The organism is Acidovorax sp. KKS102, assembly GCF_000302535.1.
Classification (GTDB): Bacteria; Pseudomonadota; Gammaproteobacteria; order Burkholderiales; family Burkholderiaceae_C; genus Acidovorax.
This window is the reverse complement of record NC_018708.1, coordinates 3,016,132-3,129,227: the sequence shown is the minus strand read 5'-3', so window position 1 is coordinate 3,129,227 and position 113,096 is coordinate 3,016,132. Positions and strand designations below refer to the sequence as shown.

The window sequence follows — 113,096 nt, the reverse complement described above, 5'->3', positions numbered from 1 at the left end:
CCGCACATCAACCGGGTGCTGGTGAGCCGCGCGCTGCGCCTGCTGGACGTGCAGCCGCACGAGCGCGTGATCGACTGGTTCTGCGGCCTGGGCAACTTCACGCTGCCGCTGGCCACGCAGGCGCGCGAGGTGCTGGGCATTGAAGGCAGTGAGGCCCTGGTGGCCCGCTCGCGTGAGAACTATGCATTGAATCAGGCCCAGGCGCCGGACCATAAAGCGCTGGCAGCTACGGATTTTGTAGCGCGTAACCTGTTCGAGATGACACCGGAGATGCTGGTGGCCGACGGCGCTGCCGACAAATGGCTGGTGGACCCACCCCGCGAAGGGGCGTTTGCTCTGGCCAAGGCGTTGGCGGACATCGAGCAGGCCCGCATTGGCGCCGAGGGCGCTGGCCCGTTGCCCGCAGGGGCCGAAGGCTGGACGCCTCCGAAGCGCATTGTGTACGTGAGCTGCAACCCGGCCACCCTGGCGCGCGACGCGGGGCTGCTGGTACATTTGGCCGGCTACCGGTGCACGGCGGCGGGCATGGTGAACATGTTTCCGCACACGGCCCATGTGGAAAGCATGGCGGTGTTCGAGCGGGTCTGAGAGTCCGTGAAAAAGAGGGTGCGCGGAGGGTTCAGCCCTCCGTCCCGTGCCATCGCCCCCCGGGCGTCACGTCAGCTGCGGTTGCGGCTGGCGGCAGGGTCGCGGGGTTCGGTTTCGATGTCGGGTGCGCGTTCGCTGCGTTCTGGCTTTTCCACCTTGCCCAGCACCGAGGGCGTGCCCTCGATCTTGTTCTCACGCATGTAGGCGTCCATGTCCTTCCAGCCGGCAAACACCGAGGCCTTGGACGCCTTGGGGTTGAGGGTGTAGCAGTCTTCCAGCCCCCGCAGTGCGTGGCGGCAGGCACCGCCAATGGCCTTGGCCTCGGCATCGCGTTGCGCCACGCGCGGATCAGGGCCCAGGCCCGGCATCTTGTCGCAACCGGCAAGCAGCAACAGGCCCGCCAGAACCATCAGGCGCAATGTGGTGGAGGGGCTTTGTGGATACATGTACTTGCATTATCGGCACACTGGCCGTGCTATTGAGGCTTGATCTTGGTGCGTGGCCCACAAAAAAGGCTCCCGAGGGAGCCTTTTGATGGAGGTCAAGGGACTGGCAGGGCTCAGTCGCGCTCGCCACCCATGATGCCCAGCAGGGCCAGCAGGCTCTGGAACACGTTGAAGATGTCCAGGTACAGGGCCAGCGTGGCGCTGATGTAGTTGGTTTCGCCGCCGTCCAGGATCTGCTTCAGGTCATACAGCATGTAGGCGCTGAAGATGCCGATGGCCAGCATCGAGATCACCATCATGCCCACGCCGGAGCCCACGAACACATTGATGATGCCGCCCACCATGAGCACCAGCGCGCCTACCATCAGCCACTTGCCCATGCCCGACAGGTCACGCTTGATGACGCTGGCCAGGCTGGCCATCACGAAGAACACACCGGCCGTGCCGGCAAAGGCCGTCATGATGAGGTCGGTGCCGTTCTTGAAGCCCAGCACCATGCCGATCATGCGCGACAGCATCAGGCCCATGAAGAACGTGAAGGCCAGCAGCACCGGCACGCCAGCGGCCGAGCGCTTGGTCTTTTCGATGGCGAACATGAAGCCGAACGCGCCGCCCAGGAACACGATCAGGCCCAGGCCGCCGGTTAGCGAACGGGTGATGCCGGTGGCAACGCCAATCCAGGCGCCCAACACCGTGGGGATCATGCTCAGGGCGAGCAGCCAGTACGTATTGCGAAGCACCTTGTGGCGCTCTTCCTGCGAGATGCCATAGCCCGCAGAGTGGCCCAGGGTGGTGACTTGGTCATTCATCTTGTGTCTCTCCTTGTTGGCCTGCACGACGCAGACAAGAGAAATTTTAGGGTGAGAGCGTTTTTTGCCCCCCAAAAACCGCACCCGGTCACCTACTTTTGGTAAGGATACTTTCACCCTCGCTGGGTGCAACGGCGCGGGGGATGCCGGTATGCTCGACTCTCTTTGTGTGTCGGGCGGCCTGTGGCGCCTGGCTTCCTCCCCATCTTTCGGATCTCTCCATGAAAACCAAGCACGAACTCGAACTGGCCGACGTCAAGGCCGTGGCCGCCGCCGCTGAAGCCGAAGCCCTCAAGAACAACTGGGCCGTGACCATCGCCATCGTGGACGATGGCGGCCACCTGCTGTGGCTGCAGCGTCTGGACGGCGCAGCGGCCGTGTCGTCGCACATCGCCCCTTCCAAGGCCCGCACGGCCGCTCTGGGCCGCCGCGAAAGCAAGGTCTACGAGGACGTGATCAACGGCGGCCGTACCTCCTTCCTGAGCGCGCCCACCATTGACGGTCTGCTCGAAGGCGGCGTGCCAATCATGAAGGACGGCCAGTGCCTGGGCGCCGTGGGCGTGAGCGGCGTGAAGTCCACCGAAGATGCGCAGATCGCCCGCGCGGGCATCGCAGCCTTGGGCCTCTGATTCGGGTGCTCACCCAGCAGGGGTTGCAGTTGCTCTTGTTTTGATAGCTGCAAGCGCATATTCCACTAGCGCATGGTGCCAAAAAGGCTTCAAAACCCTGTGGGAGCATAAAAAAACCGGCCTGTGGGCCGGTTTTTTGTTGGCGGGGTCGGGGGCAGCAAAAAAAGCCTGGCTACGCGGGCGCAAACCCGTTGGCTGGCAAAAACGACCCTTTCGAGCTTGTTGCAAGCCCGGGAGTCGCCCCACGATGAAACTATTTGGTCAGGATGAGCTTGCCCAGCTTGGTGGCCTGCAGGCGGTACACCGAGCCGTTGTGGCTGATGGCGACCGTCTTGTGGCCTTGCAGCAGCACGCTGCTGTCCAGCGCGGCCGTGGCGCCCCGCGCGCCGGAGGACGATGCCTCGCCAGATACCGGGGCGCCCGCCGAGTCGGCAGACGCAGTGCGGCGGAGCGGGGCGGAGGTCAGGGAGGCTTGCATGGAGGTTTCCTGGGTCATTGCAGTGCGTTTTGTTAATGATAACGATTCGCAATTACAAGTCAAGCGAACTGTGTGTTTCCTTTTGTTCCTGCGCCCGACCTGCATCAGGCGCAAGGCCGGGGGCTTTGTGCGCTGCGGGCGCCGGGTAACCAGGCGATGAGCCCGCTACAAAAGCCCAACCTCTTTGCCGCCCGCCAGCGCGTCCCCCGTGGGTAGGCTGGCAGGATGCGCGGGGGCTGCAGGTAGCTGTCGCCGTGCCGTTACTGCCCCTGTGGGTCCGTCACAAACCCGATCTTGCGCACGCCCGCGCGCTGCGCGGCCGCCATGGCCTGGGCCACGAATTCGTAGCGCACGTTCTTGTCGCCACGGATGTGCAGGTCCGGCTGGGGTTCCTTGGCGGCCTCGGCCTGCAGGCGGGGGAAGAGTTCTTCTTCGGACACCTGCGATTCGTTCCAGAAGAACTTGCCATCAGCCGACACCGACAGGCGCACGGTCTCGGGCTTGACGTTCTCGGGCTGGTTGGTGGCACGGGGCAGGTCCACGTTCACCGCGTGTTTCATCACCGGCACGGTGATGATGAAGATGATGAGCAGCACCAGCATGACGTCCACCAAGGGCGTCATGTTGATCTCGTTCATCACGTCATCGGTGTCGTCTTGGGTTCCAAAGGCCATGGCTTAGCTGCCTTTCTTCATGGGCAGCACCTTGCCGGGCTCGCCAGCGTTCACGCGGGCACCGGTCACAAAGTAGGCGTGCAGGTCATGGGCAAAGCTGTTCAGACCGTTCAGGATGGACTTGTTGCCGCGCACCAGCGCGTTGTAGCCCAGCACCGCCGGGATGGCCACGGCCAAACCCAGGGCGGTCATGATCAGCGCCTCGCCGATGGGGCCGGCCACCTTGTCGATGGTGGACTGGCCCGATGTGCCGATGGCCAGCAGCGCATGGTAGATGCCCCACACGGTGCCGAACAGGCCAATGAACGGGGCAGTGGAGCCCACCGACGCCAGGATGGCCAGGCCCGAGGACAGGCGGGCAGTGAACTCGTCGATGCAGTTGCGCAGGCAGCGGGTCACCCAGTCGCTCACGTCCAGGCTGTCGTGCAGATGGGCCTTGGTGTTGCGGTGGTGGGCGGTGGCTTCACGGCCTTCCAGCGCCAGGTGGCGGAAGGGGTTGGTCGGGTCGGCGCCCAGCTTGGTCAGGCCAGCGGCAAAGTCTTCGCTGTGCCAGAAGTCCTGGGCGGCGCGGGCGTGTTTCTTGAACTTGATGATGTCCAGCGCCTTGATGAGGATGACGATCCACGAGGCCAGCGACATGGCCAGCAGCAGGATGGCGACGGCGCGGGTGACAAAGTCACCCTGGATCCAGACGTTGGCGATGCCGAATTGCGATTCCATGAAAACTCCCTGAGCGGTGATTGGTTTATTCGAGAACAAAGTTGACGGGGACGAGGTTCCACATGGCCTCGGGCACGCCGTTGCGTTTGCCGGGTACAAAGCGCCAGCGCATCACGGCGTCCTGGGCCTGGCGGTCCAGCCGGTCAAAGCCGCTGGACTTGTTGACCTCGACCTTCTGCGGCACGCCGTCGGTGCCGATGAGCACCCTGAGCACCACCTTGCCTTGCTCGCCCATGCGTTTGCTGATGGCGGGGTAGCTGGGCTTGGGGTTGTTGAGGTAGGCCGCGTCGCTGGACGGCAGCTCGATCTTGGGCGGTGCGGGTGGTGCGGGTGGTGCCGGTGGCGCAGGCGCGGGGGCCGGGGGCGCCACAGGGGCCTCGATGGGCGGTGCGGGCGGCTGGGGCGTGGTGATGCCGGTGGGGGCATTGGGCGCTGGCGTGGGGTCGGCAATCGCCACCGGCATCGGGGCCGGGCGCGGCGCGGCCTTGGGGGCGGGCTTGGGCGGTGGAGGAGGGGCCGGTGGCGGTGGGGTGACCTTGGGCGGGGCGGGCGGTGCGATGAATTCGCTGAGCAGTTCGGCCGGCACGATCACCTCGGCCGCCTTGCGCACCAGGCCGGATTGCAGTGCCCAGATGCCCGCCACATGCAGCGCCACCACGGAGCCGACGATCACGGCATTGCGGCTCACACCGCCAGGGGGGGCGAAACGATCAGGGTGAGACATAAAACGAAAGGAAAGGCAGCGCCGACCCAGAGCATAGAGCCGACGTTGCCGGGTAAACCCGGATTATTTGCGAAAGATCCACCAGGCCGATCCTGCGACCAGAATCAGGCTGCCTGCGAGGGTTGAGAGGAGTTCCATGACTTGCTTTCCAGAATGGAGCTGGCAAGCTGGATCGCCTGCGGTGCCGCGTCGTTGCGCAAGGCGGCTACCGGTTGCGAAGCACTGCACTGCGCCACCACGTCGCGGGCGCAACTTTCGCAGCATCCGCATTGGGTGGCCACGCCCAGTTCGAACTGGATCTCATCGAAGCTCATGCCGGCACGGGCATGGCGGGCAATCTCACGGTCCGAAACCCGGCGGCAAACACAGACGATCATGGCGGCAGGCAGTGTGGCTGGCTGTTAAAAGGATGATTGAGATTATAAATACGAATCTATCGCATTTGCAATAAATCATTCCTGCCGACAGGGGGAAGGTGACACCTGCCTCTGGCAGGTTACTGATACCCCGAGCTCAGTCTCTGCCCGATGGGGCTCCGTCCTGCCCCTCCAGCAGTGCAGGCGTGGCCTCTGTCAGGGTGGCGCAGCCGGTCAGTGCCATGGCGACCTCCAGTTCGTCGCGCAGCAGGCGCAGCACATGGGCCACGCCCGCCGCCCCCGCATTGGCCAGGCCCCAAACGGCAGGGCGGCCCACCAGCACGGCCGATGCGCCCAGTGCCATGGCCTTGAGCACGTCGGTGCCGCGCCGGATGCCGCCATCCACCAGCACCGGTACCGCGCCGCCCACGGCCTGCACCACACGGGGCAGGGCGGTGACGGTGGCGGGGGCCGTGTCGAGCGTGCGCCCGCCGTGGTTGGACACGATGAGGCCCGCCGCGCCCACCGACACGGCCTGGCGCGCGTCGGCGGGGTGCAGCACGCCCTTGAGCAGCACCGGCAGCCGGGTGATGGACTGCAGCCACGCGATGTCGTCCCAGGTGGGGGCATGGTGCAGCAGTCCGTCGAACAAGGTGCTCTGGCCGGGGCTCAATGCGGAAGGGGCGGGGACCTGTAGGCCCGTCAGGTTGACCGGGCCCACGCCGGGCGGCAGCCGAAAGCCCGCGCGCCGCTCCCGGTCGCGCACGCCGCTGGTGGGGGCGTCCACCGTGAGCACCAGGGCTTCGTAGCCGGCGGCTTCGGCACGCTGCACCAGCGCCTGGGTGAAGCCCCGGTCCGGCTGCAGGTACAGCTGAAACCACAGCGGGCCGCGCCCCGGGTCGGGCAGCACGGCCTGGGCCACGCTCTCCAGCGACACGCTGGCTTGGGTGCTGAGCACCACGCCCGCGCCCAGCGCTGCTGCGGCGTAGGCCAGGGCCAGTTCGCCATCGGGGTGCGCCAGGCGCTGGAAGGCCACGGGGGCGAGCAGAATGGGGTGCGCCAGCGTGCGGCCCAGCAGAGGCACGCGGGTGTGCCCACCCGCCAGCGGCCGCAGCACGCGGGGCCACAGGGGCAGGGCGTCCCAGCCGCTGCGGTTGGCGCGCAGGCTGATCTCGTCGGCCGCGCCGCCGCTGAAGTACGCCCAGGCGTTGTCGTCCAGCTGCGTGCGCGCGTGCTGCTCGTGGTCGGCCAGGGTGACCAGGCCCGGGGGGATGGTGTGGCGTGCAGGAATTTGGGTCATACAAACAAAAATAGCACCAAGCGCTAGTGGATCATGCGCTGGGTGCTATCAAAATAATAGTTTAGCGGGGTGTCTCATATCCCCGCTCGCTGCCGTGGGGTTGGGCGTTTGAGGTGTCTCACACATCGGCCCACATGCGCAGCAGGTTGTGGTACGTGCCCGACAGCGCGATGGCCGACGGGTCGGTGTCGCCGTGGGTCTGGCGCAGCTTGAGCAGGGCCATGTCCATGTCGAACAGCAACTGGCGCTGTTCCAGTCCGCGCACCATGCTCTCCACCCAGAAGAAGCTGCTCACGCGGTGGCCGCGCGTGACCGGTGCGACCTGGTGCACGGTGCTGCTGGGGTACAGGATCATGTTGCCCGCAGGCAGCTTGATGCGCTTCTCGCCCAGGGCTTCTGCAATCACCAGTTCGCCGCCGTCATAGTCCTCGGGCGGGGTGAGGAACAGCGTGCACGACAGGTCGCTGCGCACCCAGCAGTTGTCGGCGCGGGAGTGCATGACGGCGCTGTCCACGTGGTTGCCATAGAAGTTGGCGCCGTCTCCGTACTTGTTGAACAGCGGGTTGTAGATGCGGCGCGGCAGAGCCGCCGAAAAGAAGAGGGCGTTGCGATTCAACGCGGCCTTGACCAAACCCTGGAGCTGGGCAGACAGCTCGCTGGCTTGTGCCAGCTGCAGGTTGTTTTTCTGGTGCACCGCCTGGCCGCCCGCGCTGCGGGCGCCGTCCACCCAGGGGGCGTCGGCTGCCCAGAGCTTTTGCCGGAAGAACGCGACCTCGTCGGCGGTGAGAACGTCTTGGATGTGCAGGAACATGGAGCCATTGTGAACCGGCCCCGGGTGGTGCCGGGGCCGGTTCATTCGAGGGACTTCAGAGGTGCGTCAGAAGCGTGTCTTCAGCGTCAGCTGCACAGCGCGGGGCGCGCCGGGCGTGTAGAAGCCGCGGTACAGGCCTTCGGCATACGTGCGGTCGAACAGGTTGCTCACGTTCAGCTTCAGCGAGGTCTTGTCGTCAAACGCGTACTCGGCCATGGCGTCCACCACCGCAAAGCCGCTGGCGTACACGGCGCGCGAGCCCTCGGGGTTCTGCTTGGCGCGGTACGTCAGGCCAGCGCCCACACGCAGCTTGGAAGTGACGGCGTAGGTGCTCCACACGCTGCCGCTGTGCTTGGGCGTGAGGCCGGGGCGGTCGCCCTGCACCTGCGCACCGCCGCCGTTGGAGGCCAGCACCACGTTGCTCTTGTCGATCTTGGCCGATGGGATCCAGGTGTGGTTGAAGAACAGCTCCCACTTCGGTGTCAGGCGGCCGGCCAGGTTGAACTCCATGCCGGTGGCGTGGCGCTTGCCCGAGAGCAGTTCCTGCGCAGCAGCGGTGTCGGGGTCGGTGTTGCGCTCGTTGTACTTCTGGCTGTAGAAGGCGGCCACACCCAGCAGGGCGCGGCGCTCGAACAGCTCGAACTTGCCGCCGACTTCGATGTTGCGGCTCTTTTCCGGGTCGGTGTTGGCCGTGCGCGCCGTGGTGGCACCGGGGTTGCCAAACTGGTAGGTGTCGCCCGAGGTGTTGTACGAAGTGCCGTACGACACGTAGTACGAGGTCAGCTCGTCAGGCTGGAAGATCAAGCCCATGCGGGGGCTGAACAGGCTGTCGGAGCGCGAGTTGCTCAGGTTGCCTGCGGCATTGCGGTACGAGGCGCGGAAGTTGTCGTAGCGCAGACCGCCCACGAGCTTGAGTGTGTCGGTCAGCGACACCGTGTCCTGGAAGTACAGGCCTAGGTTGCGCGATGTGAAGGTGTTCCACTGCACCGGCGCACGGCCGTCGGCCACCCAGGCGCCATCGTTGGGTGTGCCCACGGTGGTGGTGGGGCGTGTGGTGGTGTTGGCGTAGTTCTGGTTGCGCTTGGCGTCGTCGTCGTAATAGTCCACGCCGGTCAGCACCGCGTGCTTCTTGCCACCCCAGGTGTAGGTGTTGTTGTAGTCGCTCTGCACTTGCAGCACGTTGCTTTCGCCCACGCGGCCCTTGGAGCCACGGGTCAGCACGGTGCTGCTGTTGATCTGGTCGAGCGTGATGGCGCTGTTCTGGAAGCCGATGGTGCTGGCCAGCAGGTCGCGCTCGTACTTGCCGTAGCGCAGGCGCGTGGTCAGCTCGCCGTTGTCGTCAAAGCGGTGGATGTGGCCCAGCGTGACGTATTGCGAGGTGGTGTCGTTGTGGTCACTGGCCAGGCCGTAGTACTTGCCCGCTTCCAGCGGCATGTTGATCTTGCCGTCAGCCGAGAGGCGCCAGGGGTGGTTGTAGAGCGGGCGGCCCTTGGATTCGAGGTAGTACAGCCCGACGGAGAACTCGTCGCGCGTGCCGATGCCCCAGGCAAACGTGGGCGCAATGCCGCGCTTGTCCTGCTTGGCGCCGTAGTTGTCATACTCCTGCACCATGGCGTTCAGGCGGAAGGCCGCGTTCTCGCCCGTCACCCAGTTGAAGTCGCCCGTGGCGCGGTGGTACTTGCCGGTGCCCAGCGTGTAACCGGCTTCGTGCTGGTCGATCAGCAGCGGGTACTTGTTGACCTGGTTGACCACACCGCCGGTCGAGCCCTTGCCAAACAGCATGGAGGCCGAGCCCTTGAGCACCTCGATGCGGTCGTTGTTGAAGGTGTCGCGCTCGATCAGCGGGGCGTCCTTCATGCCATCCACGTAGATGTCGCCTGCCAGGCCCAGCGAGAAGCCACGCAGGCGCACATCTTCTTCACCGGTCTCGCCGGACTGGAAGGTCACGCCCGCTGTGGTGCGCAGCACTTCGCGGAAGTCGTCCTGGTTGCGGTCGTTCATCAGCTTTTCGGTGAACACCGTCACGGACTGTGGGATGTCCTTGATGTCCTGCTTACCCTTGCCCACGGTGGTCTTCTTGATGAGCAGGGTGTCCTTGCCCTGGATTTCGGCAGTTTCCTTTACTGTCACGGTGGACAAGGTGGTTTCTGGCGTGCTGGTCTGCGCCATGGCGCCCATCGAGGCGGCCAGCATCAGCGCGCCCAGCGGCAGCAGGGCCTTGTCGGACGATGCGGCTTGCGAGGGCGCAGCAGCGGGAGAAACAACAAATGCGGGAGAAGAACGCAGCATGCCGCTGCGGCGCTGGGCGCGAGATTTAGCCAAGAGGGCCTCCGTCAATAGGGGTGTGCAGGTGGCGCGCAGGGGCACCAAGAGCAGGCGAGAGGCAGTGGCTAGATCAACATGGCTGTGCGTCGTCGTGCAGCTTTATGTTACATCAAATGCGGGTCATTCTCATTTGCATTGATGCGAGCGCGCCACACTTCGACAGGGTAGGGACGTAAAAAAACCGGCAGAGCCGGTTCTTTTACGGGTGCGACACAGGTCGCAAAGCGCCAGGGCTTACTTGACGTGCTTGCCGATCAGGCCAGCCAGTTCAAACATGGAGACTTGGGGCTTGCCGAACAGCTCCTTGAGCTTGGCGTCGGCGTTGATGTTGCGCTTGTTGGTGGCGTCCTGCAGGTTGTTGGCCTTGATGTAGACCCACAGCTTGCTGATGATCTCCGTGCGCGGCAGAGGTGCCGAGCCCACCACAGCGGCCAGCGCGGGGCTGGGCGTGAGCGCCTTCATGAATGCGGCGTTGGGGGTCCGCTTCTTGGCGGGTGCAGCGGCCTTCTTGGCTGCTGGGGCTGTGGTTGCCGGAGCTTTTTTTGCAGTTGCCATGTTGGGTTGTCCTTGTTGGGAATAAATTTTTACCAGCGAAAACGACGCTTTCCCACTGGCAGGCCGATGCTAATGGGAAAAAAACGCGTTTCCAAGGGAGAAACGGCTTTTTTTGCCTCGATTTGTAGCGGTGGCGCCGCGCAGCGTGCAGCAATTCGCCGCAGGGCCGCGCCAGCCTTGACAAAAGCCCATGGCTGGGTGGCCTGGCCTATGCCTGCGTGGAGCCGTGGCTGTCAGGGCTTGTATTGCGCCGACAATCTTGGCTTGGCCCGTTTCACTGACCCACTCTTTGAAAGATTTTGTCCCTATGTCCGCAGCTTCTAACCCTCCCTTCTCCACCTGCGATTTCTGCGATGTGCACAAGGCCGATATGAGCGGTGCGTTCCGCGTCTTGCCGCCTGTTTTCCAGAGCTATGGCGGCAAGCCGGTGTTTGCGGGCCCGGTTACCACGGTCAAATGCCACGAAGACAACTCCCTGGTCAAAGCCGCCGTGGAGTCGCCGGGCGAGGGCCGCGTGCTGGTGGTGGATGGTGGGGGCTCCCTGCGCCGCGCGCTGGTGGGTGGCAACCTGGCGGCCGCTGCGGCGCGCAATGGCTGGGCGGGCCTGGTGGTGGACGGCTGCGTGCGCGACGTGGCCGAACTGAACGCCGCTGCCGTGGGCATCCGGGCGCTGGCGCTGATGCCGCTGCCCACCGAGCGCCGGGGCGAAGGCCAGCGCGATGTGGCGGTGCTGATCCAGGGCGTGTGGGTGCGGCCCGGCGACTGGCTGTATGCCGATGCCGACGGCATCGTGGTCAGCGCGCAGGCGTTGACTACTTGACGGTTGGTGTGCAGGTCAGGATCGGTCGGGGCGGTCGCCCCGACCAACGCGCAGTGCTGCGCGCGAGGGCAGGGTGGCCAGCAGCACGCTGGCCAGGGCGATGGCAAAGGCAACCAGTTGCATGCCCGTCAACGCCTCGCCCAAGAACAGCACGCCCACCATCGCCGCACTCATCGGCAGCATGACCGAGAAGACGCCGCCCTGCGCTGCGGGAACGGCCTTGAGCCCGGTCATCCACAGCCACACCGTCCACATGCAGGCGGCCAGCGCGTAAAACAGCAGCAAGACCCAGGTGCCCCAGCCTACCGAAGCAAACGGAAAGTCCAGCGCCAGGTACAGGCCAAACGGCGTCGTCAGCACAAAGCCCCACAGGTTGATGAGCGAGGTGATGCGCTTGGGCCCCAGGCTGCCGGTGAGCTTCTTGCCGATCACTGTGTAGGCGGCCTCGCAAACCACGGCCCCCAGCAGCAGCATCTGGCCCCACCAGGCGTGGTTTGCAGTGTTTTTGGCTCCAAGCGCTGGTTCGATATGCGCTGAGTGCTCTGGTTTTGATAGTGAAAACAGGGCAATGCCCACCACTGCGCAAAGCACGGCCATCCAGGTGCGGGGCGCCACCCGCTCGCCCAAAAATGCCCAGCCCATCAACGCCACAGCCGCAGGAATGGCCGCCATGGTGACGCCTGCCGAAACCGCATCGGTCAGGCTCACGCCGTAGACCATGCAGATGGTGAACAGAAAGTTGCCCAGAAAGGACTCCAGGAACAGCAGCCGTTTCGTCTCTGGTGTCAGTGGCGGCTCGTTGGCGGGCTTCTTGAGCCAGTGCAGCATGGCGATGCCCCCGATGCCAAAGCGCATCCAGGCCAGCAAGAGCACGGGCAGCACGGCCGCGAGCGGTTTGGAGAGCGCCACATAACTGCCTACCAGCGACATGCTGAGGGCCAGGCACAGATAGGCGAAAGGGCGGCTGGGCGGGGGCGTATTCACTAGACTGGGACGCTGTTCAAACAAAAAAGACTGCGCATCATGCCCGAGCCTTCTTTGCCTGCTGTCGCCGCCCCACGCCATGTGTTTGTGTACGGCACCTTGCGCCGCGGCGGGTCGAACGACATCACGCGCTTGTCGCCCGCACCGCGCTGGGTGGGGTTTGCGCAAGTTGCAGGGATGCTGTTCCACCTGGGGGCTTACCCCGGCATGACCCTGGGCGGCGACCGGCCGGTGCATGGCGAGGTGTACGCCATCGAGTCTGCGCTGGAGAGCGTTCTGGATGCCATCGAAGGACTGGGCGGGGAACACCCGACCGATGAGTACTGCAAGCGCGAAATTGCGGTGACGGTGGAGGGCCAAGCGCTGTCTTGTCTGGTGTACGAGATCCATCCCCGATATGCGCAGGGCGCACGCCGGATCGAGGATGGTGACTGGCTCAGGGCAGTTGGCGCTACACCCATCTGAATTCTCACAATACGAAAGTTGAATTTCTTGATGTGGGATGCGATAGATGTTGCATTGCCGCAATTTTTCTCGATATGAGAAATCAATTTCCGTATTGAGAAATCACGTGTTTAAGTGGTTGTTTTGAAAGAAGAAAATTTATCTCTTCTATAAGACATAAGAGCTTGCGCAAGTCTTATAGAAGACTTAAAGTTGTCTTCAAGGGCGGCACACAGCAGCCCGGCGTTTTCAACCAACCCCTGGAGTGATCTCATGCCCCAATCCCTCAACGAACAACTGAGCCGCGAACAGCAAATTGCCGCCCTGGAAAAAGACTGGGCGACCAACCCCCGCTGGAAGGGCGTGAAGCGTGGTTACTCCGCAGCCGACGTGGTGCGCCTGCGTGGCTCGCTGCCTATCGAGCACACGCTGGCCAAGCGCGGCGCTGAAAAGCTCTGGGACAAGATCAACGGCGGCGCCAAGAAGGGCTACGTGAACGCTTTCGGCGCCATTTCTGCCGGTCAAGCCATGCAGCAAGCCAAGGCCGGCCTCGAAGCCGTGTACCTGTCGGGCTGGCAAGTGGCTGCCGACGGCAACACCAGCGAAACCATGTACCCCGACCAGTCGCTGTACGCGTATGACTCGGTGCCCACCATGGTTCGCCGCATCAACAACACCTTCAAGCGCGCTGACGAAATCCAGTGGGGCCGTGGCATCAACCCCGGCGACAAGGAATTCATCGACTACTTCCTGCCGATCGTGGCCGACGCGGAAGCCGGCTTTGGCGGCGTGCTGAACGCCTTCGAACTGATGAAGAACATGATCGCCGCAGGTGCAGCCGGCGTTCACTTCGAAGACCAGCTGGCTGCCGTGAAGAAGTGCGGCCACATGGGCGGCAAGGTGCTGGTGCCTACGCAAGAAGCCTGCGAAAAGCTGATCGCTGCACGCTTTGCCGCTGACGTGATGGGTGTGTCCACCATCGTGCTGGCCCGTACCGACGCCGAAGCCGCCAACCTGATCACGTCCGACCACGACGCCAACGACAAGCCTTTCCTGACCGGCGAGCGCACGCAAGAAGGCTTCTACCGCGTGAAGAACGGTCTGGAACAAGCCATCAGCCGTGGCGTGGCGTATGCCCCTTATGCGGACCTGGTGTGGTGCGAAACCGGCGTGCCAGACATCGGTTTTGCCCGTGAGTTTGCGCAAGCTGTGCACGCTGCCTGCCCTGGCAAGCTGCTGTCGTACAACTGCTCGCCATCGTTCAACTGGAAGAAGAACCTCAACGACAAGCAGATCGCTTCGTTCCAGGAAGACCTGTCGGCTCTGGGCTACAAGTACCAGTTCATCACGCTGGCCGGTATCCACATCAACTGGTTCAACACCTTCCAGTTCGCCCATGCATACGCTCAGGGCGAAGGCATGAAGCACTACACCGAAATGGTGCAAGAGCCAGAATTCGCAGCACGTGAAAAGGGCTACACCTTCGTGTCGCACCAACAAGAAGTGGGCGCAGGCTACTTCGACGACGTGACCACCGTGATCCAGGGCGGCTCGTCCTCCGTGAAGGCCCTGACGGGTTCGACTGAAGAAGAGCAGTTCCACTGATCTAAGGGGCTCGGCGCCACTTTGTTGTGGCGCCAAATGCACCCTACAAAAGCCCGAAGCATCTGCTTCGGGCTTTTTTTCTGGGTGCTGGGGTTAAAATCCGCAGAAATTCACTGCACAAGAGCGAGAAAGGCAATCTGGTTATGACACCGCGAACTACATCGGAGATGTTGACCGGCCTTTGAGGCTGGCTGTTCGCGCCTGCACGAGATTGCATACACCTCCAAAAAGCGCGGAACTGTTCCGCGCTTTTTTGTTTTACGGGCCTGGCGCGTGCCCGCATCCATTGCACTGATCACAGAGAAAGAGTTGCTCCCATGATTCACATTACGCTTCCCGACGGTTCGCAGCGCGAGTTTCCGGGCCCCGTCACGGTGGCCGAGGTGGCCGCCTCCATTGGCTCGGGTCTGGCCAAAGCCGCCTTGGCGGGCAAGATCGGTGACAAGGTGGTGGACACCAGCTACCAGATCACGGCTGATAGCCCGCTGTCCATCGTGACGGCCAAGGATGCGGATGGCCTGGATGTGATCCGCCACTCCACCGCCCACTTGTTGGCCTACGCGGTCAAGGAGCTGTTTCCTGATGCCCAGGTCACCATCGGCCCAGTGATCGAAAACGGCTTTTATTACGACTTTGCCTACAAGCGCCCCTTCACGCCCGAGGACCTGGTGGCCATCGAAAAGCGCATGGCCGAGCTGGCAGCCAAAGATGAGCCCGTGGTGCGCCGCGTGTTGCCGCGCGACGAGGCCGTGGCGTATTTCAAGGGCTTGGGGGAGCACTACAAGGCCGAAATCATTGCCAGCATCCCCAGCAACGAAGATGTGAGCCTGTATCGCGAAGGTAATTTTGAAGACCTGTGCCGCGGCCCTCACGTGCCCAGCACCGGCAAGCTCAAGTTCTTCAAGCTGATGAAGGTGGCGGGGGCCTACTGGCGCGGTGACCACCGCAACGAAATGCTGCAGCGTGTCTACGGCACGGCCTGGGCCACCAAAGACGAGTTGCAGCAGTATTTGACGATGCTGGAAGAAGCTGAGAAGCGCGACCACCGCAAGCTGGGCCGTGAGCTGGACCTGTTCCATATCGACGAGCACTCGCCTGGTACGGTGTTCTGGCACCCCAAGGGCTGGACGGTGTGGCAGGAGGTAGAGCAGTACATGCGCCGCGTGTACCGCGAGAACGGCTACCAAGAGGTGAAGGGGCCGCAAATTCTGGACCAGGGGCTATGGGAGAAAACCGGCCACTGGGACAAATACCGCGAGAACATGTTTGTGACGGAGTCGGAAAAGCGCGACTATGCGCTCAAGCCGATGAACTGCCCCGGGCACATCATCATCTTCAAGCAAGGTATCAAGAGCTACCGCGACCTGCCGCTGCGGTTTGGCGAGTTCGGCCAGTGCCACCGCAATGAACCCACGGGGGGGCTGCACGGCATCATGCGCGTGCGTGCTTTCACGCAGGATGACGGCCATATCTTCTGTACCGAAGACCAGATCCAGTCAGAGGTGGTGGCGTTCACCACGCTGCTGCAAAAGGTCTACAAGGACTTTGGTTTCACGGACATCATCTACAAGCTGTCCACACGCCCCGAAAAGCGCATCGGCAGTGAGGAAAGCTGGGACCGTGCTGAAAATGCCTTGGCCGAGGGCTTGCGCGCGTCCGGTTGCGAGTTTGAGTACCTGCCTGGCGAAGGCGCGTTCTACGGCCCCAAGATCGAGTACACGCTCAAGGACGCGCTGGGGCGACCATGGCAATGTGGCACGATCCAGGTCGATCCCAACATGCCCGAGCGGCTGGACGCAGAGTTTGTGGGCGAGGATGGCGGCCGCCATCGGCCCATCATGCTGCACCGTGCCATCGTGGGAAGCCTGGAGCGCTTCATCGGAATTCTGATCGAGCAACATGCAGGCGCCTTGCCCACGTGGCTCGCTCCCGTGCAGGTTTCGGTGCTCAACATCACGGACGCGCAGTCCGATTACTGTCGTGAAATCGCAGCAAAACTGCAAAAAGCGCTGCCCAATCAAGGCCTTAGGGTGGCCCTGGATCTGCGTAACGAGAAGATTACGTATAAAATACGGGAGCATTCGATGCAAAAGCTGCCCTACATCCTCGTCGCAGGCGACAAGGAAAAGGCGGCGGGAGCCGTTGCAGTGCGAGCCCGAGGTAATCGTGATCTCGGCGTGATGTCGGTTGATGCGTTCATTGAATTGATCGCCAACGACATCGCCACCAAAGCCTGATTTTGTACAAAAAACTGCTTTGCCGCTCGTGGACTGTGCGGAGGTAGCTACTTTATTTGTAGCATTTTGATTCAAGGAAGATAGCCATCGCTACTGAATTTCGTGATCGTCGCCAGCGGGAAGAGCGCAAGCACCGCCTGAACCGTGAAATCATGGCCCCGGAAGTTCGCCTGTCCGGGCCTGACAACGAGCCCTTGGGTGTTGTCAGTCTCATGGAGGCCTTGCGGATGGCCGGTGAGCTGGACGTGGATCTGGTGGAAATCGCTGCCACGGCGAACCCACCGGTGTGCCGTCTCATGGACTACGGCAAGTTCAAGTACCAAGAGCAAAAGCGTGCGGCAGAAGCCAAAGCCAAGCAGACGGTCATTGAGATCAAGGAAGTCAAGTTCCGTCCCGGTACGGACGATGGCGACTACAACATCAAGATGCGCAACATTCGCCGCTTTTTGGCGGATGGTGACAAATGCAAGATCACGCTGCGGTTCCGCGGTCGCGAAATCACGCACCAGGAACTCGGTCTGGCTTTGCTGAACCGGATTCGTGACGAGTTGGCTGACAGCATCATCATCGAGCAGTTCCCCAAGCTGGAAGGCCGCCAGATGATCATGATGATTGCCCCCGGCAAGAAAAAGCCTGCGGCCAAGCCAGCGTCTGAAGGCGCTGCACCAGCGGCAGGCCAGGCGGCATAAAGCTGCGGATCGGTATGAAGTTTTGAGCGCTGCGCCATTCAACAGGCGTGGTGCTTGAAAAGGCGGTGCTTTCGGGCATTGCCGAGCGGAAGGCGAAAGCCTTTCGATAAAAGTGGCTCGGGGCCAACAAGTTTGCAGATCGGTTTGCAAACGCCTCACGAGCACAATGAAAAAGGAGCATTCACATGCCCAAAATGAAGACCAAGAGCAGCGCGAAAAAACGTTTCCGCGTTCGTCCCGGTGGCACCGTCAAGCGCGGTCAAGCCTTCAAGCGTCACATCTTGACCAAGAAGACCACCAAGAACAAGCGCCACCTGCGTGGTGCAGTGAATGTGCATGAGACCAACATGGGCTCGATCGCACAAATGCTGCCCAGCGCTGGCCTTTAATAACTGACGAACAAGGAGTACATACATGCCTCGCGTCAAACGTGGTGTAACGGCCCGTGCCCGTCACAAGAAAGTTCTCGCCCTTGCCAAGGGTTTCCGTGGTCGCCGCGGTAATGTCTTCCGTATCGCCAAACAGGCGGTAATGAAGGCTGGGCAATATGCCTACCGTGACCGCCGCACCAAGAAGCGCGTGTTCCGCCAGTTGTGGATTGCCCGTATCAACGCCGCTGCCCGTGAACTGGGCCTGACCTACAGCCAGTTCGCCAACGGCCTGAAGAAGGCTTCCATCGAGATCGACCGCAAGATGCTGGCCGACCTCGCAGTGCACGACAAGGCTGCCTTTGGCAGCATCGTGGAGCAAGTCAAGGCCAAGCTGGCTGCTTGAGTTCACGATGAGCGGCTATCGTTCTGATAGCTGCTTGCGCAATAACAGCAAGGGCTAGGGCTTGTAAAGGCACTAGCCCTTGTTCATTTTCACGGGTCGATAAAAACGACTTACGCAAAACAGGCTGCTGAGGCAAGACGCTTGCCACATGGCATATGCCAATGGCACTTGTGCATCCTTGTTTGCGTAAGTCATGAAAGAGTCGTTATGAACGAGTTGGATTCCCTGGTTGAGAGCGCGACGCAACTGTTTGCCCAAAGTGCCACCCCCGCTGACCTCGAAAACGCCAAGGCGCAGTTTTTGGGCAAGTCGGGTCGCGTGACGGAGCTCATGAAGGGCATGGCGCAGCTGTCCGTCGAGGAAAAGAAATCCCGCGGTGCGGCCATCAACGTCGCCAAGCAGGCCATCGAAGCGGCGCTCACTGCGCGCCGCCAGGCGTTGGCCGATGCGGAACTGCAACTGCAGCTCAAGGCCGAAGCGCTGGACGTGAGCCTGCCAGGTCGCCAGCGCGGGCAGGGGGGGGGGCACCCCGTTTCGCTCACCCTGGAACGTATCCAGGGCATTTTCGGTTCCATGGGTTTTGACGTGGCCGAAGGCCCCGAGATTGAAACCGACTGGTTCAATTTCACCGCATTGAACACGCCGGAAGACCACCCCGCGCGGTCCATGCACGACACGTTCTACGTGGAAGGCGGCACCGCCACCGCACCCAACCTGCTGCGCACGCACACCAGCCCCATGCAGATCCGCCATGCGGTGCAGCACGTGAAGAAGCATCGCGCCGCGCTGGATGCCGGCCAGGCTATGCCCGAAATCCGCGTGATCGCCCCTGGCCGCACCTACCGTGTGGACAGTGACGCCACGCACTCGCCCATGTTCCACCAGTGCGAAGGCCTCTGGATCGGCGAGAACGTGAGCTTCAAGGACCTGAAGGTCATCTTCACGGATTTCTGCCGCACGTTCTTCGAAAGCGACGACCTCGTGTTGCGCTTCCGTCCCAGCTTCTTCCCGTTCACGGAGCCCAGCGCCGAGATCGATATCCAGTTCCAGACGGGCCCGCTGGCGGGTCGTTGGCTGGAGGTGGCGGGTTCGGGCCAGGTGCATCCCAACGTGGTGCGCAACATGGGCCTCGACCCCGAGAAGTACATCGGCTTTGCGTTCGGCATGGGGCCAGACCGCCTGACCATGCTGCGCTACGGCGTGAACGATCTGCGCCTGTTCTTTGACGGCGACATCCGTTTCCTGTCGCAGTTCCAGTAAAGCCCGCCGACTTCACGCAGCGCGCATGGCCAGCCCAGCGCCGCGCACCTTCCGTACAAGAGTGTCCGACTATGCAATTTCCTGAATCCTGGTTGCGCGAGTTCTGCAACCCCCCCTTGACGACGGCCGAACTGGCTGAAACGCTGACCATGGCGGGCCTCGAAGTAGAGGAGCTGCGTCCCGTGGCCCCACCGTTCACCAAGATCGTTGTGGGCGAGATCAAAGAAGCCGTCCAGCACCCTGATGCCGACCGCCTGCGCGTGTGCCAGGTGGATGTGGGGCAGGGCGCCCTGCTGAACATCGTGTGTGGCGCACCCAATGCCCGCGTGGGCATCAAGGTGCCATGCGCCCTGGTGGGTGCCGAACTGCCGCCGGGTGATGACGGCAAGCCGTTTCTCATCAAGGTGGGCAAGCTGCGCGGCGTGGAAAGCCAGGGCATGTTGTGCTCGGCGCGCGAGCTCAAGCTGTCGGAAGACCACGGCGGCCTCCTGGAGCTGGATGCCGCAGCGCCGGTGGGTCAGGACATCCGTGCGTACCTGAATCTGGACGACACGCTGTTCACGCTCAAGCTCACGCCCAATCTGGCGCATTGCCTGAGCGTCTATGGCATTGCACGCGAGGTGTCTGCACTGACGGGTGCACCGCTGCAAAGCCCCGCGTTCCCTGCGGTGACTGCCAAGCTGGCGGACACGCTGCCTGTGAAGGTGAGCGCTCCCGATCTGTGCGGCCGCTTCTCGGGCCGCATCGTGCGCAATGTGAACACGCGCGCCGCCACGCCCCAGTGGATGCTGGACCGTCTGGCCCGTTGCGGTCAGCGTGGCGTGTCGCCGCTGGTGGACATCTCCAACTATGTGATGTTCGAGCTGGGGCGTCCGTCGCACATTTTTGATCTGGACAAGATCCATGGCGGGCTGGATGTGCGCTGGGGCAAGCCGGGCGAGCAACTCAAGCTGCTCAATGGCAACACCATCACGGTGGACGACAAGGTGGGTGTGATCGCGGATGACAGCCAGGTGGAGTCGCTGGCAGGCATCATGGGCGGTGACGCTACCGCTGTGTCAGACGACACCCGTCACATCTACATTGAGGCCGCCTTCTGGTGGCCCAAGGCAGTTGCGGGCCGCTCGCGCCGGTTCAACTTTTCGACAGATGCCGGTCACCGGTTTGAGCGTGGCGTGGACCCGAGTCTCACGGTGGAGCACATCGAGCGCATCACCCAACTGGTCATCGACATCTGCGGCACGCCCGACACCGCCTGCGGTCCCATGGATGATCAGGCCGTGAACCTGCCTGCGCCCCAGCCCGTCACGCTGCGCGTGGCGCGCGCCGCCAAGGTCATCGGCATGCCGCTGACCCAGGCGCAGTGCGCAGACGCCTTGCAGCGCCTGGGCCTGCCAGTGGTGCAGGGCGATGGCACGCTGACGGTCACGCCTCCATCGTTCCGTTTTGACATCACCATCGAGGAAGACCTGATCGAAGAGGTCGCCCGCATGGTGGGTTACAACAACCTGCCGACCACCCCGCCTTTGGCGCCCATCACGCCCAAGCTGGCGCTGGAGGCTACCCGCAGCCCGTTTGCGGTGCGCCGCTCGCTGGCAGCCCTGGGCTATCAGGAAACGATCAACTTCAGCTTTGTGGAAGAGCGGTGGGAGCATGAGCTGGCTGCCAATCCGCAGCCCATCAAGCTGCTGAACCCGATTGCCAGCCAGATGAGCGTGATGCGCTCGACTTTATTGGGTTCTTTGCTACAAGTTTTAAAGTTCAACCTCGACCGTAAGGCCGAGCGGGTGCGTGTTTTTGAACTGGGCCGCGTGTTCCTGCGGGACGGTAGCGTGCGTAATACCGACACCACGGTGGAAGGTTTCCACCAGCCCATGCGTGTGTCCGGTCTGGCCTATGGCCCGAACGACATGCTGCAGTGGGGGCGCAAAGAGCAGGCCATTGATTTCTTTGATGTGAAGGGCGACGTGGAGGCCCTGCTGGCCCCTCTGCGCGCAACGTTCGAACCCGGCAACCATCCAGCCATGCACCCCGGCCGCTGCGCGCGCGTTCTGGTCGCTGGTCGCGCGATTGGTTTTGTGGGCGAACTGCATCCGCAATGGCGTCAGTCGTGGGACCTGCCCCAGGCGCCGGTGATGTTCGAACTGGAGCTGGACGCTGTACTGCAACGTGTGGTGCCACAGTTCAAGCCCGTGACCAAACACCAAGCGGTCGAGCGCGATCTGGCCGTGGTGGTGGCCGAGCGTGTGACCCACGCCGACATCATGGGCGCGGTCGAGCAGGCTGTTCCCGGCGGCATGTTGCGCTCTGCGGTGCTGTTCGACGTGTACCGACCCAAGGCGCTGCGTGCTGGCGAAGAGGCACCCGCAGGGGGTTTGGCACCCGGTGAAAAAAGCCTGGCTGTGCGCCTCACCCTCGGCCGTGACGAAGCCACGCTCACCGAGGCGGAAATCGACGCCGCAGTGCAGTCCGTGATAACGCAGCTGACGCAGCGCACAGGCGCTCGTCTGCGGGTGTGACGATGTCTAGGGGGAGTGACCAACCATGATCGAATTTGCAGTCGAAAGCCTGGAGACACCGGCACTGACCAAGGCGCAGTTGGCAGATCTGTTGTTCGATCAGATCGGCCTGAACAAGCGCGAGTCCAAGGACATGATTGACGCCTTCTTCGACCTGATCGCCCAAAGCCTGGTCGAGGGCAAGGACGTCAAGCTCTCGGGCTTTGGCAACTTTCAGATCCGGACCAAGGCGCCCCGTCCCGGGCGCAATCCGCGCACGGGCGAGGCCATTCCCATCAAGGCGCGCCGTGTGGTGACCTTCCACGCCAGCAGCAAGCTCAAGGAGCAGATCCAGACGGTGGCTGCTGCGTGAATTTGTGCTGTTTTTTGTTGCCAAGATGTTCTTGGTGGCTGGCGGAGCAGGCTGGTCTGCAGTACGCTTGAAAGCTTTCCCGTTTGAACCTGCATCTCATGGGCACCACCCTCCCTTCCATTCCCGCCAAGCGATACTTCACGATTGGTGAGGTCGCGGAGCTGTGCGGCGTCAAGCCGCATGTGTTGCGTTACTGGGAGCAGGAGTTCACGCAGTTGCGCCCCATGAAGCGGCGCGGCAACCGCCGCTACTACCAGCACCATGAGGTGCTGATGATTCGTCGGATTCGTGATCTGCTGTACGACCAGGGCTTCACCATCAGTGGGGCGCGCAATCGCCTGCAAGAGCTCGCCCATCCGTCTCGGGATGGAGGGGGTGCCGACGAGGCTTCCGTGGCGCAAGATACCGAGCTGCCCAGCATGCTGGTGGACAGCTCACGCGACCTTTCCATCGTTGCTGCAGGCTTTTCTCTGGACTCCAATGCAGTGCGCCAAGAATTATTTGAAATTCGTGCGCTACTTTCTCTGAACTGAGCTTTTTTCTCCATATAATCTAAGTCTTGTCGGCGTGTAGCGCAGCCTGGTAGCGCACTTGCATGGGGTGCAAGGGGTCGCGAGTTCGAATCCCGCCACGCCGACCATTGATAGCAAAAGCCCAGAACCGAAAGGTTCTGGGCTTTTTTGCTTTTGTCGCTTCGGGCTTTCTTTGCATCACCAGCTGGCGCTGGAAGGTCGGCCCTCCGGATTCACCCTTGCGCCTCTGTATTGTGAAGGCGGCGAAATCAAGAGCCCGTGGTGGCTATGCCAGCCGGACGGCGGCGAAGGATGGCCACTAAGGCATAACAGCCCAGCGCCCCGTGATGGGCAAGGAGACCCCATGATTGATGGCTTGGTAGCCGGACGGCTATATGGTGAGGCGGAGCGCCGCACGGACAGGGCGGGCAAGGCTTACAGCCTGGCGAAGGTCAGGGCCAGTACCGCAGAAGGCGAAGTGCTGTTCGTCAACGTCATCGCCTTTGATGACGATCTGTGTGCGTCCCTGCATCGATTGCGCGACGGTGACTCCGTGGCGCTGTCTGGCAGCTTGAATCCCCGTGTATGGACAGACAAGCAGGGCAATGCAAGGCCCGCACTGGATATGGTGGCGCATCGCCTGATCAGCATGCCGATCTCCGACGCTGAACAATAGGGACGCCGCGCTCCGCCGGCGACGTGTGGTGACTTGTAGGCGGGATGAATGCCTGCGCGGGCGGCAGGCTTGAGGCTCAGCTGGTCTTTCGGGCATTGCCCGAAGGATTGGGGGCAAAACCCAAGGCTTTGAGCTCATCCTCGCTCATGTGCAGTTCGGTCAATTCGGGCTGACGCGCCTCAATGGCTCGCCTCCGTTCGAAATTGGTGGGTGGACCTTTTTCTTCCTGGCGGCGATCCTTGCCGCTGCGGCGGTCCATGCTGCCTCTGCGTTCGACACTCATGATGATGCTGCTGGTGGTAGATGGAGTGAGGGGGGTTGCGTACGCAGTCTGCCGCCAATGGATGGGCCATCTTTGGGCGCCGACTGAGGCACACAGTCTGCATCAGTTGCTGGCTTTTGCAAACATCCAAGGTGCCATCCTCGCCCTGCATCTGGCGCAAGAAACGATTGTTGACGAAGGCAGGTGCCTATCGTGGTGAGGTACTTGGTGCTGGTCGACGTCTTGCCGCCGCAATGGCCGTTTCGGAGGGCATCGGTCACCATCCTACGGTCGGGGAGCCTGCGATGCAGTGGGTCGATTTCTTGACCTTTCGAGGCTGCCAAGAAAAAGCCCTGACTCTTGCGAATCAGGGCTTTTTATTTGGTGCCGGAGAGATGAATCGAACACCCGACCTTCTCATTACGAATGATGGGATTGGTGAATTTGCTCCTGTTGATTGCTGTTGGTAGAATCAATGTAAATCAACAACTTAGATTGTTTTATCTGGATGGGTAAACAGTCTTTGTGTTGATTGAAATTCGGCAGTTTTTAGCGAATCTGCCTACAGATTGCCTACAGATTTCAGGGGGCACCATGAGCAAGCCACAAAACCGCGTGAGGCTGACCGCCGGGAGGGTTGACGCCTTCACCTGCCCGGCTGGCAAATCCCAGGCGTTTCTATGGGACACCGAAGCCCCAGCCCTGGCGCTGCGCGTGACGCCCACGGGCCGCAAAACCTACGTGTTTGAATCGCGCCTGAATGGGGCAACCCTACGCCTGAACATAGGCACCGCTACAGACTGGCCGATTGAGAAGGCACGGGGCGAGGCGCAGCGCCTTAAAGTGCTGGTGGATAGTGGGCATGACCCCCGAGAGATAGAGCGACAGCAACAGGCAGACAAAGCCGCCGCAAAGGCCGCAGCAACTGCCAAAGCCCTGACCGTGGGGGAGGTGTGGCCGCTGTATCTGGAGAACGGCAAGCCCAAGCGCCGGGATGCATGGAAGCCCCGTTACCGTGCCGACCTTGAAGCAATGGCCGCGCCCGGTGGCGAAAAGAAAAAGCGAGGGCAGGGCACGACAAGGCCGGGGCCGCTGTATCCGCTGCTGGCGCTGCCCCTAGCCGGGGTGAATGAGGACGTGCTGAAAAGCTGGTACGACCGCGAAGCCGTGGCAGGTAAGCACCAAGCCGCCCGCGCCCTGATGATGTTTCGGGGTTTCCTTCGCTGGTGCGCTGCCCGTCCTGAGTATCGGAGCATGACAGACCGCGATGCAGGGAAGGCCGCCGCCATCGTGGAGAGCCTGCCTAGCAACACCCGCCGAACCGACGCCCTGGAAGCCGCCCAGGTGCCCGGCTGGTGGGTTGGAGTGGAGCAACTGAGCAACCGCACCGCAAGCGCCTATCTGCGCGCCCTGCTGCTGACTGGTGCCCGCCGCGAGGAGCTGGCCGCCCTGACATGGGTGAACGTGGATTTTCAGTGGCGCAAGCTGACTATTGCCGACAAGGTGGAGACAACGCGCACCATTCCCCTGAGCCCCTACATGGCGCAAATGCTGGCAACGCTGCCCAGAGTAGGGCCGTTCGTGTTTGCCAGCACGGGCAAGGCCGGGCGAATCACCGACGCCCGCGCAAGCCACGCCCAGGCCCTGCGACACGCTGGCATCGAACACCTGACATTCCACGGGCTGCGCCGTTCTTTTTCGCTGCTGGGGGAGGCCGCCGGGGCACCTGCCGGGGCTATCGCGCAAGTGATGGGCCACAAGCCAAGCGCAACAGCCGAGGGTTACAGGCCGCGCAGCATTGACGCCCTGCGCCCGTTTCTGGAGCAGATAGAGGCGCACATTCTGGCCCTGGCCGGGGTGCAGTTTGACGCCCAGGCCGAACCTGGCAAGCTGCGTGCTGTGAACTGACAAACGCGAAGCCCTGGCGCGTTTCACCCAGGGCAAAACAGGCGGGGCCAGCATGTGCAGGAACACAGCGCCAGCCCCTGACCATCATCAAAACGGAGCTTTGAAAATGGCTGAATGCAAGTTTACAGACCCCAACGAGGGATTTTTTACCGGGCTTCGGCAAGAACTGCGAGCCCGTGCCACCACACCTAAAACCGCGTTGGAGATGCGCCGCGAGCGTGACCGTCTGCGCACTGTGCTGCAACAACCAATTTCAGCGCCCCGCTATTGCGTCATGTACTTAGTGAACGGACGCGAGCGCAAATCCGCATGGCTCTATAACAACGACCACGCACGCAAGGGCCTGCAAATGATGCAAGCCAAGTATGGCGACCGCAACGCCATCATCTACGTGGATTGACCATTTCGCCCCAGCTACCCCTACCAGACGAAACCACGCAAAAGGTGTATTTATGATTCAAACCAAGGAACAGAAAGCAAAAGGCACCATCTTGGCCTGTTTGCTGGAAGTAAACGATTTGCCGGAATGGACAATGAATTTTCAGCGCGACAAGCTATACGAGGCATTGACGCAAATACATGCAGGTGAAATTGAGCTTGCAGTTAGTACGCTTGGGCAGGGCGTGGAACATGCCTACCGTGAGGAATTCACCGAATCTAGGCCAGAGGCCCAAGCCTGCAAAAAAGCATTTGACTGCTTGACGCAAAAAGATTGACCGTTTCGCCCCAGCTAGGCAGGGCCGCAATCCTGCCGAAAAGCCAGTTCCCCCTCTGGCCTGCTGGGGCACCCAAAACAGGGGCGCATCCGGGGGGATGCCAACATGAATCAGAGCGAAATCCGCGACCGGCTGCTAGAGCTTGCACGGGCGCGCCTAAAAAACAGATTCGGAGCGTTTGAACAATTCCGGTTCACGCTGGATGGCTTGGCGGAGGGCTCTGCAATTCTTGCGCGGGCATCGCTGCTGCCTGCACCGTGGATTGCGGGCTTTCGGCTGGGGCTGGGTGAAGCCGCAAAGCAGATTGATGCCCACTTGCTGCGCATCATTGATGACTGGGCGCAACGTGAAGCGCCCGCCCGACAGATACCCGCCCTGGAAGGCGTGGAACCACTGGCCGCAGAGCCCCAGGCAGTGACACCCAGCGCCGCGCCCGTGGTGGCTGAGAGCGCCAGCAATGCGCCTAGCACTGGCAAGGTGTGGACTCCTGAAAGGCTGGCCGAGGTGAAGGCATATCGGGAGAAGCACGGCACTAAAAAAGCCGCCGAACATTTCAATGTTTCGACGTCATTGATTCGGCAAAAACTCCCGAGCGAAAAGCCCAAGCCGAAGGGCTACAGCGCCTTTACGCACCGCATTAAATAGAGGCGAGGGATTGCGGGTGGGGTTGCGTCTCACGCCTTGAAACCCGCATGAAATAAGGCTTTGCGCCCCGCAACGGGGTTGCGCTTTTGACCGCAAGGGGCATTGCGCCCAAATAGTCCAGAACCATGTTTAACGAACCCAGAGGGTTTACGCATGGCCGCAAAGACTATTCAACTAAAACCGCTGTCGCTGGAAACGCGCACAGCCTTGCCAACTCCTGAGGCCGCCGGGCACCTGAACCGCGCACAGCAAACGCTTCGCATTTGGGCTTGCCGCGAGGATGGCCCAATCCGCCCAATCCGCATCAATGGCCGTCTGGCATGGCCCGTTTCTGAATTGCGCCGCGTGCTGGGGGTTGCGTAATGGCCGCCCCGTTCGTACCCCAGGACGCACTGAAAAAGCTGCGCACCGTGGCACGCGCAAAAGGCTTGCATGTGTGGGTTGACCACCAAGCCCGCATTATGGGTAAGCCGTTTGTCCTGCTGCAAAAGGATGGGCACACCCTGGCCGAGTTCGACCACCACAAACCCGCGTTGCAGTGGCTGGGGGTGCAAGCATGACCGCCGCCATCAATCGCGCTTTGCTGGCGCTGTGGTGCGCTGCCCCGTCCCGCTGGTTTCGCAAGGGGGGCCGCCCATGACAGCCCCAAAAGGAAAAGCCCCCGCACCGACCAAGACGCAAGGGGCTCACGGTGAACAACTTTCGTTTCTGCCGCCCGCGCCATTTTGCCCCACATGGCCCAAGCGTGGAACCCTGGCAGACCGTGCGCTAGGAATGCTGATGGATGGCCGTCTGATTGACCATCCCGAGTTTGAAAGTAGCACGCAATCCTGGCGACTGGGTGCGGTGATTTTCACGCTGCGCACGCTGGGCTGGCCCGTGGAAACCATCGAGGTTCCGAGCCCCACAGAACACAGCCCCGACCGCGTGATTGCCTTGTACCGCCTTGACGGCAAATACACCGCGCAGGCCCTGGCGATGAATGGGGGTGCTGCATGAAGGCAATTGAAATCCAATGCAGTTCCTATGAGTGGTGGGGCGACCGCTGGAATAGTGCGATGCCTTATGACTTCGACGCACTGACCATCCCTGACGGGCACCAACTGCCGAACGCGCCGGTTAGCGTTTACGTGCTGACGCCCGACCCGATGGAGGCCGCGCAACTGCTGCGCCTGCTGGCTGCGAAGCTGGAACGAGAGCCCCAGCTATTGAAGCCACTGAACGAGCCGGGCAACAGCCCAAACAACCCCGCCGAAGCGGACGATGGGGGGTGCCCATTTTGACGAACGACACCGCAAAAGCAATCGACGCATTGCACGCCATCCCGCCAGACCTGCCGCGTGATGAATGGGTGAAGGTGGGCATGGGAGCGCACGCCGCCGGGGTGGACTTCGACACCTTCGACGCCTGGAGCGCCGGGGCTGGCAACTACGACGCCGCCGCCGCCCGCGATGTGTGGCGCAGCATCAAGCCGGGTAAGGGCGTGGGAGCCGGAACCCTTTTCCGCAAGGCTGCTGAGAATGGCTGGCGCATGGGTGAAGGCAAGCCCCAGCAACGCCCGCCGCAAGCCCCCAGGAAGGCCGCAGAGCCGCCGCGCAAGCCAGCCCCAGGCATGAGCCCTGCCGAGGTGTGGGCACGCTGCGAAGCTGCGACCGATGCACACCCCTACATCGTGGCGAAGGCCGCCGCCGGGGTGCCGTTGGATGGCCTGCGCGTGCTGCCTGCTGGCGCTGGCCTGCGCATTGCCGGGCAGAGCATGGCCGGTGCCCTGGCGGTGCCCGCCCTGGCCGCCGATGGCACGCTGCAAAGCCTGCAACTGATACCGCCGCCCGGCGCTGGCAAAAAGCTCAACCTGCCCGGCGCACCGATGGCCGGGGCATCCTTCACTGTGGGCGAGGTGGTGCCGGGTGCGCCCGTGGCTTTGTGCGAGGGTGTGGGCACTGCATGGGCCTGCTGGCAAGCTACCGGACACCCTGCCGTGGCCTGCTTTGGCTGGGGCAACGTGGGCAAGGTGGCTGCCGACCTGCGCCAGCGTGACGCATCCGCCCGGCTGGTGCTGGTGCCCGATGTGGGCAAGGAGGACAGCGCCGCAGAGATTGCCCAGGCTCTGCAATGCGCCGTGGCCTACATGCCCGAAGGCGAGCCGCAGAACTTCGACGCAAACGACCTTGCGCAGCGTGACGGGTTCGACGTGCTGGCCGTGCTGCTGGAGAACGCCCGAGAGCCTGCGCCGCCCGCCCTGCCTTTGTCGGTGGCCTTTGCCGATGAACTGCCGGACGCCTTCACGCCGCCCGATGAACTGGTGGAAGGGGTTTTGACGGCTGGCGATGGTTCCGTGCTGTACGGCGACAGCAACAGCGGGAAAACCTTTTTCGTTATCGACATGGCCGCCGCTGTGGCGCGTGGTGCGCGATGGATGGGCCGCAACACTGAACCGGGCCTAGTGGTGTATCTGGCCGCAGAGAGCCCCGCATCCGTGCGTGGCCGCCTGCAAGCCTACCAACGGCACCACGGGGTGAAGGTGCCCAACTTCGCCATTGTGCAAAGCCCTATCGACTTGTTCGACGGCGATGCAGACACCGAAGCCGTCATATCGGTGGTGCGCCAACTTGAGCGCCAGCGAGGCCAAAAGGTGCGCTTGATTGTGGGCGACACCCTGGCACGCCTGAGCGCCGGGGCGAACGAGAACGCCGGGCAGGACATGGGCCTAGTGGTGCGCCGTTTCGACCGCATCCGCACCGCCTGCAATGCCCATTTTTGCCTGATTCACCATAGCGGAAAAGCCGCCGCAAACGGTGCCCGTGGCTGGAGTGGCATCCGCGCCGCAGTGGACACCGAAATCGAGGTGACGGACTCGCCCACGGGCCGGTGCGCCGAAATCACCAAGCAACGCGACCTGAGCACCAAGGGCGAGCGCATCGGGTTTCGGCTGGACACCGTGACGCTGGGCACGACCAAGTGGGGGGCCGCAGCCACGAGCTGCGTAGTGGTGCCTGCCGATGCGCCGGACAAGCCCCAGGGAAAGCGCCTATCCGAAGTAGCCGGGGCTGTGCTGGAGTACCTGCGCACGCAACCCGCCGGAAAGAAAAAGCGCGAGGTGGTGGAGCACTTCCAACCGCTGTACGACAAAAGCGCCGTTTACCGCGAACTCAAAAAGCTGGTGGCAGCCGGGCAAGTGCTGGAGTGCATCGGGATTGTGACGGCTGTCAGTGAGGTGCGAAATGGTGCGAACTGATGCAAACACCAATCCGCACCGCCGGGCAAAAAAGGTGCAGATTGGTGCAGCACCCTATAGGGGTGCACCAATTCGCACCTGCCCCGCACCTGCTGCTGGCACTGATTTGCTGGGGGATGAAATACAGACACCCCGCACCAACAGCCGCCCCGAAGCTGCCGCGCTGGTGGAAGTGTTGAAAGCGCTGAGAGCGCATCCGCTGGTGGCATGGGCCGAGCGCATGAACACCGGAGCTGCCAAGGTGGGCAACCGCTTTATCCGTTTCGGCTGGCCGGGCTGCCCTGATGTGCTGGGGCAATTGAAGGATGGCCGCTTGCTGGGTGTGGAAGTGAAAGCCCAGGCCGGACGCCTGCGCCCTGAGCAAGCCCTATTCCTGGCGCGCATCCGTGCCGCTGGTGGCGTGGCCTTTGTAGCGCGTGACCTGCGCGACGTACTGCGGGCACTGGCCGAGGCGCAGGGGCCATGAGAAGCCGCCGCACCTTCCTGCATCCATCAATCAACCGAAAGACAGACCATGTACCAAGCAAAGACCGGGCAGACACCGCCCCGAGAACTGGCCGCCGCGATGGCTGCGTTTGAAACGGCGCAGCACGAACAACTGGCGCGTGGTGTTGCAGCCCATGCCGCGATGCCCCACAACCTGACCCGCCAACAGCGCGCAGCCGTCATGACGATGGCCCGCCGCCTGAACCCTTCACTTTGAAAGAACACCCCATGCAATCAATCATCAAAAACACCCGTTTCACCGAAGCGCACAACACCCTGGCCGAACTGAGCGCCGCATTCAATGCAGCCACTGCCGAGGAATCGCGCTTGCTGGGACTGCTGGCCGCGCCTGCCGCCGCATCCTTCGACCCCCTGGCCGCTGGCCTGCGTCTGCTGCGTGGCGAGCCTGCACAGCGCAACGACCTGACGGGCATCAATCGTGAACTGGCAACCGTGCGTGAGCGTCTGGACACCCTGCGCCCAGCCGTGGAAGCGCAACGGGCTGTGGTGGCTGCGCTGTCTGCCGAACTGAGCGCCGCAGTATGCGCAGAGGCACAGCCGGGGCACACAAAGGCCGTGCAAGGCATTGTCAAAGCGCTGGAGGGCTTGCGCTCTGCCCTTGGTGCCGAGGCTGCTGTACGGGCCGGAATCGAGGCCGCCGGGTATCGGTGCAGCATTCCCGCGTTGGTACATCCCGGCGTCAACTTCGACGACGACCAGAGCCCGGTTTCACGCCTGCTGGCTGATGCGCTGCTACGGGTGGCAACCGCAGAGCTTGAATCAGGCCCTGATGTGAATGTGCGCCTGCTGGTTGACAGTGCCGAGCTGGGTAGCTGTGGCGATGTGGTGAGCGTGCCCGGCGCCACTGCCGCCCACCTGGTGCGACTTGGACACGTAGAGCGCACAACCGCGAAGCTGGGCCGGGTGCCGCGACTGCGCGAGTCCATTGCAGCGCTGGTGCTGGGCTAAGGATTGGCGGGCCTTCGGGCCTGCCTCACGGTGGGGGGCGGTTCAAAACCTACACCCTGCCAATATGGAAATCGGCTTGTTCGACCTGCGATAACGCTAACGCACAAGTCGTGTCGTGCGCGCGCGCGAGGGGTGGGGGCCGGTTCAAAGCCTAGCCGCTGCCGTATGTAAACCGGCAGTGCAGGCGACCATTCCTAAACGTCCGGAAAAAAGGTGAAGGGGTGGGGGGGCATCCGAAGTTTGGGAAGACCGAAACACGGACACCCCATGTTCACCCACGCGCAGAAAATAACCCCCCGTTGAAAGCAATCAGCAAATGGCCGGAATCAAAGGAAGAAGCGGAGGCGCACGAAAGAACGCAGGGGGCCGCCGTGCTGGTGCTGGAAGGCCGCTAGGCAGCCGCAACCGACCCCGCCTGATACCTGGCCTGCCCGAGGCAAGCGACCCGCTGCAATGGTTGCTGGCGCTGATGAATCACCGAGGGGCACCGCTGCGCCTGCGCATGAATGCGGCAAAGGCTCTGCTGCCGTACTTTCACACCCGCAAGTGCTGACACCGTTCAAGGGGCTGCAACTTGAGATTGCACCCTTCCGCGTTTGAAATGCCGAAGTGACGAAGCCCCCCGCCGTGGGGCTTTTTTTTGCTTGCCGCTGGGGCCGCATTCGGGCAACTTGCCTACAGATTGCCTACAAGCCCACAATGGAAAAAGGGTTCACTACTATTTTCATAGCAATGAACCCTTGTCCATATTGGTGCCGGAGAGATGAATCGAACACCCGACCTTCTCATTACGAACTCCAGCACTAACTGTCTCCAATTGCTGCCAATTGCTGTCTTCACTCTAGACGAAGTGATTTTAACAGCCCGCAACAAGCGGGATTAATGCCGAAATTTGGCAGCAACTGTGACATAGCTGTGACGCGGAGGGCGCGCCTAACTGGGCATCAATGAACATTGATGCGGACTCTTTCTTCATGGGCAAATTTGGGTAACGATGCTCACTATTGAAGCATTCCACATGAGGCAACGCATGGCCAGTAGACCCAAAAAATTGCCAAAAAACTCCAGAGACCTGTCACCTCGTCAGTGGGCATGGGAGTTCCTACGATTCAACCCGGCGTATCGCGCGGCGTACTCCGAATGGATGAGTCTTCCTTTGTCTGTGCGAGACCTGAAGAGGACCGGTGGGGGAATGCCTTTGTTGGCATGCCCACCGGAAACACCCATGTCACTATTCTTTTCTCAGCCTGCGGCATTAAACGGCGAAACCGTAGGAGATTGGATTATCAGGACCGAAGAGAGTAGGCGTGAGCGCTGGTCTATCGGCCACGCGCCCTCCGTCACTCCGCAAGCGCGGTTTGGGATCAGCAAGTGGATCGACCCTGAAACAACCCCGTTGCCTAATGCTGATGAAAATATATTCGGTAGATTGACAGTAGATATTTTTGCCGATTTAAATGATCGAGAACATCCGCGTCAAAAGCCTTTGGCTATTACTGTCGCCGATATTAAAAAATCTGAGGTAGTGGTAAAAATAGATGTTTTGCATCCCCTTGGATTTTTGAACGAATCTATTCGTCAAATTGTTTTGAAGCAGAGAGAGCTACTTCAGAAAATTGGCATTTCATCCTTGTATTTATATGAGGGTGCAAAATCGTTTAATCCAGCTGGTGTGTATGAGTCCTACGTAAAAATTCTTCAAAGAATCAACAATGGTGAGTCAAAGAGTGAAATTATTCACATCACTCCAGATGGAGAGCACGTTGATTCAGATCACTCATATGCGGTCCGTACCAAAAAGCAGTACCCAGTGGCGTTAGCTCTTAGAGATGAGGGTTATAGGCACATCGCGTACTACGAAGATTTCAGTGGACAGCTGAGGGGTGCGTAGGGTAGGAAAATCTAAAAGAGCATCCTTTCCCTTAGAGAAATTGGCAGTGTTGGGCATCATTGCCAAAGGTTGAGCAGATTCTCTCAACCACTACCGATGTATCTAAGGAGTAACATGAATTCACCTCTCTCACCTGGTGTAAGCGCGGGATATGAAAGTGCGTTTGTCAGATTTTTGTCGAAGAAGACGTTGAAGAGCGTTTCGTCCAAGTTTGAAAAAGAAATATTGACGGAATCTCACTGCGGCTCTGAGGTAAAAAAGTGGCTCTCAGTTCAGCAGTTTTCTGTGAAACATCCTGCCTTCACTGAAAATTCTCTGCGTGCATTGATATTTGCCTCCAAGCCTCGTTTGCGTGCGCGTGGCAAGGGTGGAAATGACGTTATTCCAGGCAATGGTCTCGCTCACGCAATTCGCAAAGTAGGCCGTCGAGTCCTGATCGACGAGATTGCTTTCATGGAGTGGGTTGACTCTCGTCCCACTGTCAAATAAATCACTGGTTTTCATATCTATTTGATCCATGCTACGCATGGACTGGAGAAGTCATGTCTGAAATTAATGGAAATTCCGAAAAACATCTTGCATCAATCGACGGTTTGCAAGTCTGCATCACACCTTCTATAACTGCTGATCAATTGGAACGTGTGGACCTGCAGCCTTTCGCCGCAGATAAAACGCTGTCGATTCACAAGTTCTTGAAGCTGTCCGTACAACAAGCCGAATTCCGCGCGAGCTTCCAGATCATCGACTTGAAACAGGTCTACATCAGCGCTGACGCCAAGGCCGCTCTTCGCCGTTGTTACCTGACAGAAGCGTTTTTGTTGGACAAATTCGGGGCTCACTACGCCAAAACCTTGCTCACTGTGGGCACGCGCGGCAAGCTGAAGGGAGTGACGTATTTGAATCCTGAAGCGAACGTCTACCGCCACGACACCGACAACGGACTTGAGATCATCGTTTCGGGTGTTAGTGGCGAGCGCGAAGGCAAGACTGTCCGTGAGGTCCACATCACATGCGGCCCGCGCACCACGCAGTCCGAACTGACCTCTTCGGCTGAAGTTGCACCGTCGCTGTAAATATCGAGCACAAGAAAAATTCCATGGCCGTTGCTGCGGCCATGCCTTCCAAAGAAGTCATGAAAACTACCTCCCAATCTGCGAAGGTGGCGCGTCGCCGCACGCCCATGCCGAGGCCGAACCAGGGCAAGCCATTCCGTCCTCGCAGCGAAATGCGCTTGATCTCCGCCGCCAAGTTTGTGCACCTCGAAGTGCCCCGTCGCAAGAATCACTGGGGCCGTCTCATCCAGTCCAACCAGACCGGCATGCTGTTCGGCCCCCGTGGTCGCGGTAAGACTTGGGTAGCGATGAGTCTGGCCATCTGCATCAGCGCTTGCATCTCCTTCCTGGGCCGCAAAGCTCGTCGTGCACGTCGAGTGATCTACCTCGACGGCGAGATGGACCTCTTCACCCTGCGCCAGCGCATCCTGTCGCTGTGCCGCAGCTTCAATGTAGACCCTCCGGCCAATCTGAAACTCTTCACGCCTGAAGCCTTTACCGATCTGCTGCCCTCAATTAACACGGCCGAAGGTCAGCGCGCTATCGACGAAATGATCGGCACAGACTGGGACGTGATCTTCATCGACAACTACTCCGCATGGAGTGGTGATGGCCGCGAAACTGCTGAAGCCTGGGCGCCGATGATGCGCTGGATGCTCGGCCACAAACGCGCTGGCCGCACTGTCATCGTTATCCACCACACAGGCAAAACTGGCAAGCAACGCGGCAGTAGCAGCCATGAGGATGCCCTGGACTGGTCGGTAGCCCTCAAGCCCGTGGAGGACGTTGCCGGTGACGGTGCTTTGCGTTTCAACCTTGTCTGGGAGAAGTCCCGCCATCTGGCAAACACCGAGGTCCAGCCCATCGCGGCAACCCTGCGCCAAGGTGAAAACGGTGATGTGTCGTGGCACCACAAAGAGGGCCTGCACCGAGACCCGCGCATCGAGAAAGCCCTTGCAATGAAAGCCAAAGGCTTGTCTCAAGTCGCTATTGCCGAAGAGCTGGGCATTGACCGAACCACTGTTGGCCGCTGGCTCAAAACGAAGTGATGCATATGTGCATCCACTAGCCAATGCAACCTTGCACACCTCTGCGCGACCACATCAACGCAGCGATACACGGTGACATTGGCTAAGTAGAGCTATGGAGATGACTATCACTATTGGACAGGTGTGAACTTAATTGCTCAGAAATGAGAGTGAAAGCACGCCACGACAACACCATGATTGACTATTTCGACATAACCATAAATGGCGATGACTTTCCGGAAATTGGAAAAGCCGTCATGACACATCACCCCGGCGGAGCCAAAACCAAGTCGTTCACTGAAGTCAAAGTATGCGCTGACAAAGAGGCTCCGCACTTCTCTGCGCGTGTGGAAAACGGTGCCGAACGGATGCGGTTTTCTGGTTCGCCAGCACTGTGGCTGCAAGGACACAATGGCATGGGTTCCAACGACTTTACGGGGCTGGTCAAAGCTTCCGTACTGTTGGTGTTTGAAACCCTGAAAATAGCATGTCCTGCATCCGTTATGGATGCACTTAATACCGGCAACTATGCCGTCGATGAAGTGCATGTAGCAGAGCACTACAGAATGCCGGAGGGCATGATTCACCGGCTTTGCGACAACATCCGCCGTTATGCCGATCCGACGCTTGAAGCAACGCCTATCCGGCCTGGAATCGGTGTCCGGCTCCACCCGAACTCGCGTGATCGCCAGATTCTCATCTACAACAAGCACCACTACTTTTTAGATGGCCTGATAAAGCACAAACGCAAGCTATTGGGCCGCATGCCAATGGACTTTGATCGCGTTGGAACAAACCTGTATTTCGACCATATGCTTGAGCAGTTTCTTGCGGAAGGTGCGCGAATCGAGGCCCGGCTCAAGCGCTGTCTCAAGAACAAGAACCGCCTTTTCAATCATGGCTCACTCTGGCATCCAGAGACCGCTCGTGCGCTGCATCTTGAGACGGTCCAGGCAATCCCTTTGCAAGACTTGCCGCCTTTGGACAAGCGGGAGCTTTTGCTACAGACAGCCAAACTGGAGCATCGCACTTTGATCGCATTGTGGCTTGACGGTCGCCGCCCTATGGACTTCTGTAAAAGCCCCTCCACTTACTATCGCCGCCGCCAGGAGGTACTCCAGCAGTACGGCATTGATCTGTCGATTCCGGCCTTGCGAGACGACGCGATCAACTGGGCTTCTATAACCAATCTGGAAGGCATCATGGAGCCGCCAGACTGGGCTCTGGAGAGCGGCTTTGTGTACGAGCCGAGCCGCTGGATTGGCTGGCGCGATGCCACTCAAAACGAGCGTGCATGGCTTCGTGCGTAAGAAGCTGGCTGGTGGTTACGGTGCTTGAAACCACCAGCTTTTCTTGCAAAAACGCATCTGGCGACTCTACTTTTATTCGCTATACCCCGAGCTGGGGCACAACTTTTATCACGGTAGGTGCCGCTCGATAAAAGCAAGAATGTCGCTGCGCATGATTTCCGTGTACTTGTTGTTCCGGCAGACCGGAAACTGGTTGTACTTGTTCAGTGCCTTGGAGCAGTCTCCGTCTACCCCTGGCTTGCCGATGCCGCCACTGGGTGAGTCCCAAGAGTGGGTCGCACCTTCAAAGTTGGTCCACTTCTCAACGCCTTTGAACACCTTCTCAACATTGCACTGCGACAGAGGTGTTGCCGAGTCATTCGTGCCGGTGAACGCAATCACCGGGGCCACATAGTTGCCAAGAGGTGGGGCAAACTGCTTGTCTGTGGTGCCGCTGGGAGATTTGCCAAAGATCGACTCTTTGACATAGCAGTTCGGGTAGAGCGATGCACCGCCGACCAGCAAGGATTTCACCTCACCGCTGAGGTTGTGATCGCTGAAAGCTCGCAACACTGTCCAGCCGCCCTGGCTTCCGCCGATCACGAAAGTCTTCTTCGGATCAGCGCCTTGGCTTTGCGTAAAACGCGCTGCTGCGATCAGATCAAGCACACGCATGTTGGCACCGTACTCCGTCCATGCAAGCCAGTTTTCCGACTTTCCGCGCGACCAGTAGGAATCCAAGATCAGAATGTTGGCCTTGAGTTCTTTGCGCAGCCACACAGCCATGTCTATGTTGGCAGGGGATACGCCATGTCCACCGTGAACGAGGATGACGGTGGGGCGGTCAAACACTTTTCCGTGCTGTGGCGACCAACTGGAAATCAGTTTTCCCTTTCCACCGTAAGAGGGCACATTGGCGGAGAAAAGATTCATGCCGTAAGCCGCCATGGGCCGCTCCAACTCCCAACCGTTGGGTCTTTCTGGCGCGAACTGCACAGTAATCGCAGGCTGAAACTTCTCCACAGGGATCACATCGTCGTTTGCATAGCTGCTTACCGAGGTCACGCCGAGGGCAACCAGAGTGGCTAATCGACAAATAGCACTTTGAAATCGTTCGGTCATACGAGCTTTTTTCATTGGACACTTTTCAGAAAAGCCAGACGATCTTGGAGCCGATCTGCAATTGCGCGACCAATTGATGTGCTTTGTTGAGTCAAGCTCGAGGCCCGTCCGGGGCATTTGACCGCCAGCCTTTATGGGCTACTGCACCCATCGATCGCTGGGTTTACCAACTATCGATTTTTCTTTTTCAGTTCGCTCTGGATTGCAGGCAAAGCGTCTTCGTAGTTAAAGCCGTTCTGTCCCTTGAGCGGCGGCAAACTGACCTGCTTGTTCAACCAGTCTCGCAAGCTCTGACCTTCGCCAGGACGCACGAGTGGATCATGGCTGTTACCCGGATAACGGAACGAAGTGAGGTTCTGCGGGTCGTCTTTGAATTTCTCTTCAAAACCCACCGCAGGAAACTGCTTGCTACCGCCAGCCCATGGGTCTTCATCCTCGTTAGACGACCACATCGGCAACCGGGTATCCCATTTCCACAGATGTTCATAGTGCCGGTTCACGCTCTGCTTGTGGCAGATGCCGCCCTTGACCTGTGGTTCGTTGCGATTCCAGTTGTAAGTGGTTCGGCATCCCTCGCTGTGACCGCTCAAGAAGATCGGTAAGTCCGTGAGCGTTTTGATCCACCGGATCACTTCTTGAATATCGTCGCCCCGCGCCGCTAGTCGTGCGGGGTTCTTGGCGGTGTAAATGCCCTCTGCGGCCCGTTCGCCAGCGCGTCGAAGTTGTTCCTCCGGCGATCCGCCAGGGCAGCCCGTCTTGTTTCCATCGCGCGTCACGAACTCCGGCGAGACCACGGCAAAGCCTTCACGGTAGTAGAACTGCGCGATCGTGGTTTCCCAGCCCCACATGCCACCGCATCCATGATTGTGGATGATGACGCCGCGCACGCCCGGCAGCTTCTGAACCATGACCTCGAATTTCTCACGGTAGACCGCTCCGAACAGCGGCATGTACAACGTGCTTCGGTCCAGAACGTTTTTTGCCTGAGCCTTGTCGTAGGCGGGTGCATCTTTCCACTGCTGGGCTTGAGCAGGGTGCAGAGCGACGCACATCAAGAGAATAGCCGCCCACGACGTCATCGATTGAACACCCTGACCAGTTATTGTTGGTTTCATGGCTTCCCTCTCCTATCCAGAATTGTTAGTGTTGAATACTTTAGCGAAATCTCTCAGCATGATCATGACTGACTTGATGACTGGGTTTGAGGCCCAGTTGCCGAAGAACCTTAGCCGCACATCTGTGAAGCGCAGGATCAATGAAGCATCCCTGGCAAAGACCGGCGACCGGCCACAAGGAACACGTCGCTCACCGCTGCGCTAACCGTCTGGTGCGCCAGCCAGCCAAGTCACGCTCATGGCGTCCACCAGCGCGGAGTCGAATACCACGCCGCACACCAGATACGCCGATTCATCCATTGCGTGCTGGACCACTCTGAAGACCTCTGTGCAATGGTGAAGGCCAAAGCTCTCGCCGTACCCGCTGCACAGCACCACAGCGGCTGCTTTGTTGTGCGTCGGTATCCGTGCCCATGCATCGCGGCAAGCATCAAGCACCTTGTCCGCGTCGTGGTTGGACACCGTGAAGCTCACGGGGGAACTGCCGCAGAGCTTTAGCGTGTGGCACAAATCCACGAGGTCGATCTGCAGAATGGAGCCTTCTTCAGTTGCCGCCAGCAGCGCCGCCACCGTCTGCTGAACACCGTCGGCTTGGGCTGATGCCGCTGGCGGTGGCCACGGAGACAGCGCCATGCCACCGACGATCTTGAGAACTTGGCGCCGCATCAAAGTGCGCTTCACGCCGCCACCTTCAATTGAAACCGTATCGCAGCCAGCAAGCGAACTTCTTCGGCGCTCCACTCGGCGGCTTCGTACAGCCAGTGCACCGGCTTGCGCTTGCCATCTTCCGAGGGCTTAGGCAGATTTGGTGGGGCTCGCCGATTTCCTGGGCTGCTCACCGACATGCGCAGCCGCGCGTTGAAGGGCGAATAGCTAGGCTCGCTGGCACTGGGGTCAAGTAAAAGAATGGTGTCCGGGTTTATTGCCCTGCCAGATGCACTTCCTTCACAGCCGGTACACAAAGCCCAGTGGCTGGTGCGGCGGTTCTTGACGCTTGCGAACGTCACGGCCATCAGTTCTCCACGCATCAGGTTATCCACCGCCCATTTGTCGAGTCCGCCGTCCGCAGCTTGTCGCAATGTCAGGCTCAGCGGAAGCTTGAGTTCGTTGTTCACCAATTCAACAAAGTCGTGTGCATGGATGCCTTCAAAAAACGTGTGACGAAAGGCGGAAAAAACTTCCGCAGGTAGACCATATTTCCGCCGAGACATGTCTTCGAGCGCGTCGTGCTTTGCCAAATCAAAAATGATCAGTGCTGCTGAAAAAACATGCAGACAACATGCCCCATCCATGCAGCCTTGAGCAAAGAAAACGGGCACATCATCGCGGCGTTGCTTGGACTTGACGGTCAAGTAATGGCCGGTCTGGAGGGTAGGATAGAAGCGCTGCCAACGGTAGGCCACCGCATCAGTCTTCGATTTTGACGCAGCCACCATTTAGTAGTCCCCAGGCAACAGCAAAGTCGTGTATTCACGCTTTCCATCTTCGTTCGTGCCATCGGTGATGACCCAGACAGTGGGCAAATCAGCACGCTTCGAGCGTGGTGTTGCCTTGAGCTTTTCTGCATCAACAAGGCGATACACGCTCATGATTCGGCTGCCATCGGTCAGTGCCATCGCGTTGAGTGCCGCATCGTCTTTGCACAGGTCACCCCAGTCATATTGCAGGTGTCTTGCTAGCAGAGCGGCTGCGCTGAAGCCGGTTTCTTGCAGCAATTGCAATGCGCCGGGAGTGGCCACAATCTGGCCCATCGAGAACCGGGCCGCGTTGGAGTAGATGATCGGTGACGTGGTGGTCGATGCTGGTGCACCGGCTTTGGAGGTGTGGTTGGTGGTCATGGAAATCTCCTTGGATGTGGAACGAAACGAAACGGCGAAAACAAACGGGCGTGCGTAGACCTCCGCAAACAGGTACCGGATAGAAAACGCGGGAGAGAGAAATCACTGCGACTGCAGAACAGCAGCCGACGAGAGACGAAGCCTTAGCGAGAGGCCATCAACGAAACTTGCGCCTGGCAGAGCGCGGTCAGCAGATCAGAGTCCGAGGCGTATTGCTGCTCGATCCAGTCCGCAAATTGGTCAGTAGCGGATAGCCATCCGCTCAGAAGTGAGGGCATTTCTCCATCAGCACTGATGCCGTTGAGAAAGCTCCAGGTGTGCAACCGGCGCGATGCCACGGCACTACGAACGGCGTCCAGCGGCATTTCGCACAACAGTGCCAGCACTTCACAGCCATCCCGCTCGTCACGCACTGGGATGACTGGCAAGATCGCATGGCCAACGCGCCGGATGCAGTAAGACCACAGTAGCTATTGCAACTCGAACTGTGTGAGGTTCAGCAGGCGAGCCAGCGCACTGAGGTTCGTGCCAACGAGTGAAGATGGAGGCAGCGGCGATAGCTCCAATGCAGCCATCCGGGCAGCTAGTTCTGCCGGGGCCGTTGGCATCGACAGATTGGCGGAATAACCATTAGCATCCACCATCAAAAACGGCGGCAGATCACCGTCAAACACAGGCTGCCTTGCGTACCCAAGCTCACGCCAGCACAGTTGCTCCAGATCACGGCATCCCCTCGCCAAGTCCGGGCCGGTCAGCCATTGGGGAAGTAGCGTCCCTATTCGATGCAGCATTCGGCCCATGTGGTGACGACGGAAGGCCGCACTGCAGGTGGCTTCGTGGGTCATGATTCCCTCCGGACGTATGTACGCCGACCGCCTAGACCAGCGGGTCAACAAGGGGCTACGACGGCGTGGAAAAATTGCTTGGAATAAGGCCGAACAGAACATTCAGCCGGGGCTGCGAACGCAGCATGGCGAGGCGACAAAATCACGGCAATACAAGCCATAAACTGGCTTAAAAGCACGGCAACTGCGCTCAAATTCTCTTTATTCAAGAATATGCGAATTCTTTGCAATTATATATCAAATTGAATATAATTGTTCAAAATTTGAGCAAAATCAGCGCAAAATCAACCAAATTGATCATAAAACAGCCCTGAAAACCCGAATTTCGTGCCCAGTCAGTGCCTTCTACACCATCGGCTGCATCAAAAAACCGCACTCTTTTTGCTTAAATTTTGTGCAATTCTCCGATCTGGACGAACTTGCCGCGTGTCAGTCTCAACCACTGCCGCCGTCGTCCACAATCGTCGGTTACGTAAAAAAACTGCGACGCCCCATGGCAATCAAGAAATCCGAGCTTTACTCTTCTCTCTGGTCATCGTGTGACGAGCTGCGCGGCGGCATGGATGCCAGCCAGTACAAAGACTATGTGCTGGTGCTGTTGTTCATCAAATACGTCAGCGACAAGTACGCCGGTCAGCCCTTCGCGCCCATCACCATTCCGGCCGGGGCCAGCTTTGCCGACATGGTGGCGCTCAAGGGCACCACGGACATTGGCGACCAGATCAACAAGAAGATCGTCGGCCCACTGGCCGCAGCCAACAAGCTGGCCGACATGCCAGACTTCAACGACGCGACCAAGCTCGGCACCGGCAAAGAGATGGTGGACCGGCTCACCAACCTCATTGCCACATTTGAAAACCCCGCGCTCGACTTCTCCAAGAATCGCGCGGATGGCGACGACATTCTTGGCGATGCGTATGAGTACCTGATGCGGCACTTCGCCACTGAAAGTGGCAAGAGCAAGGGCCAGTTCTACACCCCCGCCGAAGTCAGCCGCATCATGGCCAAGATCATCGGCATTGGCGGCGCGCAAACCACCAATGCCACCACGGTGTACGACCCAACCTGCGGGTCAGGCTCGCTGCTTTTGAAAGTGGGCGACGAAGCATCGGCCAAGGTCACGCTTTACGGTCAGGAAAAAGACTCGGCCACCAGCGGCTTGGCGCGCATGAACATGATCTTGCACGACAACCCCACGGCCGAAATCCGTCAGGGCAACACGTTGGCAGACCCCAAGTTCAAGGCCGACTTGAACGGCCAAGACGTGCTCAAGACCTTTGACTACGTGGTGGCCAACCCGCCGTTCTCTGACAAGCGCTGGAGCACCGGCATCGACCCGCTGAACGACCCTTACGGCCGGTTTGAAACATTCGGCGTGCCGCCTGCCAAACAGGGCGACTTTGCCTACCTGCTACACATCATCCGCTCGCTCAAAAGCACCGGCAAAGCCGCGTGCATCTTGCCGCACGGTGTGCTGTTCCGTGGCAATGCCGAGGCCGATATTCGCAAGAACCTGATTCGCCACGGCTACATCAAGGGCATCATCGGCCTGCCTGCCAATTTGTTCTATGGCACCGGCATCCCAGCCTGCATCATCGTCATCGACAAAGAAGACGCACACGCACGCAAAGGCATCTTCATGATGGACGCGAGCAGCGGCTACATGAAAGACGGCCCCAAGAACCGGCTGCGCGAGCAAGACATTCACAAGATCGTGGATGTGTTCACCAAGCAAACCGATGTGCCTAAGCTCGCCCGCATGGTGGGATTGGAAGAGATCGAGAAAAACGAATTCAACCTGAACCTGCCGCGCTACATCGACAGCAGCGTGCCGGAAGACCTGCAAGACATTGCAGGCCACCTGCAAGGCGGCATTCCAGAGACTGATGTGAACGCCCTGCAACCCTATTGGACGGTGTGCCCAGGGCTGCGCCAATCGTTGTTCTCCACACTGCGCCCTGGCTACTTGTCGCTGACCGTGGACAAGACCGCGATCAAAAGCACCATTTACGAACACCCTGAGTTCGCCGCCTTCATTGGCCGCATGAACGCCCTGTTTGATGGCTGGCAGCAGCAAACAGCCCCCAAACTCAAAGCCCTGCAGCCCGGTTTCCACCCCAAGCACCTGATTGTCGAACTGTCCGAAAACCTGCTTGCCCACTACACCGGCCAGCCGCTCATCGACGAGTATGCGGTGTACCAGCATCTCATGGACTACTGGGCCACCACCATGCAGGACGATGCCTATCTGATTGCCGCCGACGGCTGGAAGGCAGAAACCTACCGGGTGATTGAAGTCAAGAAGAACAAGGACGGCAAAGTCACCAAAACCGTGGACAAGGGTTGGGCCTGTGACCTAGTGCCCAAGGCGCTGATCGTGGCGCGTTACTTCGCGAAAGACCAAGCCGCCATTGATGAACTGGCGGCTAGCCTTGACAGCATCACAGCCCAACTCACCGAGCTGGAAGAAGAGCACAGCGGCGACGATGCGGCATTCTCAGGCTTCGACAAGATCAACAAGGCCAGCGTGACCGACCGGCTGCGCGAGATCAATGGCGACCCGGGCGCCAAGGAAGAGGCGGAAGTGTTGAATCGTTGGCTCAAGCTGGCTAAGGAAGAGGCGGAGTTGAAGAAGCGCCTGAAAGATGCCGAGTCTGCACTCGACACCAAGGCCTATGCCCACTATCCCCAATTGAGTGAAGCCGACACCAAGGCGCTGGTGGTGGATGACAAATGGCTGGCCACGCTGAGCACCGCCATCCTTGGCGAGATGGACCGCATCAGTCAGGCGCTGACGCAGCGGGTGAAGGAACTGGCCGACCGCTATGACACGCCCATGCCGCAAATGGCAAGCCGCTTGGCGGAACTAGAGGCCAGGGTGAACCAACATCTGGCGAAGATGGGGTTTGTATGGAACTGAGGGCTGGGTACAAACAGACGGAAGCTGGGGTAATTCCTGAGGAGTGGACCCTAAAACGAGTAGGTGATTTCGCAACTACCGTGGCCTCTGGAAAATCGCAAGTAGGCTCGCCCTTCGGTGATTTTCCAGTTCACGGCTCTACAGGGGTTATCGGGCGTTGCACTATTGGAGAATATTCAGGGAGGGCTGCACTTGTTGCAAGAGTTGGGGCCAATGCTGGTAAGTTAACAGTCGTCGAAGGTAATTATGGGGTTACTGATAACACGATCATCGTAAAAATAGATGAATCGTTAAACTTTGATTTTTTTTGGCGAGAGCTTGAGGCAAAGCGCCTCAATTCACTTGTTTTTGGCTCTGGGCAACCTCTAATTACGGGTACTCAGTTAAAAAACCTGCTTATTCCTGTTCCGCCCACGAAAGCAGAGCAGGAGGCCATCGCCGAAGTCTTGAGCGATGCCGATGCCCTCATCGAGTCCCTGGATCAACTCATCGCCAAAAAGCGCAAGATCAAACAAGGCGCCATGCAGGCATTGCTCACCGGCAAGCGGCGGCTGCCGGGATTTATTGGGGAGTGGACAGAAGTCGCAATTAAAAAGATTGTTCAGACCCCGGTCACTGATGGTCCACACTTGACGCCGGTGTTTTTGGATGATGGGGTTCCGTTTCTATCTGTTAACAATTTGGTCGATGGAAGAATTGATTTCAGTGATTTGCGCTACATATCTATGCGCGATCACGAAGAATTCTCAAGAAAATGCAAACCTCAGGTAGGGGATATTCTTTTGGGGAAGGCTGCATCAGTAGGTAAAGTAGCCCTCGTTGAGGCGGATGTTGAATTCAATATCTGGTCTCCAATCGCCCTCATTAGAGTAAATTCAAAAAATAATGCAAAATTTGTTTATTATCAGCTTCAAGGTGCTAATCTAAATAGTCAAATTGCACTGCTTACCAACTCATCATCACAGGGCAACATCGGAATGGGCGATATTGAAAAATTGGTGTTGCCGCTGCCTGATAAAGATGAACAATTAGCTATCGCCACCGTCCTCAGCGACATGGACACCGAACTCGCCGCGCTGGAGTCCCGGCTCGCCAAAGCCCGCCAGATCAAGCAGGGCATGATGCAGGAGCTGCTGACTGGCAGGATTCGTTTGCTCTGAATTTCGTAGCTGCATGCGCTTGATGGATAAGCGCCAGAGGCCCTTTTGACCACAAACATTCGGTGTAGCGCCATCCGTAGCAGCGCATGTGCTGATTTCGGCTGGTATAAGTCTCACCCACCAAGGAGTACCCCATGAAGACCCCTTCTCAGATGAGCGAAGAATCCATGCAGCGCATGGAAGCCCGCATTCCCGAGTTGGCCGGCAGTGCCGTCAAGCGGGCCTACTTGCAGGCGCTGACCACCAGTGGGAAAGTGATTGAGGCGCGTAACGGACAGCTGATTGAAACCACTGCAGAGGGCACGGTGCGTGTAATTCGCTCCATTGCCAAGCCTGTTGCGGTGAGGATGGGGGCTAAGCGGGTTCGGGCACGCCAGGCATGACGGCGCCCGTTCCACGCCTGCGCATGTTTGCAGGCCCCAATGGCTCGGGCAAAAGCACCATCAAAGACATGCTGCCGCCGCAGTGGCTGGGTGTGTATGTCAACGCTGATGAGATCGAAAAAACCATCCGCTCTGATGGTTTCTTGAACTTGGCCGACTTTGAGGTTTTGGCCGGTGCGGCAGAGCTTCAGGCATTCCTCCAGGCTTCCACCTTGTTGGCAAAGGCGGGGCTGTTGCCACAGGTGAAGCAGTTGACGGTAGTGGATGGCAAGGTGGGTTTTGGCGCAGTCGTCGTCAATTCATACTGGGCCTCGGTGTTGGCTGACTTCATCCGCCACAAGCTGCTGGCTTCGCAGGTCTCCTTCACGTTTGAAACCGTCATGTCGTCGCCCGACAAGGTGGAGTTTTTGCACAAAGCCCAGCAGGCGGGTTATCGCACCTATCTGTATTTTGTCGCCACGGAAGACGTTGAAATCAATGTGGCGCGTGTGCAATACCGCGTAGACACGGGTGGGCACCCGGTAGCAGAAGAGAAGATTCGCAGCCGGTACGTGCGCTCTCTGGAGTTGCTGCCGCAGGCGGTTGCATATGCAGACCGGGCATACATCTTTGACAACTCGGGATCGGAGCGAGTGTGGATCGCAGAGGTGACGGACGGTGTAGAAATCGAAATGAAGGCAGACGAGATGCCTGCGTGGTTCAAAACGGCGCTGTGGGACAAATTTGAACCAGAAGATTCGGCGCCATAACCACCGCACAGAACGGCTCTGCAATTTCAAAACTGTGACCCGTATCCGTCAGTCAGCCAGCTTGACCTGTGCGAATCGGTGTTGATTTGAGTTTTGCAGCTTTTGCTCCAGTTGCTTCACACTCTGCCCCGTTTCCAGCGCTGTGGAACTGGCCACGGATCGCCACACCGCGCGTAGATTGGGCTTGAAGGGCACAGGGGGCGGTGGTTGGTTGTGGGGCATGGTCACATCATGTGGCTGGTGATCCAGTGTAGTTAGTGATCTTGGGGCGAGGGAGAAAACATCCATATGAGCGACATTGGCAAGCCTGAGCGCGCCACGCAAAACCGCGTGGTCAAACTGTTCTGCGATGAGCTTGGTTACCGCTACCTGGGCGACTGGGCCGACCGCGCTGACAACAGCAATATCGAAGAGGGCTTGCTGACCGAGTACCTGACCAGCGCGGGCTACACCCCGCAGCAGATCAGCACGGCACTGCACAAGCTGCGCACGGAAGCCAACCACCCCGAACGCAGCCTGTACGGCAACAACCAGGCCGTGTACCAGTTGCTGCGCTACGGGGTACCGGTGAAGACTGAGGCGGGCAAGGCCACGGAAACAGTGCACCTGATTGACTGGAAAGAGGCCACCAACAACCACTTTGCCATTGCCGAAGAAGTCACCCTCAAAGGCAAACAGCAGCGGCGGCCTGACTTGGTGCTGTACGTCAACGGCATCGCCATTGGCGTGCTGGAACTTAAAAACAGCCGGGTCAGCATTGGCGATGGCATCCGGCAAAGCCTGTCGAACCAGCAGCCCGAGTTCAACGCATGGTTCTTCAGCACCGTGCAGTTGATCATGGCGGGCAATGATTCTGAAGGGATGCAATACGGCACCATCGGCACGCCCGCAAAGTTCTTTCTGACCTGGAAGGAAGACGAGGCAGACAACAGCCGATTCAAGCTGGACAAGTACCTGCTGAAGATGTGCAACAAGGCCCGCATCATTGAGTTGATGCACGACTTTGTGCTGTTTGAGAGCGGCGTCAAAAAGCTGCCCCGCGTGCACCAGTATTTCGGCATCAAGGCCGCGCAAGAGCATGTGAAGCAGCGCAAGGGCGGCATCATCTGGCATACACAGGGGGCGGGTAAAAGCATCTTGATGGTGCTGCTGGCCAAGTGGATTCTGGAGAACAACCCACAGGCGCGGGTGGCGATCATCACCGACCGCGACGAGTTGGATAAGCAGATCGAACGGGTTTTTACCGACGCTGGCGAGACCATTTGCCGCACCAGCAGCGGGCGGGACTTGATGAGCCAACTGAGTCAGGCCACGCCCCGGCTGCTGTGTTCGCTGGTGCACAAGTTTGGCGTGACGGCCAAGAATGCCGATGCGGACTTTGACGCTTTCATCAAAGACCTGCAGGCCCAGCCCAGCACTACGGTGGGTGAGGTGTTTGTGTTTGTGGACGAGTGCCACCGCACACAGGGGGGCAAGCTCAACCGGGTGATGAAGGCGTTAATGCCGAACGCCGTGTTCATTGGCTTCACTGGCACACCCCTGCTCAAGAAAGACAAGGCCACCAGCCTGGAAGTGTTTGGCGGCTACATCCACACCTACAAATTCAGCGAAGCCGTGGAAGATGGGGTGGTGCTGGACTTGGTGTATGAGGCCCGTGACATTGACCAAAAGCTGGGTTCACAGGACAAGATTGACCAGTGGTTTGATGCCAAGACCAAAGGGCTGAACGACTGGCAAAAGCAAGAGCTGAAAAAGCAATGGGGCACGATGCAAAACGTGCTCAGCTCCAAGGCCCGTATGGACCGGGTGGTGGCCGACATTATTTTTGACTTCAGCGTCAAACCCCGCCTGTCCAGCGAACGGGGCAATGCCATCTTGGTGGCGTCCAGCATCTACGAGGCGTGCAAATACTTCACGCTGTTCCAGAAGACCCTGTTCAAGGGTCGGTGCGCGGTCATCACCTCATACAACCCGCAGGCCAAGGATGTGACGCTGGAAGAGATCGGTGCCAACACTGAAACCGACAAGCAGTTCATCTACAACACCTACACCGACCTGCTGGCCAATGTGCAGCCCAAACCGGGCAAGTCCAAAACCGAAACCTACGAAGATGAGGCCAAGGCTTTGTTCATCAAACAACCGGCCAACATGCGCTTGCTGGTGGTGGTGGACAAGCTGCTGACAGGTTTTGACGCGCCGCCGTGCTCGTACCTGTACATCGACAAATCCATGCAGGACCACGGCTTGTTCCAGGCCATCTGCCGCACCAACCGGCTCGATGGTGAAGACAAGGACTTTGGCTACATTGTCGATTACAAGGACTTGTTCAAGAAGGTGGAAAACGCCATTGCGGTGTACACCTCGGAAATCGACCACAGCGCTGGCGGTGCTGACCCGGAAGTGATGCTGCAAGACCGGCTGACGCTGGGCCGGGAGCGGCTAGACAACGCGCTGGAAGCCATGTTCTTGCTGTGCGAGCCGGTGCCGCCTCCCAAGGGGGAGTTGGAGCACATCCACTACTTCTGCGGCAACACAGAAATTGCCGACGACCTCAAAACCCGCGAACCACAGCGAGTGGCGTTTTACAAAGGCGTGGTGGCACTGGTGCGCGCCTATGCCAACGTGGCCGACGAAATGGCCCCGGCCGGGTACAGCGAAGCCGACGCCAAAGTCATCAAGACCAAGCTGGACCAGTACCTTGCCATCCGCGAGATCATCCGCAAGGCCAGCGGCGAAACGCTGGACCTGAAGCCGTTCGAGGCAGACATGCGGCACCTGATCGACACGTACATCGAAGCCAGCGAACCGCGCAAGATTTCTCCGTTTGACGGAATTGGCCTGCTGGACCTGATCGTGAAGACCGGCATAGCGGACGCCATTGCCAACAAGCTGGCAGACATGCAGGGCAACCAGCAGGCGATTGCAGAGACCATCGAAAACAACGTTCGCAGCAAGATCATCAAAGAGAGCCTGACCGACCCAGCCTACTTTGAAAAAATGTCGGCGCTGCTGGACGAAATCATCAAGCTGCGCAAAGACCGGGCCATTGAGTACGAAGAGTATCTGCAACGCATCGCCGACATTGCCACCAAGGTGCAGGCGGGCAAGGCGGAAGACACGCCAACGAAGCTCGATTCGCCAGGCAAGCGTGCCGTCTTCAACAACATCAAGAACTCGCCAGCGCTTAACGCGACCCCGATCAGTGATGCAGACGACCCCTATGGCACTGCAGACAGTGAAGAAGACCCCGCCGTAGAGCTTGCCCTGAAGATCGACAAGGCGGTCAAGCTGGCCCGACCTGATGGTTGGCGCGGCGTGCAAGCCAAGGAGCTCGTGATCAAGCGTGCGCTGTACGACGTGCTCAAAGACGTGGATGAGGTGGAGCGACTGTTCCTGATCATCTACGCACAGCCGGAATACTGATGCTTGAGACCATCGACTTGGGCGGCATCCCTGCCGATGTGGTCAGAAAGCGCATCAAGCATGTGCACTTGAGCGTGTACCCACCTGCTGGCCGGGTGCGGATTTCTGCGCCAGAACACATGGCGCTGGACACCATTCGGGTGTTTGCCATTTCCAAACTGCCATGGATCAAAGGGCAGCAGCGTAAAGTGCAGGCGCAGGAGCGTGAATCGCCTCGTGACTACATCGACCGCGAGAGCCACTACCTGTGGGGCAAGCGCTATCTGCTGACGGTGGTGGAGCGCGACGCCGCACCCAGCATCGACCGCCAGCACAACCGCATCGTGCTTTCAGTGCGCCCCGGCACCACCACAGAGCGGCGCGAAGAGCTGCTGGATGCTTGGTACCGGGAACAAGTCAAAACGGCCGTGCCGCCACTGCTGAAAAAGTGGGAGGCCTTGATGAACGTGAAGTCATCCAAGGTCTTCGTGCAGCGCATGAAAACCAAATGGGGCAGTTGCAACCCCACCAGCCGCGCCATCCGCCTGAACACTGACTTGGCCAAGAAACCACCCGAGTGCCTGGAGTACATCGTGGTGCATGAACTCGCGCACTTGATCGAGCCCAGCCACAACGCCAGGTTTGTGTCGGTGATGAATCTGTTCATGCCCAAATGGCAGCACTATCGGGATGAGTTGAACAATCTGCCGGTCCGGCATGAGGACTGGGATTACTGATTTCCACAAGCCAAACAAATAAAGCTGGAGAGAGGATTTAAATGAGTGTTCGTGAGGTCAACGACAAATTTATCGGCTTGCGTGTTGAACGTAGCATCGACAAAGTCCCTCATATCAAATCTTTCAGCTATCGCATTCGCGTGATAAAGAATGAGGTGACTACGTATCGCAATGCCACGCGTGCCGAAAAAAAGGAGCTTCTAGCTGCAGCTGAGGCATACGACAAGAAGTTGGAAAGACTACAGAAGAAATCAAAGGTGCAGCAAGGCTTTGATCCATTCGTTAGTCGAACCAATACAGGGATCAAGGGAATTTCCTACCGAGCGGGAAAAGACACCCAAGGTTATGAATATGTGGGTTTCTTTATCAATATCACCGTAGATGGAAAGCAGCACAGCAGCAGCGTGCGAATGGCCGACCGCAGCTGGGAGGAAAATTGGCGGCTTGCAGCGCTGCGTCTGGCAAAGGTAAAGAAGCTGGACAAGGCCACAACCAAAAAGATCATTCTCGCTATTCCGTCTGAGAAAAAGCTGCGTGGACGCAAGGCCAATTAAATTTCAAGACTTCCAGCTTCTGGAAAAGTGGTTTAGTTGGGTTGGTGCAATTGCCGGAGTGATAGGTAATTAATTGAAAATTTAAAATTGCCAAAACCGAATCACCCTGTAATAATTGGTAATGATTTTCATTTTTAATGCCTGCACCCCGTTTTCGATGAGATATGCGGTGCACCCAGGTAGTCATAGAAAATAGTTTTTCCAAACTCAGGTAGTGCTAATGCACAGTTATCGCTAGCCAGATAACCATCAAAACGGCCCCATTCGCGGGCCGTTTTTTATTGTTTTTCCAACCCGTCCATAGGAATCGCCATGAAGAAAATTCGCACTCCGCTGGAGCGCGCTGGCGCAGCGTTGTCTGCTCGCAGCACCACAGCATCCAACACCATGCCGCAAACGCCGCCAGAGGGTGTTTTGAGCGGTTTTTCGGATATTGCCGAGCAGTTCATCGCAGCAAGCCAGTCAGCCGCCACCAAACGCGCATACGCCTCTGATCTGAAGCATTTTTTCGCCAACGGCGGGACTATTCCAGCCAGTCCAGCGGTTTTGGCCGAGTACCTGGCCCAGTGCACGGAAAAATTGTCGGTAGCTACCCTGGAGCGACGGCTCACCGTGATCCACAAAGCTCACCTCGATAAAAATCTGGAATCCCCGGCCCGAAGCGAGACCGTGAAGCGCGTGATGCAGGGCATTCGCCGGACACTGGGTACCAAGCAGCGACAAGTCCAGCCCATGGTCAAAGACGATCTGCTTGCGGCGCTGGTGATGATCGACCAGCAGAAGATGCCTATTAAGGCCGCGCGTGATCGCGCCTTGCTGCTCGTGGGGTTTGCGTCGGCCATGCGCAGGTCGGAGCTTGTGGCCGTGCGTGTTGAGCACCTGACCCATCTGCCCAATGGAATAGAGATTTTCTTACCATCTAGCAAGACTGACCAAGAGGCTCAGGGCCGCACAGTGTTCATTCCTCATGCCAATGGCGAGCGTTGTCCAGTGCGTGCCTTGGCGCATTGGCTGGAAATTTCGGGGATCAATGAGGGGTTTGTGTTTCGTGCCGTCAGCCGCCATGACCGCGTTGCACAGCATGGCCTATCTGCGCAGTCAGTGGCGCTAGTGGTGAAAGCGTCGGTGGAACGCGTGGGTGGTGACGCTAAGAAAGTCAGCGGCCACAGCTTGAGGGCTGGCTACTGCACAAGCGCGGCAGAGAAGGGTCTGCAGCCGTGGCAGATACGAGAGCAAACAGGGCACAAATCCGACGTGACACTGGCAAAGTACATCCGACCCGTGTCAAGGCGGAAGATTCCGAGTTTGTTGTAAAAAAATGGCCTAATTACCCTACACCTACAGACCACAAAACCGGGAGCATTACATGAGCAACGGTCACCCCGTTCATTTCGCCAACTTCATTTGTCATGTCGGTGATGCAGAGCTTGCAGATGTCCTCCGCGAGATCGTCATCCCGGCATTTGAAACAAAGAGCGCTCGCGCGTTCCGAGACATTCGATACCTTCTTCACCAAGTCGTGGTGACAAATCTCCCCATGCCTGAAGGAAGCGATGCCCCGGCCATCATTGGCCGTCTGATCAAGGACATGGTCGTTCGCAGTGAGCAACAGTTCGACCCCACTACGGGTCAACTGCTAAAAGCCAAGCAACAGATGCATACCTCCCCCTCCTCGATGTTCGTGCTCCTGCTGGATAGCCACAAACTCATCTACTGCCATGAGACGCCCAACGCACCGGGGCTAGACGCCTTTAAATCGACCATCAGTTCGTTCCTATCCCATGCCAGAGAAAATTTGATCCGCGAGTTCTATGACGACGCGCGAGCAATCGACGATGGCCGTGAGGCGATCGATACTGCGCTTTTGTATAAGTTTTCCCCGAAAGCAATGGGCGAAAGCGAGACCGTCGATGGTCTCAGAAAGCCAACGCTGAAATTGCTTAGAGCGCTAGTCCCTCATCCAAGCCTAGAAGTTGTCCCGCTTTCCAATGATGAGAGCCTGCGTGAGTTCGTCAAGCGGTTCAAAGTGCTGGACCACGCCAGCGTACGGCTACTGCGCCGGAATTCGGAAATTGATAATGACGAATTTTTCGAGCAGGTGCGAAATAAGGGGGATGATGCTGGAGCAGAAGTTTCGACAATCACCTACAAAAACAAGAGTGGCCTTACGAAAAATCATGTCATATCTCAATTGGAGTCTGCTCTCACAGGAAATGCAGAGGTTCAGTTGAGTGGAAAGGATGAGGCGAATGTCCGGATTCGAGGGACGAACGAAGAGTTCAAAGCTGTAGCCAAATTAAATGACGTTCCCCCATCAATCAAGAGCGCCGCTAATGTATTGCTGGGCCTCTTCAACGAATACGTACGCAAGGGGCTGGTTAAGATTTCAAAGGCGCAGCATTCAGATGGACATGTTGCTTTGATCCGCTCAGTAGTTGCGTCTCATGCGAGAGGAAACGCCGATGGCGATACCAACACCTAAGGACCTAACAAAGGAGAAAAGCCTCTTTGCTCTTTGGAGGCTCTCCTTCAAGTTTGAACAAAGTCGTTTTAATCTGATAGCGGCTTTGCTGGTTTCTGGGATGATTCTTCGATTTGTTTGGTTAGTTCCGGAGTACCCCGAACTCATCACAGGCCAACTAAGACGCCTAGTAACTGCAGGCATCGCGTTCGCTCCATCAACCCTCGGTTTCTTGATAGCTGGTTTTACGGTCTTCGTAACCGTAATTCGCATTGACGTATTTTTAGAGATGGCTCAGCGCGAGAAGCCCGGAACTGGTGAAAGCTTTCTAAAGTACAACCTGTCGGCGTTTATGGTGGTATTTGTACATTACGTTACTTACCTTTTTTGCTGCATCACGCTAGACCTTTTCATTCAAACAGGTGGACTGGCGTCTGTAGCACTAGCTAACGCAAGAACCTACCCAGAGATAGCTGGCCAAGTAGATACTGTCAAGTACTGGGTCAGCGGGGTACTGCTTATGTTCATGGGAGGCTGGACCGTGTATTTGGTAATGCTGCTCAAGTCACTTGTTTTCAATGTCTATCATGTCACATTGACCGCCGTCCGCTGGGAGTGGGAAAAGTCTTCCAACTCTAAGCCCTCAGTTCCTAAGGTTCCTTAAAGGATGTCCTGAACAACTCGGATTAGTAAGTGCTACCGGTCCGTTTTTTTAGATGACGCAATTGCAGCCGTTTTGCTCGCGTCGTGAAGCCATTTTTCACGCCCATTAAGGCCATTTGCCCCGCTTTTGCGGCCCCCTTGCCTGTTTGCAGACGCACTCATCCCTGCGCCGCCAGCAATTGGTGGCGCACCATCCACAGGTTCGATAGTGCAAACAGCGTCTTGAGCTGCAACGTGTTCTTCTTGAGCCCCCGGTAACGCACCTTGGTATAGCCAAACTGTCGTTTGATCACCCTGAAGGGGTGTTCCACCTTGGCCCGGATGCTGGCCTTGATCTTCTCCACTTGGTCTATGAGCGCATCAACGGGGTTGTTCTCTTTGTCCAGCTCTTTGCGCTTGCCTGGGCGCATCGCCACATGCCAGGTGACGTCTTTGCTGGCATCGGAGCGCTTGTGTGCGCCTTGGTAGCCCGCATCCCCAAAGACGTCTGTCTCCTGACCATGGAGCAAACTGTTGCCTTCCACCACATCAGACACGTTGCCCGAGGTGCCGATGACGGTGTGCACCAGCCCAGAGTCCGCGTCCACGCCGATATGGGCCTTCATGCCAAAGTGCCACTCGTTGCCCTTTTGGCTGGAGTGCATCTCTGGATCGCGCTTTCTGTCCTTGTTCTTGGTGGAACTCGGTGCTGCAATCAAGGTGGCGTCCACGGCTGTTCCGGCCTTGAGCAGCAAGCCCTGGGCTGCCAGCAGATCATTGACGGTGGCCAGAATCTGATCGGCCAGCTTATGTTTCTCCAGCCGATGGCGAAACCTCAGGATGGTGCTCTCATCCGGTATTCGTCCATGGGCATCGAGCTGGGCAAACTCTCGGTAGATCGGGGTATCAAAGAAGGCTTCTTCCATCGCCAGATCTGACAGGGTGAACCACTGTTGCATGCAGTGGATGCGCAGCATGGTCTCCAGTGCAAAGGGTGGGCGACCGTTCTTGCCTTCTGGGTAATACGGCGTGATGAGCTCGACCAACGCAGCCCAGGGAACCACCAGATCCATCTGGGCAAGAAGCTCCTGCTTGCGGGTCTTCTTGGTACTCAGGCTCAGATCAAGGCTGCTTTGCTTCATGGCCGTGAGATTGCCATCGCCTGCTGACTCCTACCAAACATCGGGGGAAGTTTTGCAGGATTTCCTAAACACAGTGCACACAAGATCAAGTCAAAAAGCTGTAGCTATTTCAATACCAATACCAGCAACTTTGGCCGCGTCTATGCGACTCTTGTCTTTATGCGTTCAGGGGTCTAACTGACCAAGAAGAGCCTTCACCGAAGAAAGCTTTGCAACGTGGGCAAGTCTCAGCGTAGATGCTGATCTGGGTGTCGCAATTTGGGCAGATGCCTTGAGGCGCTAACGCATCGGCAATTCGCCTGCGCTCGGCATCCTCTTGCTTGCGCAGAGCCTCTTCAGCCATGGGGTCGGGCCATACAGGCGCCGTAATCAGACGAGACACCAACTCGGCATACTGAGGTTCATCAATCTGACCTCTAGCTTTGGCCGACTCAAGCACCGAAACGCGTTGTTCGTGCCACTGCGGACTGCATGCACGCATGCGCTGAAATACCGAGGCCAATACCACGCGCATGACGGATGGCTCCATCTTGTCGTAATGCAAGTGAAGCTCGCCAAAATTGGTGATCAAAGTGATGAAGGTGTGTATCTTGGTCTTGGTGGTCAGGCCGTTGAGAATTGCCGCGATGGCCATCCCTTCAATAGCACCTTCCACGCCGAAGCCGCCACCTACAAAACCGCCCCCACTGGTCACAGAACCTGGCCCAGTGATATTGAACTCGACTAACTCAAAGTAGGAAAAACGAGCGGAGCGGGTCTTGCCTTGAAGGATGACGCCTTTCTCAGTGAAAAGTGCATCCACTGGTTCACCCGATGAAAATGGAAATTCGGCCCCTCCCAGACAAAGAGTTCCTTTGAGATGTACTTCGTTGAAATTCATATGATTCTTGCTTAGTCGTGCCATGGGGCAAAAATTGGATCGTCGTTGGAGACGTTTTTCACCGACACGATTGATGGTATGCCTATCAGGCCCTGCCAGACTCTAGAACCAACTTCCTGGTCCATGGGTGGTGGGCTAGCTTTCGCTGGCTCGCTTGGCAGAAGAGGAGTCCGTCGCGGTTCCAAATTTCTTTGCGTTCATGCTCCGGACTACTTCGTCAATGTGCGACGTGGCCAAGTGCGAGTACCGCTCCGTCATTTTGGTAGTCTGGTGGCCCAGCACTTTGCTTATGGACAAGAGGCTTGCGCCATCCATGGCAAGGTAGCTCGCTGTCGTATGCCGCAGGTCGTGGAACCGGAATTCCTCAATGCCGGCAGTTTGCAGTGCGAAACCCCATGGCTTGCGAAGGTCGACTGGCTGATCGGCATTCGTTGCGCTCGGAAAAATGAGCCCGGTAGCTGCCTTGATTTGCCGACTTTCAATCAGCTTTGCGCGTCGCTCTTCCAGCATCTCCAGTGCAGGAGATGTAATTAGTACTGAACGGGCTTTGTCGTTCTTGGTTTTGGTCAGATGTACGCGGGTGAAGCTCTGGTCTGGTGCTGTGTGCATGTCTTGCCAGCGCATGCCCATGATTTCGCCCTTGCGCATGCCGGTCGAGATCGCCAGCACAACCACCAAATATAGGTCGGGGTTCGATGAGTTTTTGCACGCGTTGAGCAATGACTCGCGCTCCGCATCGGTCAGGTAGCGTGTGCGCTCGTTGCTGACCTTCGGGCGCTGCACGTTTTCTACCGGCGAAGACTCGCACCAGTTCCACTGCTTGCGGGCCACGGTGAACGCATGCGAAAGCGCCATCATGTAGCGCAGCACGGTCGCTGGGGCAGGGGGCTTCCCAAGCCGTGTCTTCGATTTTTTGAACTTGTCGATGCTCCGTGTCACAAGATCGGTTGTGACTTCGGACAAGGCGTAGTGCCCAAGTTCGTCAATCCACCAAGCGATATGCGTCTTGTGGTCTTTGCCGCCGTTGGCTTTGTCGGTCAGCACATTGTCGCGATAGCGCTCCAGCATCTCGCGCACGGTGTGCTTGCTGGCAGAGTTTTTCCGGATGGTCATGCCAGTGCGGATTTCGGTTTCCGTCTGGATGGCCCATTGCTTGGCGTCGGTCTTTCGCAAGAAAGTTTTCGACTGCGGCGGATAGCCTTGAATACGGACCTGAGCTTGGTAGCTCACTTTGCCGTTTTGGTCTTTGCGTTCACGGATTGCAGCCATGTTGTGTTTTGTGTACGGTCAGCGAAATGTGACGGCACAAAACTGGCTGGAGAGAGATGGCACTGTTGTGCAGTGCTGCCAAATTGTGCCGTCTACTGTGACTTGAGTGTGACAGGAGACGGCACTTGGGGCAATAACGACTCGTAAGTCGTTGATTTTATTGGTGCCGGAGAGATGAATCGAACACCCGACCTTCTCATTACGAATGAGTGGGTTGGTGTGCTCACTTGTGTTGATTGATACTGATATAATCAATAAAAATCAACAAGTTAGACGATTTTTGCCGAGTGCATAAACAGTAATTATGTTGATTGAAGTTCGGCATTTTTCGGTAAATAGTCTTACATCCGCCCTTACATCCTGGTCGATGTAAGACCGCAAGGGGCACCACATGGCAAAGATCGCTTTCACCGCCGGCCGGGTATCGGGGTTCAAGTGCCCGCCTGACAAAAAGCAGGCTTTCATGTGGGATGCGACCGCGCCGGGGCTGGGGCTGCGTGCCACGCCTGCCGGGAAACCCGCCTATGTGTTCCAGGGCGTGTACCAAGGCAAAGACCTACGCATCACGATTGGGAGCCCCGCCGCCTGGAGCATCCCCAACGCCCAGGCTAAGGCACGCGAACTGCAACGCCTGATTGATGAAGGCAAAGATCCCCGCGACCTGAAACGCGATGCCCTGGCCGCCCATGCTGAAAAACAAGCTGCCGCCGCCGCTAAAGTCCTGACCGTTGGCGAGGTGTGGCCGCTGTATTTGGAGAACGGCAGGCCCAAACGCCGGGATGCATGGAAGCCTCGTTACCGCGCCGACTTGGAGGCAATGGCCGCCCCAGGGGGCGAACCAAAAAAGCGAGGGCAGGGCGTGACACGACCAGGGCCGCTTTATCCGCTGATGGCGTTACCGCTGGTCGGCGTGAATGAAGACACGCTTAAAGACTGGTACGACCGTGAAGCCATGACCGGCAAACACCAAGCCGCTCGCGCCTTGATGATGTTTCGAGGATTTCTTCGCTGGTGCGCTACCCGCACGGAGTATCGGAATCTGACAGACCGCGATGCGGGCAAGGCCGCGGCTATTGTGGAAAGCCTGCCCAGTAGCACCCGCCGCACCGATGCCCTAGAAGCCGCTCAGGTGCCCTGCTGGTGGGATGGTGTGGAGAAAATCAGCAATCGCATTGCCAGCGCCTATCTGCGCGCCTTGCTGCTGACAGGTGCCCGCCGTGAAGAACTGGCTGCCCTGACATGGGCGAATATAGATTTTCAGTGGCGGAAGCTGATCATTGCCGATAAGGTGGATAGCACCCGGACCATCCCTCTGAGTCCCTACATGGCGCAAATGTTGGCAAGTCTGCCCAGGGTGGGGCCGTATGTGTTCGCCAGCACGGGCAAGGCAGGGCGCATTACCGACGCGCGCGCAAGCCATGCTCAGGCCTTGAAACACGCCAGTATTGAACACCTGACCTTCCACGGTCTACGCCGGTCTTTTTCGCTGCTGGGTGAAGCCGCAGGGGCACCAGCCGGCGCCATCGCGCAAGTGATGGGACACAAGCCCAGCGCCACCGCTGAAGGCTACCGGCCACGCACCACCGACGCGCTGCGCCCCTTCCTTGCGCAGATAGAGGCTCATATCCTGAATCTGGCCGGGGTGCAGTTCGATCGCGCCAACGAACCGGGCAAGCTCCAGGTAGTGTCAAACTGAGAGCATCAGACTTCACCAAAAATATACAAAACTCTATGCACTCACACGACGAAGTCTATCGAGTTTCGGGGCACTGTACTGGACGACCTGCTAAGCTTCCCGCAGTCTGCCATGCGTGAAGCCGGGTATCAGCTGGACAGGGCGGCGGCGCTGGGCGACATGACCCTGGGCGGCACCATCACCCAGGCCATAAACCTTGCCGAGAGCATGCAGGTGGCATTTGACGCCGGCGCCAAACGCATCCTGCTGCCCATGTTCAGCGTGACGGATATTCCCTCCGTTCCGGGCGAGCTGTTTGCCAATTTCCAGACGAGTTTCTATTCAGACCTGGTGGATGCGGTGTTCGAGGCGCTTGGGGTGGAGTGATAGGCTGATGGGTACAAGAGCTCTGCCTTACGACTAGAACAACAGCCTGTCTGCATGCAGATTCAAGCCAACGCGCGCAATTCGGCTGACGGTGGCCCATAGCTCACCAGCCGAACGTCCAGGCTGTGGCCCTGAGTCTTGTCCAGCGCCCTCTGAATGGCAGAGTGAATCCACTCGGGGGCATTCCCGAATGCACCACCGCCAAGCAGGGTCAGCAGCACGATATTCGAGCCGCCTTGCCGGTGGTTGAGCACTCCAGCGAGCAACGTGGCTTCATATGCCGCATTGAGCACCAGTTTCGCAAAGTCCTGCCAATGTACCGCGGGCACCCGTCCATAGGCCACGGGAAGCGCAGAACAGAAGACCTGACTGACCAGCTGCCCAGGGGCGACAGCACCTTCGGTGACCTCCACGCCCTGGTGGACACCTACGCGAAGGAGCCCGGTCAATTCGTAGAGCGCGGGCTCGCTGGCGTCTCGCAGATAAGCTGATATCCGGTCCAGCCCTGACTTAGTGGCAAGCGCATAGCCGTTTTGCATCGTCCACAGCTCGGGCACAGAGCATCCCAGTGCCTCGGCCAATGCTGCCCCCAAATCTGCAAGGCCATCGAGTTGGTGCCTTGCGCTTTGGCCGACCTGGTCGCCGACCGGTACAAAGTAGTTGCGGTAGATCGTGGCTGCGCCCGCGGCGATGGCGCACGCGGGTCCCTGGGTTCGGTCGTACGCATAACGGGTCACGCCGTCTTCCGGGGAAACATTGGGTCCCACCATTTCCAATGCGTTGAATTGACTGGCCACCTGGAACACCGCACCCGCATATTCAGGCAACTGGTGCATTTTGCGCACGTCTCCCATGACGATGCTGATCCGTGTCTGCCCGGTCGACCCCGTCCCTTGGTCCACTTGGGCACGCAGGTCAGCCAGCGAGGGCATCTCAAATTGGCCGATGCAAAAGCTGCGGCCGTTGACTTTGGAGCGCAGGACTTGGCCGTCCACCTCCAACTGCGCCTGTGTGGCGCCATACGGGCCTTCGTTGAACCCGGTCAGACGGCTGAACCAGTTGTCATTCATGGGAGCTGTGGATGTCTTTGGTTGGCATGGGGAACCAGTGTGCCGGTGACATCACACAAGTCAAGGCAATCATTGCAATATCGCCGCCCCGCTCCTGACCTGGCTGCTCCATGACTATCGCAGCACATTGCGAGACGCTCAGCGGTCTTGCACCGCATACATCGCCCGCCAAACGCCCATGTAGGCGTCGTGGCGCTTGCTGCTTTTGACGGCGCCCTTGAAGTTGCTCCAGTGCAAACCCATCACCTGGTCGTGCAGCACCTGTGCCACGGCCTCTCGGGGCACGCGAGCTCGGTACTTGTAATCCGTGCCTTTATTCACCTCGACCTGGGCTTGCGGAAACACCGATTCGATGTCGCCCTTGATCCGCTCGCGCACTGTGAGGGTGTCCGTGTCACCGGGCTTTCGGACCACGCTGATAAAACTGTCTGGCAAAAATATCCACATCGTGCTGTCTCCTTGTCGCGCTCGGTTTAGCCCAGCGCCTGCTGCAACGCCTGGAGAATGACCTGGTCATTTTTGTGGGACACAAACTCCGCGAGCCGAGCGCGAGGCACCAAACTCAACGCCTGCGTCTCCCAACCCATGTTCGCCGGATGTCCACCCACCCGCTTGGCGAGGTAGTAGCGCGTCACCGAGGTCGTGCGGTGCGAATCGCACAGAAACCCGGTCAACGCCACGCGCAGCCCCGATTCTTCGAAGCCTTCCTTCAGCGCATTCGCACGAAGGCCCAGGCCCCAGTCCAGTTTGCCCTTGGGGAAGGTATTGACGTAGCCGCCGAAGGCGTTACTCGGTGAAACCACCCAGATACGACCATCGCCCTCAAGGATGCCCAAGCCCTGAAACACGCCGAAATTGAGTATCTGACATTCCACGGTCTGCGCCGTTCCTTCTCGCTGCTGGGTGAAGCTGTCGGGACTCCTGCTGGGGCTATCTCGCAGATCATGGGCCACAAGCGAGCGCAACAGCCGAAGGCTACAGGCCGCGCAGTATTGATGCCTTTCGCCCGTTTCTGGAGCTAATAGAGGGCCATATCCTGAGTCTTGCCCGTATGCAGTTTGAGGCCATAGCAGAACCGGGCGAATTGCGCGTGGTGGCTAGGTGAAATAGCACAAATACAAATAATCCTTGAACTTCAAATAAACATAGCTACGCTAAACAACGAATGTGACGTTCGACTCGGCCAAAGATGCCGCCAATCTGGCAAAGCATGGCTTTTCATTGCTGGATGCGCTGGGCTTTGAATGGGAAACTGCCGTGCTGTGGCCGGACAAGCGCCGGGACTATTGCGAGCCTCGCATGGTGGCGCTGGGTTACATCGGCTTGCGTGTCATGTCCGTGGTGTTTGTTGACCGCCCGCCTGAGCATCCGACCGAGCGCCGCATCATCAGTTTGAGATAAGCCAACACGCGAGAGGTGAAACGCTATGCCGAAACTTAAAACCGGAACCACTCTGCCGACCTCTTCTGAAGACACCTCCATTTCCACTACTGCGCTGGCCGACATTGATGCGGTGCCGTTTACTGATGCCGAATGGAAGCAGGTCAAACCACTGGTGCGTCGTGGTCGCCCGCTGGGCAGTGGCACCAATACACAAGTCACTCTGCGTCTTGATGTGGAGGTAGTGGATAAGTTCCGGGTGTCGGGCGATGGTTGGCAGACCCGTATCAATGACGCTCTGAAAAGCTGGGTGCGCACGCCCGCCTGCCCGCTTCGTCACAGCTAGGCCCGCGAATCGAAAACCGAAATGCCTTCGGCCGCCTGCTGGGGCGCCCATTGAACGCTGCTTTGAGGGGGCAAGAGTGAATGCAATTCAAATCCCGGAAAAACCTATTACGCTAGTGCAGGCCGCACATTTATTGGCTGGAACCGTTTCACCAGACAGTCCCGATGCCGTTCGCAAATCGCTCAATTTCATTCTGGCACGAGCGCATAGCGGGGAGGTTCGAGGAAGAGATCCGGACACTTGGGTTCCGTTTGATACGGCTGGAATTCCTCCCGACGTTTATGCTCGCCGTCTAGTCTTGCTACCGGACGATCTTCGCCGCCTTGCCTCTGAATGTGGTCTGCCTGTCACCATTGACAATGTGGTAATCCCGCTCTTGGCCGGCCATACTGCGTCAGTTTCCCACACCGATCCGCCGCAGGCTGCGCCCGCCGCCCCGGCGCCCGAGAAGTGTTCCACTCCGGCGGCTGAGGGCGCCAGTAGTGCGCCGCTGGCTCTGACTACCGGCGATATTGCGTTTTCCTTCGACGGCATGCGCTGGAACGAAAAGGAGTGGCGCAAGCCACTTGGCGATAAGCCCAAATGGCTCCAAAGCTGCGTGGTGATACCGGGACAACGGGGGGTGAGAGAGACGCGATGGAACCCGGTGTTGATTGCCGCAGCGCTGGTGCATAACGGCCATGTGCCAATCCGGCAAGTGCGTGCGAGGTTCCAGACGCGGCCACTGCTACTGCCATGGCTGGACGTATGGAAAACCTACGAAGCCGACAACTTTGAAACGCAATAAAAGCCATGAGAACCCCGGGGGTGAACCCCTTGTTTTGATGGGTAATGTGCTGCAAACCCGCATGGATGCTTGATTTCAGAACCCCTTATTCATTCGTAGGGATACGGGGTTTTCAAAGTTCGCTCATATCCGGCCCCTGCTGCCGGGTTGAAAGCAAGCTGCAATGCACGCCCTTCCACGTATCGAGACTCGCGAACAAGCGACCGCACAGAAATTCACGCCTCTGGAGCATGAAAACCGTCCTGCAGTGGATACCGCCGCCGCTGCTTTTTACCTGAACCGCCGCCCGCAGACCCTGCGGGGCTGGGCATGTATGGAAAACGGCCCAATCCGCCCAATCCGAGTCAATGGCCGGTTGGCCTGGAAAGTGGCCGACATTAAAGCCGTACTTGGCGTTGGAAGTGGTACCGCCTGAAAGTCGAGTAACCGGTCGCAGCCGGGTTTCCAGTTGCCTCGTGTGGCCCGGAATGATTCAAACCAAGCGCATCATACCGTTCCCATATGAGGCTTTTAAATGAAAGCTTATATGAATCAAATCATTTTTGAGTCGCATCCTCGAGATTTTATTCTTGATTTTCTTGACTTTTTGGAGGTTGACCTGGGTAAGCTCGGTTTGTTGTCGGCTTGCTATGAAGTAGGTGAACAATTTACTTTTTCAATAATCGGTCCAACACCGAAAAATTTCGATTTCCTCATTATTGAAAAATGGGAAAAAATAGGCGTTGAAGGCTGGAGCAGGATTATGGAAGATGACCTGAAATTCGAGTGGGATGCGACTGAGTATGGCGGAAAAATTCATATTCTTCCCGGTATTTCTGCTGTGTTGGACTTGGTGATAGATTATAAAATTCCCGCGAAAACTATTGAGCCCCGACACGGTGAGAGTGGTTTGGGAGATGCCCTTGAGGTTGACCCAAAGGCCCCTTACGTGACTGCCCATCAGCTGCTGTCAAAGGATTGGAGTTGGCAGGATCCGGAAGCGAAAACGAGGTGCCAAACGCTACATCGCGTTGGTGGGGAATATTTTTATTGGGATGGTGCACGGTACAAATCCATGACAAATGACGCTATCCGTCGCTACCTGTATGACCGATTGAGCAATGCAGTGTCGATTACTGACGGTACATCGTTCAACCCGGATCAGAGCAAGCTAAACAAGATTGAGGATGCTTTGCGATCAGCAGCATTTCAGGAGGGAGATTCTGGTTCCGATTTCTGGTTCGACGATGATGGCAATTGCAATCTGATTTCCACGGAGACCGGCCTGCTTGATCCATTGAGCCGCGATCTTCAACCGCATAGCCCGAGGTTCTTCACCCGCAGTAGCGTCCCGGTTGCGTATGGACAACAGAGTTTGGAGGCGCCTGTGGAGTTGCTGCACTTCTTGGATTCGGTGTTTCCGAATGATTTAGACAGCGTGCGCCTGCTGCGCCAGTGGTTCGGCTACATGCTGACTAACCGAACGGACCTGCAAAAAATATTACTGCTGGTTGGACCGCCGCGCTCAGGCAAAGGGACCATCTGTGCGGTGCTGTCTAGCCTTCTTGGTGCCGGTAACGTGGCAGGGCCCACGTTGTTTGACTTCACAAGTCAGTTTGGCTTGGCGCAACTGATCGGAAAGAAGGCGGCCATCGTTGGGGATGCTCGTTTTGCCGGTCGGCATGATCAAATGGCACAAGTGGCGTCTCGCCTGCTGGCGATCTCTGGCGGTGACATTCTTACCGTGGATCGCAAGCACATTGATCCGTGGATTGGCCGCATAGGCGCCAGGCTAGTCATTTGCAGCAATGAACTACCTCGCTTAACTGACAACTCTGGGGCGCTTGCAAACCGATTCTCCATACTGCAAATGCGCCGATCCTTTCTTGGTTCGGAGGATCGGCGCTTGGCGGAAAGGTTGCAGGCCGAGCTTTCTAGTATTCTGAACTGGTCGCTTGATGGACTCGATGACTTAAACACCATGGGGAATTTTTTGCAGCCTGAATCAAGTCAGGAAGCAAAAAAGGATCTGGATGCTATTACATCGCCAATCGCTGATTTTGTGGATGATGTGTGTGAATTTTGCGAAGGTGCTTCCATACCATGCCAAGTCCTTTTTGATAAGTGGCGGGAATATTGCGTGTCCCAAGGAAGAGAGCATCCCGGTACCCTTCAGCTGTTTGGCCGTGACTTAAAGGCGGCGTTCCCTTCCGTGAAAACAGAGCAAATGCGATCCGGAAATATGCGTGGAAAGCGTGCTTTCATAGGCGTCCGCTTGCGTGAGCCCACCTTTTAGGTACCGCCAACTTGTTCTACTGCCCGGTCTTGCGGAAGTTTTTTCTTGTTCGTACCGATAGTTCGCAATCTTCCTAATTAGATGGGTCATGGGGCAAAGGTTGATTGCGCCGGAGGTGTTTCGGCACGCGATACGGAACGTGCAGATCTCTTGCGTGGTGTCCCACTTCTTCAGTGAAATCAACCATTTGTAAAATTGGAACCCGATGGAACGCTATTTTGACAACTTGGGCGAAAAATTAATCCTGAATGGTAACGGTAACCAGGATATGAAAACCTGTAAGGTGCTGGTTACAGAGAAATATCGATGAAATGTGGTTTCTCGCGTTTTATGCGTTCCATTGCCTTCTGTCCCTTGGACTCTGCGACGATCACCTTTGTTGTGGCAGGTCGTGATTCGATACTGGGGGTAGCAAGTTTTGAATTTTGAAGGTACCCAATGGCGAGACCCCCCCATCACCACCGTGTCGAGGCAATAACCTTACTGCGAACCTTGAGCGCCCAGCATGGCGCAAAGGAGGGCGCAAGGCTGGCCCGCCAACAGTTCCCGGGTGTCCCTGCTGGAACATGGGGGCGTTGGCGACAACAGGCCGTGGGCCGTGTGGCCGATGCTGATGCGAAAGCAACGTCGGCGTTGCAGCAGGAGGTTAGGCGTAGCATTCCTACCCCAGAGACACTGAGTCGGGTAATGGCACAACCGGTGCCCGCTACGCGTCGGGCATTAGATTTTTGGACGAAGCTGGACGAATTGGAGAATGATGCACGTCTGATGCGGGAGTTTGCGCTTTCCCGTGGCGCTGATGGAACCGTAAAACTCAAGGTCCCGTTCGCCTTGCGAGACGCCCACCGCATGAGTTGTGACTTGATCCGGCTGGGGTTGCAACAGGCCGAGGTTGCATTCGGTGTGCAGCGTGCCCAACAATTTTTTGATGCGGTCGTTCACGCTGTTGGTGAAGAAAGCCCGGACTGTCAGCGTCGCATCATGGAGCGGCTGCGCCAAGTGCAGGGCGAGCCTGCTGCGCGTGGCTTTTGAGTTCCCATTTTGCGGTTTCCAGTCCATGCTGCTCTGTATGTCCGTAGGCGCTGTTTCAGCAAATCTAAGAACTCCACTTTTCAGGAGCTATGCACAACGCGCTAATCGGATGTACTTGACTCGGCAACCGGAGCATGGCTTACCGAAAGAGTTGAAATTTTCTGTTAAAAATCTAATGAGGAGGGGGACAGAAAGGTTGCTCTTTTAGATATATCGCTTTTGAAAAGTGAGTCCTCCAAAGTGCATGGCTTTGCCATAAACAACAGAGAGATCCTCAGCTTCATGCTCCCTTTCGCTCCCGGCTCCCGCGCGGTCATCCGCGACGAAGAATGGCTCATCCGCCGCATTGACCCCTCTGCCGATGGCGGCTGGCTCCTCAGCTGTGACGGCATTTCAGACCTGGTGCGGGGCCAGTCAGCATTGTTCCTGACCGCGCTCGAAGACACCATCGAGGTTCTCGACCCCGCCAAGACCGAACTGGTGCCCGACAGCAGCCCCACCTACAACGCCACCGTGTTGTACCTGGAGAGCCTGCGCCGGCGCAGCGTGGCCAACGACGACAAGATTCACCTGGGCCACAGGGGCGTGATGAACCTGGTGCCCTACCAGCTGGACCCGGCCTTGCAGGCGCTGAAACAACCCCGCTCCCGCATCCTGATTGCCGACTCGGTAGGTCTGGGCAAAACGCTGGAAGCCGGCATCCTTGCCACCGAGCTGATACAGCGCGGCCGCGGCAAACGCATCCTGGTGGTCACCCAAAAGGCCATGCTCACCCAGTTCCAGAAAGAGTGGTGGAGCCGCTTTTCCATCCCGCTGGTGCGACTGGACTCGGTGGGACTCGCGCGGGTGCGCAACCGCATTCCGGCCAACCACAACCCCTTCAACTATTTCGACCGCAGCATCATCTCCATCGACACGCTCAAGAGCAATCTGGAGTACCGCAACTACCTCGAAAACGCTTGGTGGGACATCATCGTCATCGACGAGTGCCACAACGTGGCGGCCAGAGCAGGGGAGTCGGGCCTGTCTCGCCGCGCACGGCTGGCGCGGCTGCTGTCCAACCGGTCGGACACGCTCATGCTGCTGTCGGCCACACCGCACGATGGTTCGGCGCGCAGCTTTGCCTCGCTGATGAGCCTGCTGGACCCCACGGCCATTGCCGACCCCGACCACTACACGCCCGACGACTTCCGCAGCAAGGGCCTGGTCATCCGCCGATTCAAGAAGGACATCAAAGACCAGGTGCAGGCCGACTTCCAAGAGCGCCAGACCATCTGCCTGCGCCAGAGCGCCAGCGCGCAGGAAGAAGCCGCCTACCGTGCCTTGCTCGACGTGGCCTTCACCCAAGGTGGCCAGCACAAGGCCGGGCGCCAGCAAGAGCTGCAGCGCATCAGCCTGCAAAAGGGTCTGTTCTCCAGCCCGGCCGCAGCGCTCGAATCCACGCTCAAGCGCATGGAGCTACTTTCCAACAAGTCCAGCCCCACACAAGAGGAGCACACCGAAGTGCGCGGCCTGGAAGAGCTGGCCCACAGCCTGCGCGCCTTGACCACCGACGCCGCCGCCACCAGCTTCAGCAAATATCAGCGCCTGCTGGCCCACCTGCGCTCGCCAGACTTCGCCTGGAAAACCAACGACGCCGCAGACCGCCTGGTCATCTTCTCCGAGCGCATTGAAACCCTGCGCTGGCTGCAAGAGCAGCTCGCTGCCGACCTGAAGATGAAGCCCAATCAGTTGGCCGTGCTGCACGGCCAGATGGCCGATACCGAGCAGCAGGAGCTGGTAGACCGCTTTGGCCGCCTGGACGACCCCATCCGCGTGCTGTTGTGCTCCGACGTGGCCAGCGAAGGCCTGAACCTGCACTACTTCTGCCACCGGCTGGTGCACTTTGATTTGCCCTGGTCACTCATGGTCTTCCAGCAGCGCAATGGCCGGGTGGACCGCTACGGCCAAAAGCACCAGCCGCAAATCGTTTACCTGTTTACCGAGGCCACCACCGACAAAATCAAGGGCGACCTGCGCATCCTCGAAATTCTGGCCGCCAAAGACGAGCAAGCCGCCCTCAACCTGGGCGACCCCTCCGCCTTCCTCAACGTCTTCGACCCCGACAAAGAGGCGGAGAAAGTCGCCGACTTCATGGCGCAGGGCATGAGCCCCGAACAGGTCGAAACCAAGCTGGATACGGCCGCTTCGGAAGAAGACGATAACGAGGGCGACTACCTGCTCAGCCTGTTCGGTGGCGACGAGACCCCAGCGCCCGCCAATAGCACCAGCCAGATTGACGAGCCCACTTCCCTGTTCGACAGCGACTACCACTACACCAAAACCGCGCTCACGCAGCTCAACCAGGTGGACACCTTGTGCCAGTGGACGGCGCACGACGCCGAGCAAATCATTGCCCTCACCGCGCCGCGCGACCTGCAAGAGCGCCTCAAGCAACTGCCCCGCGAAGTGCAGGCGCAGAACGACCTGTACTCCCTCTGCGCCAACCCTCAGCGAATGGCCGAGGCTATCGAAACGGCTCGTCAAAACCGTTTTGAAGATGACACCTGGCCCCAGCTGCACTACCTGTGGCCCCAGCACCCCATCATGGACTGGATTGGCGACCGCGTGCTCACCCACTTTGGCCGCCACCGCGCGCCCCTGCTGCAAAGTGGCAAGCTGCAGCCGCAAGAGCAGGCCTTCATCTTGATGAGCATGGTGCCCAATCGCAAAGGCCAGCCCCTGCTGGTGGAGTGGCAGGTGGCCCACCGCATCGGCACTGGCCCCTTCGCCCTCGAATCCTTTGACGCCTTTGCCACCCGCGCAGGGCTGCGTGCCAACGGCCTGCCGAACCGAGGCCACACCGAGGGGCTGGACGCCACCTGCGCCGCCATGCAGCAAGCCTTGCCGTTGGCGGTGGAAGCAATGCACGTCCACATGCTCGCCAAGCAGGCCACTTTTGCCAATCAGTTGAGCGAGCGCCTGCAAGGCACCCTTGCTGAGCTGGAGCGCCTGCAAGGCCGCCAGGTGCAGCAGCTCACGCTTGAACTCGAAAAGCAGCTGGAGACCGTCAAGCGCGGCCGCTTCGAGCAACGCAACCAGCAAATCACCCGCGTGTTTGACGACTACCGCCAGTGGGTGCAAGACACCCTCACCACCGAACCCCAGCCCTGGATACAAGTGCTCGCCGTTGTGTGCCACCCCCAAGCTGCCCTTGCCGCCACCGCCGGAGCCTGACCCATGCCCGTACTCGAAGCCGTTCAAACCTTCGCTGGCATCACCAACGAAAACGAGTTCTACAGCCACCACTACCTGGCTGAAGTGTTCAAAGGCGACATCAAAGACCGCCTGGAAGCCTGGGACGCGCAAGAAGCCCAGCACCCCAGCGATGCCCCAGACCACGAACAGCACCGCGCCCCGCAAAAGCGCCTCCAAGCCTGGGCCCAGCGCTGGTTCGCCCTGCGCGGCCAGGTGCAGCGCGGCAAAGACGAGCACGAGCGCTGGCACGCCTTCATGCAAATTCAGTCCGGCCTGTTGCAAGCGCTGGGCTACGCGCCACCCCCGCGCACCCTCACCCTGCACGAACTGGCCCCCGGCCTGCCGCTGCCCGTGTGGCACTTGCAAGGCCAGCGCCTTGCCATCATCCCCGCCTACCAGCCCAACCGCGAAGACGAAGACCTGCTCGACCACCAGCTCACCGCCTTCCACTACGGCACCGAGCCCTTGCCGCCCCAGGTCAAGGGCGAGACCTGGGCCGATTTGCTGTCAGACGCCGTGTTTGGTGCCGACCAGCCCCCGCGCTACGTGCTGCTGCTGGGCCTGGACGAATGGCTGCTGCTCGACCGCTACAAGTGGCCCAACAACCGCGCCCTGCGCTTTGATTGGGCCGACATCCTCGACCGCAAAGATGCCGACACCCTCAAAGCCTGCGCCGCGCTCTTGCACCAAGACAGCCTGGCTCCCGGTGAGGGCAACAGCCTGCTGGAGAGCCTGGACGAAAACGCCCACAAACACGCCTTTGGCGTCAGCGAGGATTTGAAATACGCCCTGCGCGAAGCCATTGAACTGCTGGGCAACGAAGCCGCCCGCCAGCTCGACGAACAAGCCAGCGGCAGCAAGAAGAGCGTGTATTCGGGCCAGTACAAGCTCGACGCTGGCGTGCTCAGCCTCGAATGCCTGCGCATGGTGTACCGCCTGTTGTTCATGTTCTACATCGAGGCCCGGCCCGAGCTGGGCTATGTGCCCATCAACAAAAGCGAGGTTTATCGCAAGGGCTACAGCCTAGACAGCCTGCGGGACCTTGAGTCTCAGCCCCTGCTCACACAGCAGGCGCGCGATGGCAAATACTTCGACCTCACCCTGCGCCGCCTGTTTAAGTTGGTGGCCCACGGCTGCGGCATGGGTGGCGAGCAAGCCAGCCTGCGCAATGCCGACCAGGCTGCCCTGCAAGGCGCCAAAGACACCTTCGCCCTGGCCCCGCTCGACAGCCGCCTGTTCGACGACGCCTCCATGCCCCTGCTGGGCAAGGTGCAGTTTCCCAATGCTGTGTGGCAGCGTGTGATTCGATTGCTGTCCTCAAGCAAGCCGAAGGGTCGGGGCGCTCGTCCAGGCCGCGTCAGCTACCAGTTACTGTCCATCAACCAGCTGGGTGCCGTGTACGAGGCCCTGCTCAGCTACCGGGGCTTCTTTGCCGACGAAGACCTGTACGAAGTCAAACCCGCACCCAAAAAAGGCCGCGCCGCAGCGGACGATGACGAAGGCGATGACGACGCAGACGGCGGCGATGACGCGAACGACAGCGCCAGCACAGGCCGCCCCGCCCGCGCCAGCGACTCTGACGCCGACATGCTGGAAAACGCCTGGTTTGTCCCCCGCAGCCGCATCGACGATTACAAAGACGACGAGAAGGTCTACGACAACGACGACGGCCGCCGCAGGCTGCGCATGCACCCCAAAGGCAGCTTCATCTATCGCCTGGCGGGCCGCGACCGGCAAAAAAGCGCCAGCTACTACACCCCCCAGGTGCTCACCCAGTGCCTGGTGAAGTACGCCCTCAAAGAACTGCTCGACGAGAAAAACGGCCGCGTCAAAAAGGCCGACGACATCCTCACCCTCACCGTGTGCGAGCCCGCCATGGGTAGCGCCGCGTTCTTGAACGAAGCCGTCAACCAGCTGGCCGAGGCTTACCTGGAGCGCAAACAGGCCGAGCTCAAAACCCGCATCCCCCACGACCAGTACCCGCAAGAGCTGCAAAAGGTGCGCATGTACCTGGCCGACCGCAACGTGTTTGGCGTGGACTTGAACCCCGTGGCCGTGGAACTGGCCGAGGTGTCCATCTGGCTCAACGCCATCTATGGCGAGCAAGACGACAACGGCCAGCCCTTGCCCGCCCGCGTGCCCTGGTTTGGCTACCAGCTCTTTGCCGGCAACAGCCTCATTGGCGCGCGCCACCAGGTCTACAACGCCGCCGCCCTGAAGAAGGGCGCCAAACCCGCCTGGCACGAAGCACCGCCGCGGCGCGCCACAGCTGACGCACCGCGCCGCCCCGACGAAATCTGGCACTTTCTGCTGCCCGACCCCGGCATGGGCGACTACACCGACAAGGTGGCCAAGAGCCTCTACCCCGAAGACTTTGCCCGCCTCAAAGCCTGGCGCAAAGCCCTCACCGCGCCGCTGGGCGACTATGAAGTGGCCCGCCTGCAGCAACTCAGCCAGCAGGTGGAGGCCCTGTGGGCACAACACACCGCAGCCCTGGCCCGCGACCGCGCCCGCACCGAAGACCAGCTGCGTGTCTGGCCGCATGAATTTGAAGTCAAAAGTGCCTCTGGCGCAGACACGACAAGCGCAAGCAGCTATCAAAATGGTAGTGACGGCCGCTCTACCCGCGTTAGCCGCGCCCAAAAAGAAGCCATCCGACAGCAAGGCCTGCTCAACGAAGACGGCGACCTGGCCACCCCGTTCCGCCGCCTCAAGCTCGTCATGGACTACTGGTGCGCCCTGTGGTTCTGGCCCATTACCCGCAGTGCCGACCTGCCCAGCCGCGAACAGTGGTGGATGGAGGTGGGTGCCATCCTCGAAGGCAACGTGGTCGAGATGGAAACCCAGCGCGGGCTGGACTTGATGCCCACCGCGCCCGATGCCCCCCAGGTCCTCGTGCCCGAGGTGCAGCCCGCATTCGAAGGTTTTGAAACCCAGTTGCCCCTGAGTCAGCCCACTGGCGGCGCCAACCCGCCCAACCTGCACGACAAGTTTGGCCAACTGCGCATCAGCAAGCTGCGCCAGCACTTTGCCCGTGTGGCCGTGGTGGAAGGCATTGCCGAGCAGCGCCGCTTTATGCACTGGGAGCTGTGCTTTGCCGATGTGCTGCTGGGCGCCCGGTCGGGGGCTGAGGGACGCCCCGGTGGCGGCTTTGACCTGATTCTGGGTAACCCGCCGTGGCTGAAGGTGGAGTGGAACGAAGCGGGCATTCTGGGCGAGCGCAACCCGGTGTTTGCCGTGCGCAAAATCAGCGCCAGTGATTTGGCCCAACTGCGCGCCGAAGCGTTTGCCCAGTTCCCCGGCCTTCAAGCTGAATGGACGGACGAGCTGCAAGAGGCCGAAGGTACGCAAAACTTTCTCAATGCCGTGCAGAACTACCCGCTGCTCAAAGGCGTGCAAACCAACCTGTACAAATGTTTTATGCCGCTGGCTTGGGGCTTGTGCAGCGCGCAGGGCGTGACCGGGCTGCTGCACCCCGAAGGGCCGTATGACGACCCTAAGGGCGGCAACCTGCGCGAAGCGGTGTACGCGCGGCTGCGGCGGCATTTTCAGTTTGTGAACGAATTAGCGCTGTTTGCTGAGGTACACCACCTGACAAAATTCAGCGTCAATATCTATGGCGCCGCGCAAGCCTCGCCGCGTTTTGACCAGTTGGCCAACCTGTTTGCACCCGCCACTGTCGATGCCTGCTACCTGCACGACGGCTTGGGCACGGTGGGCGGCTACAAAACCGAGGCTGGGCAATGGAACACCAGCGGCCACCGCGACCGCATCGTGCGCGTGGATGAAGCTGCGCTGGCCACCTTTGCACAGCTCTACGACGAACCCGGCACCCTCGCGCGCCGCGCCCGCCTGCCCGCGCTGCACGCTGGCGCCCTGAGCAGCGTGCTGGCCAAGCTGGCCGCCTACCCGCGCCGCTTAGCGGACTTGGGCGAGGGCTATGTCTCCACCGAGATGTGGCACGAAACCATGCAGCAAAAGGATGGCACCATCGCCCGCCGCCCCAGCACCGCCCCCGGCTTTGCCACAACGCCGCACGACTGGGTGCTGTCCGGCCCGCATTTCTTTCTGGCCAATCCGTTCAACAAAACCCCGCGCAAGGTCTGCACAGCCAATGGCCATTACGACATCATCGACCTGCAGACCCTGCCCGACGACTACATACCGCGCACCAACTACCGCCCCATGCCCGACCGCGCCGAATACCTGCGCCGCACGCCTCGCGTAAGTTGGCTGGAGCAGGACGGAACGCCGAACAGGCCGGTGACGGAGTTTTTCCGACTGGTTTTCAGTAACTACGTGAGCATTTCGGGCGAGCGAACTACACGGCCAATCATTGCGCCGCCCGGAGTGGCACACATCCACACGATTTCCTCTCTGACATTCAGGAGCCAGGCTCAAGCGGTGGATGTGGCTGGATTCATGGCATCCGTACCATGTGATTTCAGTGTTAAGAGCGCTGGCATGGCCCATCTCTACATGAATCAGCTTGGACGTGCGCCATTCATTGAAAACCACATCGGCCTTCGTGCCCGCACTCTCGCCCTCAACTGCCTCACTACCCACTACGCCCCGCTGTGGGAACAGGTCTATGACCTGGACTTTGCCGACCAGTGTTGGAGCCAGCCGGGCAACCCGCGCCTGTCGCACGATTTTTGGCCCACCCTCACCAGCACCTGGACGCGCGATTACGCCCTGCGCAGCGACTACGCCCGCCGCATGGCCCTGGTTGAAATCGATGTGCTGGTGGCCCAGGCCCTGGGCCTGACGCTGGACGAACTGCTGCTCATCTACCGCGTGCAATTCCCCGTCATGCAAGGCTACGAGCGCGACACCTGGTACGACGCCACCGGCCGCATCGTCTTCACCAACAGCAAAGGCCTGGTAGGCGTGGGCCTACCGCGCAAAGGCAGCCGCACCACCCCCCGCACCCGCATCACCACCCCCGACGGTAAGGTACGCGAAGGCAACTTCGGCTGGGACGACCTGTGGGCCTACGCCAGCCGCGAGGCCGGCGACAGCGAAGAAACCCAAAAGCGCGGCGGCACCCCCAAGGTGCCCGATGGCACCACCATCACCCAATGGCTCATGGACGACACCCTCCCCGGCGGCCCCCGCGAAGTGCAACGCACCTACACCGCCCCCTTCACCCGCGCCAGCCGCGAGGACGACTACCGGGTGGCGTGGGAATTCTTTGAGGGGCAACGAGATGCGAGCCAACTATGAATCCCCACTTCCGTCAACGAGCCCGAGAGGCATTGCAACGCGCCAAAACAGAGATAGCAAGCGGCTGCGATGAGCGCCTGAGTTACGCCGCGCTGGAGCTTCGTATGGCGATTGAAGCCGTTACCTACGAGCGGGCCAAGTCTTTCGAAAAGGAACTGCCTCCGCAGGAATACGACGTTTGGCAACCCAGCAAACTGATGAAAGTGCTGCTTGAGCTAGAACCGCTGGCAGATGCGAGCGGAACCTTGTCTTTTGGTTTGGAAGATGAACCGGGTGTCCCCGCCAAGGAGATGCGGACCTTGGGCTCAGAAAAGGTTTTCAACCTGAAGGACATCAAGGGGAGCTACGACGCCCTCGGTTCGTTTTTGCATCACCCCACGCTGAGGCAGCTCAACAGTGGTGGTCACGACTGGCGGAAGCTGCGCAGCCGCTGCGATGAGTTGGTGGTCAAGCTTGATGCTGTGCTTGCTTCTCCCGTTTTCAACATCAATTTTGGTACTTTCACGACCTTCAATTGCATGAATGAGGACTGTGGCAAGACGGTGCGAAAGCGTCTGCCCCGTGGGCAGGCCGAAGTGCCGGTAGTCTGCTTTGAATGTGGTGCTGAGCACGTCGTTCAGGTTGAACAAACGGGCACGCAAACGGTGCGCCCGGTGGTACAAGACGTGTGTTGTGCAAACCCCGAATGTGGTCACGCACTCAAGCTATTCCGGCATCAAATACGGGCCGGAGCATATTGGAAATGCCCTGAATGTGGCACCCAGTGCCGGGTTGGCTTTGCCGTGTTTGCAGACACGCCTGTATCACAAAACGCAGGGTGAGCTAGTGAGCTGTGCTTGGATGGTAGCGATGGTTGCCGATTGGGGAGTTTCTGAAACGGTTGCGCTGGGTTCGTTGGCGGTGGCTGTGTGGGCTGGATGGAGCGCGCATCGGTCAGCCCAGGAAGCCAAGCGGGCGAATGCGCAGGCGATGTACCACGAGCGCCGTGCGGTATTTGATGCTTTTCTGGATTTGAGCATGCACATGCAATGCAAAGGCCAAGCCCCGGATTTGGATGTGGTGCGGCTGTTCTATCGCCACCAGCACACGGCAGTTTTTTGCCTTGATGAGGCGTTGGCAAAAGAGCTCAAAGACTACTACGACGCGGCTTTCAAGCTGGCCGACTTCTCTCGCGTGAGCCCGGGGCTGCCGCGATTACCGAAAGATGAGAGCGAGTGCCACGACCATGTGAAGGCGATGTCTGAGCCACTTCTGGAGAAATTGAAAAAGGCCGTACCTGTGAAGTGACTCCTCGCAGCCTCTGAGGCCCGCATCGGGCCGCGGGATTTGCTCCTGTGGCGAGGTTGTCGCATAATTACTTCGATTTTTTCGATTTTTGCACTCTCTGAAGCGCCATCCAAGACCAAGGAGTCACGACCATGGGCATCGCCACTTATCCATCCAAACTTGGCCGAACCGCCAAGCAGCCCAGCGCTCGCCAGGCCCAGAGTGCGCGTGCGTCGGTGCTGCAGCAGTATTCATCGGTCCTGCGCAATGCATTGCCCGTTGAGTTGAAAGCACATGGCGCTGACCTGCCGATGGCAGAAATTGATGCAATGGCCGATGCATTGGCACGCCAGATAGCGAAGCTGGTGGATACATCTGCTGTTTCGAAGCCGCGCAAGGCACAGGCATTGGCCCAGGAGGAGTGGATTACCACCCAGGAGGCCGCCAATCGCAGCGGTTTTTCGCGGCCCTTTGTGGCCGCCCTGCTCGATTCTGGGGCGTACAAGGGCCGTGTGAACCGCACTACAGGCGGACACCGCAAGGTGTTGGCCGGTGAGTTTGAAGCGCTGATGGCAAAGGCTTCTGCGGAAGCCCCCAAGACTTTGGCCCAAGCACGCAAGGCGGTTGATTTGACGCCGCAGCAGGACAACGCTCAGGCGGGGCCCAGTAGAGAGCGCAAGAGGTCGCGCGCCCGGGCGCAGGCCTTGGCCAAAAAGCTGGGCATCGCCACCTGATGCCGCCGCTTATCGTCCTTGCGGACGCCAATGTTCTGGTCAAGGACGTGGTGTCATTCGCATTCTTCGACCTTGCCAGGGCCGTGGCTATCGACCTGCGTTGGACCCCGCAGATTGAGGTGGAGTACGCAAAGCACCGGGCGCGACTTCGAGCCGGTGCCAATCAGCGCGAGAGCACAGCGGACGACCTGGTTTGGGCTCAAAAGCGCTTGGCAACCATCAAAAAGCACCTGGTGCCCGGTTTTCAGTTGCCGGGCTGGGACGATGATGGCGACCGGCTGGAGCTGTTGCGAAGCAACAAGGCATTGGCGCCCCTTTTGCGATTGCCAGACCCTGACGATGTGCATGTGGCTTTGGCTGCAGCCGATTGGGCGCAGGCCACTGGGCGCGACGTAGTGCTGGCCACAGACAACCTGAAAGACTTGCCGGCCAAGGTACTGGCGCCGTTTGGCGTGGTGCCTTTGCACCCCGGCGATGTCTTGCAACTGGTGTATCAGATGGACCCTGAAGGGACCGCCAGCAGCTTGCAAAAGACGGCTGCGGATTTCAAGAACCCCGCTTTCTCGCTGTTGGACATGCTTGCGTCCATCAAAAGCCCACAGCAGTTTGACAACCAAGAGCTGGCAGCCGAGCTGGCTGTGCGCTGGGAGCTTGCAGTGCCTGGGGCGTCGCAAGGCACTACCAAGGCCCGGACCAAGCAGCGCTCGCGCTGAGAAGTAAGAAATACATGCTCCCGTCACTACTCGCCAACGACATACAAACGGCTCTGAAACAGTTTCTGGTTTCTGCCTTCGAGCCCGCCGACGCGTTCAACCACGGTTTGATGAGCCGCTTTGTCGATGACGAGGCGGCGTGGCTTAAAGGCCCGTTTGTGCAGGTGGGCCTGCCATTTGTGGCGGGCAAATGTGGCAAGACGTTCTTTGACACGTTCGAGACCGCGCACCCTGGTTTCAGCCACCAAGAACACGCCTGGGAGCGGCTGTCTAGTCACCGCCAGGGCGTGAGCACTTTGGTGGCCACTGGTACGGGCAGCGGTAAGACAGAGTGCTTTCTGTACCCGGTGCTGGACCACTGCGCCCGCGCCCGCGCGGCGGGCGAATCTGGCGTGAAGGCCTTGGTCATCTACCCCATGAATGCACTGGCCACCGACCAGGCGCGCCGCATTGCCGAGCTGGTGGCGTCCACCGCTGCGTTTGCCGGGTTGCGCGTGGGGCTGTATGTGGGCGGAAACGCCGGGGCTCCTGGCGAGGGCATGGTAATGACGCAGGGCGCCGTCATCACTGACCGCGACACCCTGCGCAAGCACCCGCCCGACATCTTGCTGACCAACTACAAGATGCTCGACTACCTGATGCTGCGGCCCAAGGACCGTCAGTTATGGGCCGCCAACCTACCCACCACGCTGCGCTATGTGGTGGTGGACGAGTTGCACACGTTTGATGGTGCCCAGGGCACTGACCTAGCCTTGCTGCTGCGCCGCTTACGCGCAAGACTCAAAACTCCCCCAGGGCACCTCATCTGTGCAGGCACATCGGCCACCTTGGGCAACGCCGCAGACACGGCGCCTTTGCGCGAATATGCGCGGCAGATTTTTGGTGTGCCGTTTGGCGAAGAGGCTGTGGTGACCGAGAGCCGCCAATCGGTGGGGCGGTTTCTGGAAGACGCCACGGTGGACTACATGTTCTTGTTCCGGGCAGAACAGGCGCCGCTGCTGGAGCCATCGCAGTACCCCACTCCGCAGGCTGCGGTGCAGGCTTGGTTTTCGCTGTTTTTCCCGGACGAGCCAGTGCCAGAGGACGTCAACGCACCTGCGTGGCGCCGTGGGCTGGGCCAGTTGCTCAAGCGCCACCAGCTTTTCGTGAACCTGCTCAAGCTGGCCAAGGGTGGAGTGGTGAGCTACCCAGAGCTGACAGAAGCCTTTGCACGCAACATGCCTGTGGCCAGCCCGGCGCAGGTCACTCAGGTACTCGATGCCCTGTTGGTATTGGTGGCCTGGGCGCTGCGCGACGGGTCGCAGCCCTTGGTCACGCTACGGCTGCAGCTGTGGGTGCGTGAGTTGCGCCGCATGGTGGGCAAGCTCAGCGTTAACCCACAGGAAGTGAAATTGCGCAGTGAGCGTGACCTGCCGGTGGCGCGCGATGGTGTCTACCTGCCCATGGTGCAGTGCAGCCAGTGCCGCACCACTGGATGGCTGTCCCGATTGGTGCAGGGCACCAGCAAACTCTCGACCCAGCTCGATGAGGTCTACAACACCTGGTTTTCGCGGCGTCCCGAGGCGGCACGGCTGTATGCATCAGAGAGCATTTCGCGCTCGCATGTCGATGGCGTGACCGAGCGCGTCTGCGTAGCCTGCGGAACCACGCAGCAAAGCCAGGAAGAGTGCCTGGCTTGCGGCCATCAAGAGTTGTTGTCGGTGTTTCGTGTCACAGCCCAGAAGACGCAGGTGATAGGTCAGGCGCAGTACACGCGGCACGACAACACCTGTCCAGCTTGCGGCGAGCAAGACGAGCTCTTGCTGCTGGGTGCGCGCAGCGCCACGCTGGGCTCGCAAGTGGTAGAGAGCAGTTGGGCCAGTGTGTTCAACGACGACAAGAAGCTGATTGCGTTTTCAGACTCGGTTCAAGACGCCGCCCACCGTGCGGGCTTCTTTGGCGCGCGTACGTACCTTAACAACGTGCGCACGGCGCTGGCCCATGTGATGGACGAGGTGGTGCCCTCGCGTTTGAGCTGGGCCGCGTTCCTCGAAAAGATGGAGCAGCAGTTCGAGCAACCAGGTTCGGTGTTGCACATGTCTCGCGAATCGCTGGTGTCAGAGTTTGTAGCGCCGAACATGATGTGGCAGCGCGATTGGTCGGTGGAACTGCAAGAGAAGCAGCATCTGCCCACTGAGAGCCGGCTGCCGCTGAAGGTTAAGAAGCGGCTGCTCTGGCAGGCTTACAGTGAGATGACCTACCAAAGCCACCGCGGGCGAACCTTGGAGCGCACGGGCAAGGCCACGCTATCTGTGCCTTGGAGCGTGGTGGAGGCGGTGGCTGCCGACTTGCTGCCGCGCTATCGCGAACAGTTTGGCGCCCATGGGCTCGAACTGAAGACGGTGACCCAATGGCTGTGGGGCACCCTGGCGCACATGCGCAGACGCGGTGGGGTGATGCACCCCGAGCTCGGTGCCTACGCTGGGGACGGCAGAGTCTATGCCCTGGTCAAAACCGGGAGCAGCGCGGAATGGATGCCCAAGATGGGAGAGCACACACCGCGACCGGTGCTCCTGACCCTGGGCACGCAGCCTGGCTTTGACAAATTGACCGGCAGTAGGCGCGCCACCTGGTACGACCGATGGGCCGCTGCCGTGTTGGTCGACCAGACCATGCTGGTCAAGGGCCTGGCAGCCGAGATGTACCGAGAGGCTTTGCTGGCCTTTAAAGATGCGGGCATTCTGCAGCTGACGGCCCACCACCAGGGCGAGACCTGGGCCATCAAACCCGAGGCGCTGGAGCTCGATACCGAGGTGGCCTTCGTGGCCACTGCTGGCAGCAAGCGCAGGCTGGCAGTGCCCCGGCAAGATGCAGCGCACCTGCTGGGCATGGCCTGTATTGATGCGCCGGAGTCTCGTTACGAAGTCCTCATTGCGCAGCCGGACGATTGGTGGGCCCGGCGCTTTAGCAAAGGCGACTTGCGGCGCGTTATTGCCGCCGAGCACACGGGGTTGCTGGAGCGGCCTGTGCGAGAAGCCCTTGAGAGCCGCTTCAAGTCAAAGCAGCCCAAACCTTGGTTTGAGAATCTGCTCTCCGCGACGCCCACGCTGGAAATGGGTGTGGACATTGGCGATTTGTCTTCGGTATTGCTGTGCTCTGTGCCACCCAACCAAGCCAGCTTTTTGCAGCGGGTAGGCCGCGCGGGGCGCCGTGACGGCAACGCCCTTGCTACCACGCTAGCAGATGGCAACAGCCCCCATGACCTGTACTTTTTCGCTGAAACCCAGGAGATGCTGTCGGGTGAGGTGGCGCCACCCGGGGTGTTCTTGCAGGCGGCCGAGGTGCTGCGTCGGCAATTGTTCGCATTTTGCATGGACGACTGGGTGGCCAGCCTGAACAACATTTCAGCGTTGCCCGACAAGACCTCGCAGGCGCTTGACGCCATGGACCAGGGCAAGCAGGAGCGCTTCCCCTATGTATTCAGCAACTACGTGCTGGCGCATGAGGAGCGATTGTTTCAGGGCTTTGTGCAATTGCTGGCGGGTGATATTGACGATGTGGTCACAGCGAGGCTGTGGGACTTCATGCAGGGGCAAGGTGAGTCGGACGGCCTGCGCACTCGTTTGCTGAAGGCCCTGGAGGAACTGCAGGAGGAGCGACGTACCTACAAAAAGCGCAAGGATGAGCTCGATAAGGTGCGCGCAAAGGCACAGCAAAAGCCCCAGGACGATGCGACGCGCGCCGAAATCGACAACCTGCTGCGTGAGCGGGACAAGTTGCTGGAGCTGATTAAAGAAATCAACACGCGTGACTTGCTGAACACGCTGACCGATGCGGGGCTGATTCCCAACTACGCCTTCCCGGAGGCCGGCGTGGAGCTCAAGTCTGTTTTGTGGCGCAAGCGGGCCTCGGACGAGCCAGGCCAAGGCGCCTATGTCACGCTGACCACGCAGAAGTACGAACGCCCGGCGCAATCTGCCCTCTCGGAGTTTGCGCCCGAGAACCGCTTCTATGCCAACCAGCGGCGCGTGGAGGTGGACCAAATCAACATGAATTTGGCAAAAACGGAAGACTGGCGTTTCTGCCCGTCTTGCCATCACATGCAGAACTTGACGGTAGAGGCAGACACCCATGTAGCGTGCCCTTCGTGCGGCGATGCGATGTGGTCGGATGCGGCACAACGCCGTACGCTGCTGCGCTTCAAACAAGCCATTGCCAATAGCAACGACACGGATGTGCGCATCGACGACAGTGCCGATGACCGCGAACCCAAGTATTACGTGCGCCAGCTGATGGCGGATTTCTCTCCATCACATATTCGTGAGGCGTGGCAGATTGGCTCGGGTGCTCTGCCGTTTGGTTTTGAGTTCATCTCCCGGGTGACGTTCCGGGACGTGAATTTTGGTGAGCTGGCCAAGCCTGGCGAGGCGTTCAAGGTGGCGGACAAGGAGTCTTCGCGACCTGGATTCAAGCTGTGCAAGCACTGCGGCAAGGTGCAAAAGCCTCCTCGACGAAGTAGCGACCCGAGCGGGCAAAGCCATAGCTTCGATTGCCCCAAGTACGGGGATGACAGTCCTACCAACTTGCTGGAGTGCCTGTACCTGTACCGAGAGTTCGAGTCGGAGGCTTTGCGGATTCTGGTGCCGTATACGAAGAACGGCATGGACGAGAGCGTGGTCCAGTCCTTCATGGCGGCCGTGCAGTTGGGGCTCAAGCGCCGATTTGGTGGCAAGGTGGACCACTTGCGCATGGTGCTGCAGGACGAGCCTGGCAAAGACGGTGGGCCGCGCCGCCATTACGTCATGCTGTACGACTCGGTGCCCGGCGGCACAGGCTATCTGCACCAGTTGCTGGCTCATGATGCGGGCACCTTGTCAGATGTGCTCAAGATGGCGCTGCAGGCGGTCACCAGTTGCTCTTGTAACGATGACCCGGAAAAGGATGGCTGCTATCGCTGCCTGTACCAGTACCGACTGGGGCGCAGTATGGAGCAGGTCTCCAGAGACCAAGCCAAGGCGGTGCTGGGTGAACTGGTGGGGGCGCTGGACCAGCTGGAGCGGGTCAAGACGATTTCCGAGATTTTTATCAATCCGAACTTCGACTCGGTCCTAGAGGCGCGGTTTATCGAGTCGTTGAAGCGCCTCGGTGGTGTTGGCTCCATACCTATGGTGAAGCTGGTGCAGGACGTAGTGAACGGGAAGTCCGGCTTTGTGTTGGAAGTGGGTGGGCAGCGGTATCGAGTAGAGCCGCAGTGCGATGTGGGCGCTGAGCAAGGGGTACTCGCAGCCAGCAAACCTGATTTTGTGATTTGGCCTTGGGCAACAGGCTCCAAACGCCGCCCCGTTGCCGTTTTTTGCGACGGCTGGGCTTATCACAAGGACTGTCTGCGTGAGGATGCGTTGAAGCGTAGCGCATTGGTGGCCAGCGGCAGGTTCTGGTGCTGGTCTGTTACGCACAACGATGTGATGGATGCTCTTGCTGGGAAATTGGATACCGACCTGGAGTCGCCGTTGATGGGCATGGCCCGCCATCACGGGGCCAAGGCCCCAGCAACGGTTCCACGCGCGCAGGAGAAGGCCTTCACGCAGCATGCGGTCGCCAGCTTGTTGCATTGGCTTGCCACCCCGGCGGATGGACCCTCCGGCGACCCTGCAATCGAGCAGTTGCAGCGCAACGCCTTGTGGTTGGGCTTTTTGATGGTGCCGCATAACGAACAGGAGAAATCGACTTGCGAGCATCAGCTCGGGCAATGGATTCACCGACTGCCTGCGCACGTCAAGGAACCGGGCAAAGGTTTTGCGCACAGCCTCTCCAAGGTGTCGGGGGTATGTCAGCAAGTTGGATGGTGGCCTTTGGCTGCCGCCAAGGGACTTCCACAGGAAGCAAACTGGATGGCGCCTGGCGTCCTGGTTCTGGACGAGGTGAAGGCTGAAGATGACGCTGCGCTTCACTTGGCTTGGCGCCAGTGGCTGCAATTGTTCAATACGGCCCAGTCGCTGCCAGGTATGTGGCTTGTCACCGCCAGCGGACTGGACCAGCACGATTACGACGGCCTGACCTCCTTGCCCGCACCCGTGGCCGCGCAGGCGTCTGAGCAAACCTCTTTGAACGGCGCGTGGTTGGAGGTCCTTGAGCAGCTTTTGGAGCCTCTCAAGCCAGGTATGGTTCGGTTGGCGCAGGCCGGAGCGGCTGTGCCCGAAATCGGCCCCGAACTGGCAGATGACAAAGGCCGTGTTGTGGCCGACGCCGAGATGGTTTGGGCAGCTGCCCATGTAGCGATTCTTCGACCGGACCAGGCAGATATGGTGCAGGAGTGGACCGCGCAAGGGTGGACAGTGCTGTGTCTGGATGAGGACCTGACACATTGCAATGCGCAGCCTTGGGAGAAGGCTGCTGCAACGGCGTTGGGTCTGACCATCGAATAACAGGAGTAGAACTTTGAGCTTCAAACCCAAGGTTGCGCTGAGCAACGACTTTCTGCTTCAGCTGGCCAAGTTGCCCGCCAAGGTTCATACCAAGGTGATGAAGTGGGCTATCCAGTTTCAGGCCGACCCTAAGAGCCCGGGCATCAACTACGAGAACATCAACGGCGCGCGAGACCCGAACCTCAAGTCGGTTCGACTCGACGGCGACTGGCGGGGTATCGTTTTCAAGCCTTCCGCCGGTGACGTGTATGTGTTGCTATATGTGGACCACCACGACGACGCTTACCGCTGGGCTGAAAATCGCAAGCTGACCATCAACCCCGTAACGGGGGCGATGCAAATGCTGACATTCGAGAGCGTCACCGAGCAGGTGCCGGAGGAAGCCCGCAGCGCCAATGCTGCGACAGCAGAAGGTACTCTGAATGCGCCTGTTGTGGCTGCACCAGCTCTCTTTGCAGACCTAGAAGACCGTAATTTGATGAGTCTCGGTGTGCCGCAAGAGTTGCTCGGTTTCGTTCGCAGCATCGTCAGCGAGGAAGAGCTGGACGCCAAACAGGCGAAGCTTCCGATGGAGGCATACGAAGGTCTCTTTCTTGTAGCGGCAGGCGACACGGTCAGTCAGGTGCTCAATGCCCGTGAGACGCGGGTGGACAAGGTCATCGATACCCAGGACTTCGCAGCAGCTCTGGCCACGGCAGAGTCGCAATCGCGGTTTGTCGTGGTGAGCGACGACGAGTCCATGACCGCCATCCTGAATGCGCCCCTTGCGCAATGGCGTGTGTTCCTGCATCCCACCCAGAAAAAGCTCACCGTCGGAGACCGCAGCGGCCCCGTGCGAGTGCTGGGCGGCGCCGGCACGGGCAAGACCGTCCTGGCCATGCACCGCGCCAAGTGGTTGGCGGAGAATAGGACTGAGACAAACCAGAAGGTGCTTGTCACAACCTTTACCAAGAACCTCGCCGCCGACATTGAGCAGAACCTTCGCACGCTGTGCAGTAGCGAGACATTCGCCAAGCTAGAGGTCCGCAATCTGGACGCCTGGGTGAATGCCTTCATGCGCAGCCGCAAGCTGGAACACCGCATCGTGTACGACCGCAAGCAGGATGCTGCTCACCAGGCATGGCAAGCGGCGTTGGCCGTCAAGGATTCGTCCCTTGACCTGCCAGACAACTTCTACGAAAACGAGTTGGAGCAGGTGGTGCTTGCGCAAGGCATCACGACATTGGACCAATACCGGACAGCCCGGCGCACGGGGCGCGGCGTCATTCTGAGCCGCGCCAAACGCGATGCGGTATGGCCGGTCTTTGAGGAGTACCGCGGGCAACTGGCGTCGCGCAAGCTCAAGGAAGTGGACGACGCCTACCGTGAGGTCGCTGATGTGTTGAGCGCTGAAGCAGAAAAGTCCAAACCTCTCTACAGCGCCATCGTCGCGGATGAAACCCAGGATTTGGGCCCGCAGGCGCTACGGTTGCTTCGTGCCTTGGTGCCAGCAGGTCCAAACGACCTCTTTTTTGTCGGAGATGGTCATCAACGCATCTACAGCCGCAATAAGGCTGCGATGAGCCGCTGCGGAATCGATATCCGTGGCCGTGCCAAAAAGCTGTATCTCAACTATCGAACCACCGACGAGATTCGACGGCAGGCCGTGGCGTTGCTGGAAGGCTGTGAAATCGACGACCTCGACGATGGTCATGATGAGACCAAGCGCTACAAGTCTTTGTCACACGGCCCAGCACCTACTGTTCTGAGTGTCGAGGGCATTGAGGCGGCAGCAAAACATGCCATCGAGTTTGTGCGGCAATGGAATATCGCCCAGGGTGGCGGAGTGCCCCTGTCGTTCTGCATCATCGCATCTAGCGAAAAAAGTCGGGATGCTATGGCGGGTTTGATGCAGGCCGCAGGCTTGAGGTGTATCGCTATCACGGCGCAAAGCAACCATGCCGAAGTCCGCGATGTGGTCCATCTAGCGACTATGCATCGCGCCAAGGGGCTCGAATTTGACTGTGTCGTCGTGATTGCACCCGAGAGCTTTGTAGGCGCAGCTGAGAAAACTGAAACTCAACGCAAGTTGCTTTATGTTGCGTTGACTCGTGCGAAGCGCGGGGCGATGCTCTTAATTCAGGCCTAGCGTGCGTGGGGGAAGTTCAAATGCCATACCTTGAGGTTGCATGGAGACTTCCGTCATCAAACTGCAGCACCCGCTCAGGCCAGCGCAGCGCCGCCAGCTTGAAATCATGGCCTACCGCCGTTCCAGCCTTGCGCTCAGTCCACCGGCCACCTGCGGAGAAATCCACGCAGAACACGTTGCCCCGCTGGCCGTGCCAGGCAAATGGGTGGGTGTTTTCAAACAGGTCCGGGTCACCCTTGCCCACCGCAGCGCGGTCAATTTTGTGCACACGTCGCCAGTAATGCCCCACAACCACAGGCGTCTCATCGGTGTAGGCATCCCACCAGGGCATGCGCTCGGCAAACCGCCACTTGCCACCTGAAAAGAAGGGCACGGTGCCTTTGAGTTCTACGCCAGAGGTCAGCACCTTGAGCGGGTTGAGCATCTGTTTGTTGGCCTCGTGCTCTGCATGTGCGTGCAGAAAGGGTGGCTGATGCTGCTTGTTTTCCAGACCATGCTCCCACTGCTCCAGTTCTTGCTCCATGCGCTGCTCCAGCGCTGTGTCCCTGGCGACTTGCTCTGCGGCTTTCTCCCAGCGGTCGTATTCGCTGCGCACCGAGTCCGGCTCTAAAGCGCGAACGGCTTCGATCTGGGGCTCTTGCCAGGCAGCGTGAATGACGCGCAGATCCGCTCTTTCCAGCCCGATGGGAAGCGAAGAGAGAAATGCGACGATCTCTTCGCGCTGCTGGGGCGTGGGTCGATGGAACGGTGCATACTTGTCGTGGTCCCGTTCCATGCGGGCATCAAAGAACCACCCGGAGCCATCCTTGGCGTCCTCGCGCAACAGATTGATCTCATGGTTGCCCAATACGGCGGCTGCGCGACCTGATTGAACCAGCGACTGCACCAGCGCCAGAACGGCCGGGCTGTTGGGGCCCCGATCGCAGAAGTCCCCCACGAAGACCAGGGTGCGCCCCTCTGGATGGATGCCGCGCTCGTCGTAGCCGAGGTGTGCCAGCAACTGGCGGAGTGCGTCGTATTCGCCGTGGATGTCGCCCACGATGTCCAGCGGGCCGTTTGGCAGGGGTTGAATCAGGCTCATGGGATCTCCCGTCAGTAAAGTTCCAAGGTCATTTTCTGCAGCGCTGCCAGCATACCGGCCACGCCCATTTGGTTCGACTCTTCCGTTGCGGCGCCTCTCAGGTGCAGATCAAACCGCCCGTCTGCATGCAGTACCACCAGCGCGAGCCCCGACACACGCCCCTCTTTGGCTTCGCGCAAGAGTTTTTCCAGCGTCTGGATCGTTTCCCCCGACACAGGCCGGGGCAGTGGCTTGAACATGGCAACGCCCATGGGCAGAGGTGCTTGTGTGATCAATGGGGGTTCATGGTTCATGCAGAACATCCTTATAAGATCATTTTGATTCGTTAATTATGGCATCAAAATGATCTTATTTGATTAGAATGCCGCAACTTCTCAGCCTTCCATGATCACTACCATCGCTTTAAACGAACTGTCTGCCGCCCAGCGCAGGCGTCTGGCCTACATCGAGTTTCGCGTGTGGTTTTATGGAGAAGTGACGCGCAAGAATGTGCTCGACCGTTTTGACTTAGCCACGGCGGCTGGTACGCGTGACATGGCGCTGTACCGGGAGCTTGCGCCTCAGAACGTGTTGTACGAAGGCAAGGCATACCGATACCGGTCAACCTTCACGCCGCTGTTCGAGCACCGGGAAGAGCGCGTGCTAGCGATGTTGACGGCCGGTTTTGGTGAGGGAGAGCCAGCCCCATTGGCGGAATCGTTGCCCAATGCCGTACCAGCCCGGCTAAACCAGCCGCCTCTGGACACCTTGGCCACGGTGACCCGGGCCATTCACGGCGGTTACCCACTGCGGCTTACGTACCACTCGATGAAAACGGGGGCAGTCCCTCGTGAGATCGTGCCCCACGCACTTGTTGATTCGGGCCTGCGGTGGCATGCACGTGCGTATGACCGAACCAAGGGAGAGTTCCGCGATCTGGTGCTGACCCGCATGGAGAAGGTCGAACCCATAGACCGGGAGGATGGGCAATACCGCGTGCAGGCCCACGAGCTGCGCGCGGCCGATGCCCAATGGCAAAAAGTAATTACGCTCGAGTTGGTGCCACACCCAGCGCACCCGCACCCCTCATCCATTGCGCGGGATTTTGGGATGGGCGCGGGCGGATCGCTGCAAGTCACGCTGCGCGCTGCTGTGGCGGGCTATGTGCTGCGCCAGTGGCAGGTGGATTGCTCACCTGATGCCCGTCTCAGCGGGAGGGATTTCAGGCTATGGCTGGCAAATACAACCCAGCTCCAAGGAATAGACAACGCAGTTTTAGCCCCCGGCTTCGTCTAAGCATCTTGGTGATTCATGACCAATTTGTTGACTCCTCGGGGCTGATCTGAGACTTCGTCCGCGTGCAAAAAAATCTTTTCGCGCATAAGACTCGTTGACAGTTTGTGTGATGACGGATTCAGAAAGATATAACCGGGCGCTGGCTTTGGCTCGGGTCAGCCGAAGTCGGCGAAGTCGGAGGCCTTGAGATCGCTGCAACCGTTGAGGATATCTGTGGCTAGCGCACGTTTGCTGCCCAGCAGGGCGTCCAGCTTGACGTCGAAGCTCGGGAACTTGTCGCTAACCACGCCGGGGTAGTAGACATTGACGACGCGGGTCTGGCCGATCCGGTAAGCACGCGCCGTAGCCTGATCCTCCTTTGCAGGGTTCCATGTGCGGGTGAAGTGGACGACATGGTTGGCCGCCTGAATGTTCACACCGAAGCCCACGGCCAGAGGTGAAAGGATGATAACGTTGAAGCCCTGGGCTTGCTGGAAGGCGTCGATCAGCTGCTGCCGGTTATCCGCCGTACGGGGGTCTGCTGACGTGTCGCCATTCACGATGCTGGCAGCGATGCCGAAGAAGGCCGCGATCACACGTTGCAGCTGCAACTGCAGCTCCCGGAACTCACAGAAGATGATCACTTTGTGGTTGCCAGCGCGATCAGCGGCCAGTGCCTTGAGCCGGTCCACGAGCCAGCCCATCTTCGGTGACTCGTTCACAATTTTGTCGATCGGCGCCTTGTGACTGTCCTTAGCAGCATAACCGTGCGGGTCCGAGCAGATCTTGCGAATCGCCTGCAACGCCTGCAGCTGAGCCGACGGATTGCTGACCCTCTGCTCCTTGAGGGTCTTGAGCGCACCCTCATACAGACCTTGCTGAAATGGGGACATCGGGAGCTGCTTGCATAATTTGTCCTCGACAGGCTTAGGCAACTCCGTAGCAACTTCTGTCTTGCGCCGGTGCAGGATCTGCGGCTGGATCAAGGCGCGCAACTCCTCCACCTTGGCGATCTGCTCTGGCGTCTTGGCCTCGATTGGCTGGCGATAGGTACGTGAGAAGTGGCTAAGTGCGCCCAACATGCCAGGCTGCACGAAATCAAACAGGCACCACAGATCGGCCAGCGTATTCTCCACCGGCGTTCCCGTGCAAGCGATGCGAAAGCGCACCTTCTGCTTCTTGGCCGACCGTGTGACTAGCGCGGCAGGCGTCTTTATCTTCTGGGCTTCGTCGCAGATCATCACAGACCACTGCTGGCTCGCCAACGCGAATTCCAGGTCGCGCATCGTTTCGTAGGTGGTGAGCACTAGGCGTGCATCGCCAACCCAGCCCTTCTTCAAAAGCCGGGTGACACCCTGTGCCTTGAGGTCAGCATCGAGTTCGTGCTTACCCACGCGCATCGATTTGAGCGTGCTGCCATAGAGCATCAGCAGTGGCAGGGTACCTGGCTGGAAGAACCGATCCAGCTCGTTGCGCCAGTTCTCAAGGAGCGCGACAGGCGCTACAACAAGAGCTGGTGGCAGAGTCGGATCCGTCTCGAAACAACTGGTGATGAAAGTGAGCAACTGAAGGGTCTTGCCCAGTCCCATGTCATCCGCCAGCACTGTGCCGCGACAGTGTTCCGGTGATGCCTCCCACAAATGCTGCAGCCATGCCACGCCGACCCGCTGGTGCGGCTTGAGTTCGATTTCAGGGCGCAGGGTCTGCGGAAGCAACGGCTCCCGGCCCGGGGGCATTTGCAAGGACTCTGCACGCGCCTCGGTGTAGTCAACGTCTTCAAGGTTGCGTTTGATGACCAGGCGCTTCTTTGGCTCGGCTGCGGGGCGATCTCCCGACGGCTGAAAATTGTGGTCACGCAACTGCTGTTGTGCTTTGGCTAAGGCGTCCACCGCCCGTCGGGCATCAACGATTGGCACCGCAGTACGCAAACCTGGCAGGTTGACCGAGGACTGCCCTGCCTGCTCAGCGGACTTGACCGCTTGCTGCAACGTAGGCACGTCGTCGAAGGTCAAGGGCACATAAGTCGCACTACCGCCGGACGGATTTTCTACACGAACGCCGACGCTGACGTTCCCTTCAAACCAGCCGCTGCCATGGTCGTTTCGGGCTATGACCGGGGTCACAAAAGGCTTCTCGACACCGATCTCTTCCACGCGGTCCGAGTAGTGACTCAAGTCCAGCACCTCGGCTGCGGTCCAAAGCTGTGGGCAGGCCCACTCCCGGCCCCATTGCTCCAGATCGACCATGTGGCGCTCGGTGTCACCCACGATCTCCAGCTCACGCCGTTGCCAGGTCACGCATTGCGAGCCATCGGTGAACGCTCGTCCTAGCTTGCTGGTGAAACGCTGTAAATCATCAGGGTTGGCGAACCACAGCACTTCGGAGGCCTGGCTCTCGTTGCCAAGCTCTTCGACCAGCAGACCGACCCGGTGAACCTCACCAAACTCACCTCGCTCGACGTGCGGTGTGAACTGCTCGAACCGGATGCCCGCTTCTTCGCGGGCCTTCTCGAACTGTTCAGGATCGATGACCTGCTCTGCCGATTCACCCAGCACTGCGAAAGGGTTGCGGACGAATGCTTCAGCCCTTGGGCCAGTAGCTCTGCGACCCGGCATGCGCTTGATCTCCGCAAGTACCGCTTTCACTTCAGGAGTCACCACAACCCGAACCAGCGAGGGCCCATCGGGCACGTCGTAGCTGTCCTGCAGTGGCAAACGGTCGAACTGGTTCAGCCAATGCGCAGGCGCCTCGTCAAAACCGGGGATGACCTCCACCACCTTGCCATCGTCCTCACCGCGACGCTCCATCGCCAGTCGCAATCGGTCCGGCGTGAGCACGATGGTGCGGGCGACATAGTCCGACACCGGACAACCGGTAGACGTGGCCAGTTTGCGCATGCGCCCAAAGGCCTGCTCCTTGAAAGACTGGCTGCGTTCCGACGGCGGTGTCCCGTGGAAGCGGGCCAACTCCTCTAGCAGTTGGTGCAAAGGCTCGGACAACAGCGTTGCACCGCTGGGTGCCTGAAGCACACGCCCCACCAGCTGCGGCACCGGTTGTAAACGTCTGCCCTGACAGTCCACCCACTCGTCCAACAACACTGCAAAGTCCGGGTCCATTAGGGCCCCCTTGCTCGTCAGCCGCGGACGAGCAGCCGCTTCTGGCGGGATAAGCAAAGCTTCTCGGTAGGCGCTCAGCTCGGGATGCCGCAGCAGCGCATAAACGTCCTTCCACGGCAGCAGGAACTCGGTTTCCTGCCGGTCGCCAAAGCCTTCCATAAAGATCTGCGCCAACCGGGCACCCAGGTCTGCCGCTTCGGTATACGAAAAGGGGAGGGCCAGCCATTCACGGGTAGTAGGTGCCGGCGACGCGTAGCGAATGCCGACGGAATCGAAAGCGACGGCAGGACCTTTGCGGGCTTGGGGTGGGGCTGGTTTCTTTGCAAACAGCGCGTCAAACATTCATTAATCCTCGTCCTTGAGCCAGTAGCCTTTGCCTTCAGTAAAGCGGAACCGAAAGAGCTCAAGAACCATAGCGACACTTGGATTCTGGTTCTTTTCAGGTATCAGTGCCCACAAGGCGCCCCCCTTGTGACGGTTATCTTCCCATTCGACGCCATGCTTCATAAACAAGCCCTGGAGTTGCGAGAATTCGACATCCGTCAGGCGCTTCTTTTGCCCTGAGAGCTGCGCCACCGACGGCTTTTGCCTAACGGTGTCGGTGTTCTGGGCACCGTTCGCTGACATGCTCGCTTGCAGCGCTCGTGGAGGAACGCTCGGCCACGCGGGCTTCGAATCGAAGCCCGTGTATTCATCCGCCTTGATGGCTGGTGGCAGCAGGGAGTTTGGCTGGTGAGAAGTGACAGGCGCGACTGGTCTGGGTGCTGTCACTTGTGTCGATTGCGCTCGCCAATGCACGACCGCATTTGTGGTGTTGCTTGCAGGGTTGAACTCTTTTAGCTCTTTGAGCTCGCCTTTGCTCATAGGCACGGACTGAAGCAGCTTTTTGAGCTCGTAGTCGAATTTGAATTCCCATTGGGCCGTGTGAGAAAGGCGCTTGGCATAGGCCTTCTGCTTGAGCTGATACAAATTCAGAACAGCTGTGTCCAGACTCGTCTGAAAATCCGAAGCCGCAAACACATAACACGCGTTGCCCGTCACACCGAACTCAATCACCAAGAGCTGTCCGATCCGCATTACGAAGGCATTATTCTGGTGGTTGCCGTCGACAAGTTTCCGGTCTCGGCCGGACATGCGTTTTCGCAAGTCCAGAAACTCAGGAGTTCGATTAGCTTGGGCATCGCTGCCCAGCACAAACCACATATCCGAGATCTGGGGCTCCCACTTCAACCAGTATTCCAAGCGCCGTAGATCTGCAGCACCATCCGCTGCCAGTAGCCCGAAGAAATCCTTAATAAGCCGCTGCTTGAGCCAGCTGTTGACCATCAGGCGAGCAGGCTCATGGTTCACGGCCGCATCCCAGGCTGTTCGCTTCAGCCATGGATTGCCAATCCACTCCAAACAGGTATCACGCAGCGCCGGGTGCTCGGGGTGATCAGCGCATTGTGCATAGCGCGCCACCACCAGCGCAACGGCTCTCACGGCCAAGATCGGTGGCAGTGTCAGCGAAGTCTTGCCATGAACTAAATCTAGTACCGATTGCATGCGCTTTTTGAGTTCGGCGTCATCGCACTGACACACACGCTTCACGTAGGCCATGAGTGCCTCTTCCCAGACCCAGGAGTTGCTGGCAATGCCTAGCCCGGTGCACACCTTGCGCAGCTCGGTATGGTCGTCGCGCGCTAGTGCATCAGCGTAGCGGCTGCAGGGGTCCGAAGTGAGTAAATTCCGATGCTCGCTCAGGGTGTTCAGCCACTCGGGCATAGTCCCTCGTTTTGAAGAGGCAGACTGCAATGGGGCCAGCTGATCAGCCAGGTAGTTGCGCAGCCCGATCCAGCGCTCGTCTGCCTCTCCCGGCTTTTCCAGATTGCGCTCGAAACCGAAATAGCCTGATAGCAGGCCTTGATAGCAGCGACGAAACTGCTTTGGTTGCTGGTTGTGCTGGTTAACAAGCTCCAACATGGCCTCGAACAGCGGCCGCCGGTCGATCACGCGCCACCGGTCGTGTCCCACCGGCACAGTCGAGCCGTAGCACACATATTTGAGCTCGGTAAACGAAGCCACCTGACGGCTTCTAGCGAAACGCAGCAGCGCAGCCTGCAGTTGGTCCGCAGCCGGTTGGTCATTGCCCTCACCGCCAAGGTCGTGCCTGATGCGTTTGAGGGCCTCCGTCATCACGCGCGGGTTGCCCCACTCGATCGCGTGGACCGCGCGATGGACGTCGAGCTCGCTGCGCAGACGGTCGCGCAGATGGTCAAGTGCGTTCAGCGGCTGAATATGGGGCATCGTTCGTTCGGGTCCAGTGCCTGGGCGAGGGCTGCCTCATCTACAAGGGAGGCCGGGTTCTCAAGTTCCTCGCGGCGTTCCTGCCGCGTTTTGAACTCCAGCTTGAACTCGATGCGCCGGCTGTCATCGGCCGTCGCCCGCAAAGAGTTGAATGACGCACCACCCACAAAGAACTTGGTTGCGATCAGCTTCCGGTCTTCGTCCGACATGGCGGCCTCGCCGGGCTCTGGTGCACGCAGCAGCTCGCAGATCACGCGCTCGCTGCGCTCCAGACTGAGGTTGAGGTTGAACAGGTATTTGCCGGTCTGGCTCGCGTAACCTTCCACCACAGCGCGCTTGAACCAGTGTTTGCCGGCATCCGAATCACGCAGTTCCGACAGCAGTTTGGGCGTGAACTGACGCACCAGTGCCCGCTGCGGAACGGACAGGGTGTTCTGGCCCTCACGTTCAAATCGCCCGCGTGGCCCGAAGTCGATAGTGTTCCCGATCACACGCACACCCTCGAACTCTTTCTGCGAAACGACCTTGCTCACCTGCTGCATCAGGTGGGCGATCGCCTCTTTACGTTCGCGGTCTTCCTGCTCATCTTGTGACACCTTCTTGGTCACCGCCAGCAGTGCCACGCTCATGGCCACCAGGAAAAGCACCATTAGCGCGGACATCAGGTCTGAAAAGGAAATCCAGAAGGGTTTTTCACCTTCTTCGCGCCCGCGTTTGGGCGCAGACATGCGCACACCACCCAGCATGGTTTACCGCCCTTCTCAGGCTGCCGAAGGCAGGTTGTCGAGCACGTCGCCCAAGTCCTGGATGGCCCCTTTGAGCAGGCCAGTCGCGTGGGCCAGCTCTTCGTGGAAGGCCTTGTTCCCCTCGCGCATCGTGGTCATCATCTGCTGCGCGAAGGCACCATGGGCTTCACCCAGGACGTCGGTCACGCCCTGAAGGTAGGTTTCTGTGGTGCGCTGTGCCTCGGTCAGTCGCAGGCTGGCTGCCTGCAGGTTGTCCACCAGACCGGACGACATGGACGCCTCACGCTTGGCCAGCTCAATGGTCTCGCGCAGATCGCTGACCAAAGAGGCGAGCGCATCGCGCACGCTGCGCTGGTCGCCCAACACTTGCTGCGTGGCTGTCAGCGCGGTGCCCAGCGTGGTGGCCGATCCGATCAGCTTGTCCGCCATGTCGTTCAGGCCATCGCTATTGGTCTTCATTCGGTCCAGGTTGTCTCCCAGGCGGGCTGACGCACCATACAGCTTCTCGGCCCCCTGGCCCATGCTGTCGATGCTGGCCTGCGCCCGCGTCTGCAGTTGCTCCACGGTCTGCTGCATCGACGCACTGGCCCGCTGCACCGCCTCGGTCAGGCGGGCGATCTGTGCGGACTGCTCCTCCATCAACGCGCCGGACTTGGCGGTCAGCTCTGACTGACGGCTCGTGTGTTCTTCCTTCGCCTTCTGGGCCTGCTCCTGCAGGCTTCGCACCATGCCGCTGGCCGATTCGCTCAGCTGCCCTATCAGGCGCTGGGTAGCCTCGGCGGACTCGGACTGGTTCCGGGACGCGGCCGCCTGCATCTGCTCCAAGAAGCTGTGCAGACGCTCCGTGGTGGCCGCCTGCTGGCTGCTGTGCTCCTGTTGTGCGGTGTGGGCCTGGTAGCGCAGGCCCTGCACCAGGGCACTGGTGCTGTCGCTCAGCTCGCGCATCATGCCCATGGTCAGTTCGGCTGACTCACTCTGGCCCTTGGCCACACTGTCTTTGAGCTGGTCGATGAACAGGCGCATCTGGTCGTTGGCTTCTGTCTGCCGCGCCTGCATCTGCTGCAGGGCCTGATCCATGCGCTGGGCCATGGCGTCCGCAGCACCCGACCCGGCCTGCTGAATCTGCCCAGCCAGTTGCTCAAACTGCTGTGACGCTGCCTGGATCGTGTTCGCTGTCTGCACCAGCATGTCGCTCATACCCCGCATCTGCGAGCCGAACATGCTCTGCATCTGCTCGGTGAAGTTGCCCAGCACATCGGTCAGCAGCTTGTTCACCGCCTCGCCCTGGCTGTTGCCCACCTGCTGCACCGCGTGCGAGATGCGCGTCAGCGGATCGGCCAGGCCCTCGGTCAGGCTTGTTGTGATCGACTGCCCCAGCTGTTGGCTGGTCGCCGTCATGGTCGCGATCTGCTGCTGCGTCAGCTCCGACAGCACCTGCTTGAGGTCTGTGACCAGCGACTCTTTCATCTGCATCGCCTGGGTGGCCGAGGTCTCGGACGCTTCCACCAGGCGCTGCAGGTATTCCTCACCAGCACCCGTGTCGAACAGGCTGTCGATCAGGCTGGCGAGTTCTTCACGTTCGGTATATCGCCGATTGATGACTTGCTTCTCAAACGTGGTGATCAACATCGCCAAAAAGATGGCGACACCTGAAACTTTGAACGCGCTGCCCACGGTCTCAAGAAGAGCGCGGAGTCCATCCCTCGCCGCATCAGCAGCCCCTAGGTCAACTTGACCAAAAGCCTGCAGACCCACAATCAGGCCCGAGAAGGTGCCGATGATGCCCAGTCCGGTCAGGATGCCGGGCAAGTGCTTGTAGAACTCGGTGCGCAGCGGCGCTTCGATCAGGCCCTGGTCGGTGAAGAAGGCGTTGGCCATGCTGGTGGCACGCCAGCGGCTCACCTCCATCACACCCATGCCGTTGGCCTGCTTCTGGCCGTGCAGCGTGTCGCGGTATTCGTCCCAGCAGTGGCGCAGCGCCTCGCTCACCATGGCTTCGTCCCGCACGCGGTCCAGGTCCAGCACCGGGCCAGTGGCTTTCAGCCGCTCCAGCTGCTGGCGCGCGTCGCGCAGCTCGCGGCCCACACGCCACCCGGGCAGCAGAAACTGGATGAAGAAGAACGCGACGGCGATGGCGAGTAGGGCGCCGACGCCCCAGTGCAGGGCGGACGAGATCAGGGCAGAGGTCTCAGGCGTCATGAGTGTCGGAAGCGAAAAGCGGAGGTTGTGAGGACGTAGCGCTGCGTTTAGGCCAGACGCTTGCTGAGGCGGCTTCGGGTCGATGTGCCAAGTAGGTCTGGTGAGTTGGTGCTTTCCGTGAGGATGTATTCCAGGAGGGGAGCGGCGAGCTTGTCGTCAGGGTCCTGCGGCACCAATTCGCCATAGACGGGTTTTCCACTATGGTGGGGATCAGGCGCGCTGTTTTGTACAGCTGCGCATCCGGTGGGTCACGCAGCCCCAAAAACTAAAATTTCCTGATTCTGTTGATTGGCCAGACACGCAGCACCCAAGATGTGAGGTCGTCAGGGATCGCCGTCCGCAGATTACATTATTTTGCAATAAGTCTAAGGGCGGTCGTTTCAATAGCTGCCCCTGAGTCGGGTGGTTGAGCCGTCGGGCGCTAAAGGCTCGGTTTAGCCCTGTAAGGGCAACGCAGCGAATGGTTAGTGGCAAAACGCTGGGGTGTGCAGCATCAAAGATGTGTGGCTGGTAAGCAAAAGTCCCTGAGCCGCCTAAAAACGTCTTACATCTGCCCTTACATATCTCGCCAAAAGAAAAACCCTGCTATCTTTTGGATAGCAGGGTTTCCTTTGCTGACTTGGTGCCGGAGAGATGAATCGAACACCCGACCTTCTCATTACGAATGAGCTGCTCTACCGACTGAGCTACACCGGCTTAGCCTCGGATTATATCGTGGAATGGTAGCTGGTCACGCGTTCGACTTCATTTTTTGAGCCGAGGATCACGCTGACACGCTCGTGCAACTGGGTGGGCTGGATGTCGAGGATGCGTTGCTTGCCGTTGGTGGCGGCGCCACCGGCTTGTTCGACCAGCCAGCCCATGGGGTTGGCCTCGTACATCAGGCGCAGCTTGCCGGGCTTGTTGGGCTCGCGCTTGTCCCAGGGGTACATGAAGACGCCGCCACGGGTCAGGATGCGGTGCACGTCTGCCACCATGCTGGCAATCCAGCGCATGTTGAAGTCCTTGCCGCGCGGTCCTTCCTTGCCCTGCAGGCATTCGTCGATGTAGCGCTTCACGGGCTCGTCCCAGTGGCGCATGTTGCTCATGTTGATCGCGAATTCCTTGGTGTCTTCGGGAATGCGGATGTTCTCTTCGGTCAGCACGAAGGAGCCTTGTTCGCGGTCCAGCGTGAACATCGCCACGCCGTCGCCCACAGTGAGCACCAGCGTGGTCTGCGGGCCGTAGATGCAGTAGCCTGCGGCCACTTGCTGCGTGCCGGGCTGGAGGAAGTCGCCTTCCTCTACGCCCCGGTCGCCATCGGGCTTCTTCAGCACGCTGAAGATGGTGCCGATGCTCACGTTCACATCGATGTTGCTGGAGCCGTCCAGGGGGTCGAACAGCAGCAGGTATTCACCCTGTGGGTAGCGGTTGGGCACCAGGTAGATGCCGTCCATTTCTTCGGACGCCATGGCCGCCAGGTGACCGCCCCATTCGTTGGCTTCGATCAGCACCTCGTTGGCGATGATGTCGAGCTTTTTCTGGATCTCGCCCTGCACGTTTTCGCTGCTGGCCGTGCCCAGCACGCCGCCCAGCGCACCTTTGTTCACGGCGTGGCTGATGCTTTTGCAGGCGCGCGCAACCACTTCCAGCAGCAGGCGCAGTTGCGAGGGTATGAGGCCGTCCACCCGTTGCTGCTCAACGAGGTAGCGGGTCAGGCTGATGCTTTTTGCCATGTCAGTCTCTTCTCGGTCGTGGTTTATTCGGCGAGCGCGCGGGTCACCACCTCGCGCACATCGTTGGACAGATCGGGCTTGGCGGCGACACGGGCGATGGCCTCGCGGGCAGCGCTGCGCCACGGGTCAGCCAGCTTCTTCCAGCGGTCGAGCGCACGTGCGAGGCGGGCGGCGACCTGCGGGTTGATAGTGTCCAGCTCGATCACGCGGTCGCTCCAGAACACGTATCCCGCAGCGTCCTGCCGGTGGAACGCACCGGGGTTGGCACTGCAGTAGCTGAAGATCACACTGCGTGCGCGGTTCGGGTTCTTGAGGCTGAAGTCCGGGTGCGCCATGAGCTGGCGCACGGCGGGCAACACGTTGCCGCCACGGTCCGGGGCGCCGGCTTGCAATGCAAACCACTTGTCGATGACCAGCGGCTCGTCCTTGAAGAGGGCGTGAAAGCGCGCCAGCGCCGGGGAGGCCAGCTCGCTGCCGCTGGCTACCAGGGCGGTGAGCGCGTTGAAGCGGTCCGTCATGTTGCCGGCCACCTTGAAGCGCTGGTAGGCCTTGCCAGGCCACACCACATCGCCGGTCCTCTGCGCGGCAATGCACAGCATGTGCAGCGCGAGGCCGCTGAGTGCGCGGCGGCCTGAGGAGACGGGGTCGGGGCGGTAGCCGCCGGTGTCCTGGTTCTGCTCCCAGGCAGTTTCCCAGTCGGCCTGCAGTGCTAGCGCCAGCTCTTCGCGCATGGCTTCGCGCACCGCGTGGATGCGCTGCGGGTCCACCACGTCCAGCTGCTCGGCGATGTATGTTTCGGAGGGCAGCGTGAGCACCAGTTCCTTGAATGCTGCATCCAGGGCTGGGTTGCGCAGCACGCTGCGCATGGCTTCCACAAACTCTGCCGACAGGATCGCTTGGTCAAATCGGCCGGTAGCGCCAGTTTTATATGCCTCGTTAGCTATTGTATTAATAGCGATTCGCAGTGCCAGGCGCTGGCCTGCTTCCCAGCGGTTGAAGGCGTCGGCGTCGTGCGCCAGCAGGGTGAGCAACTGCGCGTCGGTGTAGTCGATGTCCAGCACCACGGGCGCGCTGAAGCCGCGCAGCAGCGAAGGCACGGGTTCGGCATCCAGGTTGGTGAAGGTCAGGGTCTGCGATGCCTCGGTGAGCACCACCACACGCGAGGTGGTGTGGGCTGCACCTTCTGCAGTGCCTTCGCCCGCAAGGTGCAAGGGCAGGGCGGCGCCGGTGCTGGCGTCGATCAGGCCCAGCTCCACCGGGATGACGAAGGGCTGCTTCTCGCTCTGGCCGGGCGTGGCCGCGCAGCTTTGCGACAGGGTGAGTGCATAGCAGCGCGTGGCGGCGTCGTAGCGGCCCGTGGCGCGCACGCGGGGCGTGCCGGCCTGGCTGTACCAGCGCTTGAATTGCCCAAGGTGCTGCGTGAGCGGGCTGCCCGGGTTGGCATCGGCAATGGCCTGCACGAAGTCGTCGCAGGTCACGGCCTGACCGTCATGGCGCTCGAAATACAGCTTCATGCCCTTGGCAAAACCTTCGCGGCCCACCAGGTTGTGCTGCATGCGCACCACCTCGGCACCCTTTTCGTAGATGGTGACGGTGTAGAAGTTATTGATCTCGACGTAGCTGTCGGGCCGCACCGGGTGGGCCATGGGGCCCGCGTCTTCGGGGAACTGGGCGGTGCGCAGCACGCGCACATCCTCAATGCGCTTGACGGCGCGGGCCGAGGGGCTGCCCGCGAGGTCCATGCTGAACTCCTGGTCACGGAAGACGGTGAGGCCCTCCTTCAGGCTCAGTTGGAACCAGTCGCGGCAGGTGACGCGGTTGCCGGTCCAGTTGTGGAAGTACTCGTGGCCGACCACGCTTTCGATGTTGGCGAAGTCGGTGTCGGTGGCGGTGGCTTCGCTGGCCAGAACGTACTTCGTGTTGAAGATGTTCAGGCCCTTGTTCTCCATGGCGCCCATGTTGAAGTCGCTGGTGGCGACGATCATGAAGCGCTCCAGGTCCAGCGGCAGGCCGAAGCGGGCTTCGTCCCAGGCCACGCTGTACATCAGCGAGTTCATGGCATGTTCGGTCTTGCCCAGGTCGCCCGGACGCACGTAGACCTGCAGCAGGTGGTCGGTGCCCGAGCGGCTCTTGATCTTCTGCTCGCGGGCCACCAGCTTGCCCGCCACCAGGGCGAACAGGTAGCAGGGCTTCTTGTGCGGGTCGACCCACTTCGCAAAGTGGCGGCCGTCTTCCAGGTCCCCGCTGTCCACCAGATTGCCGTTGCTCAGCAGCACCGGGTACTGGGCCTTGTCGGCGCGCAGTGTGACGGTGTAGCTGGCCATCACATCGGGCCGGTCCAGGAAGTAGGTGATGCGGCGAAAGCCCTCGGCCTCGCACTGCGTGAAGAAGGTGCCCTGGCTCACGTACAGGCCCATGAGCTGCGTGTTCTTGGCGGGGCAGCAGGTGGTGAAGATCTCCAGCGCGAAAGGCTCGGAGCCTTCAGGCAGGTTCTCCAGCACCAGGCGGGTGCCTTCCATCTTGAACGATGTGCCCTGGCCGTTGACCAGCACGCGCGCCAGGTTCAGGTCGTCACCGTCGAGCTTGAGCGGCTGCGCGGCCACATCGGGGTTGCGGCGCAGCGTCATGCGGTTGAGCACACGGGTCTTGGCCGGGTCCAGGTCGAAGGTCAGCTCCACGCTGTCGATCCAGTAGGCGGGAGCGGTGTAGTCCTCGCGGCGGATGGCGATGGCCGGGGCTGCGCCGTCTCCGCTTCCGTCGGCTTTATGCAGTTGCAACATGGATGCTCTCCAGAAAGTCGGTGTTCATGAGTTCGGTGTAGTCGCGCACGGCGGCCAGCACATGAGGCCCGGCTAGTTGCTCGGGCGTGTGGGTGCTGCAGATGGCCACGGCGCGCATGCCCGCGCGGCGTGCGGCCTCAATGCCAAAGGGCGCATCTTCAAAAACGATGCAATGCGCCGGGTCAGCCGCGATGCGGCGTGCGGCTTCGAGAAAGATGGCGGGCTGGGGCTTGCCGGGCAGGCCCTCGTCGCCGCGCACGATGGCCTGTGGCGCAGGTTCCAGGCCGAGGTGGCCCAGGGCAAATTCCACGTTGCCGATGTCACCCGCCGTGCCCACGGCCACCTTGAGGCCACGGGCACGTACCTGCGCCGCAAACTGGCGAAACCCGGCCACTTCGGAGAAGCGCGGGGCGAATAGCTCGCGGTAGATGGTTTCTTTTTCGTGCGTGAGCGCGTCGGCCTCGTCCTGCGACACAGGGCGGCCCAGGAGTTCCACGATGCACTCGGTGCCATTACGGCCCGTGGTGCGGGCCATGAGGTCGGGCACGTCGATGTCCATGCCCCGGCGGCGTGCAAACTCGACCCATGCCTGGGCGTGCCAGGGCATGGAGTCGATCATGGTGCCGTCCATGTCGAAGATGATGGCGTCGGTGCGCATCCGCATCGCTCAGACGCCTTGCTTCAATGAAGCTTCGATGAAGGCGTCCAGGTCGCCGTCCAGCACCTTTTGCGTGGCCGAGATTTCGACGTTGGTGCGCAGGTCCTTGATGCGGCTGTTGTCCAGCACGTAGCTGCGGATCTGGTGGCCCCAGCCCACATCGGTCTTGGTGTCTTCCAGCTTTTGCTGCTCTTCCATGCGCTTGCGCATTTCGAAGTCGTACAGGCGGCTGCGCAGGCGCTGCCACGCCACGTCGCGGTTGCTGTGCTGGCTGCGGCCGTCCTGGCACTGCACCACGATGCCGGTGGGAATGTGCGTCAGGCGCACGGCCGAGTCGGTCTTGTTGATGTGCTGGCCGCCCGCGCCGGAGGCACGGAAGGTGTCGGTGCGCACGTCGGCGGGGTTGATGTTGATCTCGATGGAGTCGTCGATCTCGGGGTAGACGAACAGCGACGCAAACGAGGTGTGGCGGCCGCCCGAGCTGTCGAACGGGCTCTTGCGCACCAGGCGGTGCACACCGGTTTCGGTGCGCAGCAGGCCGAAGGCGTATTCACCCTCGATCTTGATCGTGGCGCTCTTGATGCCGGCCACGTCGCCCGGGGTTTCTTCTTCGACCGTGGCCTTGAAGCCCTTGCGCTCGGCGTACTTGAGGTACTGGCGCAGCAGCATGCTGGCCCAGTCGCAGGCCTCGGTGCCACCGGCGCCGGCCTGGATGTCCACAAAGCAGTTGAGCGGGTCGGCCTCATTGCGGAACATGCGGCGGAACTCCAGCTCCTCGATCAGCGGCTTGAGCTTGGCGGCCTCGGCCTCGATGGTCATGAGGCCGGCCTCGTCGCCTTCCTCCTTGCTCATCTCGTACAGTTCGGCGTTGTCGGCCAGCTCGCGCGTGAGCTTGTCGAGCGTCACCACCACGCTGGAGAGCGACTTCTGTTCCTTGCCCAGCTCCTGGGCCTTCTTGGGGTCGTTCCAGACCGCGGGGTCTTCCAGCGATGCGTTTACCGTGCGCAGGCGTTCAAACTTGGCATCGAAGTCAAAGATACCTCCGTAACTCAGCGGTGCGCTGAGCCAGGTCTTCGAGGGTGGTGCCGATGAGGTTGATGCGTTCTGCGTCCATGATTCTTGTCCTGCGTGTTCTGTGGAATAACCCGCGATTTTCTCATGGGACGGGCAGGTGCCCTGCTAATGCCCTTTGTGCCAGACCGCCGCCGGATCTGAACAGACAGGCGGGAGGGCTCTGGGTGGCATCCATATCAAAAATGATAGCTGCTCAGGCAATATGCACTAGCGCTTGGAGGCGCTAGGGCGTCAAATTGCCTCAGGCAGCATCCAAAAACGCTTCGATCAGCTGCGCCACCTGCTCGGGCTGGTCGTGGTGCAGCATGTGGCCTGCGTCTTGCACGACGGCCGTGCTGCAGGTGCGCACATGGGTCAGGCGCTGGTGGTATTCGTCCAGGGTGTACCGGCCGTTCCACCACTGGCCCAGGCTGTCGCCGCTGGCCTCAATGGCCAGCACGGGGGCGGTAATGCGTTCGTAGATGGCCAGGGCCTCGTCCGCGCGGTACAGCTGCGCGCTGGTGATCTTGTGGGCGGGGTCCCCCAGGATTTCCCACTGCCCTTGCGTGTTGGGCCGTGCCCAGTGCTGGGCCAGCCATTGGGCCTTGTCTTCAGACAGGCGGGGGTTGGTCTTCATCAGGCGGCGGGCCACGCCGTCGGCGCTGTCATAGGTCTTGAGTTCCTTGGTGCCCTGGTGCAGCTGCTTGATTTCGTCGATCCATTGCGCGTAGCGCGTGGGCGCCTGCGCGGGACGTGTGGCGGGCAGACCAAAACCTTCCAGGTTGACGAGCTTGCGCACCCGCTCGGGCCGCACGCCGCCGTACATCATGGCCACGTTACCGCCCATGCTGTGGCCCACCAGGTCGATGGCTTCGCCGGGCGCGTAGTGGTCCAACAGTAGGTCCAGGTCGGCCAGGTAGTCGGCAAACACATAATGGTCCACCGGTGCACCGGTGGTCAGGCCGAAGCCGCGCCAGTCCGGCGCGATGATGCGGCGCGGTTGGCGCAGCGCATCCACCGTGAACTGGTAAGAGGCACTGACGTCCATCCAGCCGTGCAGAAGCACCAGCGTGGGCAGGTCGCTGTGCTCGGGGCCCCAGTGGCGGACGTGGTAGTTGAGGTGCCGCAGCGCCAGTGTGCTGCTGCGCGAAGGGGTGAGAACTTGGTACATGCTGTGCCAATGTTACGTTGCCGCCGCGCACGCGGGGCGCCCCGCGGTGTCACCAAGGAGTCCGGCGCCCGGCAGGTTTTGGCGAACGCTTGTACCATCGCCAGCCGGGGTCGCAGCAGGCCCTGTTTACTTTTCCACCATCTGGAGCCTTCACCGCATGAACACCGTCCGCTTGGGTCAGAGTGACCTGCTTGTCACCCCCATTTGCCTGGGCACCATGACCTTCGGCGAGCAGGTCAATGAGGCCGACTCGCATGCCATCCTGAGCCAGTCGCTTGCGCGCGGCGTGAACTTCATCGACACGGCCGAGATGTACGCCGTGCCCGCCCGGGCCGAGACCTTTGGCGCCACCGAAACCATCATCGGCAACTGGTTTGCCAAGAACCCCGGCGCGCGCCAGAAGCTGGTGGTGGCAACCAAGGTGGCCGGCCCGTCGCGCGGCATGCCCTGGGTGCGCGAGGGCAAAGGCATGACGGCGGCAGATATCGTGGCGTCGTGCGAAGGCAGCCTGCGCCGCCTGCAGACCGATGTGATCGATCTCTACCAGATCCACTGGCCCGAGCGCCATGTGCCCGCCTTCGGCAACCTGTATTACGACCCGGCCAAGGAAACGTCGCAAACCCCCATCCGCGAGCAGCTGGAAGCGCTGGCCGGGCTGGTGAAGGCGGGCAAGGTGCGCTACATCGGCCTGTCCAACGAAACCCCTTATGGCGTGCACGAGTTCGTGCGTCTGGCCGAGCAGCATGGCCTGCCGCGTGTCGCCACCGTGCAGAACCCGTACTGCCTGATCAACCGCACATGGGAAAACGGGCTGGATGAAACCTGCCACCGCCTCAACGTGTCGCTGCTGGCCTATTCGCCTCTGGGCTTTGGCCTGCTGACGGGCAAGTATGACGAAAGCGGCATCACCGGCCCCAACGCTCCCCAGGGCGCGCGCATTGCGTCGTATGAATCGGTGCGCAAACAGCGCTGGGGCCGCCCCGAGGCGCTGGAGGCATCGCGCCGCTACAACGCGCTGGCCCGCGCCAACGGCATGACGCCCACCCAGATGGCGCTGGCGTTCTGCTACACCAAGTGGCAGGTGACCAGCACCATCATCGGCGTGACATCGGTGGCGCAGCTGGAGGAAGACCTGAACGCCTGGGGCACCACGCTGTCGCCCGAGGTACTGAAGGCCATCGACGCGATCCGCTGGGAGCTGCGCGACCCGGCTTTGTGACCGAGGCAGGGCATGGCCCTGTGACTCTGCAAGAGCAAAACAAAGGGGCCCGCAGGGCCCCTTTGTTTATTGACGAATCGTTGGGCACAGCCGTCAGGCCGTCGCCTCTTGCCGGGCGGTGCGTCCTTCCGTCCACGGCGTCCCTTGGGGCTCGCCCAGGTCCCAGAACAACCCGGCCATCACCGCCAGCCCTTCTCGTGCCACGGGTGCCAGCAGATGCTCGTTGGGCGCATGTTGGGCGCAAGCGGGGTAAGAGTGGGGCATCCACAGCGTGGGCAGGCCCAGCTGGTCGGCAAAGATGTCGTTGGGCAGCGAGCCTGCCAGGTTGGGCAGCAGCGTGGCGGGCTGGCCGGCGCTGGCCTGCAGCGAGGCCATCGTCCAGTCCACCCAGGGGTTGTGCAGATCGAGCCGCGTGGCGCCGCAGTGCATGCCCATGGTGATTTCGACCTGGTTGAAGCCATGCGCGTCCAGGTGCTCGCGCAGCGTGGCCTGCACGTTCTGCCAATCGGTGCCCACCACAAAGCGCAGCTGGCAGTGCGCCACCGCCTGCGCGGGGATGGCGTTGATGGGCCGCTGCGCGTTGCCTGCGCCCAGCGCCAGCACCTCCAGCGTGTTCCAGCCGACCAGCTGCTCGGCGGGGGTGAGGCCGGGCTCGCCCCAGCCGGGGGTGAGCGCGGGGTCATCGGCTCCGGTGCCAATCACCACGTCCTGGAGGGCAGTGCGCAGCTTGTCGGGCACTGCAGGCGGCAGCAGGCCTTTGACCAGGATGCGGCCCTTCGCGTCCACCAGCGTGGCCAGCGCGTGCGTGAGCACCGTGGCCGGGTTGGCCAGCACGCCGCCCCAGTTGCCCGAGTGGTAGGCCTTGTCGCGGCTGCGCACGGCGAGCGAGAAATTGATCGCACCGCGCGACCCCAGAAAGAGGGTGGGGTGGCCCGCATTCACACGGGGGCCGTCGCTGGCCACGAACAGGTCGGCCTTCAAGGCATCGCGGTGTTGCTCGCAGAAGGCGCCCAGGCCGGGCGAGCCTGCCTCTTCGCCCATCTCCATGAGCAGCGTCACGTTGTAGCCCAGACGGCCGCCCCGGGCCTCGATGGTGTGGGCCAGTGCGGCCAGGCTCACGGTGTGCTGGCCTTTGTTATCGGCTGTGCCTCGACCATACCAGCGCTCGCCTTCTATGGTCAGCTCCCAGGGCGAAAGGCCCTCGCGCCATTGCGCGTCCTGCCCGTTGACCACGTCGCCGTGGCCGTAGGTGAGCACGGTGGGCAGCGCAGGGTCTTCCACACGGCGTGCCACCAAAAAGGGGCCGCCTTGCGGCGAGGGGTTGTCGAGCACCTCGCACTCAAAACCCAGTGGCGTGAGCCAGGGCACCATTTCGTCGGTGAGGTAGGCGCGCAGTTCGGGCGGCACCTTGCCGGTGTCGCTTTCGGTGCGCCAGGCCACCCGGCGGCGCAGGTCGGTGGCAAAGCGGCCCTCGTCAAAGTAGCGCTGGACGTCTTGAATGAGTTGTTGGCGGTTCATCGTGCAGGTCCTGTTCATGTGTTCTTCAATCCACCACGATCTTGGCGCGGTGGGCCAGCGCGCGGTAGCGGCCGATCTCGTCATCGATCATGGCGCGCGTGGCCACGGGGCCCAGGTGCACGGGTTCCATGCCCTGGGTGCGCATCTGCTCCTGCAGGCCACTGTCGCGGGTTACAGCCTCTACTTCGGTCACCAGCTTGCGGATGACGGACTGTGGCGTCTTGGCCGGGGCGGCGATGGCGTACCACGCGTCGAACACGGCGTCGGGCAGCTTGAGTTCCTCTACCGTGGGCACCCCTGGCAGCATGCTGGAGCGCGACTTGCCTGCAATGGCCAGTGCGCGCAGCTTGCCGGCTTTCACCTGCGGCGCCGCAGCGGCCACGGTGTCGATGCCCAACTGAATTTCGCCGCCCATGAGGGCGATCAGCGACTGGCTGCTGCCCCGGTAAGGCACGTCTTGCAGCTGGATGCCCGCAGCCTGCTCCAGCAGTGCGCCTGCCAGGTGCGGGCCGGAGCCCGAGCCGAAGGTGGCGTAGTGGATGCTCTTGGGCTTGGCCTTGGCGGCTGCGATCAGCGCATTCAGGTCTTTGTAGGGCGCGCTGGCGCTGACGACCAGCACCAGCGGTGCCCTTGCCACGGTGGCCACAGGCACCAGGTCCTTGGCCGGGTCGTAGGGCAGCTTGCTGCGCAGGGCAGGGTTGACCGTGTAGCTGGTGGAGCCCGAGACCAGCAGTGTGTAGCCGTCCGGGTCGGCGCGCACCACGGCTTCGGTGCCGATGATGGTGGAGGCGCCCGGTTTGTTGTCGATCACCACTGCCGCGCCCAGGCGGCCAGCCAGCTTCTGTGCCAGCGCACGTGCCACCACGTCGGTGCCGCCGCCGGGCGGGAAGGGCACCACCATGCGCACCGGGCGCTGGGGCCACGCGTCGGCGGGGGGCGTAGTCTGGGCCGAGGCCAGGCTGGCATGGCCGGCAAACACTGCCAGGGTGGCAGACAGGAAAGTGGCTCGAACAAGGCGTTTCATGCGGACTCCGGTGGTAGGGCCCCGGCAGCAGGCGCGTGGCTCGATGAGGCCATGCGGCGCCCGTGCCAGGGCATGGGTGAATTGGAGCCTCAAGCCATGCAAGATGGATGCTGGTTTACCATTGCTTGGAATAGAGATTTGGCAACTGACCATTGCCTTTTTGTGATTTAAACAACCATGACCATTTCACTGCTCAGCCTGCCCTTGCGCTACTTTCTGGAGGTGGCGCGCACCGGCTCCGTCAACCAGGCGGCGCAGCGGCTGCATGTGGCCGCTTCGGCCGTGAGCCGCCAGCTGGGCAAGCTGGAAGACAGCCTGGGCGTGGTGCTGTTTGAGCGCCAGGCCCGGGGCATGACGCTGACCGAGGCAGGCACCCGGCTGCTGGCCCACGCCAGCGCGCACGACGCGCAGGCGCTGGAGCTGGTAGAACAATTGCAGGATCTGTCTGCACAAGATGCCCTGCGGGTGCGGCTGGCGTGTACCGAAGGGTTTGCGGCAGCCTTCATGCCGCTGGTCATGGCGGGGTTTCGGCAGGCACACCCCCAGGTGCAGTTGCAGTTGCAGGTGGCCGTGCCGCAAGAGGTGTCGGCCCTGGTGCTGCGCGGCGAGGCGGATCTGGCGCTGAAGTACAGCACGGCACCCGAGAAGGGCCTGCAGGTGCTGCACTCAGCCATCGCACCCATTTACGCCGTCATGCCCGCGCAGCACCCGCTGGCGCGTCAGCGCAGCGTGAGCGTGGCCGATGTGGTGCGCTACCCGCTGCTGCTGGGCGCCGCCAACACCACCGGGCGGCAGCTGTTTGACCTGAGCTGTGCGGTGCAGGGGCTGCGCTACGTGCCCGCCGTGGAGAGCAATTTTTCGTCGGCCTTGTTGCCGCTGCTGAGCGGGCAGGACGTGGTGCTGGCCAGCTACCTCACGGCGGCGCGATGGGTGGAGGCGGGCCTGCTGGCAGCCCGGCCCTTTGACGAGGCGCAGCTGCAGCAGCGCCGCCTGCAGGTGCTGGCGGCCGAGGGGCGCAGTCAGTCCACATTGGTGCGGCAGTTCACGCAAGCGCTGGTGGTGGCCATCGAGGAATACGGTAAGCGCAAGGTAGGGCGGCGCCGCAAGGCCGCTGCAGCGCCTGCCACGGTGTTCTGACACGTCACTGCAGGATTCAACGCGCTCACATTTGGATACGGATACCATCGGTGCCCTATCCGCACCACACCATGGCCAAGAAAGAACACGTTTCCGAGACCCAAGCCACCCAGCTGCTCAAGGCGAACAAGGTAGCTTTCACCGAACACCCGTATGAGTACCTGGAGCACGGCGGTGCCATGCACAGCGCCGAGGTGCTGGGTCTGGACCCCTACACCGTGGTCAAAACCCTCGTCATGCAAGACCAGGACGCCAAACCGCTCCTGGTGCTGATGCACGGCAACCGCAAGGTTTCGACCAAGAACCTCGCGCGCCAGATCGGAGCCAAGTCGGTCGAGCCCTGCGCGCCCGAGGTGGCCAACCGGCACAGCGGCTACCTGGTGGGCGGCACGTCGCCGTTCGGCACGCGGCGCACCATGCCTGTCTACATCGAAGAAACCATCCTCGCGCTGCCCCGCATTGCCATAAATGGCGGGCGCCGGGGCTTTTTGGTGCAGCTGGACCCGCAGGTGTGCGTGCAGCTGCTGGGCGCCAAGCCAGTGCAATGTGCGCTGGCAGAATAGGCCGCCGTGCGATTCAGCCCGTCAGAAGGCTGACCCAATGATTTCCAAGGAGTTGCTTTGACCGCCGTCTATCCCGTTCTTGCCACTGTGGCCGCCTACCTGCTGGGCTCGCTGTCGTTTGCCGTCATCGTGACGCGCGTCATGGGCCTGAGCGATCCGCGCACCTATGGCAGCAAGAACCCCGGCGCCACCAATGTGCTGCGCTCGGGCAGCAAGGCGGCGGCCATCGTGACCCTGCTGCTGGACGCAATGAAGGGCTGGCTGCCGGTGGCCCTGGTGATGTGGTTTGGCCACCCCTATGGGCTGGAGGACGGCACCGTGGCGCTCGTGGGGCTGGCTGCTTTCCTGGGGCACCTGTGGCCGGTCTTCTTCCGGTTTCAGGGCGGCAAGGGCGTGGCGACGGCGCTGGGCGTGCTGGTGGGCATCAGCGGCTGGCTGGGCCTGGCCACGGCGGCCACCTGGCTCATCATTGCGTTCTTCTTCCGCTACTCGTCGCTGGCCTCGCTGGTGGCCGCTGCCTTTGCCCCGGTGTACTACCTGATGGTGGATGGCGTGGTCTGGTATGCCGAGGGCACGATTGCCGCCTCCATCGTGGTCATGGCGTTGCTGCTGGCCTGGCGGCACCGCGAAAACATCCAGCGCCTGATTGCGGGCACGGAATCTCGCCTGGGCAGCAAGAAGGCGAAACCTGCCGAGGGTGAAGAGAGCGCCAAGGCAAAGCCGAAAGCAAAGCCCAAGGCCAAACACTGATGTAGCCACGCGCCCGGTTTGGGCGCGTGCCCTGCGTCAGAGCGCGCCGGGCGCCGTCACCAGCCCGCGCAGCCCCGCGCTGTGCTGCGCGGCATACAGCCCCAGCCGCACCATGGTGCGGTGGTTCAGCTCCAGGCTCACGGCGGACCGGGCCAGGGCCGACTGGATGCGGGGCTTGCCGCTGGCAGTCTGGTACAGGCTGGGCTGACTGCGGTGGTTGCCGGTGTTGTCCAGCAGGCTGGCCACCAGCGGGTGGTTGGCCTTGTCGCTGCGGCGCAGCACGATGGCGGTCTCGCCGTTGTCCAGTTTGACGAAGGTGCCCGGGGGGCACAGGCCGATGGAGCGCACCAGCGTATAGCTGACCTCGTCGCGCTGGTCCACTTCTTGTCCCACGATGGCGCGCACCGAGTCGGTGGCGCTGCGCCCGGCGCGGGATTTGCGCGGGCTGATCATGGCGGCATAGCGGTCAATGGTGCCGAGGACGCGGGTGAGCCGGTCGATCGGCTCCTGTTGGGCCAGGGGCACGCGCTCTGCAATGCTGGCATGGTGTTGCCCCACCACGTCCAGCCAGAGTTGATCGTTGATGAACAGGCGCTCCAGCAGCAGCATGCTGTCCTCGGGGTGGCTCTTGATGGCCTCCTGCTGCTCGGCCGTGGGGCGTTCGCGTTGCACGGCCAGTTCGTCCTGCAGGGCCGTCATGCCAATGTTCATGGTGAGCGCAGCCCGCACCAGGCTGTCCCGCTCGCGCTGCGGCAGCTTGAGCTCCAGTGCCATGATGTGGCACAGCGTGCCACACACCAGTGCGTGCGATGCGCTGTAGCCCACGGTCGATGTGGACGCATGCTGGAACATCAGGTACAGCGCCGCGTCGATGTCGTGCGCCACCAGGTCCTGCAGCCAGGCATCGAACTGCCGCACCTTGCCCGGAAAGTCCTGCACCTGCAGCGGTCGGCTCAGCAGCACCGACAGGGCTGACTCCAGGTCGGACCATAGGCTGAGCAAGTCCTCATACTCCCCTTCGGAGTGCGCGTGGGTGGAGGCAGGGTGTGCAGACATGCGGGTGTACAGGCCTCAGTGGCGCTTTTCCAGCACCATCTGGTCATTGGTGCGGGTCATCTGGAACTCGTTCAGGAAGCTGTTGCCCAGCAGCACGTAAGGCATGGGCTGCGAGGTGATGATGGCCTCCACCCCAAAAACCTCCACGTCCCCGATGCGGATGGAGTCGAGCTTCATGCGCCAGCCCTGGGCGACACCATTGGCAGTATTTACGCGCACCGGCTGGCCACCTTGGTAGTTCAGGCCCATGCGTTCTGCATCGGGCCGCCCGATGGCGACGGTGGAGGCCCCGGTGTCCACCATGTACTGCATGACCTGACCGTTGATGGTGCCGCTGTTCACAAAATGCCCGCGGCCGTCGGCCACCAGCTGAATGCGTTTGCCGCTGCCACTGCGCCCGCCCACGCTCACGGGAGCCTCTCCCAGCCGCAGCGTGCGCCGCGCGCCCTGGATCTCGACAGTGGCCTCGTCCTTGGCGACAGCGATGACTTTCACCCCCTGGAACTCATCCCCCGCGCCCACCGCCTTGGGCGGGCTGGCGTTCACCACCAGCAGCGCCTTGCTGCCCAGCACACCCGCCAGCGCAACGGCCTGCGCATGCGCCCATGTGGGGGCCAGCAGCAACCCGATGCACAGGGCGACGGGGCGCTGATAACGGCGCAGCCCCTGCGAGAGCGGGGGGACGGCCCGCAAGGCCTCAGGGGGGTGTTGCTTCATATCAGTCGCGGAAGTTGTCGAATGACAGCGGTACGTCCGTCACGTCCTTGCGGATCAGGGCCATCGCGGCCTGCAGGTCGTCGCGCTTGGCGCCGGTCACGCGCACCTTGTCTTCCTGGATGGCGCCTTGCACCTTGAGCTTGCTTTCCTTGAGCAGCTTCTGGATCTTCTTGGCCAGCTCGCTCTCGATGCCGTTGCGCACCTTGATGACCTGCTTGACCTTGTCGCCGCCCATTTTCTGCACGTCGCCCATGTCCAGAAAACGCACGTCCACATTCCGTTTGGTGAGCTTGTTGCGCAGCACGTCTTCGATCTGGGTGAGCTGGAAATCGGCGTCGCCGATCAGCGTGATGTCCTTGTCCTTGATCTCGATGCTGGCGGCGGTGCCCTTGAAGTCGAAGCGGGT

The 113,096-nt window shown here is 60.2% G+C and carries 106 protein-coding genes, 2 tRNA genes and 1 pseudogene (2 of these 109 only partly in view); 65 read left to right on the top strand and 44 right to left on the bottom strand.

The features are described from left to right. Positions 1–588, top strand: the final stretch of a protein-coding gene (gene rlmD / locus C380_RS14305) for a 23S rRNA (uracil(1939)-C(5))-methyltransferase RlmD (protein WP_015014567.1). Its footprint begins 876 nt before the window's first position; the window shows 588 of its 1,464 coding nt (coding positions 877–1,464); its start codon lies off the left edge, out of view; it ends in the stop codon at positions 586–588. 71 nt (positions 589–659) lie between these two features. Here rlmD and C380_RS14300 read toward each other — a convergent pair whose 3' ends face one another. Together C380_RS14300 and C380_RS14295 are read right to left on the bottom strand one after the other, a co-directional pair. Continuing rightward, positions 660–1,034 (bottom strand): hypothetical protein, encoded by a 375-nt coding sequence (locus tag C380_RS14300; RefSeq protein WP_015014566.1) that lies wholly within the window; start codon positions 1,032–1,034, stop codon positions 660–662. A gap of 113 nt (positions 1,035–1,147) precedes the next feature. After that, entirely contained in the window at positions 1,148–1,843 is a 696-nt protein-coding gene (locus tag C380_RS14295) for a Bax inhibitor-1/YccA family protein (protein WP_015014565.1), read from the bottom strand. Positions 1,844–2,064: 221 nt separating this feature from the next. Here C380_RS14295 and C380_RS14290 point away from each other — a divergent pair, with 221 nt between their 5' ends. Continuing rightward, positions 2,065–2,472, top strand: coding sequence for a heme-binding protein (locus C380_RS14290; RefSeq protein WP_015014564.1), 408 nt, complete (start codon positions 2,065–2,067; stop codon positions 2,470–2,472). Between the two features lie 253 nt (positions 2,473–2,725). On the opposite strand, the gene hemP is transcribed toward C380_RS14290, so the two are convergent. The 9 genes from hemP to C380_RS14245 form a co-directional block, all read right to left on the bottom strand. After that, complete coding sequence (hemP, locus tag C380_RS14285) at positions 2,726–2,950, bottom strand: hemin uptake protein HemP (protein WP_043566615.1); 225 nt, start codon at positions 2,948–2,950, stop codon at positions 2,726–2,728. A 260-nt stretch (positions 2,951–3,210) separates the two neighbouring features. Continuing rightward, positions 3,211–3,624, bottom strand: a complete 414-nt coding sequence (locus C380_RS14280; RefSeq protein ID WP_015014562.1) for a biopolymer transporter ExbD — start codon at positions 3,622–3,624, stop codon at positions 3,211–3,213. 3 nt (positions 3,625–3,627) lie between these two features. Continuing rightward, positions 3,628–4,344, bottom strand: coding sequence for a MotA/TolQ/ExbB proton channel family protein (locus tag C380_RS14275; protein ID WP_015014561.1), 717 nt, complete (start codon positions 4,342–4,344; stop codon positions 3,628–3,630). Positions 4,345–4,369: 25 nt separating this feature from the next. Then, positions 4,370–5,068, bottom strand: a complete 699-nt coding sequence (locus C380_RS14270; RefSeq protein ID WP_043565456.1) for an energy transducer TonB — start codon at positions 5,066–5,068, stop codon at positions 4,370–4,372. Between the two features lie 104 nt (positions 5,069–5,172). Beyond that, positions 5,173–5,445 carry a bacterioferritin-associated ferredoxin gene (locus tag C380_RS14265; protein WP_015014559.1) on the bottom strand — a complete coding sequence of 91 codons (273 nt, stop codon included), beginning with the start codon at positions 5,443–5,445 and terminating at the stop codon, positions 5,173–5,175. A 136-nt stretch (positions 5,446–5,581) separates the two neighbouring features. Beyond that, a complete protein-coding gene (locus tag C380_RS14260; RefSeq protein ID WP_015014558.1) occupies positions 5,582–6,724 on the bottom strand; it encodes an alpha-hydroxy acid oxidase in 1,143 nt (380 codons plus the stop codon). Positions 6,725–6,842: 118 nt separating this feature from the next. Next, entirely contained in the window at positions 6,843–7,535 is a 693-nt protein-coding gene (locus C380_RS14255) for a Fe2+-dependent dioxygenase (RefSeq protein ID WP_015014557.1), read from the bottom strand. A 66-nt stretch (positions 7,536–7,601) separates the two neighbouring features. Continuing rightward, a complete protein-coding gene (locus C380_RS14250; protein WP_015014556.1) occupies positions 7,602–9,824 on the bottom strand; it encodes a TonB-dependent siderophore receptor in 2,223 nt (740 codons plus the stop codon). Between the two features lie 270 nt (positions 9,825–10,094). Beyond that, positions 10,095–10,415: an SWIB/MDM2 domain-containing protein gene (locus tag C380_RS14245; RefSeq protein ID WP_015014555.1), complete on the bottom strand. Its 321-nt coding sequence runs from the start codon at positions 10,413–10,415 to the stop codon at positions 10,095–10,097. Positions 10,416–10,722: 307 nt separating this feature from the next. Here C380_RS14245 and rraA point away from each other — a divergent pair, with 307 nt between their 5' ends. Continuing rightward, on the top strand, positions 10,723–11,235 hold the full coding sequence (gene rraA / locus C380_RS14240; protein ID WP_015014554.1) for a ribonuclease E activity regulator RraA: 513 nt from the start codon (positions 10,723–10,725) through the stop codon (positions 11,233–11,235). 15 nt (positions 11,236–11,250) lie between these two features. On the opposite strand, the gene C380_RS14235 is transcribed toward rraA, so the two are convergent. Next, the gene (locus C380_RS14235; protein ID WP_238544022.1) at positions 11,251–12,165 is read right to left on the bottom strand and encodes a DMT family transporter; all 915 of its coding nucleotides are present in this window, start codon (positions 12,163–12,165) and stop codon (positions 11,251–11,253) included. A gap of 93 nt (positions 12,166–12,258) precedes the next feature. On the opposite strand from C380_RS14235, the gene C380_RS14230 reads away from it, so the two are divergent. From C380_RS14230 to C380_RS14175, 12 genes are all read left to right on the top strand, one after another. Next, positions 12,259–12,684 carry a gamma-glutamylcyclotransferase gene (locus C380_RS14230; protein WP_015014552.1) on the top strand — a complete coding sequence of 142 codons (426 nt, stop codon included), beginning with the start codon at positions 12,259–12,261 and terminating at the stop codon, positions 12,682–12,684. Between the two features lie 252 nt (positions 12,685–12,936). Continuing rightward, positions 12,937–14,268, top strand: coding sequence for an isocitrate lyase (gene aceA, locus C380_RS14225; RefSeq protein ID WP_015014551.1), 1,332 nt, complete (start codon positions 12,937–12,939; stop codon positions 14,266–14,268). 317 nt (positions 14,269–14,585) lie between these two features. Further along, the gene (gene thrS, locus C380_RS14220) at positions 14,586–16,505 is read left to right on the top strand and encodes a threonine--tRNA ligase (protein WP_015014550.1); all 1,920 of its coding nucleotides are present in this window, start codon (positions 14,586–14,588) and stop codon (positions 16,503–16,505) included. An 80-nt stretch (positions 16,506–16,585) separates the two neighbouring features. Continuing rightward, positions 16,586–17,194, top strand: a complete 609-nt coding sequence (gene infC / locus C380_RS14215; protein ID WP_082753551.1) for a translation initiation factor IF-3 — start codon at positions 16,586–16,588, stop codon at positions 17,192–17,194. A gap of 185 nt (positions 17,195–17,379) precedes the next feature. Continuing rightward, a complete protein-coding gene (gene rpmI, locus C380_RS14210; RefSeq protein WP_005795135.1) occupies positions 17,380–17,583 on the top strand; it encodes a 50S ribosomal protein L35 in 204 nt (67 codons plus the stop codon). A 25-nt stretch (positions 17,584–17,608) separates the two neighbouring features. After that, positions 17,609–17,968, top strand: a complete 360-nt coding sequence (rplT, locus tag C380_RS14205) for a 50S ribosomal protein L20 (protein ID WP_005795139.1) — start codon at positions 17,609–17,611, stop codon at positions 17,966–17,968. 207 nt (positions 17,969–18,175) lie between these two features. Beyond that, complete coding sequence (gene pheS, locus C380_RS14200; RefSeq protein WP_015014548.1) at positions 18,176–19,228, top strand: phenylalanine--tRNA ligase subunit alpha; 1,053 nt, start codon at positions 18,176–18,178, stop codon at positions 19,226–19,228. A gap of 71 nt (positions 19,229–19,299) precedes the next feature. Then, on the top strand, positions 19,300–21,747 hold the full coding sequence (pheT, locus tag C380_RS14195; protein WP_015014547.1) for a phenylalanine--tRNA ligase subunit beta: 2,448 nt from the start codon (positions 19,300–19,302) through the stop codon (positions 21,745–21,747). Positions 21,748–21,772: 25 nt separating this feature from the next. After that, a complete protein-coding gene (locus C380_RS14190) occupies positions 21,773–22,099 on the top strand; it encodes an integration host factor subunit alpha (protein ID WP_015014546.1) in 327 nt (108 codons plus the stop codon). Positions 22,100–22,197: 98 nt separating this feature from the next. Continuing rightward, complete coding sequence (locus C380_RS14185) at positions 22,198–22,632, top strand: MerR family transcriptional regulator (RefSeq protein WP_043566613.1); 435 nt, start codon at positions 22,198–22,200, stop codon at positions 22,630–22,632. 30 nt (positions 22,633–22,662) lie between these two features. Continuing rightward, a tRNA-Pro gene (locus tag C380_RS14180) sits at positions 22,663–22,739 on the top strand. Positions 22,740–22,975: 236 nt separating this feature from the next. Next, positions 22,976–23,287, top strand: coding sequence for a single-stranded DNA-binding protein (locus tag C380_RS14175; protein ID WP_015014544.1), 312 nt, complete (start codon positions 22,976–22,978; stop codon positions 23,285–23,287). A 76-nt stretch (positions 23,288–23,363) separates the two neighbouring features. On the opposite strand, the gene C380_RS14170 is transcribed toward C380_RS14175, so the two are convergent. Then, on the bottom strand, positions 23,364–23,570 hold the full coding sequence (locus C380_RS14170) for a hypothetical protein (RefSeq protein ID WP_148279972.1): 207 nt from the start codon (positions 23,568–23,570) through the stop codon (positions 23,364–23,366). A gap of 131 nt (positions 23,571–23,701) precedes the next feature. Here C380_RS14170 and C380_RS25320 point away from each other — a divergent pair, with 131 nt between their 5' ends. From C380_RS25320 to C380_RS14090, 19 genes and pseudogenes are all read left to right on the top strand, one after another. After that, the gene (locus tag C380_RS25320) at positions 23,702–24,019 is read left to right on the top strand and encodes a hypothetical protein (protein WP_168162368.1); all 318 of its coding nucleotides are present in this window, start codon (positions 23,702–23,704) and stop codon (positions 24,017–24,019) included. A 124-nt stretch (positions 24,020–24,143) separates the two neighbouring features. Further along, the gene (locus C380_RS14160) at positions 24,144–25,457 is read left to right on the top strand and encodes an integrase family protein (RefSeq protein ID WP_015014541.1); all 1,314 of its coding nucleotides are present in this window, start codon (positions 24,144–24,146) and stop codon (positions 25,455–25,457) included. A gap of 106 nt (positions 25,458–25,563) precedes the next feature. Beyond that, a complete protein-coding gene (locus tag C380_RS14155) occupies positions 25,564–25,857 on the top strand; it encodes a hypothetical protein (RefSeq protein WP_015014540.1) in 294 nt (97 codons plus the stop codon). Between the two features lie 52 nt (positions 25,858–25,909). Then, positions 25,910–26,173 carry a hypothetical protein gene (locus C380_RS14150; RefSeq protein ID WP_015014539.1) on the top strand — a complete coding sequence of 88 codons (264 nt, stop codon included), beginning with the start codon at positions 25,910–25,912 and terminating at the stop codon, positions 26,171–26,173. A 105-nt stretch (positions 26,174–26,278) separates the two neighbouring features. Beyond that, positions 26,279–26,818, top strand: coding sequence for a hypothetical protein (locus C380_RS14145; protein WP_015014538.1), 540 nt, complete (start codon positions 26,279–26,281; stop codon positions 26,816–26,818). Positions 26,819–26,971: 153 nt separating this feature from the next. Then, positions 26,972–27,181: a hypothetical protein gene (locus C380_RS24515; protein WP_083871616.1), complete on the top strand. Its 210-nt coding sequence runs from the start codon at positions 26,972–26,974 to the stop codon at positions 27,179–27,181. Further along, positions 27,181–27,378, top strand: coding sequence for a hypothetical protein (locus C380_RS14140; protein ID WP_015014537.1), 198 nt, complete (start codon positions 27,181–27,183; stop codon positions 27,376–27,378). The genes C380_RS24515 and C380_RS14140 overlap by 1 nt, the downstream gene beginning before the upstream one ends. Positions 27,379–27,598: 220 nt before the next feature. Beyond that, positions 27,599–27,817 carry a hypothetical protein gene (locus tag C380_RS14135; protein ID WP_148279971.1) on the top strand — a complete coding sequence of 73 codons (219 nt, stop codon included), beginning with the start codon at positions 27,599–27,601 and terminating at the stop codon, positions 27,815–27,817. Beyond that, the gene (locus C380_RS14130) at positions 27,814–28,101 is read left to right on the top strand and encodes a hypothetical protein (RefSeq protein WP_015014535.1); all 288 of its coding nucleotides are present in this window, start codon (positions 27,814–27,816) and stop codon (positions 28,099–28,101) included. Before C380_RS14135 ends, C380_RS14130 begins: the two co-directional genes overlap by 4 nt. Next, positions 28,089–30,053 carry an AAA family ATPase gene (locus tag C380_RS14125; protein ID WP_015014534.1) on the top strand — a complete coding sequence of 655 codons (1,965 nt, stop codon included), beginning with the start codon at positions 28,089–28,091 and terminating at the stop codon, positions 30,051–30,053. Before C380_RS14130 ends, C380_RS14125 begins: the two co-directional genes overlap by 13 nt. Positions 30,054–30,159: 106 nt before the next feature. Next, on the top strand, positions 30,160–30,519 hold the full coding sequence (locus C380_RS14120) for a VRR-NUC domain-containing protein (protein WP_238544021.1): 360 nt from the start codon (positions 30,160–30,162) through the stop codon (positions 30,517–30,519). Positions 30,520–30,567: 48 nt separating this feature from the next. Next, positions 30,568–30,756, top strand: coding sequence for a hypothetical protein (locus C380_RS14115; RefSeq protein WP_015014532.1), 189 nt, complete (start codon positions 30,568–30,570; stop codon positions 30,754–30,756). Positions 30,757–30,767: 11 nt separating this feature from the next. Further along, positions 30,768–31,508, top strand: coding sequence for a hypothetical protein (locus C380_RS14110; RefSeq protein WP_015014531.1), 741 nt, complete (start codon positions 30,768–30,770; stop codon positions 31,506–31,508). A gap of 994 nt (positions 31,509–32,502) precedes the next feature. Beyond that, a pseudogene (locus C380_RS25885) lies at positions 32,503–32,646 on the top strand (transcriptional regulator domain-containing protein); the annotation flags it as partial. 87 nt (positions 32,647–32,733) lie between these two features. Then, positions 32,734–33,399 carry a hypothetical protein gene (locus tag C380_RS25040; RefSeq protein WP_148279970.1) on the top strand — a complete coding sequence of 222 codons (666 nt, stop codon included), beginning with the start codon at positions 32,734–32,736 and terminating at the stop codon, positions 33,397–33,399. A gap of 114 nt (positions 33,400–33,513) precedes the next feature. Next, entirely contained in the window at positions 33,514–33,888 is a 375-nt protein-coding gene (locus C380_RS24510; protein ID WP_202950189.1) for a hypothetical protein, read from the top strand. Positions 33,889–33,941: 53 nt separating this feature from the next. After that, positions 33,942–34,472, top strand: coding sequence for a hypothetical protein (locus tag C380_RS14100; protein ID WP_148279969.1), 531 nt, complete (start codon positions 33,942–33,944; stop codon positions 34,470–34,472). A gap of 23 nt (positions 34,473–34,495) precedes the next feature. Further along, on the top strand, positions 34,496–35,500 hold the full coding sequence (locus C380_RS14095; protein ID WP_015014529.1) for an AAA family ATPase: 1,005 nt from the start codon (positions 34,496–34,498) through the stop codon (positions 35,498–35,500). Between the two features lie 173 nt (positions 35,501–35,673). Next, positions 35,674–36,789: a phage/plasmid replication protein, II/X family gene (locus C380_RS14090; RefSeq protein WP_168162367.1), complete on the top strand. Its 1,116-nt coding sequence runs from the start codon at positions 35,674–35,676 to the stop codon at positions 36,787–36,789. A 108-nt stretch (positions 36,790–36,897) separates the two neighbouring features. On the opposite strand, the gene C380_RS14085 is transcribed toward C380_RS14090, so the two are convergent. Beyond that, on the bottom strand, positions 36,898–37,905 hold the full coding sequence (locus C380_RS14085) for a dienelactone hydrolase family protein (protein ID WP_238544020.1): 1,008 nt from the start codon (positions 37,903–37,905) through the stop codon (positions 36,898–36,900). 155 nt (positions 37,906–38,060) lie between these two features. Next, a complete protein-coding gene (locus tag C380_RS14080; RefSeq protein WP_015014526.1) occupies positions 38,061–39,005 on the bottom strand; it encodes a hypothetical protein in 945 nt (314 codons plus the stop codon). Between C380_RS14080 and C380_RS25035 the strand changes: the two genes are divergently transcribed. After that, the gene (locus C380_RS25035) at positions 39,004–39,210 is read left to right on the top strand and encodes a hypothetical protein (RefSeq protein ID WP_148279968.1); all 207 of its coding nucleotides are present in this window, start codon (positions 39,004–39,006) and stop codon (positions 39,208–39,210) included. The two genes, C380_RS14080 and C380_RS25035, sit on opposite strands and share 2 nt — an antisense overlap. On the opposite strand, the gene C380_RS14075 is transcribed toward C380_RS25035, so the two are convergent. From C380_RS14075 to C380_RS25030, 5 genes are all read right to left on the bottom strand, one after another. Beyond that, a complete protein-coding gene (locus C380_RS14075) occupies positions 39,207–39,686 on the bottom strand; it encodes a hypothetical protein (RefSeq protein WP_015014525.1) in 480 nt (159 codons plus the stop codon). The two genes, C380_RS25035 and C380_RS14075, sit on opposite strands and share 4 nt — an antisense overlap. Further along, on the bottom strand, positions 39,683–40,441 hold the full coding sequence (locus C380_RS14070) for a hypothetical protein (RefSeq protein ID WP_015014524.1): 759 nt from the start codon (positions 40,439–40,441) through the stop codon (positions 39,683–39,685). The genes C380_RS14075 and C380_RS14070 overlap by 4 nt, the downstream gene beginning before the upstream one ends. Further along, positions 40,442–40,843: a hypothetical protein gene (locus tag C380_RS14065; RefSeq protein ID WP_015014523.1), complete on the bottom strand. Its 402-nt coding sequence runs from the start codon at positions 40,841–40,843 to the stop codon at positions 40,442–40,444. A 143-nt stretch (positions 40,844–40,986) separates the two neighbouring features. Beyond that, a complete protein-coding gene (locus tag C380_RS14060) occupies positions 40,987–41,229 on the bottom strand; it encodes a hypothetical protein (protein WP_238544019.1) in 243 nt (80 codons plus the stop codon). Positions 41,230–41,313: 84 nt separating this feature from the next. Beyond that, positions 41,314–41,688 (bottom strand): hypothetical protein, encoded by a 375-nt coding sequence (locus C380_RS25030; RefSeq protein ID WP_148279966.1) that lies wholly within the window; start codon positions 41,686–41,688, stop codon positions 41,314–41,316. A 493-nt stretch (positions 41,689–42,181) separates the two neighbouring features. Between C380_RS25030 and C380_RS14055 the strand changes: the two genes are divergently transcribed. The 10 genes from C380_RS14055 (at position 42,182) to C380_RS14015 (ending at position 54,718) form a co-directional block, all read left to right on the top strand. Continuing rightward, a complete protein-coding gene (locus C380_RS14055) occupies positions 42,182–44,608 on the top strand; it encodes a type I restriction-modification system subunit M (RefSeq protein WP_015014522.1) in 2,427 nt (808 codons plus the stop codon). Next, a complete protein-coding gene (locus tag C380_RS14050; protein WP_015014521.1) occupies positions 44,599–45,768 on the top strand; it encodes a restriction endonuclease subunit S in 1,170 nt (389 codons plus the stop codon). Before C380_RS14055 ends, C380_RS14050 begins: the two co-directional genes overlap by 10 nt. Positions 45,769–45,902: 134 nt before the next feature. Then, a complete protein-coding gene (locus C380_RS14045; protein ID WP_015014520.1) occupies positions 45,903–46,151 on the top strand; it encodes a hypothetical protein in 249 nt (82 codons plus the stop codon). Beyond that, positions 46,148–46,900 (top strand): zeta toxin family protein, encoded by a 753-nt coding sequence (locus C380_RS14040; RefSeq protein ID WP_015014519.1) that lies wholly within the window; start codon positions 46,148–46,150, stop codon positions 46,898–46,900. Before C380_RS14045 ends, C380_RS14040 begins: the two co-directional genes overlap by 4 nt. Before the next feature lie 288 nt (positions 46,901–47,188). After that, positions 47,189–50,323 (top strand): type I restriction endonuclease subunit R, encoded by a 3,135-nt coding sequence (locus C380_RS14035; protein WP_015014518.1) that lies wholly within the window; start codon positions 47,189–47,191, stop codon positions 50,321–50,323. Further along, positions 50,323–51,039, top strand: coding sequence for a M48 family metallopeptidase (locus C380_RS14030; protein WP_015014517.1), 717 nt, complete (start codon positions 50,323–50,325; stop codon positions 51,037–51,039). Before C380_RS14035 ends, C380_RS14030 begins: the two co-directional genes overlap by 1 nt. Positions 51,040–51,080: 41 nt before the next feature. Beyond that, the gene (locus C380_RS25025) at positions 51,081–51,593 is read left to right on the top strand and encodes a hypothetical protein (protein ID WP_148279965.1); all 513 of its coding nucleotides are present in this window, start codon (positions 51,081–51,083) and stop codon (positions 51,591–51,593) included. Positions 51,594–51,905: 312 nt separating this feature from the next. Beyond that, complete coding sequence (locus tag C380_RS14025; protein ID WP_015014516.1) at positions 51,906–52,907, top strand: site-specific integrase; 1,002 nt, start codon at positions 51,906–51,908, stop codon at positions 52,905–52,907. 52 nt (positions 52,908–52,959) lie between these two features. Further along, positions 52,960–54,075 (top strand): hypothetical protein, encoded by a 1,116-nt coding sequence (locus C380_RS14020; RefSeq protein ID WP_015014515.1) that lies wholly within the window; start codon positions 52,960–52,962, stop codon positions 54,073–54,075. Next, positions 54,056–54,718 carry a hypothetical protein gene (locus C380_RS14015; protein ID WP_015014514.1) on the top strand — a complete coding sequence of 221 codons (663 nt, stop codon included), beginning with the start codon at positions 54,056–54,058 and terminating at the stop codon, positions 54,716–54,718. Before C380_RS14020 ends, C380_RS14015 begins: the two co-directional genes overlap by 20 nt. A 157-nt stretch (positions 54,719–54,875) precedes the next feature. Here the strand turns inward: C380_RS14015 and C380_RS14010 are convergent, their stop codons facing one another. The 3 genes from C380_RS14010 to C380_RS14000 form a co-directional block, all read right to left on the bottom strand. Beyond that, positions 54,876–55,838 carry an IS5 family transposase gene (locus C380_RS14010; RefSeq protein WP_015014513.1) on the bottom strand — a complete coding sequence of 321 codons (963 nt, stop codon included), beginning with the start codon at positions 55,836–55,838 and terminating at the stop codon, positions 54,876–54,878. A 157-nt stretch (positions 55,839–55,995) separates the two neighbouring features. Further along, a complete protein-coding gene (locus C380_RS14005; protein ID WP_148279964.1) occupies positions 55,996–56,718 on the bottom strand; it encodes a hypothetical protein in 723 nt (240 codons plus the stop codon). A gap of 135 nt (positions 56,719–56,853) precedes the next feature. Further along, positions 56,854–57,987, bottom strand: coding sequence for a site-specific integrase (locus C380_RS14000; RefSeq protein WP_015014511.1), 1,134 nt, complete (start codon positions 57,985–57,987; stop codon positions 56,854–56,856). A 391-nt stretch (positions 57,988–58,378) separates the two neighbouring features. Between C380_RS14000 and C380_RS13995 the strand changes: the two genes are divergently transcribed. Together C380_RS13995 and C380_RS13990 are read left to right on the top strand one after the other, a co-directional pair. Further along, positions 58,379–59,683: an integrase family protein gene (locus C380_RS13995; RefSeq protein WP_015014510.1), complete on the top strand. Its 1,305-nt coding sequence runs from the start codon at positions 58,379–58,381 to the stop codon at positions 59,681–59,683. Positions 59,684–59,794: 111 nt separating this feature from the next. After that, positions 59,795–60,049 (top strand): hypothetical protein, encoded by a 255-nt coding sequence (locus C380_RS13990; RefSeq protein WP_015014509.1) that lies wholly within the window; start codon positions 59,795–59,797, stop codon positions 60,047–60,049. Between the two features lie 62 nt (positions 60,050–60,111). Here the strand turns inward: C380_RS13990 and C380_RS13985 are convergent, their stop codons facing one another. The 3 genes from C380_RS13985 to C380_RS13975 form a co-directional block, all read right to left on the bottom strand. After that, a complete protein-coding gene (locus C380_RS13985) occupies positions 60,112–61,119 on the bottom strand; it encodes a hypothetical protein (protein WP_015014508.1) in 1,008 nt (335 codons plus the stop codon). 138 nt (positions 61,120–61,257) lie between these two features. Continuing rightward, positions 61,258–61,566 (bottom strand): hypothetical protein, encoded by a 309-nt coding sequence (locus C380_RS13980; protein ID WP_015014507.1) that lies wholly within the window; start codon positions 61,564–61,566, stop codon positions 61,258–61,260. A gap of 26 nt (positions 61,567–61,592) precedes the next feature. Further along, on the bottom strand, positions 61,593–62,084 hold the full coding sequence (locus C380_RS13975) for an NUDIX hydrolase (RefSeq protein ID WP_238544018.1): 492 nt from the start codon (positions 62,082–62,084) through the stop codon (positions 61,593–61,595). Positions 62,085–62,286: 202 nt separating this feature from the next. On the opposite strand from C380_RS13975, the gene C380_RS13970 reads away from it, so the two are divergent. The 5 genes from C380_RS13970 to C380_RS24065 all read left to right on the top strand — a co-directional run bounded on the left by C380_RS13970 (position 62,287) and on the right by C380_RS24065 (position 65,907). After that, a complete protein-coding gene (locus C380_RS13970; RefSeq protein ID WP_015014505.1) occupies positions 62,287–62,520 on the top strand; it encodes a BrnT family toxin in 234 nt (77 codons plus the stop codon). Between the two features lie 25 nt (positions 62,521–62,545). Continuing rightward, positions 62,546–62,845, top strand: a complete 300-nt coding sequence (locus C380_RS24505) for a BrnA antitoxin family protein (RefSeq protein WP_015014504.1) — start codon at positions 62,546–62,548, stop codon at positions 62,843–62,845. 76 nt (positions 62,846–62,921) lie between these two features. Further along, positions 62,922–63,632 (top strand): hypothetical protein, encoded by a 711-nt coding sequence (locus C380_RS25015; RefSeq protein WP_015014503.1) that lies wholly within the window; start codon positions 62,922–62,924, stop codon positions 63,630–63,632. Positions 63,633–63,795: 163 nt separating this feature from the next. Beyond that, entirely contained in the window at positions 63,796–64,047 is a 252-nt protein-coding gene (locus tag C380_RS24500) for a hypothetical protein (protein WP_083871615.1), read from the top strand. Between the two features lie 111 nt (positions 64,048–64,158). Beyond that, the gene (locus tag C380_RS24065; protein WP_051022540.1) at positions 64,159–65,907 is read left to right on the top strand and encodes a phage/plasmid primase, P4 family; all 1,749 of its coding nucleotides are present in this window, start codon (positions 64,159–64,161) and stop codon (positions 65,905–65,907) included. A 720-nt stretch (positions 65,908–66,627) separates the two neighbouring features. Here C380_RS24065 and C380_RS13960 read toward each other — a convergent pair. Next, positions 66,628–66,966, bottom strand: coding sequence for a hypothetical protein (locus tag C380_RS13960; RefSeq protein WP_015014501.1), 339 nt, complete (start codon positions 66,964–66,966; stop codon positions 66,628–66,630). A gap of 255 nt (positions 66,967–67,221) precedes the next feature. On the opposite strand from C380_RS13960, the gene C380_RS13955 reads away from it, so the two are divergent. From C380_RS13955 to C380_RS13920, 8 genes are all read left to right on the top strand, one after another. Beyond that, positions 67,222–70,155: a DEAD/DEAH box helicase gene (locus tag C380_RS13955; protein WP_043566594.1), complete on the top strand. Its 2,934-nt coding sequence runs from the start codon at positions 67,222–67,224 to the stop codon at positions 70,153–70,155. Between the two features lie 3 nt (positions 70,156–70,158). Continuing rightward, the gene (locus C380_RS13950) at positions 70,159–75,402 is read left to right on the top strand and encodes a hypothetical protein (protein WP_015014499.1); all 5,244 of its coding nucleotides are present in this window, start codon (positions 70,159–70,161) and stop codon (positions 75,400–75,402) included. Further along, entirely contained in the window at positions 75,399–76,223 is an 825-nt protein-coding gene (locus C380_RS13945; protein WP_015014498.1) for a hypothetical protein, read from the top strand. Before C380_RS13950 ends, C380_RS13945 begins: the two co-directional genes overlap by 4 nt. 28 nt (positions 76,224–76,251) lie before the next feature. Beyond that, positions 76,252–76,689 (top strand): hypothetical protein, encoded by a 438-nt coding sequence (locus C380_RS13940; RefSeq protein WP_066784999.1) that lies wholly within the window; start codon positions 76,252–76,254, stop codon positions 76,687–76,689. A gap of 131 nt (positions 76,690–76,820) precedes the next feature. Next, positions 76,821–77,402 (top strand): hypothetical protein, encoded by a 582-nt coding sequence (locus C380_RS13935; RefSeq protein WP_015014496.1) that lies wholly within the window; start codon positions 76,821–76,823, stop codon positions 77,400–77,402. Continuing rightward, entirely contained in the window at positions 77,402–78,115 is a 714-nt protein-coding gene (locus C380_RS24060; RefSeq protein ID WP_015014495.1) for a PIN domain-containing protein, read from the top strand. Before C380_RS13935 ends, C380_RS24060 begins: the two co-directional genes overlap by 1 nt. Before the next feature lie 14 nt (positions 78,116–78,129). Further along, positions 78,130–84,519 carry a DEAD/DEAH box helicase gene (locus tag C380_RS13925; RefSeq protein ID WP_015014494.1) on the top strand — a complete coding sequence of 2,130 codons (6,390 nt, stop codon included), beginning with the start codon at positions 78,130–78,132 and terminating at the stop codon, positions 84,517–84,519. Positions 84,520–84,532: 13 nt separating this feature from the next. Then, positions 84,533–86,647: a UvrD-helicase domain-containing protein gene (locus tag C380_RS13920; RefSeq protein WP_015014493.1), complete on the top strand. Its 2,115-nt coding sequence runs from the start codon at positions 84,533–84,535 to the stop codon at positions 86,645–86,647. 16 nt (positions 86,648–86,663) lie between these two features. On the opposite strand, the gene C380_RS13915 is transcribed toward C380_RS13920, so the two are convergent. Both C380_RS13915 and C380_RS13910 read right to left on the bottom strand, forming a co-directional pair. After that, the gene (locus C380_RS13915) at positions 86,664–87,728 is read right to left on the bottom strand and encodes a metallophosphoesterase (RefSeq protein WP_015014492.1); all 1,065 of its coding nucleotides are present in this window, start codon (positions 87,726–87,728) and stop codon (positions 86,664–86,666) included. A gap of 11 nt (positions 87,729–87,739) precedes the next feature. Next, on the bottom strand, positions 87,740–88,021 hold the full coding sequence (locus C380_RS13910) for a hypothetical protein (protein WP_015014491.1): 282 nt from the start codon (positions 88,019–88,021) through the stop codon (positions 87,740–87,742). A 91-nt stretch (positions 88,022–88,112) separates the two neighbouring features. On the opposite strand from C380_RS13910, the gene C380_RS13905 reads away from it, so the two are divergent. Next, positions 88,113–89,003: a WYL domain-containing protein gene (locus tag C380_RS13905; protein WP_015014490.1), complete on the top strand. Its 891-nt coding sequence runs from the start codon at positions 88,113–88,115 to the stop codon at positions 89,001–89,003. 155 nt (positions 89,004–89,158) lie between these two features. Here the strand turns inward: C380_RS13905 and C380_RS13900 are convergent, their stop codons facing one another. From C380_RS13900 to C380_RS13855, 10 genes are all read right to left on the bottom strand, one after another. Then, complete coding sequence (locus tag C380_RS13900; RefSeq protein ID WP_015014489.1) at positions 89,159–92,440, bottom strand: DEAD/DEAH box helicase; 3,282 nt, start codon at positions 92,438–92,440, stop codon at positions 89,159–89,161. Between the two features lie 3 nt (positions 92,441–92,443). Next, on the bottom strand, positions 92,444–94,384 hold the full coding sequence (locus C380_RS13895) for an EH signature domain-containing protein (RefSeq protein WP_015014488.1): 1,941 nt from the start codon (positions 94,382–94,384) through the stop codon (positions 92,444–92,446). Next, positions 94,363–95,112 carry a flagellar motor protein MotB gene (locus tag C380_RS13890; protein WP_238544017.1) on the bottom strand — a complete coding sequence of 250 codons (750 nt, stop codon included), beginning with the start codon at positions 95,110–95,112 and terminating at the stop codon, positions 94,363–94,365. Before C380_RS13890 ends, C380_RS13895 begins: the two co-directional genes overlap by 22 nt. A 33-nt stretch (positions 95,113–95,145) precedes the next feature. Beyond that, the gene (gene zorA / locus C380_RS13885) at positions 95,146–97,329 is read right to left on the bottom strand and encodes an anti-phage ZorAB system protein ZorA (RefSeq protein WP_015014486.1); all 2,184 of its coding nucleotides are present in this window, start codon (positions 97,327–97,329) and stop codon (positions 95,146–95,148) included. 620 nt (positions 97,330–97,949) lie between these two features. Further along, a tRNA-Thr gene (locus tag C380_RS13880) sits at positions 97,950–98,025 on the bottom strand. 11 nt (positions 98,026–98,036) lie between these two features. Next, a complete protein-coding gene (locus C380_RS13875; protein ID WP_015014485.1) occupies positions 98,037–99,044 on the bottom strand; it encodes a class 1 fructose-bisphosphatase in 1,008 nt (335 codons plus the stop codon). A gap of 23 nt (positions 99,045–99,067) precedes the next feature. Next, positions 99,068–101,824, bottom strand: a complete 2,757-nt coding sequence (gene pepN, locus C380_RS13870; RefSeq protein WP_015014484.1) for an aminopeptidase N — start codon at positions 101,822–101,824, stop codon at positions 99,068–99,070. Beyond that, complete coding sequence (locus C380_RS13865; RefSeq protein WP_043565428.1) at positions 101,808–102,482, bottom strand: HAD family phosphatase; 675 nt, start codon at positions 102,480–102,482, stop codon at positions 101,808–101,810. The genes pepN and C380_RS13865 overlap by 17 nt, the downstream gene beginning before the upstream one ends. Before the next feature lie 9 nt (positions 102,483–102,491). Next, positions 102,492–103,596, bottom strand: a protein-coding gene (gene prfB, locus C380_RS13860) for a peptide chain release factor 2 (protein ID WP_110961277.1) whose coding sequence is annotated in 2 segments (ribosomal slippage) — positions 102,492–103,514 and positions 103,516–103,596 — 1,104 coding nt in all. Because the reading frame shifts where the segments join, the coding sequence is not laid out codon by codon here. 201 nt (positions 103,597–103,797) lie between these two features. Next, entirely contained in the window at positions 103,798–104,706 is a 909-nt protein-coding gene (locus tag C380_RS13855) for an alpha/beta fold hydrolase (protein ID WP_015014482.1), read from the bottom strand. A 157-nt stretch (positions 104,707–104,863) separates the two neighbouring features. Between C380_RS13855 and C380_RS13850 the strand changes: the two genes are divergently transcribed. Beyond that, the gene (locus tag C380_RS13850; protein ID WP_015014481.1) at positions 104,864–105,925 is read left to right on the top strand and encodes an aldo/keto reductase; all 1,062 of its coding nucleotides are present in this window, start codon (positions 104,864–104,866) and stop codon (positions 105,923–105,925) included. A 93-nt stretch (positions 105,926–106,018) separates the two neighbouring features. On the opposite strand, the gene C380_RS13845 is transcribed toward C380_RS13850, so the two are convergent. Then, the gene (locus C380_RS13845; RefSeq protein WP_015014480.1) at positions 106,019–107,443 is read right to left on the bottom strand and encodes a M20 family metallopeptidase; all 1,425 of its coding nucleotides are present in this window, start codon (positions 107,441–107,443) and stop codon (positions 106,019–106,021) included. A gap of 25 nt (positions 107,444–107,468) precedes the next feature. Further along, complete coding sequence (locus tag C380_RS13840; protein ID WP_015014479.1) at positions 107,469–108,467, bottom strand: tripartite tricarboxylate transporter substrate binding protein; 999 nt, start codon at positions 108,465–108,467, stop codon at positions 107,469–107,471. Positions 108,468–108,644: 177 nt separating this feature from the next. Between C380_RS13840 and C380_RS13835 the strand changes: the two genes are divergently transcribed. From C380_RS13835 to plsY, 3 genes are all read left to right on the top strand, one after another. Beyond that, positions 108,645–109,604 (top strand): LysR family transcriptional regulator, encoded by a 960-nt coding sequence (locus C380_RS13835; RefSeq protein WP_015014478.1) that lies wholly within the window; start codon positions 108,645–108,647, stop codon positions 109,602–109,604. A gap of 71 nt (positions 109,605–109,675) precedes the next feature. Continuing rightward, positions 109,676–110,167, top strand: a complete 492-nt coding sequence (locus C380_RS13830) for an aminoacyl-tRNA deacylase (RefSeq protein WP_015014477.1) — start codon at positions 109,676–109,678, stop codon at positions 110,165–110,167. A gap of 57 nt (positions 110,168–110,224) precedes the next feature. Then, positions 110,225–110,917 carry a glycerol-3-phosphate 1-O-acyltransferase PlsY gene (plsY, locus tag C380_RS13825; RefSeq protein ID WP_015014476.1) on the top strand — a complete coding sequence of 231 codons (693 nt, stop codon included), beginning with the start codon at positions 110,225–110,227 and terminating at the stop codon, positions 110,915–110,917. A 36-nt stretch (positions 110,918–110,953) separates the two neighbouring features. Here the strand turns inward: plsY and C380_RS13820 are convergent, their stop codons facing one another. The 3 genes in view from C380_RS13820 to C380_RS13810 are tightly spaced (at most 15 nt apart) and all read right to left on the bottom strand, a layout consistent with a single transcriptional unit that may run on beyond the window. Then, positions 110,954–111,973 carry an HD-GYP domain-containing protein gene (locus C380_RS13820; protein WP_015014475.1) on the bottom strand — a complete coding sequence of 340 codons (1,020 nt, stop codon included), beginning with the start codon at positions 111,971–111,973 and terminating at the stop codon, positions 110,954–110,956. Positions 111,974–111,988: 15 nt separating this feature from the next. Further along, positions 111,989–112,690 carry a TIGR02281 family clan AA aspartic protease gene (locus C380_RS13815; RefSeq protein WP_015014474.1) on the bottom strand — a complete coding sequence of 234 codons (702 nt, stop codon included), beginning with the start codon at positions 112,688–112,690 and terminating at the stop codon, positions 111,989–111,991. 1 nt (position 112,691) lies between these two features. Further along, positions 112,692–113,096: the 3' portion of a YajQ family cyclic di-GMP-binding protein gene (locus C380_RS13810; RefSeq protein ID WP_015014473.1), read on the bottom strand. Its footprint extends 81 nt past the window's final position; 405 of the gene's 486 nt are visible here — the last part of the coding sequence; the start codon falls outside the window, past its right edge; it ends in the stop codon at positions 112,692–112,694.

What these genes read in the sequence shown, in the direction of transcription:
- C380_RS14300 (WP_015014566.1), bottom strand. Translation starts at nt 1,034, where the DNA reads ATGTATCCACAAAGCCCCTCCACCACATTGCGCCTGATGGTTCTGGCG.
- C380_RS14295 (WP_015014565.1), bottom strand. Translation starts at nt 1,843, where the DNA reads ATGAATGACCAAGTCACCACCCTGGGCCACTCTGCGGGCTATGGCATC.
- C380_RS14290 (WP_015014564.1), top strand. Translation starts at nt 2,065, where the DNA reads ATGAAAACCAAGCACGAACTCGAACTGGCCGACGTCAAGGCCGTGGCC.
- hemP (WP_043566615.1), bottom strand. Translation starts at nt 2,950, where the DNA reads ATGCAAGCCTCCCTGACCTCCGCCCCGCTCCGCCGCACTGCGTCTGCC.
- C380_RS14280 (WP_015014562.1), bottom strand. Translation starts at nt 3,624, where the DNA reads ATGGCCTTTGGAACCCAAGACGACACCGATGACGTGATGAACGAGATC.
- C380_RS14275 (WP_015014561.1), bottom strand. Translation starts at nt 4,344, where the DNA reads ATGGAATCGCAATTCGGCATCGCCAACGTCTGGATCCAGGGTGACTTT.
- C380_RS14270 (WP_043565456.1), bottom strand. Translation starts at nt 5,068, where the DNA reads ATGTCTCACCCTGATCGTTTCGCCCCCCCTGGCGGTGTGAGCCGCAAT.
- C380_RS14265 (WP_015014559.1), bottom strand. Translation starts at nt 5,445, where the DNA reads ATGATCGTCTGTGTTTGCCGCCGGGTTTCGGACCGTGAGATTGCCCGC.
- C380_RS14260 (WP_015014558.1), bottom strand. Translation starts at nt 6,724, where the DNA reads ATGACCCAAATTCCTGCACGCCACACCATCCCCCCGGGCCTGGTCACC.
- C380_RS14255 (WP_015014557.1), bottom strand. Translation starts at nt 7,535, where the DNA reads ATGTTCCTGCACATCCAAGACGTTCTCACCGCCGACGAGGTCGCGTTC.
- C380_RS14250 (WP_015014556.1), bottom strand. Translation starts at nt 9,824, where the DNA reads ATGCTGCGTTCTTCTCCCGCATTTGTTGTTTCTCCCGCTGCTGCGCCC.
- C380_RS14245 (WP_015014555.1), bottom strand. Translation starts at nt 10,415, where the DNA reads ATGGCAACTGCAAAAAAAGCTCCGGCAACCACAGCCCCAGCAGCCAAG.
- rraA (WP_015014554.1), top strand. Translation starts at nt 10,723, where the DNA reads ATGTCCGCAGCTTCTAACCCTCCCTTCTCCACCTGCGATTTCTGCGAT.
- C380_RS14235 (WP_238544022.1), bottom strand. Translation starts at nt 12,165, where the DNA reads ATGTCGCTGGTAGGCAGTTATGTGGCGCTCTCCAAACCGCTCGCGGCC.
- C380_RS14230 (WP_015014552.1), top strand. Translation starts at nt 12,259, where the DNA reads ATGCCCGAGCCTTCTTTGCCTGCTGTCGCCGCCCCACGCCATGTGTTT.
- aceA (WP_015014551.1), top strand. Translation starts at nt 12,937, where the DNA reads ATGCCCCAATCCCTCAACGAACAACTGAGCCGCGAACAGCAAATTGCC.
- thrS (WP_015014550.1), top strand. Translation starts at nt 14,586, where the DNA reads ATGATTCACATTACGCTTCCCGACGGTTCGCAGCGCGAGTTTCCGGGC.
- rpmI (WP_005795135.1), top strand. Translation starts at nt 17,380, where the DNA reads ATGCCCAAAATGAAGACCAAGAGCAGCGCGAAAAAACGTTTCCGCGTT.
- rplT (WP_005795139.1), top strand. Translation starts at nt 17,609, where the DNA reads ATGCCTCGCGTCAAACGTGGTGTAACGGCCCGTGCCCGTCACAAGAAA.
- pheS (WP_015014548.1), top strand. Translation starts at nt 18,176, where the DNA reads ATGAACGAGTTGGATTCCCTGGTTGAGAGCGCGACGCAACTGTTTGCC.
- pheT (WP_015014547.1), top strand. Translation starts at nt 19,300, where the DNA reads ATGCAATTTCCTGAATCCTGGTTGCGCGAGTTCTGCAACCCCCCCTTG.
- C380_RS14190 (WP_015014546.1), top strand. Translation starts at nt 21,773, where the DNA reads ATGATCGAATTTGCAGTCGAAAGCCTGGAGACACCGGCACTGACCAAG.
- C380_RS14185 (WP_043566613.1), top strand. Translation starts at nt 22,198, where the DNA reads ATGGGCACCACCCTCCCTTCCATTCCCGCCAAGCGATACTTCACGATT.
- C380_RS14175 (WP_015014544.1), top strand. Translation starts at nt 22,976, where the DNA reads ATGATTGATGGCTTGGTAGCCGGACGGCTATATGGTGAGGCGGAGCGC.
- C380_RS14170 (WP_148279972.1), bottom strand. Translation starts at nt 23,570, where the DNA reads ATGAGTGTCGAACGCAGAGGCAGCATGGACCGCCGCAGCGGCAAGGAT.
- C380_RS14160 (WP_015014541.1), top strand. Translation starts at nt 24,144, where the DNA reads ATGAGCAAGCCACAAAACCGCGTGAGGCTGACCGCCGGGAGGGTTGAC.
- C380_RS14155 (WP_015014540.1), top strand. Translation starts at nt 25,564, where the DNA reads ATGGCTGAATGCAAGTTTACAGACCCCAACGAGGGATTTTTTACCGGG.
- C380_RS14150 (WP_015014539.1), top strand. Translation starts at nt 25,910, where the DNA reads ATGATTCAAACCAAGGAACAGAAAGCAAAAGGCACCATCTTGGCCTGT.
- C380_RS14145 (WP_015014538.1), top strand. Translation starts at nt 26,279, where the DNA reads ATGAATCAGAGCGAAATCCGCGACCGGCTGCTAGAGCTTGCACGGGCG.
- C380_RS24515 (WP_083871616.1), top strand. Translation starts at nt 26,972, where the DNA reads ATGGCCGCAAAGACTATTCAACTAAAACCGCTGTCGCTGGAAACGCGC.
- C380_RS14140 (WP_015014537.1), top strand. Translation starts at nt 27,181, where the DNA reads ATGGCCGCCCCGTTCGTACCCCAGGACGCACTGAAAAAGCTGCGCACC.
- C380_RS14135 (WP_148279971.1), top strand. Translation starts at nt 27,599, where the DNA reads ATGGATGGCCGTCTGATTGACCATCCCGAGTTTGAAAGTAGCACGCAA.
- C380_RS14130 (WP_015014535.1), top strand. Translation starts at nt 27,814, where the DNA reads ATGAAGGCAATTGAAATCCAATGCAGTTCCTATGAGTGGTGGGGCGAC.
- C380_RS14115 (WP_015014532.1), top strand. Translation starts at nt 30,568, where the DNA reads ATGTACCAAGCAAAGACCGGGCAGACACCGCCCCGAGAACTGGCCGCC.
- C380_RS14110 (WP_015014531.1), top strand. Translation starts at nt 30,768, where the DNA reads ATGCAATCAATCATCAAAAACACCCGTTTCACCGAAGCGCACAACACC.
- C380_RS25040 (WP_148279970.1), top strand. Translation starts at nt 32,734, where the DNA reads ATGTCACTATTCTTTTCTCAGCCTGCGGCATTAAACGGCGAAACCGTA.
- C380_RS24510 (WP_202950189.1), top strand. Translation starts at nt 33,514, where the DNA reads ATGAATTCACCTCTCTCACCTGGTGTAAGCGCGGGATATGAAAGTGCG.
- C380_RS14100 (WP_148279969.1), top strand. Translation starts at nt 33,942, where the DNA reads ATGTCTGAAATTAATGGAAATTCCGAAAAACATCTTGCATCAATCGAC.
- C380_RS14095 (WP_015014529.1), top strand. Translation starts at nt 34,496, where the DNA reads ATGGCCGTTGCTGCGGCCATGCCTTCCAAAGAAGTCATGAAAACTACC.
- C380_RS14090 (WP_168162367.1), top strand. Translation starts at nt 35,674, where the DNA reads ATGATTGACTATTTCGACATAACCATAAATGGCGATGACTTTCCGGAA.
- C380_RS14085 (WP_238544020.1), bottom strand. Translation starts at nt 37,905, where the DNA reads ATGAAAAAAGCTCGTATGACCGAACGATTTCAAAGTGCTATTTGTCGA.
- C380_RS25035 (WP_148279968.1), top strand. Translation starts at nt 39,004, where the DNA reads ATGGCTTCCCTCTCCTATCCAGAATTGTTAGTGTTGAATACTTTAGCG.
- C380_RS14080 (WP_015014526.1), bottom strand. Translation starts at nt 39,005, where the DNA reads ATGAAACCAACAATAACTGGTCAGGGTGTTCAATCGATGACGTCGTGG.
- C380_RS14070 (WP_015014524.1), bottom strand. Translation starts at nt 40,441, where the DNA reads ATGGTGGCTGCGTCAAAATCGAAGACTGATGCGGTGGCCTACCGTTGG.
- C380_RS14065 (WP_015014523.1), bottom strand. Translation starts at nt 40,843, where the DNA reads ATGACCACCAACCACACCTCCAAAGCCGGTGCACCAGCATCGACCACC.
- C380_RS25030 (WP_148279966.1), bottom strand. Translation starts at nt 41,688, where the DNA reads ATGACCCACGAAGCCACCTGCAGTGCGGCCTTCCGTCGTCACCACATG.
- C380_RS14055 (WP_015014522.1), top strand. Translation starts at nt 42,182, where the DNA reads ATGGCAATCAAGAAATCCGAGCTTTACTCTTCTCTCTGGTCATCGTGT.
- C380_RS14050 (WP_015014521.1), top strand. Translation starts at nt 44,599, where the DNA reads ATGGAACTGAGGGCTGGGTACAAACAGACGGAAGCTGGGGTAATTCCT.
- C380_RS14045 (WP_015014520.1), top strand. Translation starts at nt 45,903, where the DNA reads ATGAAGACCCCTTCTCAGATGAGCGAAGAATCCATGCAGCGCATGGAA.
- C380_RS14040 (WP_015014519.1), top strand. Translation starts at nt 46,148, where the DNA reads ATGACGGCGCCCGTTCCACGCCTGCGCATGTTTGCAGGCCCCAATGGC.
- C380_RS14035 (WP_015014518.1), top strand. Translation starts at nt 47,189, where the DNA reads ATGAGCGACATTGGCAAGCCTGAGCGCGCCACGCAAAACCGCGTGGTC.
- C380_RS14030 (WP_015014517.1), top strand. Translation starts at nt 50,323, where the DNA reads ATGCTTGAGACCATCGACTTGGGCGGCATCCCTGCCGATGTGGTCAGA.
- C380_RS25025 (WP_148279965.1), top strand. Translation starts at nt 51,081, where the DNA reads ATGAGTGTTCGTGAGGTCAACGACAAATTTATCGGCTTGCGTGTTGAA.
- C380_RS14025 (WP_015014516.1), top strand. Translation starts at nt 51,906, where the DNA reads ATGAAGAAAATTCGCACTCCGCTGGAGCGCGCTGGCGCAGCGTTGTCT.
- C380_RS14020 (WP_015014515.1), top strand. Translation starts at nt 52,960, where the DNA reads ATGAGCAACGGTCACCCCGTTCATTTCGCCAACTTCATTTGTCATGTC.
- C380_RS14015 (WP_015014514.1), top strand. Translation starts at nt 54,056, where the DNA reads ATGGCGATACCAACACCTAAGGACCTAACAAAGGAGAAAAGCCTCTTT.
- C380_RS14010 (WP_015014513.1), bottom strand. Translation starts at nt 55,838, where the DNA reads ATGAAGCAAAGCAGCCTTGATCTGAGCCTGAGTACCAAGAAGACCCGC.
- C380_RS14005 (WP_148279964.1), bottom strand. Translation starts at nt 56,718, where the DNA reads ATGAATTTCAACGAAGTACATCTCAAAGGAACTCTTTGTCTGGGAGGG.
- C380_RS14000 (WP_015014511.1), bottom strand. Translation starts at nt 57,987, where the DNA reads ATGGCTGCAATCCGTGAACGCAAAGACCAAAACGGCAAAGTGAGCTAC.
- C380_RS13995 (WP_015014510.1), top strand. Translation starts at nt 58,379, where the DNA reads ATGGCAAAGATCGCTTTCACCGCCGGCCGGGTATCGGGGTTCAAGTGC.
- C380_RS13990 (WP_015014509.1), top strand. Translation starts at nt 59,795, where the DNA reads ATGCGTGAAGCCGGGTATCAGCTGGACAGGGCGGCGGCGCTGGGCGAC.
- C380_RS13985 (WP_015014508.1), bottom strand. Translation starts at nt 61,119, where the DNA reads ATGAATGACAACTGGTTCAGCCGTCTGACCGGGTTCAACGAAGGCCCG.
- C380_RS13980 (WP_015014507.1), bottom strand. Translation starts at nt 61,566, where the DNA reads ATGTGGATATTTTTGCCAGACAGTTTTATCAGCGTGGTCCGAAAGCCC.
- C380_RS24505 (WP_015014504.1), top strand. Translation starts at nt 62,546, where the DNA reads ATGCCGAAACTTAAAACCGGAACCACTCTGCCGACCTCTTCTGAAGAC.
- C380_RS24500 (WP_083871615.1), top strand. Translation starts at nt 63,796, where the DNA reads ATGCACGCCCTTCCACGTATCGAGACTCGCGAACAAGCGACCGCACAG.
- C380_RS24065 (WP_051022540.1), top strand. Translation starts at nt 64,159, where the DNA reads ATGAATCAAATCATTTTTGAGTCGCATCCTCGAGATTTTATTCTTGAT.
- C380_RS13960 (WP_015014501.1), bottom strand. Translation starts at nt 66,966, where the DNA reads ATGGACTGGAAACCGCAAAATGGGAACTCAAAAGCCACGCGCAGCAGG.
- C380_RS13955 (WP_043566594.1), top strand. Translation starts at nt 67,222, where the DNA reads ATGCTCCCTTTCGCTCCCGGCTCCCGCGCGGTCATCCGCGACGAAGAA.
- C380_RS13950 (WP_015014499.1), top strand. Translation starts at nt 70,159, where the DNA reads ATGCCCGTACTCGAAGCCGTTCAAACCTTCGCTGGCATCACCAACGAA.
- C380_RS13945 (WP_015014498.1), top strand. Translation starts at nt 75,399, where the DNA reads ATGAATCCCCACTTCCGTCAACGAGCCCGAGAGGCATTGCAACGCGCC.
- C380_RS13940 (WP_066784999.1), top strand. Translation starts at nt 76,252, where the DNA reads ATGGTTGCCGATTGGGGAGTTTCTGAAACGGTTGCGCTGGGTTCGTTG.
- C380_RS13935 (WP_015014496.1), top strand. Translation starts at nt 76,821, where the DNA reads ATGGGCATCGCCACTTATCCATCCAAACTTGGCCGAACCGCCAAGCAG.
- C380_RS24060 (WP_015014495.1), top strand. Translation starts at nt 77,402, where the DNA reads ATGCCGCCGCTTATCGTCCTTGCGGACGCCAATGTTCTGGTCAAGGAC.
- C380_RS13925 (WP_015014494.1), top strand. Translation starts at nt 78,130, where the DNA reads ATGCTCCCGTCACTACTCGCCAACGACATACAAACGGCTCTGAAACAG.
- C380_RS13915 (WP_015014492.1), bottom strand. Translation starts at nt 87,728, where the DNA reads ATGAGCCTGATTCAACCCCTGCCAAACGGCCCGCTGGACATCGTGGGC.
- C380_RS13910 (WP_015014491.1), bottom strand. Translation starts at nt 88,021, where the DNA reads ATGAACCATGAACCCCCATTGATCACACAAGCACCTCTGCCCATGGGC.
- C380_RS13905 (WP_015014490.1), top strand. Translation starts at nt 88,113, where the DNA reads ATGATCACTACCATCGCTTTAAACGAACTGTCTGCCGCCCAGCGCAGG.
- C380_RS13900 (WP_015014489.1), bottom strand. Translation starts at nt 92,440, where the DNA reads ATGTTTGACGCGCTGTTTGCAAAGAAACCAGCCCCACCCCAAGCCCGC.
- C380_RS13895 (WP_015014488.1), bottom strand. Translation starts at nt 94,384, where the DNA reads ATGCCCCATATTCAGCCGCTGAACGCACTTGACCATCTGCGCGACCGT.
- C380_RS13890 (WP_238544017.1), bottom strand. Translation starts at nt 95,112, where the DNA reads ATGTCTGCGCCCAAACGCGGGCGCGAAGAAGGTGAAAAACCCTTCTGG.
- zorA (WP_015014486.1), bottom strand. Translation starts at nt 97,329, where the DNA reads ATGACGCCTGAGACCTCTGCCCTGATCTCGTCCGCCCTGCACTGGGGC.
- C380_RS13875 (WP_015014485.1), bottom strand. Translation starts at nt 99,044, where the DNA reads ATGGCAAAAAGCATCAGCCTGACCCGCTACCTCGTTGAGCAGCAACGG.
- pepN (WP_015014484.1), bottom strand. Translation starts at nt 101,824, where the DNA reads ATGTTGCAACTGCATAAAGCCGACGGAAGCGGAGACGGCGCAGCCCCG.
- C380_RS13865 (WP_043565428.1), bottom strand. Translation starts at nt 102,482, where the DNA reads ATGCGCACCGACGCCATCATCTTCGACATGGACGGCACCATGATCGAC.
- C380_RS13855 (WP_015014482.1), bottom strand. Translation starts at nt 104,706, where the DNA reads ATGTACCAAGTTCTCACCCCTTCGCGCAGCAGCACACTGGCGCTGCGG.
- C380_RS13850 (WP_015014481.1), top strand. Translation starts at nt 104,864, where the DNA reads ATGAACACCGTCCGCTTGGGTCAGAGTGACCTGCTTGTCACCCCCATT.
- C380_RS13845 (WP_015014480.1), bottom strand. Translation starts at nt 107,443, where the DNA reads ATGAACCGCCAACAACTCATTCAAGACGTCCAGCGCTACTTTGACGAG.
- C380_RS13840 (WP_015014479.1), bottom strand. Translation starts at nt 108,467, where the DNA reads ATGAAACGCCTTGTTCGAGCCACTTTCCTGTCTGCCACCCTGGCAGTG.
- C380_RS13835 (WP_015014478.1), top strand. Translation starts at nt 108,645, where the DNA reads ATGACCATTTCACTGCTCAGCCTGCCCTTGCGCTACTTTCTGGAGGTG.
- C380_RS13830 (WP_015014477.1), top strand. Translation starts at nt 109,676, where the DNA reads ATGGCCAAGAAAGAACACGTTTCCGAGACCCAAGCCACCCAGCTGCTC.
- C380_RS13820 (WP_015014475.1), bottom strand. Translation starts at nt 111,973, where the DNA reads ATGTCTGCACACCCTGCCTCCACCCACGCGCACTCCGAAGGGGAGTAT.
- C380_RS13815 (WP_015014474.1), bottom strand. Translation starts at nt 112,690, where the DNA reads ATGAAGCAACACCCCCCTGAGGCCTTGCGGGCCGTCCCCCCGCTCTCG.